This is a genomic window from Streptomyces sp. NPDC002054 (assembly GCF_040296685.1).
In the GTDB taxonomy this organism is placed as follows: domain Bacteria; phylum Actinomycetota; class Actinomycetes; order Streptomycetales; family Streptomycetaceae; genus Streptomyces.
The window spans coordinates 114,274-217,061 of record NZ_JBEOXT010000011.1 but is presented as its reverse complement, the minus strand read 5'-3'; the positions used below and the strand labels follow the sequence as shown (position 1 = coordinate 217,061).

The 102,788-nt window shown below is 71.3% G+C and carries 75 protein-coding genes, 4 pseudogenes and 1 riboswitch (1 of these 80 running past the window's edge); of the genes and pseudogenes, 32 read left to right on the top strand and 47 right to left on the bottom strand.

What is annotated here, in order from left to right:
- Nucleotides 1-104 precede the first annotated feature (104 nt).
- On the bottom strand, nucleotides 105-881 hold the full coding sequence (locus ABT123_RS13225; RefSeq protein ID WP_351312784.1) for a hypothetical protein: 777 nt from the start codon (nucleotides 879-881) through the stop codon (nucleotides 105-107).
- A 176-nt stretch (nucleotides 882-1,057) separates the two neighbouring features.
- Complete coding sequence (locus tag ABT123_RS13220; protein ID WP_351312782.1) at nucleotides 1,058-2,731, bottom strand: PucR family transcriptional regulator; 1,674 nt, start codon at nucleotides 2,729-2,731, stop codon at nucleotides 1,058-1,060.
- Between the two features lie 253 nt (nucleotides 2,732-2,984).
- Here ABT123_RS13220 and ABT123_RS13215 point away from each other — a divergent pair, with 253 nt between their 5' ends.
- The 6 genes from ABT123_RS13215 (at nucleotide 2,985) to ABT123_RS13190 (ending at nucleotide 11,180) form a co-directional block, all read left to right on the top strand.
- Complete coding sequence (locus ABT123_RS13215) at nucleotides 2,985-3,878, top strand: FAD binding domain-containing protein (protein WP_351312780.1); 894 nt, start codon at nucleotides 2,985-2,987, stop codon at nucleotides 3,876-3,878.
- A 2-nt stretch (nucleotides 3,879-3,880) separates the two neighbouring features.
- Complete coding sequence (locus tag ABT123_RS13210; RefSeq protein WP_351312779.1) at nucleotides 3,881-4,486, top strand: (2Fe-2S)-binding protein; 606 nt, start codon at nucleotides 3,881-3,883, stop codon at nucleotides 4,484-4,486.
- A gap of 2 nt (nucleotides 4,487-4,488) precedes the next feature.
- Nucleotides 4,489-6,891: a xanthine dehydrogenase subunit D gene (gene pucD / locus ABT123_RS13205; RefSeq protein ID WP_351312777.1), complete on the top strand. Its 2,403-nt coding sequence runs from the start codon at nucleotides 4,489-4,491 to the stop codon at nucleotides 6,889-6,891.
- 250 nt (nucleotides 6,892-7,141) lie between these two features.
- On the top strand, nucleotides 7,142-8,602 hold the full coding sequence (locus tag ABT123_RS13200; RefSeq protein ID WP_351312775.1) for an NCS2 family permease: 1,461 nt from the start codon (nucleotides 7,142-7,144) through the stop codon (nucleotides 8,600-8,602).
- Nucleotides 8,603-8,681: 79 nt separating this feature from the next.
- Nucleotides 8,682-9,833, top strand: coding sequence for an XdhC family protein (locus ABT123_RS13195; RefSeq protein ID WP_351312773.1), 1,152 nt, complete (start codon nucleotides 8,682-8,684; stop codon nucleotides 9,831-9,833).
- Nucleotides 9,834-9,941: 108 nt separating this feature from the next.
- Nucleotides 9,942-11,180, top strand: coding sequence for a YncE family protein (locus tag ABT123_RS13190; protein ID WP_351312771.1), 1,239 nt, complete (start codon nucleotides 9,942-9,944; stop codon nucleotides 11,178-11,180).
- A 215-nt stretch (nucleotides 11,181-11,395) separates the two neighbouring features.
- Here ABT123_RS13190 and ABT123_RS13185 read toward each other — a convergent pair whose 3' ends face one another.
- Together ABT123_RS13185 and ABT123_RS13180 are read right to left on the bottom strand one after the other, a co-directional pair.
- On the bottom strand, nucleotides 11,396-13,615 hold the full coding sequence (locus tag ABT123_RS13185; protein ID WP_351312769.1) for a terpene synthase family protein: 2,220 nt from the start codon (nucleotides 13,613-13,615) through the stop codon (nucleotides 11,396-11,398).
- A 121-nt stretch (nucleotides 13,616-13,736) separates the two neighbouring features.
- Nucleotides 13,737-15,752 carry an ABC transporter ATP-binding protein gene (locus ABT123_RS13180; protein WP_351312767.1) on the bottom strand — a complete coding sequence of 672 codons (2,016 nt, stop codon included), beginning with the start codon at nucleotides 15,750-15,752 and terminating at the stop codon, nucleotides 13,737-13,739.
- Nucleotides 15,753-16,067: 315 nt separating this feature from the next.
- On the opposite strand from ABT123_RS13180, the gene nadE reads away from it, so the two are divergent.
- Nucleotides 16,068-16,898, top strand: a complete 831-nt coding sequence (gene nadE, locus ABT123_RS13175; RefSeq protein WP_351312765.1) for an NAD(+) synthase — start codon at nucleotides 16,068-16,070, stop codon at nucleotides 16,896-16,898.
- Between the two features lie 353 nt (nucleotides 16,899-17,251).
- Nucleotides 17,252-17,359: a LuxR C-terminal-related transcriptional regulator gene (locus ABT123_RS13170; protein ID WP_351312801.1), complete on the top strand. Its 108-nt coding sequence runs from the start codon at nucleotides 17,252-17,254 to the stop codon at nucleotides 17,357-17,359.
- A gap of 31 nt (nucleotides 17,360-17,390) precedes the next feature.
- On the opposite strand, the gene ABT123_RS13165 is transcribed toward ABT123_RS13170, so the two are convergent.
- A complete protein-coding gene (locus tag ABT123_RS13165; RefSeq protein WP_351312763.1) occupies nucleotides 17,391-17,957 on the bottom strand; it encodes a TetR/AcrR family transcriptional regulator in 567 nt (188 codons plus the stop codon).
- Nucleotides 17,954-18,319, bottom strand: coding sequence for a DUF1304 domain-containing protein (locus ABT123_RS13160; protein WP_351312761.1), 366 nt, complete (start codon nucleotides 18,317-18,319; stop codon nucleotides 17,954-17,956). Before ABT123_RS13160 ends, ABT123_RS13165 begins: the two co-directional genes overlap by 4 nt.
- Nucleotides 18,320-18,430: 111 nt before the next feature.
- On the opposite strand from ABT123_RS13160, the pseudogene ABT123_RS13155 reads away from it, so the two are divergent.
- Nucleotides 18,431-18,523, top strand: a pseudogene (locus ABT123_RS13155) (hypothetical protein); the annotation flags it as partial.
- 203 nt (nucleotides 18,524-18,726) lie between these two features.
- A complete protein-coding gene (locus ABT123_RS13150; protein WP_351312803.1) occupies nucleotides 18,727-19,203 on the top strand; it encodes a hypothetical protein in 477 nt (158 codons plus the stop codon).
- A gap of 33 nt (nucleotides 19,204-19,236) precedes the next feature.
- Here the strand turns inward: ABT123_RS13150 and cobN are convergent, their stop codons facing one another.
- Nucleotides 19,237-22,848 carry a cobaltochelatase subunit CobN gene (cobN, locus tag ABT123_RS13145; RefSeq protein ID WP_351312760.1) on the bottom strand — a complete coding sequence of 1,204 codons (3,612 nt, stop codon included), beginning with the start codon at nucleotides 22,846-22,848 and terminating at the stop codon, nucleotides 19,237-19,239.
- Between the two features lie 53 nt (nucleotides 22,849-22,901).
- A riboswitch (cobalamin riboswitch) is annotated at nucleotides 22,902-23,010 on the bottom strand.
- Nucleotides 23,011-23,212: 202 nt separating this feature from the next.
- Between cobN and ABT123_RS13140 the strand changes: the two genes are divergently transcribed.
- Genes ABT123_RS13140 through ABT123_RS13130 form a run of 3 tightly spaced genes read left to right on the top strand, consistent with a single transcriptional unit; the run spans nucleotide 23,213 to nucleotide 27,019 of the window.
- A complete protein-coding gene (locus tag ABT123_RS13140; protein ID WP_351312758.1) occupies nucleotides 23,213-24,865 on the top strand; it encodes a ferredoxin-like domain-containing protein in 1,653 nt (550 codons plus the stop codon).
- 4 nt (nucleotides 24,866-24,869) lie between these two features.
- Nucleotides 24,870-25,517 carry a precorrin-8X methylmutase gene (locus ABT123_RS13135; protein ID WP_351312756.1) on the top strand — a complete coding sequence of 216 codons (648 nt, stop codon included), beginning with the start codon at nucleotides 24,870-24,872 and terminating at the stop codon, nucleotides 25,515-25,517.
- Nucleotides 25,514-27,019, top strand: coding sequence for a precorrin-2 C(20)-methyltransferase (locus ABT123_RS13130; protein ID WP_351312754.1), 1,506 nt, complete (start codon nucleotides 25,514-25,516; stop codon nucleotides 27,017-27,019). The genes ABT123_RS13135 and ABT123_RS13130 overlap by 4 nt, the downstream gene beginning before the upstream one ends.
- Nucleotides 27,020-27,075: 56 nt before the next feature.
- On the opposite strand, the gene ABT123_RS13125 is transcribed toward ABT123_RS13130, so the two are convergent.
- The 4 genes from ABT123_RS13125 to cbiE form a co-directional block, all read right to left on the bottom strand.
- The gene (locus ABT123_RS13125) at nucleotides 27,076-27,699 is read right to left on the bottom strand and encodes a YwqG family protein (protein ID WP_351312752.1); all 624 of its coding nucleotides are present in this window, start codon (nucleotides 27,697-27,699) and stop codon (nucleotides 27,076-27,078) included.
- Complete coding sequence (locus ABT123_RS13120; protein ID WP_351312799.1) at nucleotides 27,696-28,436, bottom strand: cobalt-precorrin-6A reductase; 741 nt, start codon at nucleotides 28,434-28,436, stop codon at nucleotides 27,696-27,698. The genes ABT123_RS13125 and ABT123_RS13120 overlap by 4 nt, the downstream gene beginning before the upstream one ends.
- A 421-nt stretch (nucleotides 28,437-28,857) precedes the next feature.
- On the bottom strand, nucleotides 28,858-29,607 hold the full coding sequence (gene cobM, locus ABT123_RS13115) for a precorrin-4 C(11)-methyltransferase (RefSeq protein WP_351312750.1): 750 nt from the start codon (nucleotides 29,605-29,607) through the stop codon (nucleotides 28,858-28,860).
- A 1-nt stretch (nucleotide 29,608) separates the two neighbouring features.
- On the bottom strand, nucleotides 29,609-30,877 hold the full coding sequence (cbiE, locus tag ABT123_RS13110) for a precorrin-6y C5,15-methyltransferase (decarboxylating) subunit CbiE (RefSeq protein ID WP_351312748.1): 1,269 nt from the start codon (nucleotides 30,875-30,877) through the stop codon (nucleotides 29,609-29,611).
- A 201-nt stretch (nucleotides 30,878-31,078) separates the two neighbouring features.
- On the opposite strand from cbiE, the gene ABT123_RS13105 reads away from it, so the two are divergent.
- Nucleotides 31,079-32,131, top strand: a complete 1,053-nt coding sequence (locus ABT123_RS13105; protein ID WP_351312746.1) for a phosphatidylinositol-specific phospholipase C domain-containing protein — start codon at nucleotides 31,079-31,081, stop codon at nucleotides 32,129-32,131.
- 62 nt (nucleotides 32,132-32,193) lie between these two features.
- Here the strand turns inward: ABT123_RS13105 and ABT123_RS13100 are convergent, their stop codons facing one another.
- From ABT123_RS13100 to ABT123_RS13075, 6 genes are all read right to left on the bottom strand, one after another.
- On the bottom strand, nucleotides 32,194-34,479 hold the full coding sequence (locus ABT123_RS13100; RefSeq protein ID WP_351312744.1) for an immune inhibitor A domain-containing protein: 2,286 nt from the start codon (nucleotides 34,477-34,479) through the stop codon (nucleotides 32,194-32,196).
- An 80-nt stretch (nucleotides 34,480-34,559) separates the two neighbouring features.
- Nucleotides 34,560-35,525, bottom strand: coding sequence for an NmrA/HSCARG family protein (locus ABT123_RS13095; protein ID WP_351312742.1), 966 nt, complete (start codon nucleotides 35,523-35,525; stop codon nucleotides 34,560-34,562).
- A gap of 127 nt (nucleotides 35,526-35,652) precedes the next feature.
- Complete coding sequence (locus tag ABT123_RS13090; RefSeq protein ID WP_351312740.1) at nucleotides 35,653-35,796, bottom strand: hypothetical protein; 144 nt, start codon at nucleotides 35,794-35,796, stop codon at nucleotides 35,653-35,655.
- A gap of 97 nt (nucleotides 35,797-35,893) precedes the next feature.
- Entirely contained in the window at nucleotides 35,894-37,663 is a 1,770-nt protein-coding gene (locus ABT123_RS13085; RefSeq protein WP_351312738.1) for an HEXXH motif domain-containing protein, read from the bottom strand.
- A 349-nt stretch (nucleotides 37,664-38,012) separates the two neighbouring features.
- Nucleotides 38,013-39,104, bottom strand: a complete 1,092-nt coding sequence (locus ABT123_RS13080; protein WP_351312736.1) for an effector-associated domain 2-containing protein — start codon at nucleotides 39,102-39,104, stop codon at nucleotides 38,013-38,015.
- On the bottom strand, nucleotides 39,101-40,243 hold the full coding sequence (locus ABT123_RS13075) for an alpha/beta fold hydrolase (protein ID WP_351312734.1): 1,143 nt from the start codon (nucleotides 40,241-40,243) through the stop codon (nucleotides 39,101-39,103). The genes ABT123_RS13080 and ABT123_RS13075 overlap by 4 nt, the downstream gene beginning before the upstream one ends.
- Nucleotides 40,244-40,468: 225 nt before the next feature.
- On the opposite strand from ABT123_RS13075, the gene ABT123_RS13070 reads away from it, so the two are divergent.
- Nucleotides 40,469-41,806 carry a cation:proton antiporter gene (locus tag ABT123_RS13070; protein ID WP_351312732.1) on the top strand — a complete coding sequence of 446 codons (1,338 nt, stop codon included), beginning with the start codon at nucleotides 40,469-40,471 and terminating at the stop codon, nucleotides 41,804-41,806.
- A gap of 75 nt (nucleotides 41,807-41,881) precedes the next feature.
- Here ABT123_RS13070 and fxsT read toward each other — a convergent pair whose 3' ends face one another.
- The 5 genes from fxsT to ABT123_RS13045 all read right to left on the bottom strand — a co-directional run bounded on the left by fxsT (nucleotide 41,882) and on the right by ABT123_RS13045 (nucleotide 51,299).
- Nucleotides 41,882-46,309 (bottom strand): FxSxx-COOH system tetratricopeptide repeat protein, encoded by a 4,428-nt coding sequence (gene fxsT, locus ABT123_RS13065; RefSeq protein WP_351312730.1) that lies wholly within the window; start codon nucleotides 46,307-46,309, stop codon nucleotides 41,882-41,884.
- Nucleotides 46,309-47,454, bottom strand: coding sequence for an AAA family ATPase (locus ABT123_RS13060; RefSeq protein ID WP_351312729.1), 1,146 nt, complete (start codon nucleotides 47,452-47,454; stop codon nucleotides 46,309-46,311). Before ABT123_RS13060 ends, fxsT begins: the two co-directional genes overlap by 1 nt.
- On the bottom strand, nucleotides 47,451-48,998 hold the full coding sequence (locus ABT123_RS13055) for a VMAP-C domain-containing protein (protein WP_351312727.1): 1,548 nt from the start codon (nucleotides 48,996-48,998) through the stop codon (nucleotides 47,451-47,453). The genes ABT123_RS13060 and ABT123_RS13055 overlap by 4 nt, the downstream gene beginning before the upstream one ends.
- Nucleotides 48,999-49,179: 181 nt before the next feature.
- On the bottom strand, nucleotides 49,180-50,112 hold the full coding sequence (locus ABT123_RS13050; RefSeq protein ID WP_351312725.1) for an AraC family transcriptional regulator: 933 nt from the start codon (nucleotides 50,110-50,112) through the stop codon (nucleotides 49,180-49,182).
- Between the two features lie 71 nt (nucleotides 50,113-50,183).
- The gene (locus ABT123_RS13045) at nucleotides 50,184-51,299 is read right to left on the bottom strand and encodes a 3-deoxy-7-phosphoheptulonate synthase (RefSeq protein WP_351312724.1); all 1,116 of its coding nucleotides are present in this window, start codon (nucleotides 51,297-51,299) and stop codon (nucleotides 50,184-50,186) included.
- Between the two features lie 201 nt (nucleotides 51,300-51,500).
- Here ABT123_RS13045 and ABT123_RS13040 point away from each other — a divergent pair, with 201 nt between their 5' ends.
- Nucleotides 51,501-53,024, top strand: a complete 1,524-nt coding sequence (locus ABT123_RS13040; RefSeq protein WP_351312722.1) for an anthranilate synthase component I family protein — start codon at nucleotides 51,501-51,503, stop codon at nucleotides 53,022-53,024.
- Nucleotides 53,021-53,641 (top strand): anthranilate synthase component II, encoded by a 621-nt coding sequence (locus ABT123_RS13035; protein ID WP_351312720.1) that lies wholly within the window; start codon nucleotides 53,021-53,023, stop codon nucleotides 53,639-53,641. Before ABT123_RS13040 ends, ABT123_RS13035 begins: the two co-directional genes overlap by 4 nt.
- A 15-nt stretch (nucleotides 53,642-53,656) precedes the next feature.
- Here ABT123_RS13035 and pdxR read toward each other — a convergent pair whose 3' ends face one another.
- Nucleotides 53,657-55,054: a MocR-like pyridoxine biosynthesis transcription factor PdxR gene (gene pdxR, locus ABT123_RS13030; protein ID WP_351312719.1), complete on the bottom strand. Its 1,398-nt coding sequence runs from the start codon at nucleotides 55,052-55,054 to the stop codon at nucleotides 53,657-53,659.
- A gap of 83 nt (nucleotides 55,055-55,137) precedes the next feature.
- On the opposite strand from pdxR, the gene trpD reads away from it, so the two are divergent.
- The gene (gene trpD / locus ABT123_RS13025) at nucleotides 55,138-56,208 is read left to right on the top strand and encodes an anthranilate phosphoribosyltransferase (RefSeq protein WP_351312717.1); all 1,071 of its coding nucleotides are present in this window, start codon (nucleotides 55,138-55,140) and stop codon (nucleotides 56,206-56,208) included.
- Here trpD and ABT123_RS13020 read toward each other — a convergent pair.
- The 10 genes from ABT123_RS13020 to ABT123_RS12975 all read right to left on the bottom strand — a co-directional run bounded on the left by ABT123_RS13020 (nucleotide 56,205) and on the right by ABT123_RS12975 (nucleotide 69,322).
- A complete protein-coding gene (locus tag ABT123_RS13020; RefSeq protein WP_351312715.1) occupies nucleotides 56,205-57,878 on the bottom strand; it encodes an FAD-binding oxidoreductase in 1,674 nt (557 codons plus the stop codon). The two genes, trpD and ABT123_RS13020, sit on opposite strands and share 4 nt — an antisense overlap.
- The gene (locus ABT123_RS13015) at nucleotides 57,875-58,528 is read right to left on the bottom strand and encodes a DsbA family oxidoreductase (protein ID WP_351312713.1); all 654 of its coding nucleotides are present in this window, start codon (nucleotides 58,526-58,528) and stop codon (nucleotides 57,875-57,877) included. The genes ABT123_RS13020 and ABT123_RS13015 overlap by 4 nt, the downstream gene beginning before the upstream one ends.
- A complete protein-coding gene (locus ABT123_RS13010) occupies nucleotides 58,525-59,844 on the bottom strand; it encodes a flavin-dependent oxidoreductase (RefSeq protein WP_351312711.1) in 1,320 nt (439 codons plus the stop codon). The genes ABT123_RS13015 and ABT123_RS13010 overlap by 4 nt, the downstream gene beginning before the upstream one ends.
- Nucleotides 59,841-61,019 carry a monodechloroaminopyrrolnitrin synthase PrnB family protein gene (locus ABT123_RS13005; RefSeq protein ID WP_351312709.1) on the bottom strand — a complete coding sequence of 393 codons (1,179 nt, stop codon included), beginning with the start codon at nucleotides 61,017-61,019 and terminating at the stop codon, nucleotides 59,841-59,843. Before ABT123_RS13005 ends, ABT123_RS13010 begins: the two co-directional genes overlap by 4 nt.
- 272 nt (nucleotides 61,020-61,291) lie before the next feature.
- On the bottom strand, nucleotides 61,292-62,959 hold the full coding sequence (locus ABT123_RS13000) for a beta-ketoacyl synthase N-terminal-like domain-containing protein (protein ID WP_351312707.1): 1,668 nt from the start codon (nucleotides 62,957-62,959) through the stop codon (nucleotides 61,292-61,294).
- Nucleotides 62,960-63,050: 91 nt separating this feature from the next.
- Complete coding sequence (locus tag ABT123_RS12995; RefSeq protein WP_351312706.1) at nucleotides 63,051-63,971, bottom strand: SDR family oxidoreductase; 921 nt, start codon at nucleotides 63,969-63,971, stop codon at nucleotides 63,051-63,053.
- Between the two features lie 6 nt (nucleotides 63,972-63,977).
- Entirely contained in the window at nucleotides 63,978-65,474 is a 1,497-nt protein-coding gene (locus ABT123_RS12990; protein ID WP_351312704.1) for an MFS transporter, read from the bottom strand.
- Nucleotides 65,461-66,960, bottom strand: a complete 1,500-nt coding sequence (locus ABT123_RS12985) for a 4-hydroxyphenylacetate 3-hydroxylase family protein (RefSeq protein ID WP_351312703.1) — start codon at nucleotides 66,958-66,960, stop codon at nucleotides 65,461-65,463. The genes ABT123_RS12990 and ABT123_RS12985 overlap by 14 nt, the downstream gene beginning before the upstream one ends.
- A gap of 93 nt (nucleotides 66,961-67,053) precedes the next feature.
- Nucleotides 67,054-68,376, bottom strand: a complete 1,323-nt coding sequence (locus tag ABT123_RS12980; RefSeq protein ID WP_351312701.1) for an FAD-dependent monooxygenase — start codon at nucleotides 68,374-68,376, stop codon at nucleotides 67,054-67,056.
- 241 nt (nucleotides 68,377-68,617) lie between these two features.
- Nucleotides 68,618-69,322 (bottom strand): hypothetical protein, encoded by a 705-nt coding sequence (locus ABT123_RS12975; RefSeq protein WP_351312699.1) that lies wholly within the window; start codon nucleotides 69,320-69,322, stop codon nucleotides 68,618-68,620.
- Between the two features lie 409 nt (nucleotides 69,323-69,731).
- Here ABT123_RS12975 and ABT123_RS12970 point away from each other — a divergent pair, with 409 nt between their 5' ends.
- Complete coding sequence (locus tag ABT123_RS12970) at nucleotides 69,732-70,811, top strand: hypothetical protein (protein ID WP_351312697.1); 1,080 nt, start codon at nucleotides 69,732-69,734, stop codon at nucleotides 70,809-70,811.
- Between the two features lie 44 nt (nucleotides 70,812-70,855).
- Here the strand turns inward: ABT123_RS12970 and ABT123_RS12965 are convergent, their stop codons facing one another.
- From ABT123_RS12965 to ABT123_RS12945, 5 genes are all read right to left on the bottom strand, one after another.
- Nucleotides 70,856-71,590 (bottom strand): hypothetical protein, encoded by a 735-nt coding sequence (locus tag ABT123_RS12965; RefSeq protein WP_351312695.1) that lies wholly within the window; start codon nucleotides 71,588-71,590, stop codon nucleotides 70,856-70,858.
- Nucleotides 71,587-72,417, bottom strand: coding sequence for a hypothetical protein (locus ABT123_RS12960; RefSeq protein ID WP_351312693.1), 831 nt, complete (start codon nucleotides 72,415-72,417; stop codon nucleotides 71,587-71,589). Before ABT123_RS12960 ends, ABT123_RS12965 begins: the two co-directional genes overlap by 4 nt.
- A 40-nt stretch (nucleotides 72,418-72,457) precedes the next feature.
- Nucleotides 72,458-73,108: a hypothetical protein gene (locus ABT123_RS12955; RefSeq protein WP_351312691.1), complete on the bottom strand. Its 651-nt coding sequence runs from the start codon at nucleotides 73,106-73,108 to the stop codon at nucleotides 72,458-72,460.
- Nucleotides 73,109-73,519: 411 nt separating this feature from the next.
- Entirely contained in the window at nucleotides 73,520-74,047 is a 528-nt protein-coding gene (locus tag ABT123_RS12950; protein ID WP_502970944.1) for an SMI1/KNR4 family protein, read from the bottom strand.
- Between the two features lie 194 nt (nucleotides 74,048-74,241).
- Nucleotides 74,242-75,669: an aminotransferase-like domain-containing protein gene (locus ABT123_RS12945; protein ID WP_351312689.1), complete on the bottom strand. Its 1,428-nt coding sequence runs from the start codon at nucleotides 75,667-75,669 to the stop codon at nucleotides 74,242-74,244.
- A 52-nt stretch (nucleotides 75,670-75,721) separates the two neighbouring features.
- On the opposite strand from ABT123_RS12945, the gene ABT123_RS12940 reads away from it, so the two are divergent.
- The 4 genes from ABT123_RS12940 (at nucleotide 75,722) to ABT123_RS12925 (ending at nucleotide 79,683) form a co-directional block, all read left to right on the top strand.
- Nucleotides 75,722-76,906 carry an aminotransferase class V-fold PLP-dependent enzyme gene (locus tag ABT123_RS12940; protein ID WP_351312688.1) on the top strand — a complete coding sequence of 395 codons (1,185 nt, stop codon included), beginning with the start codon at nucleotides 75,722-75,724 and terminating at the stop codon, nucleotides 76,904-76,906.
- Nucleotides 76,903-78,204: an MFS transporter gene (locus ABT123_RS12935; protein ID WP_351312687.1), complete on the top strand. Its 1,302-nt coding sequence runs from the start codon at nucleotides 76,903-76,905 to the stop codon at nucleotides 78,202-78,204. The genes ABT123_RS12940 and ABT123_RS12935 overlap by 4 nt, the downstream gene beginning before the upstream one ends.
- A gap of 313 nt (nucleotides 78,205-78,517) precedes the next feature.
- Entirely contained in the window at nucleotides 78,518-78,736 is a 219-nt protein-coding gene (locus tag ABT123_RS12930; RefSeq protein WP_351312685.1) for a hypothetical protein, read from the top strand.
- A 521-nt stretch (nucleotides 78,737-79,257) separates the two neighbouring features.
- Complete coding sequence (locus ABT123_RS12925) at nucleotides 79,258-79,683, top strand: hypothetical protein (RefSeq protein ID WP_351312684.1); 426 nt, start codon at nucleotides 79,258-79,260, stop codon at nucleotides 79,681-79,683.
- A gap of 22 nt (nucleotides 79,684-79,705) precedes the next feature.
- On the opposite strand, the pseudogene ABT123_RS12920 reads toward ABT123_RS12925, so the two are convergent.
- Nucleotides 79,706-79,897: pseudogene (locus tag ABT123_RS12920) on the bottom strand (CorA family divalent cation transporter); the annotation flags it as partial.
- A gap of 483 nt (nucleotides 79,898-80,380) precedes the next feature.
- Entirely contained in the window at nucleotides 80,381-83,398 is a 3,018-nt protein-coding gene (locus ABT123_RS12915) for a tetratricopeptide repeat-containing protein (RefSeq protein WP_351312682.1), read from the bottom strand.
- A gap of 222 nt (nucleotides 83,399-83,620) precedes the next feature.
- Between ABT123_RS12915 and ABT123_RS12910 the strand changes: the two genes are divergently transcribed.
- On the top strand, nucleotides 83,621-84,199 hold the full coding sequence (locus tag ABT123_RS12910; RefSeq protein WP_351312680.1) for a maleylpyruvate isomerase N-terminal domain-containing protein: 579 nt from the start codon (nucleotides 83,621-83,623) through the stop codon (nucleotides 84,197-84,199).
- 42 nt (nucleotides 84,200-84,241) lie between these two features.
- On the opposite strand, the pseudogene ABT123_RS12905 reads toward ABT123_RS12910, so the two are convergent.
- Nucleotides 84,242-85,362 (bottom strand): annotated as a pseudogene (locus ABT123_RS12905) (IS630 family transposase).
- A 158-nt stretch (nucleotides 85,363-85,520) separates the two neighbouring features.
- Between ABT123_RS12905 and ABT123_RS12900 the strand changes: the two are divergent.
- The gene (locus ABT123_RS12900; protein WP_351312678.1) at nucleotides 85,521-86,822 is read left to right on the top strand and encodes a GNAT family N-acetyltransferase; all 1,302 of its coding nucleotides are present in this window, start codon (nucleotides 85,521-85,523) and stop codon (nucleotides 86,820-86,822) included.
- A gap of 329 nt (nucleotides 86,823-87,151) precedes the next feature.
- Here ABT123_RS12900 and ABT123_RS12895 read toward each other — a convergent pair whose 3' ends face one another.
- Nucleotides 87,152-88,315 carry a magnesium and cobalt transport protein CorA gene (locus ABT123_RS12895; protein WP_351312676.1) on the bottom strand — a complete coding sequence of 388 codons (1,164 nt, stop codon included), beginning with the start codon at nucleotides 88,313-88,315 and terminating at the stop codon, nucleotides 87,152-87,154.
- A 186-nt stretch (nucleotides 88,316-88,501) separates the two neighbouring features.
- On the opposite strand from ABT123_RS12895, the gene ABT123_RS12890 reads away from it, so the two are divergent.
- Nucleotides 88,502-89,623, top strand: coding sequence for a winged helix DNA-binding domain-containing protein (locus ABT123_RS12890; RefSeq protein ID WP_351312674.1), 1,122 nt, complete (start codon nucleotides 88,502-88,504; stop codon nucleotides 89,621-89,623).
- Nucleotides 89,624-89,764: 141 nt separating this feature from the next.
- Nucleotides 89,765-91,306, top strand: coding sequence for an AMP-binding protein (locus ABT123_RS12885; protein WP_351312672.1), 1,542 nt, complete (start codon nucleotides 89,765-89,767; stop codon nucleotides 91,304-91,306).
- 32 nt (nucleotides 91,307-91,338) lie between these two features.
- On the opposite strand, the gene ABT123_RS12880 is transcribed toward ABT123_RS12885, so the two are convergent.
- Nucleotides 91,339-91,830 (bottom strand): glutathione peroxidase, encoded by a 492-nt coding sequence (locus tag ABT123_RS12880; protein WP_351312671.1) that lies wholly within the window; start codon nucleotides 91,828-91,830, stop codon nucleotides 91,339-91,341.
- Between the two features lie 56 nt (nucleotides 91,831-91,886).
- The gene (locus ABT123_RS12875; RefSeq protein WP_351312669.1) at nucleotides 91,887-92,666 is read right to left on the bottom strand and encodes a hypothetical protein; all 780 of its coding nucleotides are present in this window, start codon (nucleotides 92,664-92,666) and stop codon (nucleotides 91,887-91,889) included.
- Nucleotides 92,667-92,941: 275 nt separating this feature from the next.
- Here ABT123_RS12875 and gcl point away from each other — a divergent pair, with 275 nt between their 5' ends.
- Together gcl and ABT123_RS12865 are read left to right on the top strand one after the other, a co-directional pair.
- Nucleotides 92,942-94,720 (top strand): glyoxylate carboligase, encoded by a 1,779-nt coding sequence (gene gcl, locus ABT123_RS12870; RefSeq protein WP_351312667.1) that lies wholly within the window; start codon nucleotides 92,942-92,944, stop codon nucleotides 94,718-94,720.
- 209 nt (nucleotides 94,721-94,929) lie between these two features.
- Complete coding sequence (locus ABT123_RS12865) at nucleotides 94,930-96,438, top strand: APC family permease (protein WP_351312665.1); 1,509 nt, start codon at nucleotides 94,930-94,932, stop codon at nucleotides 96,436-96,438.
- A gap of 309 nt (nucleotides 96,439-96,747) precedes the next feature.
- Here ABT123_RS12865 and ABT123_RS12860 read toward each other — a convergent pair.
- A pseudogene (locus ABT123_RS12860) lies at nucleotides 96,748-96,921 on the bottom strand (catalase-related domain-containing protein); the annotation flags it as partial.
- A gap of 256 nt (nucleotides 96,922-97,177) precedes the next feature.
- The gene (locus ABT123_RS12855; protein WP_351312663.1) at nucleotides 97,178-98,671 is read right to left on the bottom strand and encodes a ricin-type beta-trefoil lectin domain protein; all 1,494 of its coding nucleotides are present in this window, start codon (nucleotides 98,669-98,671) and stop codon (nucleotides 97,178-97,180) included.
- Nucleotides 98,672-98,701: 30 nt separating this feature from the next.
- Between ABT123_RS12855 and ABT123_RS12850 the strand changes: the two genes are divergently transcribed.
- The 3 genes from ABT123_RS12850 to ABT123_RS12840 all read left to right on the top strand — a co-directional run bounded on the left by ABT123_RS12850 (nucleotide 98,702) and on the right by ABT123_RS12840 (nucleotide 101,446).
- Complete coding sequence (locus ABT123_RS12850) at nucleotides 98,702-100,594, top strand: RHS repeat-associated core domain-containing protein (RefSeq protein WP_351312661.1); 1,893 nt, start codon at nucleotides 98,702-98,704, stop codon at nucleotides 100,592-100,594.
- 73 nt (nucleotides 100,595-100,667) lie between these two features.
- On the top strand, nucleotides 100,668-101,147 hold the full coding sequence (locus ABT123_RS12845) for a hypothetical protein (RefSeq protein WP_351312660.1): 480 nt from the start codon (nucleotides 100,668-100,670) through the stop codon (nucleotides 101,145-101,147).
- Between the two features lie 149 nt (nucleotides 101,148-101,296).
- A complete protein-coding gene (locus tag ABT123_RS12840) occupies nucleotides 101,297-101,446 on the top strand; it encodes a TetR-like C-terminal domain-containing protein (RefSeq protein ID WP_351312795.1) in 150 nt (49 codons plus the stop codon).
- 436 nt (nucleotides 101,447-101,882) lie between these two features.
- Here ABT123_RS12840 and ABT123_RS12835 read toward each other — a convergent pair whose 3' ends face one another.
- On the bottom strand, nucleotides 101,883-102,788 hold the 3' portion of the coding sequence (locus ABT123_RS12835; RefSeq protein WP_351312793.1) for a catalase. The gene runs 555 nt beyond the window's last position; the window shows 906 of its 1,461 coding nt (coding positions 556-1,461); its start codon lies beyond the right edge, outside the window; its stop codon occupies nucleotides 101,883-101,885.

The following is a 102,788-nucleotide window of genomic DNA, read 5'->3' as shown; positions in this document are numbered from 1 at the left end:
TGAACCCGGGCAGCAGGTCCACCGCGTAGCTGCCGCCCGCCGGGGCGCGGTAGAGGAGCAGCAGACCGGCGATGGTGGTGGCCAGACCGACGATGCGCCGGTTCCTAGACCGCCGGGGACGGGTGGAGTTGGTCGGCGAGCCAGGTGGGGATGCCGCCCAGGAGGTGGAACAGGCGGCGGGCCTCCGCACGGAGGCGGGTGGCCTCCGGTTCCGGTTCGGCGTCCGCCAGTGCGGCCAGCGCCGGGGCCGTGCCCACCAGGAAGCCCAGCTCCTCGCGGATCCGCAGGGACTCCGCGAAACCGTGCCTGGCTTCGGCGACTTCGCCGTCCCGCAGGGCCAGCCCGGCCAGATGCCGCCAGGTGAAGGACAGCAGCAGGATGTCCCCGTTGGCCGCCGCCCCCGCATGGGCCCGGCGGTAGGCCGGGCGGGCCGACTGCGGGGCGTCCGCCAGGTGCTCGGCGACCAGGCCGCGGCGGAAGTCCAGCAGCGGCCGGGTCCGCGAGCCGGGGGACAGCAGGGCCGCGGCGCGGCCCAGGGCCGAGCGGGCCTCGTCGGCCCGGTCCCGGATGCCGAGCACCGTCGCCGCGTACGCCAGCTGGCCGCGCTCGCACGCGGCGGCACCCCGCGCATCGTCGTCCCGGGCCACCGCCTCCGCGGTGCGCAGCGCGTCCTCCGCCTCCGCCCAGCCCTGCCCGGTGAACAGGCAGCGCTCCACCAGGAGTGCGGTGCGCTGGACCGCCGGACCGGGGTCGTCCGTGTGCGGTGTCAGCAGCGCCGCCGCGTCGGTCCAACAGCCGCGCGAACGCAGCCGCCATATCGCCCGCTGGAGGGGGTCGTCGCCCCCGGTAGTTCCGGCACCCGACATGGCGGTGTCCGCCACATTGCCCTCCCCAAGCAACCGAGCAGCACGTCATTGAGCCCTGGGGCGAAATGACAGCACGGATCGGCTTGATCGGCCAAGGGGTCGGGTGAACTCTTTCACAAAGTGCGGACATCGCGTCAGGAGTGTCCAGGGATCGGGCAGACCGGGCAGACGCCCCCGGGCCGGGTATCCGCTCAGCTCATCCGCAGTGCCAGGAAGAAGTCGAGCTTGTCCTCCAGCCGCGAAAGATCGCGCGACGTCAACTGCTCGATTCGCCCGACCCGGTAGCGCAGTGTGTTGACGTGCAGGTGCAGCCGGGTCGCGCAGCGGGTCCAGGAGCCGTCGCAGTCCAGGAAGGCCTCCAGGGTGGGGATGAGCTCCGCCCGGTGCCGCCGGTCGTAGTCCCGCAGCGGGTCCAGCAGCCGGGCCGTGAAGGCCCGCCGGACGTCGTCGGGGACGAAGGGCAGCAGCAGGACGTGCGAGGCCAGCTCGTGGTGTCCGGCCGCGCAGACCCGGCCCGGGCGGGCAGCGGCGACCCGGCGGGCGTGCCGGGCCTCCTCCAGGGCGCCCCGCAGGCCCTCGGCGGAGTGCACGGCGGCGCTGACGCCCAGGGTGAGCCGCCCGTCGCCGTCCAGACCGGCGGCCAGCGGCTCCCGTACGGCGGCCAGCAGCGCGTCGGCGTGCAGGGCCGGGTCCGGGGCCTTCTCCTCGGCGTCCGCGGGCAGCGCCGGCAGCGGGACCAGGGCGATGGCCTCGTCCCCGGCGTGTGCGACCGCGATCCGGTCGGAGGGCTCCGGGCCGGACACCGACGGGTCGACCAGGATCTCCTCCAGCAGCGACTGGGCCACCGGGCCGCCGGGGATGTCCCCGCCCTCCCAGTCCACCCGGGCCACCACGACCTGCCAGTGCGGGGCGGCGCCCAGTCCCGGCAGCAGCACCGGGGCGGCCACCCGCAGGCGGGCGGCGATCTCGGCGGGCGGGGCTCCCGTCTGGACCAGCTCCAGGACCTCCTGGGCGAGCCGGCGGCGCACCGTACGGGCGGCATCGCGGCGGTCCCGCTCGACCGCGATCAGCTGGGTGACGCCCTGCAGCAGGTCCAGCCGCTCGGCCGGCCAGTCGCCGGCGTCCGCCTCCACGGCCAGCAGCCAGTCCGAGAGCACGGTCTCCCGCACGTCCCGGCCGCCCGGCCCGGCACCCCGGGCCACGCCTCTGATCGGGAACAGGGAGTAGGTAATACCCTGGATGGAGATCCGGTGCGGGCCCCGGCGGCCGGTCCGGACCGCCGCGAGGTGCTCGCCGGCCAGCGCCGCGCAGATGCCCGGTGCGAGCGGTTCTCCGGCCCCGGCGATCTGCCGGCCCGTGGGGGAGAGCACCCAGGCCCGCAGATCGAGGTCCGTGGTGAGCAGATCGAGTACTACGTCGGGTCCGCCACCCGCGGGACCGGAGGTCATCAGCCGCCGGTGGCGGTCGACCACGGCCGCGAGATCGCCCGCCCGCTCCCCGGAGACCTGCCGCACCACATACTCGGTGATCGTGGCGAATGCAACGTCTTCGTTCACGGCGAACAGCGGCAGACGGTTCCTGAGACAGGCGGAAACCAGGTCGTCCGGGATCGCTCCGAGCTCGGCCTCGCCGGCCGCCAGGCCCGCCACGCCCGCGCCGGCAAGGATTCGTACGAACGGCTCTGAATCGGCCGAATTTCGTCTCCAGGCCAGCCCTGTCAGGACAAGTTCTCCTCCGGAGAGGTATCGGCTGGGATCTCTCAGGTCCGTGGTCATGACCCCGCGGACCGTGCGGTCGAGTTCTTCCTCGCCGCCCAGCAGCCGCAGCCCCAGCGCCTCGGTCTCCAGCAGTGCGCGCAGCCGCATGATGTCGCCGCCGATCTGTCTCGATGTTGCCGTTGGAAATCGGGCAGGTCATCGCATCCTGCCTTTCATACGAATCTACAAGACGGGAGAGGCCGCCAGCCAACTCCTTCATGGTTTCGGTGACTGCACCCGGGGGACGCGCGGCTTGTGTACTGGCTCCACACCGCGTTAACAGCACGTGAACGACCAGTCGAGGGCCTCTTGGCCTCCTGGCTTGAAGTCAACGACACGATGAAGAAGAAGAGAGCCGCACATGGACTTCCTTCGCCCCGCCAGCTGGGAGGAGGCGCTCGCCGCTAAGGCCGAGTTCCCCACAGCTGTGCCGATTGCGGGTGGCACCGACATCATGGTCGAGATCAATTTCGACCACCGCCGTCCGGAATACCTCCTCGACCTCAACCGCATCGAGCTGCTGCGGGAGTGGGAGGTAGGCGAGGAGGTCACCAAGCTGGGCGCCTCCGTTCCGTACACCCAGATCATGGAGAACCTGCGCGAAACGCTGCCGGGTCTCGCGCTCGCCTCGCACACGGTCGCGTCCCCGCAGATCCGCAACCGCGGCGGTGTCGGCGGCAACCTCGGCTGCGCCTCACCCGCCGGTGACTCCCACCCCGCCCTGCTCGCCGCCGGCTGCGAGGTCGAGGTCGAGTCCGTGCGCGGCTCGCGCATGATCCCGATCGACGAGTTCTACACGGGTGTGAAGCGCAACGCGCTGGCCGCCGACGAGCTCATCAAGACCGTCCACATCAAGAACGCCACGGGCCCGCAGCAGTACTCCAAGGTCGGCACCCGCAACGCGATGGTCATCGCGGTCTGCGGCTTCGGCCTCGCGCTGCACCCCGACACCCGCACGGTGCGTACGGGCATCGGCTCGGCCGCCCCGACCCCGCTCCGGGCCAAGGCTGCCGAGGAGTTCCTGAACGCCGCGCTCGAAGAGGGCGGTTTCTGGGAGTCCGGCAAGGTCATCACCCCGTCGATCGCCAAGCAGTTCGGTGAGCTCGCCTCCGGCGCGTGCAACCCGATCGACGACGTCCGTGGCACGGCGAAGTACCGCCGTCACGCGGTCGGCATCCTTGCTCGCCGCCAGCTCGTCTGGACCTGGGAGCAGTACCGCGGCACCAACGGCCGCTCGCTTGAAGGGGCTGCGTAATCATGCGCGTCAATTTCACTGTCAACGGTCGTCCGCAGGAAGCCGACGACGTCTGGGAGGGCGAGTCCCTCCTCTACGTCCTGCGTGAGCGCCTGGGCCTGCCCGGCTCGAAGAACGCCTGTGAGCAGGGCGAGTGCGGTTCCTGCACGGTCCGCCTCGACGGCGTGCCGGTCTGTTCCTGTCTGGTCGCGGCCGGTCAGGTCGAGGGCCGCGACGTCGTGACCGTCGAGGGCCTGGCCGACTTCGCCAAGCAGCGCGAGCAGCACGGCCACGGCGGTGCGTGCGGCACCGGCGGCGGTTGCGGCAGCAAGGGTGTCTCCACGGACGAGGCCAAGCAGTGGTCCGCCAAGGGCACCGACTCCCAGACCGGCGAGGGCGCGGAGCTCTCCAACATCCAGCAGGCGTTCATCGACGCCGGCGCCGTCCAGTGCGGCTTCTGCACCCCGGGTCTGCTGGTCCAGGCGGACGCTCTCCTGGAGGAGAACGCGGACCCGTCCGACCAGGACATCCGTGAGGCCCTGTCCGGCAACCTCTGCCGCTGCACGGGCTACGAGAAGATCCTCGACGCGGTCCGCCTGGCGGCCGCCCGTCAGGGAGAGGCGGTCTGATCATGGCTCAGAACACCCGCACCGTACCCGCCGGCACGCCGACGAACGTCACCCAGAAGCACACCAAGGGCGGCATCGGCGAGAGCACGCTCCGCCCGGACGGCACCCTCAAGGTCACCGGCGAGTTCGCGTACTCCTCGGACATGTGGCACGAGGACATGCTGTGGGGCCAGACCCTGCGCAGCACCGTCGCCCACGCCGAGATCGTCTCCATCGACATCTCCGAGGCCCTGGCCATGCCGGGCGTCTACTCGGTGCTGACGTACGACGACCTGCCGGCCGAGATGAAGAACTACGGCCTCGAGATCCAGGACACCCCGGTTCTCGCCAACGGCCGGGTCCGTCACCACGGTGAGCCGGTCGCCCTCGTGGCCGCCGACCACCCGGAGACCGCCCGCCGCGCCGCGGCCAAGATCAAGATCGACTACAAGGAGCTGCCGCTCGTCACGGACGAGGCCTCCGCCCTCGCCCCCGACGCGCCGCTGATCCACGAGGGCCGCGACGACCACCACATCGGTCACGTCCCGCACCCGAACATCGTGCACCGCCAGCCGATCATCCGCGGCAACGTGGCAGAGGCCCGCAAGCGCGCCGACGTCATCGTCGAGGGCGAGTACACCTTCGGCATGCAGGACCAGGCCTTCCTCGGCCCGGAGTCCGGCCTCGCCGTGCCCGCCGAGGACGGTGGCGTCGACCTCTACGTCGCCACCCAGTGGCTGCACTCGGACCTCAAGCAGATCGCCCCCGTCCTCGGCCTGCCCGAGGAGAAGGTGCGCATGACGCTCTCCGGCGTCGGCGGTGCCTTCGGCGGTCGCGAGGACATCTCGATGCAGATCCACGCATGCCTCCTGGCCCTGGCCACGAACAAGCCGGTCAAGATCGTCTACAACCGTTTCGAGTCCTTCTTCGGGCACGTGCACCGCCACCCGGCGAAGCTCTGGTACGAGCACGGCGCCACCAAGGACGGCAAGATCACGCACATGAAGTGCCGGATCGTGCTGGACGGCGGCGCCTACGCCTCGGCCTCCCCGGCGGTCGTCGGCAACGCCTCCTCCCTCTCGGTGGGCCCGTACGTCGTCGAGGACGTGGACATCGAGGCGATCGCGCTCTACACCAACAACCCGCCCTGCGGCGCGATGCGCGGCTTCGGCGCCGTCCAGGCCTGCTTCGCCTACGAGGCCCAGATGGACAAGCTCGCGGCGAAGCTGGGCATGGACCCGGTCGAGTTCCGCCAGCTGAACGCCATGGAGATGGGCACGATCATGCCCACCGGCCAGGTCGTGGACTCCCCGGCCCCGGTCGCCGAGCTGCTGCGCCGGGTCAAGGCCCGCCCGCTGCCGCCGGAGCGCCAGTGGGAGACGGCCGGCGAGGGCGCGGACGTCCGCGCGCTGCCCGGCGGTCTGTCCAACACCACCCACGGCGAGGGCGTCGTCCGCGGCGTCGGCTACGCGGTCGGCATCAAGAACGTCGGCTTCTCCGAGGGCTTCGACGACTACTCCACCGCCCGGGTGCGCCTGGAGGTCATCAACGGCGAGCCCGTCGCGATGGTCCACACGGCCATGGCGGAGGTCGGCCAGGGCGGTGTCACCGTCCACGCGCAGATCGCCCGTACCGAGCTGGGCGTCACGCAGGTGACCATCCACCCGGCCGACACCCAGGTCGGCTCCGCCGGTTCCACGTCCGCCTCCCGGCAGACGTACATGACCGGTGGCGCGGTGAAGAACACCTGTGAGGCCGTCCGCGAGGCGCTGCTGGAGATGGGCCGCCGCAAGAACGGTTCCTACCACCCGGCCTGGGCCCACGCGGAGCTGCTGCTCGAGGGCGGCAAGGTCGTGACCGACGGCGGCGAGGTCCTCGCGGACATCGCCGACATCCTCGAGGACGAGGCGATCGACCTCGAGCTCGAGTTCCGGCACCGTCCGACCGTCGCGTTCGACCTGGTCACCGGCCAGGGCGACGGCCACGTCCAGTACACCTTCGCCGCGCACCGCGCGGTGGTGGAGGTGGACACCGAGCTGGGCCTTGTCAAGGTCGTGGAGCTGGCCACCGCCCAGGACGTCGGCAAGGCGCTGAACATGCTCTCCGTGGTCGGCCAGATCCAGGGTGGTACCACCCAGGGCCTCGGCGTGGCGGTCATGGAAGAGATCATCGTGGACCCGAAGACCGCGAAGGTGCGCAACCCCTCCTTCACGGACTACCTGATCCCGACCATCCTCGACACCCCGACCATCCCGGTCGACGTCCTGGAGCTCGCCGACCCGAACGCCCCCTACGGTCTGCGCGGTCTCGGCGAAGCCCCCACCCTGTCGTCCACCCCGGCCGTCCTCGCGGCGATCCGGGCGGCGACCGGTCTGGAGCTGAACAAGACCCCGATCCGTCCCGAGGCCCTCACCGGCACCCTCTAGGGACCCAAGCTCTCCGGGCGGTGTGACGCGGGAACGTCACACTTCACGGTCACACCGCCCGGAGTACGAAGTACCGCACCGCTCGCGGATCGCTTCAACCCCCGCAGTACCGCACCAACAGCAGCAACCGAAGTCCCCTTGCTTCGTCTCGGGCCGTCCCCCGGGTCGTGCAGCCAAACGTTCCATCCCAAATCCCGCAGTCTCCAATCCCCAGCGCGGGTGCCCCTTTGAACCTTGGGAGTTAGGCACCATGACCCAGTCGTCTGTGGAGCCCAAGACCACCCCGGAAGACGCCGGCGAAGGCTCGCGTCCCCCGGCCGGAAGGTCTTGGCTCGACCGGTACTTTCACATCACCCACAGAGGATCCAACGTCGGCAACGAGGTTCGTGGCGGTATCACGACCTTCATGGCCATGGCGTACATCCTGCTGCTCAACCCTCTGATCCTCTCGGGTAAGGATGTCGCCGGCGACACTCTGAGCCAGAAGGCTCTCATCACGGCCACCGCCTTCGCGGCTGCCGTGACCACGCTCCTCATGGGCTTCGTCGGCAAGGTGCCGCTGGCTCTGGCCGCCGGTCTCTCCGTCTCCGGTGTGCTCGCCTCGCAGGTCGCCCCCGAGATGACCTGGCCGCAGGCCATGGGCATGTGTGTGCTCTACGGCGCCGTGATCTGTCTCCTGGTCGTCACCGGCCTCCGCGAGATGATCATGAACGCCATCCCGCTCGCGCTCAAGCACGCGATCACCATGGGCATCGGCATGTTCGTCGCCCTGATCGGCCTGGTGAAGGCCGGATTCGTGCACGCGTCCGAGGGTGGCGGCCCCGTCACCCTCGGTCCCGCCGGTGAGCTCGCCGGCTGGCCCGTCCTGCTCTTCTGCGTCACCCTGCTCGGCATCTTCATGCTGCAGGCCCGGAAGGTGCCCGGCGCGATCCTGATCGGCATCGTCGGCGGCACCGTCCTGGCCGTGATCCTCAACGCCGTGGCGGACATCGACGCCAAGGCGTGGCGCAGCGGCCCGCCGGAGCTCAGCGGCTCCGCGGTCTCCTCCCCCGACTTCTCGCTCTTCGGCAAGGTCGAGTTCGGCGGCTGGGGCGACGTCGGTGTGATGACGGTCGGCATGATCGTCTTCACCCTGGTGCTCGCCGGCTTCTTCGACGCGATGGCCACCATCATCGGCGTCGGCACCGAGGCCAAGCTGGCCGACGACAAGGGCCGGATGCCGGGCCTGTCGAAGGCGCTGTTCATCGACGGCGCCGGTGGCGCCATCGGTGGTGTCGCGGGCGGCTCCGGCCAGACCGTGTTCGTCGAGTCCGCGACCGGTGTCGGCGAGGGTGCCCGTACCGGCCTCGCCTCGGTCGTCACCGGCCTCTTCTTCGCCGCCTGCATCTTCTTCACCCCGATCACGCAGATCGTCCCGGGTGAGGTCGCCTCGGCCGCCCTGGTGGTCATCGGCGCGATGATGATGCAGAACGCCCGCCACGTGGACTGGTCCGACAGCGCGACCGCGATCCCGGTCTTCCTGACCATGGTGATCATGCCGTTCACCTACCAGATCACGGCCGGCGTCGCCGCCGGTGTGATCGCCTACGTCGCCATCAAGATCGCTCAGGGCAAGGCCCGCGAGATCGGCGGCTTCATGTGGGCGCTGACCGGAATCTTCCTGGTCTTCTACGCCCTGCACCCGATCGAGGGCTGGCTCGGGGTCAACTGATCCCACCGGTACTGATCACCAGGACCCGCACCCCCCACGCATCCGATACTGGAAACCCGAACCTCGTCAGGAGGCCGTAATGCTGGACATCGCCGAAGAGCTGAACCGGTGGGTCGAGCAGGGACGTGACTTCGCCGTGGCCACCGTGGTGGCGGTCGGCGGGAGCGCCCCGCGGCAGCCCGGGGCCGCGCTCGCCGTCGACGGAGAGGGCGAGGCCATCGGCTCGGTGTCCGGTGGATGCGTGGAGGGTGCGGTCTACGAGCTGTGCCGGCAGGCCATCGAGGACGGCGAGACCGTCCTGGAGCGCTTCGGCTACAGCGACGAGGATGCCTTCGCCGTGGGTCTGACCTGCGGCGGAATCATAGACATCCTGGTCACCCCGGTGCTCGCCGGCTCCCCGGAGCGGGCGGTGTTCGAGGCCGCGCTGGCCGCCGCGGCGGCGGGCGAGCCCGCGGCCGTGGCCCGGCTGGCCGCCGGACCGGCCGAGCTGATGGGCCGCGCCGTGCTTGTCCGTACGGAGGGCCCGTACGAGGGTGGATTCGGCGGGCACCCGGAGCTCGACCGGACCATCGCCGAGGAAGCCCGCGCCATGCTGGACGCGGGCAGGACCGGTGTCCTGGAGATCGGCGCGGACGGCCGGCTCTGCGGAGAGCCGCTGAAGGTGCTGGTCGAGTCCAGCGTCCCGGCCCCGCGCATGATCGTCTTCGGTGCCATCGACTTCGCCTCCGCCCTGGTGCGGATCGGCAAGTTCCTCGGCTATCACGTAACCCTCTGCGATGCCCGGCCCGTGTTCGCGACGGCGGCCCGCTTCCCCGAGGCCGACGAGATCGTCGTGGACTGGCCGCACCGCTACCTGGAGTCCACCGAGGTGGACGGGCGGACCGTGCTCTGCGTGCTCACGCACGACGCCAAGTTCGACGTACCGCTCCTCGAAACGGCCCTCCGGCTGCCCGTCGCGTACGTCGGCGCGATGGGCTCCCGCAGGACCCACGAGGACCGCAACAAGCGGCTGCGCGAGGTCGGCATCACCGAGCTGGAGCTTGCCCGGCTGCGCTCCCCGATCGGCCTGGACCTCGGCGCCCGCTCCCCGGAGGAGACCGCCCTGTCCATCGCCGCCGAGATCGTCGCCAACCGACGCGGCGGCTCCGGAGCCGCCCTCACCGGCGCGCACACCCCGATCCACCACGACGGCAGCGACGGGGTGGCGGGCCGCATCGGCGTCGTCGCTTGAACCCAGCTGTGAAAACAACAAGGCCGCAACCCTGAGGGTTGCGGCCTTTGGTCATCCCGTCTATTTTACCCGCCGGTAACACTCCTTCCTCCCAACGGAGTTGACCGGATGTCTCGAGTTCCCCTGCGAGCCGCCGCTGCGCTGGCCGCGGCTGCACTGCTCACCGCGCTCACCCCGGCGGAGGCCGACACCCCGCCGGCGGAGCTGCGCGAGGTGCTGTTCGTCGGCAACAACTGGGAGGGCACCGCCGATGTCCTCGCCTCCACCGGCGACCTCGCCCGCATCGGCCGGATCAACGTGATCCCAGACAAGGCCGAACGGCTCCGGGAGATCCACCTCAACCCGGTCAAGCTCGCCTACTTCCTCGGCATCCGCACCACCGCGGGGGAGGGCCACGACCAGTTCGTGGACGACATGTACACCACCCCGGACGGCTCGGCGGTGGTCGTCTCCCGCCCCAGCTTCGCCGACGTGGTCTCCCTGGACCTCGCCTCCGGCCGCATCAACTGGCGCTTCCCGGTCTCCGGCTACCGCTCCGACCACATGGCGGTCTCCCCGGACGGGACCAAGGTCGCGGTCTCCGCCTCCACCTCCAACACCGTGCACGTGCTGGACATCGGCACCGGCCGGCAGATCGGCTCCTTCGGGACCGGCGACAAACCGCACGAGAACACCTTCTCCCGCGACGGCCGGCTGCTGTGGAACAGCTCGATCGGCGAGGTCAACACCGCCTTGGACGCGCCCTGGCTGGACTGGACGAAGGGCGACCGCCGGATCACTGTGGTGGACACGCAGACCTTCCGCACCGTGCGGGTCATCGATATGCGGGAGCGGCTGGACGCCTTCGGCCGCTCCGACCTCTCCGACTCGGTCCGGCCGAACGCCTTCAGCCCGGACGAGTCGAAGCTCTACTTCCAGGTGTCGTTCTTCAACGGCTTCCTTGAGTACGACATCGCCACCGACCGGATCACCCGGCTCAAGGCGCTCCCGGAGAACCCCGCCACCAGCAAGGACCGCACCACCTGGGTCAACGACTCCCGGCACCACGGCATGTCCATGAGCCCTGACGGCAGCAAGCTCTGCATCGCCGGGACCATGGACGACTACGCCACCGTGGTGGACCGGGCCACCCTGGCCGAAGGCCCGCTGGTCCCGGTGTCCAAGCCGTACTGGGCGACGGTCAGCGGCGACGGGACGGCCTGCGTGGTGTCGGAGAGCGGCTCGGACCGGGTCACCGCCATCGACTTCGCCACCGGCACCAAGCGGGTGTCCGTGCCGGTCGGCGACCATCCGCAGCGGGTCCGCCTCGGCAAGGTCCCGCTCTCCTGGACCGGTCCGGCCGCCTGACCGGTCCGGCTGCCTGAGGCGTCCGGGCACCTGACCGTCCGGGCGCCTCAGGCCAGGCCCAGGCCCAGGTTGGCGAGCAGCTCGCGGATCGCCTGGAGAGCCGGGGCACCCACGGTCCCGGCCAGCACCGCGATGCCCGAGAGGGTGCCGAGCACCTGCCGCAGCCGCCCGGTCTCGACCTCCTGGCCGTCGCAGAGGACGGCTCGGCCGACGGGTCAGCCGCCGGAGTACGCGAGCTTCGTGGCTGACATGCCGAAGGTGGTGGACCAGGTGCCCGGGGGCGTTCCGGTGGGGGTCGGGTGCAGGTCCTCGGGGCGGTAGCGGCGTACCGTGCGGTGCCAGTTGAGGATGCCGACCAGCCAGTCCCGGAGTTCCGCCACATAGGCGTCCAGGCCGGCCCGGGCCTCCCGGTCCAGCTGCCAGTCCTCGTACAGCACCGGCAGCTGGGTTGCGACGATGTGCTCGAACTCCTGGATGCGCCGGGTCATCAGCTCATGGCAGATGTGCAGGGCCTCCGGGTAGCCGATGTCGAAGAAGTTGCGGGTGACGAGGATGTGGTTGTGCAGCTCGCCCTCGACCTCGATCTCCTTCTGGTAGGAGAAGATGTCGTTCATCAGGCAGGCGGTGTCCGCCGCCGCGCTCTCCAGTGAACGGATCACCCCGGAGGCGTAGATCTCCTCCGGGATGCCCCGGCCCGCCAGGCCCAGCCGGCACAGGTACATGGTGAGCTCGCTGCCGAAGGTGTGCCGGCGCATCTCCGCGTAGTCCACCGGGTCCGGGATCCGGTGGGCGGCGGCGTTGTCCACCTCCCACACCCAGCTCTCCAGCATGGTGGTCAGGCAGGTGCGGAACTCCGCCCGGTGCTCGGCCGCCATGCCCGTGGTCGTCCGGACCCACAGGTCGGCCAGGGCCCGCTCCAGGGCGGTGTGCGGCTCCGGCTGCTCCGCATGGTCCACCGGGATCATCGAGATCAGCCGGGCCGTGGCCGCCTTGGCCGCGGCGAGGTTCCCGGTCTGGGCGAATGCCACCGGGTAGTAGTCGTCCCCGTACGTGCCCCAGGTCAGCCAGCAGGCGTTGAGGAACAGCTGCTCGGGGGTGGCGTCCGGGTCGATGCCCGCCGAGCACAGCGCGAAGTCGAAGCCGCGCAGCTTGCGTTCGTCCCAGATCGCGGAGGCCGGGTCGCCGGGATCGGCGTCCAGCAGGCCCATCCGCCGGGACCAGGCCACCGACTCCTCCCGGGCGTACCGGTGGTGCGGGCTGAGCGTCAGCTCGAACGGCAGGTGGATCTCCGGGATCACCGACGGGCCGGTCTTCTCGAACGGCACATGGGTGAAGGACCGGTGGCGCAGTTCGCTCGCGCGCGGTGCGAACAGGGACCGGATGTCGAGCGCGGTGGTGCCCAGCCCGGTCGGCAGGAACGGCAGGGTGACGGCCGCGGTGGTCCTGGCCTCCTGGTTCATATAGCGGCTGGAGACCATGTGCCATGCGTGGCCGCCGGACTGCCAGTCCTGCAGGCCCTTGGCGTAGGCGACGACGGCCGCCGCCTCGGCCGGGTCCAGCCCTCGGTCGACGATCAGCTGGGGGACCTCGGTGAGCACGGTGTGCTCGAACTGCTGGAGCCGGGAGGTGAGCAGGTCGTTGGAGGTGTCGGCGGCCTCCTGGGTGGTGCAGCCGAGGAAGGTCTCCAGGACCAGGACGGCGTTGGAGAGCTCGCCCTCGTCGGCCACCTCCCGCTGGTAGGAGAAGATGTCGTTCCTGATGTGCACGGCGTCCGCGAAGGCGTCCCGCAACACCCCCAGCGGACGGGAGTGCGCGATCCGGGCCGGGACCTCCGCCGACACATATTCGATCAGGCCCGCCGACCAGGGGGCGCCGCCCACCTTGCGGCGCATCTCGATGTACTCGAGGGGGTTGGCGATCCGCCCCATGTTGATGTTGGCGAGTTCCCACATGGACTCGTTGAGCAGGTTCCGCGTGCTCTCGGAGAACCCTTCCCGCCAGTCCGCCGACATCGCCGGGACGGTCCGCGCCCACAGATCGGCGAGCCCGGCCTCCACCGGATTGGTGGCCTCGGGGAACCCCTGGGCCAAGTCCATCGGCATGAAGGCGGCCAGCCGCTCCAGGTAGTCCCGGGCGCCCTCCCGGTCCTGGGTGCGCTTGTACATCTCCAGGAAGTGGTCGTCGAAGAAGAACACCCACACGTACCAGTCGGTGACCAGGTCCAGGGCGTCGCTGTCGCAGTCGGGATGGGTGTGCGAGCAGAGCAGCGCGTAGTCGTGCGACTCGAGGTCGCTCGCCTCCCAGACCCCGGAACCCTCCAGCATGCCCAGAGCGCGGGCCCATTGCCTGGTGTGGGCTCTCGCGGTCTCCAGATGGGGGTTCAGTCGTGCCGGATAGGGCACGTAGAAATCCGGCAGTCGGAACGGCTGGGTCACGGCAGGATCGGCCTTTCTCTACATCGTCACGCGGTACGGGGGACCGGTCGGACCGGTCCCCCGCACGAGATCAGCAGGGCACTACCCCTGCTTCCCCCTGGACAAGGGGGAGTTCACCGCTTCAGGTGACGGACGGGTCGTTCCGCGGCGCGGTGCCCTGCCGCGGGATAGCGGGGCCGCCGGTGACGCCGGGGCCGCCGGGGACCGTCTCCCCGTACTGCTCGGCCTGCATCCGGAACATCGCCGCGTACCGGCCGCCGAGCTCCAGCAGCTCCTGGTGGCTGCCCTGTTCGACAAGCCGGCCCTCGTGCAGTACGTAGATCACATCGGCGTACCGGACCCCGGACATCCGGTGGGTGACCAGGACCACCGCGCGCTGCGGCCCGGCCAGGCCGCGGATGCTGTCGAAGGCGGCGATCTCCGCCTGCGGGTCCAGCGCCGAGGTGGGTTCGTCGACCACGATCACCTGGGCGTCCCGGTAGCGGGTGCGGGCCAGGCCGAACTTCTGCCACTGGCCGCCGGAGAGCTCGGAGGCGCCCCGGAACACCCGGGCCAGCAGGGTCTCGTAGCCGTGCGGCAGTTTCCGTACGAGCCCGTCGGCCCCCGCGTACCGGGCCGCCGCGACCACCGCGGCTGCGCAGTCCACCCCCTCCTCGGCCTGCGGACGGCCGATGGCGATGTTCGTCCGGGCGGTGACCGGCCAGCGCTCGAAGTCCTGGGTGAGCAGCGCCACCCGGTCGAAAACCTGCTCGCGGTCGGCCTCCGCCAGGTCCACCCCGTCCCAGCCGATCCGGCCGCTGTCCGGCAGGTGCAGCCCGGCCAGCAGTTTCACCAGGGTGGACTTGCCGGAGCCGTTCTCGCCGACCAGGGCGACCACCCGGCCCGCCTCGACGGTCAGCGAGACCCCGCTGAGGGCCGGCTCCTCCCGGTCGGGGTAGCGGAAGGCTACGTCGGTCAGCCGGATTGCCCCGAACCGCTCGGGCAGCGCCCGACCGCCGGACGGGATGGCCCGCTGCTCGGCCTCGGCGACGAACCGCTCCAGGTCCCGGACGTACAGGGACTCCTCGTGCAGGGTGTTCGTACTGGAAACCAGCGCGCCGAGTCCGGCCGAGCCGCTGCGCACCGCGAGCACCGCGGTGCCGGCCACGGCCAGGTCCATCCGGCCGGAGACGATCAGCGCGCCCATCGCGGCATAGGTGACCAGTGCGGCGGCGCCGGACAGGGCGGCGGCGAGCAGTTCGGTGCCGGCCTTGTCCCGGGCCAGCCGGGTGGCCTCGGTCTCGGCGTGCTCGCCCATCTTGCGGTAGTGGCCCAGCAGGTAGCGGCCGACCCCGTGCACCCGCACCTCGGCGGCGGAGGTCCGGGAGATCAGCAGCTGTCCGATGAGCCGGGCCGCCCGGACGTGCTCGACCCAGCTCATCACCGAGAGGTAGCGGCGCTGTGCCACCCGCATCGCGCCCCAGCCGCGCGGGGCGGCGATCAGCAGCAGCATCGGCAGCATGGCGGGGTGCAGCACGGTGAGCACCCCGGCCGCGGCGACCAGCGAGATCAGCGCGTTCAGGGTGGCCACACAGGCGCCGATGGTGCGGCGGGCGGCCGGCGGGCCCCACTGCGCGCTGTCGAGCAGCCGCCGGAACTCGCCGTCCTCGATGGCTTCGAGCTCGACCCGGACCGCGGCGTGCAGGTACCGCTCGTGGGCGGCCCGCTCCACCTTCGGCTCCAGCCGTCCGGCGGCGGCCGTGGACCAGGAGGCCAGTACGGCGCCCAGTACGGCGATCAGCGCGCCCAGCGCCAGCGCGGGCAGCGCGGCGTGCAGCCGCTCGGCGGCGGTGCCGGTGCCGAGCAGCCGGCCGAGGACGGCGTTCACCACCAGGAGCCCGAGGGCGGAGGTCACGCCCTGCCCGGCCTCGGCGGCGGCCACCGTGAACAGGGCGGGCCGGTCGGCGGACCGGGCCAGCCGGAGGGTGCCGCCGACCATCCTGGGCATGGCGCGCAGGGTGTCGATCAGGCGGGCGTCCAGCTGGGCGTACTCGTACTCGGCCCAGCCCGCGTCGTAGCGCAGCGGTCCGCCGAAGAGCTGGCGCTCGCTGTCGGAGACGGTGCCCTCGCTCACAACGGGGCGCTTGAGCAGCCTCATCCGCGGCCACCCCCGTCCGGGTCCTGGTCGAACAGCACATGAACATGCACGGATCGCATGGTTCCTCCCGAGGGTGGTGCGGCGGGTGACTGACGCCGGAAGAACGTGGCTGTTCAGAGCGGCGTCACGGGCGCGGGGGAGCGAAGAGTCGTACGTGTTTACGAGGCGGGGGCCGGAGCCAAGGGGCGGCCGGAGAGTCGGCCGTGATCCGGCGTTCGAACCACCCGGAAGGGGTCGACGCCTCCCTTCGAGGGATTGCGCACTGGATAGGGTGGGCGGGTCATCGGACCACGAACGAGTACCAGAGGAGCAGCCGTGAGCGAGCCGGCGTCCATCGCCCTGCAGCAGCAGATCGCCCGGGACCTGGAGGTCGCCGAGACCTTCGACGCCGAGCGGGAGATCGAGCGCCGGGTGGCCTTCCTCGCCGAGCGGCTCACCTCCACCGGGCTGCGGGCGCTGGTGCTCGGCATCAGCGGCGGGGTGGACTCCACCACCGCCGGGCGGCTGTGCCAGCTGGCCGTGGAGCGGGTCCGGGCGGCCGGCCACGAGGCCCGCTTCCATGCGATGCGGCTGCCGTACGGAGTCCAGGCCGACGAGCGGGACGCGCAGCTGGCGCTGTCCTTCATCCGCGCCGACGACGTCCTCACCGTGGACGTGAAGCCGGCGAGTGATGCGGCGCTGGAGGCCGCGCTGGCCGCCGGGGTCGTCTTCCGGGACGCCCACCACCAGGACTTCGTCCAGGGCAACATCAAGGCACGGCAGCGCATGATCGCCCAGTACGCGGTGGCCGGCGCCCATGACGGCCTGGTCGTCGGCACCGACCACGCGGCCGAGGCGGTCTCCGGCTTCTTCACCAAGTTCGGCGACGGGGCCGCCGACCTGGTCCCGCTGACCGGGCTGACCAAGCGCCGGGTGCGGGCCGTCGCGGATGCCCTGGGGGCCCCGGCCGAGCTGGTCTGGAAGACCCCGACCGCCGACCTGGAGACCCTCGACCCGGGCAAGGCCGACGAGGACGCGCTGGGTGTCACCTACGACGACATCGACGACTTCCTCGAGGGCAAGCCGGTCGACGAGCGGGCCTTCGGGATCATCGTCCGCCGCTACCGCCTCACCGAGCACAAGCGGCAGCTGCCCGTCGCGCCGTAGCGCCCGCGCTGGAAAACTGGGGCCCCTGCTGTCCGCACTGGTCGGCTGTGCGGAGGGCGCCCTGCTGCTCGCCGCCGGGGAGACCGCCCGGGCCCAGGCGGTGCTGCCCCCGGCCGCCGCCGCGTTCCGCGCCCTGGGCATGCCGTACGAGGCGGCCCGGGCCCGCATGCTGCTCGGCCTGGCCTGCCGGGCGGCGGGCGACGAGGTGACCGCCCGGCTGGAACTCGGAGCCGCCGCAGAGGTGTTCCGGGAGCTCGGGGCGGGCCCGGACCTCCTGCGCACCGGCGACCCGGCCCCGGGCGCGGCCGGGCAGGACGTGGCCGGGCTGCTCACGCCCCGGGAACGCGAGGTTCCTGAGCGAGAAGACCGTGGCCCGGCACCTGGGCAGCATCTTCGCCAAGCTGGGTGTGGGCTCCCGCTCGGCGGCAACCGCCTACGCGTACAAGCACGGCCTGGTCTGACGGCTCCCGTCGCGGCGGGCCGGCCGGCCGGTCAGGACAGCGGGGTGCGGTGCAGGGAGATGAGCAGCCGCCACACCCGCTGCGCGATCAGGTCCGGGCCCGCCTCGATCAGCCCGTGCAGCCAGTCGGCCAGCACCCCGGCGAAGGCCGCGGCCACCGCCGAGCCGATCAACTCGGGTTCCGGGGCCCCGGCCAGGGTGCGCTCGGCGATGCTGCGGGCCCGCAGGTCCCGGTGCAGGACCAGCCCCAGCGGGCCGCCGCCGCCCGGGCGCAGCAGTTCGCGGTAGAGGGCGGCGTGCGGGGCGAGGCCTTCGAAGAAGGCGCGCAGGGCGGGCGGCGGGGCGGCCGGGTCCGGGATGCCGCGCCAGGCGTGCAGGGCGTCCACCGCCTCCCGGACCACATCGGCGCAGGCGTCGACGGCGAGCTCTTCCAGGCCGGAGTAGTGGACGTAGAAGGTGGCCCGGCCGACCCCGGCCCGGCGCACCAGCGCCGCGACCCCGACCGAGGCGAGGGGCCGCTCCGCGCACTCCGCCAGCAGGGCTTGGCGCAGCGCCGCCCGGGTCCGGGCGGCGCGCGGGTCCCCGGGCCCGCCCGTCACCGGCCGGCCACCAGCACGGCGGCGAGGGCCAGCGCCCCGGGCAGGGCCTGGGCGGCCAGGATGCGGCGGTTGGCGGTGAGGCCGCCGTACACCCCGGCGATCACGACGCAGGCGAGGAAGAACACCTGCACCCGGAAGCCGGTCGGGTCCGCCGCGATCAGACCCCAGACCAGGCCGGCGGCCAGGAAGCCGTTGTAGAGGCCCTGGTTCGCGGCGAGCGGGGCGGTGGCCCGGGCGAGTTCGGCGTCGAAGCCGGAGAGGTCCCGCCCCGGCTTCTTCTCCCACAGGAACATCTCCAGGACCAGGAAGTAGGTGTGCAGGGCGGCCACCAGGCCGACCAGGATCTGGGCTGTGACATGCATGGGCGGGCACTCTCCCGGCTCGTCGGATTTCCTGGACAGGCGTCCACTATAGCTGGACATCTGTCCAGGAAGTAACCGGGGCGGGCCCGCTGCGCCGGTGCGCCGACCGCGATGCTGCTGGCCCGCCGCGGCTACCGGGCCCTCCTCGTGGACCGGGCCGGCTTCCCCAGCGACACGCTCTCCACCCACATCGTCCATCCGCCCGGCCTGACCGCCCTGCGGCGGTGGGGGCTGCTGGACCGGGTGGTGGCCACCGGCTGCCCGCTGATCACCACGTACTCCTTCGATCTCGGGCCCTTCGTCCTCAGCGGCTCGCCCGCGGGGGAGGGGGGAGGTGCGCGAGCGGTTCACCGTCGAGGACCTGGTCACCGGGGGCGACGCCGTGACCGGCATCCGCGGCCACGGCCATGCCGGCCGCGCCCAAGCTCCAGTGCGCCTACTACGCATACTGGGCGGACCTCCCGATGGACGGCCGGTACGAGGCCTACATGGTCGGGGACCGGGCCTTCGCCGCCTGGCCCACCAACGACGGCCTCACCGTGGTGATCGGCGCGCTCCCGATGCGGGACTTCGCCGCCAACCGGGCCGACATCGAGGGCGGTTACCTGGCCACGATCGCCCGGGTCCCGGCCTTCGCCGAACGGACTGCGTCGGCCACCCGTACCGGCCGGCTCGTGGGCACCGCCGTGCCCAACTACTTCCGCGTCCCCTACGGACCGGGCTGGGCCCTGGTCGGAGACGCCGGCTACCTCAAGGACTTCATCACCGGGCACGGCATCCAGGACGCCATGGACGGATTCGCCCGGGTGAACGCCGGCCTCACCACGCCCGGGGAGTTCTTCTCCGACCCCCGGCTGACCGGCGTGCCGCGGCCGGCCGGGTGACCGGCCGGCCGCGGTGCGCGGCGGCTGCGGCGGTTATTCCGCCTCGCCCTCCAGGCTGCCCTCGGTGTCCAGATACACCTGGCGCAGGGACTCCAGGATCTGCGGGTCCGGCTTCTCCCACAGGCCGCGGGACTCGGCCTCCAGCAGCCGCTCCGCGATCCCGTGCAGGGCCCAGGGGTTGGCCTCCTTCAGGAAGGCCTGGTTCTGCGGGTCCAGTACGTACGTCTCGGTCAGCTTGTCGTACATCCAGTCCGCGACCACGCCCGTCGTGGCGTCGTACCCGAACAGGTAGTCCACCGTCGCGGCCAGCTCGAAGGCGCCCTTGTAGCCGTGGCGGCGCATCGCCTCGATCCACTTGGGGTTGACCACCCGGGCCCGGAACACGCGCGAGGTCTCCTCGACCAGCGTGCGGGTCCGGACCGTCTCCGGGCGGGTCGAGTCGCCGATGTACGCCTCCGGGGCGGTGCCCCGCAGCGCGCGCACCGTGGCCACCATGCCGCCGTGGTACTGGAAGTAGTCGTCGGAGTCGGCGATGTCGTGCTCGCGGGTGTCCGTGTTCTTCGCCGCCACCGTGATCCGCTTGTATGCGGTCTCCATCTCGGCGCGGGCCGGACGGCCCTCCAGCCCGCGGCCGTACGCATAGCCGCCCCACACCGTGTACACCTCGGCGAGGTCGGCGTCGGTGCGCCAGTCGCGGCTGTCGATCAGCTGGAGGATGCCCGCGCCGTAGGTGCCGGGGCGGGAGCCGAAGATACGGGTGGTGGCGCGGCGCTCGTCGCCGTGCTCGGCCAGGTCCGCCTGGGCGTGCGCCCGGACGAAATTGTCCGAAGCCGGCTCGTCCAGCGAGGCGGCCAGCCGTACCGCATCGTCCAGCAGGCCGATGACGTGCGGGAAGGCGTCCCGGAAGAAGCCCGAGATGCGCAGGGTGACGTCGACGCGCGGGCGGCCCAGCTCGTCGAGGGGGATCGGCTCCAGGCCGGTGACGCGGCGGGAGGCCTCGTCCCACACCGGGCGGATGCCCAGCAGGGCGAGGGCCTCGGCGACGTCGTCGCCCGCCGTCCGCATCGCGCTCGTACCCCAGAGGGAGAGGCCGACGGAGGCCGGCCAGTCGCCGTTGTCGGTGCGGTAGCGGGTGAGCAGGGAGTCGGCGAGGGCCTGGCCGGTCTCCCAGGCGAGCCGGGAGGGCACCGCCTTGGGGTCGACGGAGTAGAAGTTCCGGCCGGTCGGCAGGACGTTGACCAGACCGCGCAGCGGGGAGCCGGACGGGCCGGCCGGCACGAAACCGCCGTTCAGGGCGTGCACGGCGTGGGTCAGCTCGTCGGTGGTGGCCGCCAGCCGCGGCACCACCTCGCGGGCCGCGAACTGCAGGACGTCGGCCACGGCGCGGGAGTGCCCCGCCGCGACCTCGTCCACCGCGGCCGGGTTCCAGTCCGCGTCCTCCATCGCCTGGACCAGGGCCCGGGCCTGCTCCTCGGCCTGGTCGGCGGAGGTGCGGGTGGCCGCGGACTCGTCGAGGCCGAGGGCCTCGCGCAGACCCGGCAGGGCCGTCGTACCGCCCCAGATCTGACGGGCCCGCAGGATGGCGAGGACCAGGTTGACCCGTTCCGGCCCGGCAGGGGCGCCGCCCAGCACGTGCAGTCCGTCGCGGATCTGGGCGTCCTTGACCTCGCACAGCCAGCCGTCGACGTGCAGCAGGAAGTCGTCGAAGCCCTCGTCGTCCGGGCGCTCCTCGAGACCGAGGTCGTGGTGCAGCTTCGCGGCCTGGATCAGCGTCCAGATCTGGGCGCGGATCGCCGGGAGCTTCGCCGGGTCCATGGAGGAGATCTGGGCGTATTCGTCCAGGTGCTGCTCCAGGCGCGCGATGTCCCCGTAGGAGTCGGCGCGGGCCATCGGCGGCACCAGGTGGTCGACCAGGGTGGCGTGCACCCGGCGCTTGGCCTGGGTGCCCTCGCCCGGGTCGTTGACCAGGAACGGGTAGACCAGGGGGAGGTCACCGAGGGCGGCGTCGGGCGCGCAGGCCGCGGACAGGCCGGCGTTCTTGCCGGGCAGCCACTCCAGGTTGCCGTGCTTGCCCAGGTGGATCATCGCGTCGGCACCGAAACCGCCGTCGGTCGCCGCCGCCTGGATCCACCGGTAGGCGGCCAGGTAGTGGTGCGAGGGCGGCAGGTCCGGGTCGTGGTAGATCGCGATCGGGTTCTCGCCGAAGCCGCGCGGCGGCTGGATGAGGATCAGCAGGTTCCCGCGCCGGATGGCGGCCAGGACGATGTCGCCCTCGGGGTTGCGGGAGCGGTCCAGGAACATCTCGCCGGGCGCCGGACCCCAGTGCTGCTCGACCTCCTCGCGCAGTTCGGCGGGCAGCTGTCCGTACCAGCGCCGGTAGTCGGCGGCCGGGATGCGGACCGGGTTGCGGGCCAGCTGCTCCTCGGTGAGCCAGTCCTGGTCGTGGCCGCCGGCCTCGATCAGGGCGCGGATCAGCTCGTCGCCGTCCCCGGAGACCAGGCCGGGGATCTCCTCCGCCGGCCCGAAGTCGTAGCCCTCCTCGATCAGCCGGCGCAGCAGCGCCACGGCCGAGGCCGGGGTGTCCAGGCCGACCGCGTTGCCGATCCGCGAGTGCTTCGTCGGGTACGCCGACAGCACCAGGGCGATCTTCTTGGCGGCGTTCGGGGTGTGCCGCAGCCGGGCGTGGCGTACGGCGATCCCGGCGACCCGGGCGGCCCGCTCGGGGTCGGCGACGTACGCGGGGAGGCCGTCGGCGTCGATCTCCTTGAAGGAGAACGGCACGGTGATCAGCCGGCCGTCGAACTCGGGCACGGCGACCTGGCTGGCGGCGTCCAGCGGGGACAGCCCCTCGTCGTTCTCCTCCCAGGTGCTGCGCGAGGAGGTCAGGCACAGGGCCTGGAGGATCGGCACGTCGAGCGCGGCCAGCGCACCCGCGTCCCAGGATTCGTCGTCCCCGCCGGCCGAGGCTTCGGCCGGCCGGGTACCGCCGGCCGCCAGGACGGTGGTCACGATCGCGTCGACGCCCGCCAGCTCGCGCAGCAGCTCCGGCTCGGGGCTGCGCAGCGAGGACACGAACAGCGGGGCGGGCGTGCCGCCGGCCTCCACGATGGCATCGCACAGGGCGTGCACGAAGGCGGTGTTGCCGCTCATCTGGTGGGCGCGGTAGTAGAGCACCGCGATCCGCGGGCCGTACGGGCGGACCGCGTTCCGCTCCAGCTGCCCCCAGGTCGGCGCGGGGGCGGGCGGCTCGAAACCGTGGCCGGTCAGCAGCACGGTGTCGGACAGGAACCGGGCCAGCTGCTCCAGGTTGGCCGGCCCGCCGTGCGCGAGGTAGGCGTGCGCCTCGGCGGCGATGCCGATCGGGACGGTGGAGGCCTCCATCAGCTGGGCGTCCGGGGCCTGTTCGCCGGTCAGCACGACCACCGGACGGGTCTGGTCGGCCGCCAGCAGCAGGTCGAGCCCGTCCTGCCAGGCCCGCAGACCGCCGAGCAGGCGTACGACGACCAGCTCCACGCCGTCCAGCAGCTGCGGCAGATCGTCCAGGGGGAGCCGGGAAGGGTTCGCGAACCGGTACGGAACAGGTCCGTCCGCGGCGGCGCGAGCGCTGAGCAGATCGGTGTCGGAGGTCGACAACAGCAGGATCATGCGGCGGCAGGCCTTCCTCGGGGTTTCCGCGCCCCGGGCAGTGCGGACGGCGGGAGTTCCTGACTCATCCGGAACAGCCGTCACCGGCTGCCACCGGACTCACAGTGGCGGGACCGCGCCGGATTCGCACCGGGCTTCCTCCCATGTCGCCGTCCTCGGCGAAGGCGGGCCAGTCGGCCCGCCGACCTGCATCCTAAGGGCCGGTCGCGCCCGGCGGGGAGGGGGGCTTACCGGTGGCCGGGCGCACGGCCCGGACGCCCGTGCGCCGGGGTGCGGGGCGGGGGGTGGTGTCGGGGCCGGGGCCCGGCCCGGGGTGGTGACGGCCACAGGCCGGGGCTCGACAATCGTGGGTATGCTCGCCGCCATGCCACCGCCCCGCTCCGCAGCGTCACCGGACGAACCCGTCATACGGGACCGCGGCGACGCCTGCCCGGGCGCGCTGCGGCTGCACCCGGCGGACGACGGACACCTGGCCCGCATCCGGATCCCCGGCGGGGAGCTGACCGCCCACCAGGCCTCCCTGCTGGCGCTGGCCGCCGACCGGTTCGGCGACGGACACCTGGAACTCACCTCGCGGGGCAATGTGCAGCTGCGCGGGCTGGACGAGGGCTGCGGCGCCGGACTGGCCGGGCTGCTGGACGCCGCCGGCCTGCTGCCCGCGCCCGGCCATGAACGGGTGCGCAACATCGTGGCCACGCCGTTGTCCGGCGACGGCAGCCCGGGGCGGCCCGATGTGCTGCCCTGGGTCCGGGAGCTGGACCGGCTGCTGTGCGCGAACGCGCGGGTGACCGCTTTGTCAGGGCGCTTCCTGTTCGCCTTCGACGATGGGCGCGGGGACGTGGCCGCGCTGGAGCCGGACGTGACCGTGCTCGGACAGCCGCAGCAGCGGGCCCTGGTCCGCCTCGGGGCGGCCGGCGGGGCCGTGTCGGTGGCCGCGCAGGACGCTCCGCGGGCGGCGCTGCTCGCCGCCGAGTACTTCCTCGACGCCGCGGACGCGGCCGGCACCCGGGCCTGGCGGGTGCGCGAGCTGCCTGTCGAACACGCCCTGGACGAGGGCGAGTTCACCGAACGGCTGGGCGCGGCCGGGATCGGTGCGGAACGGGTGGCGGAGGTGGACTGGCCGTACGCGGAGCCGCCGATGCCGTGGGGGACGGGCAGCGGGCTGCGCGCGACGCTGGTCGTGCTGCCTCCGCTCGGCCGGCTGACCTCGGCGCAGTGGCGGGCGCTGGTGCAGGTCGCCGACCGGGGCCAGGGAATGCGGATCACCCCCTGGCGCACCGTGGTCCTCCCGCACGCCCCCGTGCGACGCCCGATCAACGGCCCGGCCCGACTGACGGCAGCCGGCCTGACCGTGTCCCCCGGCAGCCCCTGGGAGAACGTCACCTCCTGCACGGGGCAGCCCGGTTGCGCAAAGGCGTTGGCCGACGTCCAAGCCGACGCCAAGGCCGCTGTGGCGGCCGTTGTGCCGGTCGATGTGCGGGCTGGCGGGCCGGCTGATGTGCAGGCTGCCGTGGCGGCCGGCGGGTCGGCAGATGTGCACGCCGGTGCACCGGACGGCGTGTCGGCCGATGTGCGGGCTGGCGGGTCGGCCGAAGTGCACGCCGTCGTACCGGACGGCGTGCCGGCCGATGCCAGGGCCGCTGTGGCGGCCGTCGTGCTGGCAGATGCGCAGGCCGGCACACCGGCCGTTGCGCGGGCCGAACTGCGGGCCGGCGGGCCGGCTGATGTGCACGCCGGCACACCGGCCGGTGTGCAGGTCGATGCGCGGGCCGCTGCGGCGGCCGGTGCAACGGCTGGTCCGCCGGCCGCCACGCCGGGGCCCGGCCGGCTGTTGCCCGTGCACTGGTCCGGGTGTGAGCGGCGGTGCGGGCACCCGCGGGGTACCGCCTGGGTGGATGTGCTTGCCACCTCCGGCGGGTACCGACTCTCCGCCCATGGCCGGCCGGTGCCGGCCGGTCCCGACCTCGCGACCGCCCTGCGGACCGCCCGCACCACCTCCGCCGAACCCACCCAGTGAAGAAATGAGCGAGTACCCCGTGTTCGAGTACGAGAAGGACGGCGCCGCGATCTACCGCCAGTCCTTTGCCACGATCCGCGCCGAGGCGGACCTCTCCGGGCTGCCCGCCTCGGTCGCCCAGGTCGCCGTCCGCATGATCCACGCCTGCGGCATGACCGACCTGACCCGGGACCTGGGCTACACGGACCAGGTCGTGCTGCGCGCCCGCGCCGCCCTGCACGCCGGCGCGCCGATCCTGTGCGACGTACAGATGGTCGCCAGCGGGGTCACCCGCAAGCGGCTGCCCGCCGGGAACGACGTGCTGTGCACGCTCTCCGACCCGGCCGTGCCGGACCTCGCGGCGAAAATGGGCACGACCCGCAGCGCCGCCGCACTCGAACTCTGGCGGGACCGCGGCCTGTTGGAGGGCTCCGTGGTCGCCGTCGGCAACGCGCCGACCGCCCTGTTCCGGCTGCTGGAGATGATAGAAGAGGGCGCCCCGCGCCCGGCCGCCGTCATCGGCGTCCCCGTCGGCTTCATCGGCGCCGCCGAGTCCAAGGACGCGCTCGCCGAACACCCCTCCGCCCTGGACCACCTGATCGTCCGCGGGCGGCGCGGCGGCAGCGCCATGGCAGCCGCCGCCGTCAACGCGATAGCGAGCGAGGAAGAATGAGCACCACGGCCAAGGGACGCCTCTACGGGGTCGGACTCGGCCCCGGCGACCCCTCCCTGATGACCCTGCGCGCCGTCCAGGTGATCGCCGGGGCGGACGTCGTCGCCTACCACAGCGCCCGCCACGGACGCTCCATCGCGCGGTCCATCGCGCAGGAGCACCTGCGCGCCGACCACATCGAGGAGCCGCTGGTCTACCCGGTCACCACCGAGACCACCGACCACCCCGGCGGCTACCAGGGCGCCATGGAGGAGTTCTACGAGGCCTCCGCCGCCCGGCTCGCCGTCCACCTGGACGCCGGTCGCACGGTCGCCGTCCTCGCCGAGGGCGACCCGCTCTTCTACGGCTCCTACATGCACATGCACAAGCGGCTCGCCGACCGCTACCCGACCGAGGTCATCCCCGGGGTGACCTCGGTGAGCGCCGCCGCGGCCCGGCTGCAGACCCCGCTGGTGGAAGGCGAGGAGGTCCTCACCATCCTCCCCGGCACCCTCCCCGAGGAGGAGCTCACCGCCCGCCTCGCGGCCACCGACTCCGCGGTGGTGATGAAGCTCGGCCGCACTTTCCCGGCCGTCCGGCAGGCCATGGCGGACTCCGGCCGGCTGGCCGAGGCGCGCTATGTCGAACGCGCGACGATGGCGGGCGAGCGGACCGGTCTGCTGGCGGACACCGACCCCGAGTCGGTGCCGTACTTCGCGGTGGCGGTGGTACCGAGCCGGGTCGGCAACCCGGGCACCCGGCCCGAACCGGCCGGCGGCGAGGTCGTGGTGGCCGGCACCGGACCGGCCGGCCCGCTGTGGCTCACCCCGGAGACCAAGCGGGCCCTGGCCGATGCGGAGGTCCTGGTCGGCTACACCACCTACCTGGACCGGGTGCCGGTCCGGCCGGGCCAGGTCCGGCACGGCTCCGACAACAAGGTCGAGTCGGAGCGCGCCGAGTTCGCCCTGGACCTGGCGCGGCGCGGCAAGCGGGTCGCGGTGGTCTCGGGCGGCGACCCGGGGGTGTTCGCCATGGCGACGGCCGTGCTGGAGGTGGCGGCCCAGGAGGCGTACAAGGATGTCCCGGTGCGGGTCCTGCCCGGGGTGACCGCCGCCAATGCCGCCGCCGCGGCGGCCGGCGCACCGCTGGGCCACGACTACGCGACGATCTCCCTGTCGGACCGGCTCAAGCCCTGGGAGGTCATCGCGGAGCGGCTGCGCGCCGCCTCCGCGGCCGACCTGGTGCTCGCCCTGTACAACCCGGGCTCCCGCAGCCGCACCTGGCAGGTGGCGCAGGCCCGGGAGCTGCTGCTGGAACTGCGCGGGGCGGACACCCCGGTGGTGGTGGCCCGCGACGTCGGCGGGCCGGAGCAGCGGGTCCGGGTGCTCACCCTGGGCACGCTGGAACCCTCCGAGGTGGACATGCGGACGATCCTGCTGGTCGGGTCCTCCCAGACCCAGGTCACCGAGCGCGGCGACGGCACCCGGATCACCTGGACCCCGCGCCGCTACCCGGAGTCCTGAGACGGCTTGGTGCGGAGGCGTACCGTACCGACGCGATACGCGATACGCGGTACGCCTCAGCACTGCCAGCCGAAGGCGGCCCGGCCGCAGGGCCCGCAGGCGTGCAGGTAGGCGCTGCCGGAGCCGAAGTTCATGGCGGTGGCCGGGTCCGGGCCCTGTTCCAGCTGGGCGGTGAACGCCATCGGCTGCGCGCAGCCGGGGCAGTCGGGCGTCTCGTCGTACTGGAGCCAGAACGGGGTGCCCCCGAGCTGGCCGAGCACCGCAGACTCGGAGCGTCCGGACCGCTCGGCCCAGAGCTCACCGGCCTCCTCGTAGGCGACGTCCCCCGCCGGTTCGTACGCAACGGCGTGCACATCGGGCAGCAGGACGCCGCCGTCGTCCGGGCGGGCCGGCGGCAGCGGTAGGGGGGCCAGCCCCTCGGCGGGGAACAGCAGGGCCCGGTTGCCGCCGGCCGCCGGGTCCCACTCCTGGCACAGCCCCGGCTGGTTCTGGCGCATGAACACGGCGACGACGCCCTGCCCGTCGTCGAGGAAGAGCTGGGCCAGGAACTGCATCGGGCCCGCGCACTCCGCGCAGTGCGGCCACTCGGTGCCCGCCGGGGCCAGCGGGATCCCGCCGGTGCGGGTCACCGGGGCGTCCGGGGCCACCGGCCCGGCGTCGGTCATCAGGTTTGTCGTCACGGGGTGACGGTACGGGCCGCCTCTGACAGCCAGGTCAGCGCGGCCGGCACCGACTCCGCCACCGGGACGCCGGCCGGGACCGGGGGCCGGTCCACGATCAGGACCGGGAGGCCGGCCTCGCGGGCGGCGGTGAGTTTGGGGGCGGTGGCCGAGCCGCCGCTGTCCTTGGTGACCAGGACGTCGATCCGGTGCCGGCGCAGCAGCTCGCGCTCCCCAGCCAGGGTGAACGGCCCCCGGTCGAGCAGGATCTCGGTCCGGGCCGGCACCGGCGGCTCGGGTGCGTCCACCGAGCGGACCAGGAACCACAGCCGGTCCAGCCCCGCGAAGGCGGCCAGGCCCATCCGGCCGGTGCTGAGGAAGACCCGGGTGCCGAGGCCGGGCAGGGCTTCGGCGGCTGTGGCCAGGGAGGGGACGCGGTGCCAGCGGTCCCCGGCGACCGGGGCCCAGGCCGGGCGGCGCAGGGCCAGCAGCGGGATGCCGGTGGCGGCTGCCGCTGTGGCTGCGTGGAAGCTCATCCGCTCCGCGAACGGGTGCGTGGCGTCGACCAGATGCGTTACGCCGTGCCCGGCCACCCACGCGGCGAGGCCATCGGGCCCGCCGAAGCCGCCGATCCGGGTCTCCCCGGGCGGCAGCACCGGGTTCGCAACCCGCCCCGCCAACGAGGTGGTGACCCGGCCGCCGCCCGCGGCCAAGGCCTCGGCCAGCCCCCGGGCCTCGGTGGTCCCGCCGAGGACCAGTACATGCCATGCAGCTGAAGCTGCGGTACCTGCCGAGCCGGCAGCGCCGGCGGGCTCGGTGGGGCCGGCGGCCTCGGTGGGGCCGTTGGCCCCGGTGGCTCCGCCGAGGTCCTGTACGTGCCGCGCAGCGGAACCGGAGGCCGCGGTGGAACCGGCGGTACCGGCGGCCTCGGTGGAACCGTTGGCCTCGGTGGTCCCGCCGAGGATCAGTACATGCCGCGCAGCGGAACCGGAGACCACGGTGGAACCGGCGGTACCGGCGGGCTCGGTGGAACCGTTGGCCTCGGTGGCTCCGCCGAGGGCCTGTACGTGCCGCGCAGCGGGACCGGAGGCCGCGGTGGAACCGGCGGTACCGGCGGGCTCGGTGGGGCCGGCCGGCTCGGTGGCTCCGCCGAGGGCCCGTACATGCCGCGCAGCGGAATCAGCAGGCATGCCGGTCGCGTTCCGGCGAGTACAGGTGGCTGTCGCGGAACTGTTCCGCGCCCAGCGTGCGGCCGACGATGATCACCGCGGTGCGAACCAGGCCCGCCGCCTTTACCTGCCCGGCGATGTCCTCCAGGGTGCCGCGCAGGATCAGCTCGTCCGGGCGGGAGGCCATCGCGACCACCGCCGCCGGGCAGTCCGCGCCGTAGTGGGGGAGGAGCTCGGTGACCACCCGGTCGACGTAGCGGGTGGCCAGGTGCAGGACCAGCAGCGCGCCGCTGCGGCCCAGGGTGGCCAGGTCCTCGCCCGCCGGCATCGGGGTGGCCTGCTGGGCGATCCGGGTGAGAATGACGGTCTGGCCGACCGTCGGGACGGTCAGCTCCCGCTTCAGCGCGGCGGCAGCCGCCGCGAACGCCGGTACCCCGGGCACCACCTCGTACGGCACCCCGGCCGCGTCCAGCCGCCGCATCTGCTCGGCCACCGCGCTGAACACCGAGGGGTCGCCGGAGTGCAGCCGGGCCACGTCCAGCCCGGCCTCGTGGGCCCCGACCAGCTCCGCGACGATCTGGTCGAGGTTCAGCTGCGAGGTGTCGACCAGGCGCGCGTCCGGCGGGCACTCGGCGAGCAGTTCGCGCGGCACCAGGCTGCCCGCGTACAGGCACACCGGGCTCGCGGCGAGCCGGCGCGCACCGCGCACCGTGATCAGGTCGGCGGCGCCGGGGCCCGCCCCGATGAAGTACACGGTCATATCAGTCCTCGGTTCCCTTCTCGGTTGCTTCCTCGGCCCGCCGGGTCACGGACCACTGGGTGACCGGCATCGCCTGACGCCAGCCGGTGAACCCGCCGACCGCCACCGCGTGCGAGACCGCGAGCTTCACCAGCTCGCCGCCGTGCCGCCCGTACCAGCGGCCGAGCAGCGCCTCCGACTCCAGGGTCACGGTGTTGACCACCAGCCGGCCGCCGACCGGCAGCGCCGCCCAGACCGTGTCCAGCAGTCCCGGCGCGGTCAGCCCGCCGCCGATGAACACCGCGTCGGGGGCGGGCAGTTGGGCGAGGGCCTCCGGGGCCGCGCCGGTGACCACGCGCAGACCGGGCGCCGGCACGCCGAGCGCGGCTGCGTTGCGGACGATCCGTGCGGCGCGCTCGGGGGAGCGTTCCACCGCGATGGCGCGGCAGGAGGGGTGGGTGCGCATCCACTCGATGCCGATGGAGCCGGAGCCGCCGCCGACGTCCCACAGCAGTTCGCCGGGGGCGGGGGCCAGGGCGGCCAGGGTCGCGGCCCGGACGTGGCGCTTGGTCAGCTGCCCGTCGTGTTCGTACGCGGAGTCGGGGAGTCCGGGTGTGGCGCCCAGGCGCAGGGCGCCGGGGGCGCGGCGGCAGTCCAGGGCGATCACGTGGAGCGGGTCGCCCGGCTCGTGGTCCCAGTCCGCGGCCGTGCCCTCGTACGCGCGTTCCCGCTCGGAGCCGAGCTGTTCCAGCACCCGCATCCGGGTCGGGCCGAAGCCCTGCTCGCGGAGCAGAGCGGCGATCTCGGCGGGTGAGCCGGAGCCCGCGCCGAGCACCAGCACCCGCCGGCCCTCGTGCAGCGCGGCGGCGACCTTGGCCACCGGGCGGCCGACCACCGTCACCACCTCGGTGTCCTCCACCGGCCAGCCCAGCCGGGCGCAGGCGAGGGAGACGGAGGAGGGGTGCGGGTGGACCTCCAGGCGGTCCGGTCCCAGCTCCTCGCAGAGCGCGCGCCCGATCCCGTAGAACATGGGGTCCCCGCTGGCGAGGACCGCGATCCGGCGGCCGGCGTACTGCTCCAGCAGCCTCGGCACCGCCGGGCGCAGCGGGCTGGGCCAGGCCACCCGCTCGCCCTCGCAGGCGCGGGCCGGCAGCAGGCACAGCTGGCGGGAGCCGCCGATCAGTACATCGGCCTCGGTCAGGGCGGTCCGGGCGGCCGTGGTGAGCCCGGTCCAGCCGTCCGCTCCGATGCCGACGACCGTCACAGGTATGGGGGGTGGTGCGGAGCTCACTGCGCGGTTCCTCGGGGCACGGGACGGGGGTGGCCCGCACTCTACCCGCCGGCCCTCCGGCCCGCCGCCCTGCCCGGGGGTGTCCCGGGGCGCAGGCCATGCGGAGATCACCTCGGTGTTGTCGTGCCCCTGCCCATTGTTCACTCGACTCGCCTACGCTCCGGCCCAGTTGACCTACCGGGCAGTAAGGGAGTCGGGAACATGGGACTGCGCAACCGCATCGCCGGAGGAATGGTGGCGGTGGCCGCCGCTGCCCTGGCCCTCGGCCCGGGCCCGGCCCAGGCCGCCCCCGCCAAGGCCTCCTCCGCCGAGGACTCGTACGCCGGTTCCACCGGCGTCGGCGTGCACAACGCGTACGAGAAGGCCAAGTACCCCTACTTCGCCGACGCCCTCGACTCCGGCGCCGCCATGCTCGAGCTCGACGTCTGGACCAACTTCTTCGGCAGCTCCTGGCGGGTCTCCCACAGCAACCCGGTCGGCAACGACAACAACTGCGAGAACGCCACCACCCCCGCCCAGCTGCGCACCAAGTCCCGCAACCAGAACCTCGCGGGCTGCCTCGCCGACATCCGCAGCTGGCACGACGCCCACCCCGGCCACCGCCCCGTCGTGCTGAAGCTGGAGCTCAAGGACGGTTTCGCCGCCAACCTCGGCCGCGGCCCCGCCGAGCTCGACGCGCTGCTCACCGCCAAGCTCGGCGACGCCCTCTACCGGCCCGGCCAGCTCGCCGCCGGTCACCCCGACCTGGACACCGCCGCCCGGGCCGGCGCCTGGCCCGGCCGGGCCGCCCTGGCCGGGAAGTTCCTCGTCGAACTCATCCCGGGCACCCTCGAGGAGGGCAATGCCGCGGACAAGCTGTGGACCGACCGCGAGTACGCCACCCACCTGCGCAACCTCGCCGCCGCCGGCCGGCTCGGCCAGGCCGCGGCCTTCCCCGCCGTGCACCGCGCCGAGGCCGGCGACCCCCGCAACCGCTACGCCGATGCCTCCCTCCGCCCCTGGTTCGTGGTCTTCGACGGCGACGCGAGCGCCTATGCGGGCGGCTCCATCGACACCGGCTGGTACGACCGCAACCACTACCTGCTGATCGCCACCGACGCCCACAACGTCGCCCCCGCCATCGACGGCACCCGGCCCACCGAGGCCCAGGCCCGCGCGCGCCTCGCCCTGCTCGCCGGCAAGCACGCCTCGGTGATCTCCGCCGACTGGTACCCGCTGCCGTCCGTCCTCGCCACCGTCGTCCCCCGGGGCTGACCCCGGGACCGGATCCGGGCCCGGGCGGGGGGTCGCACAGCCCCCGCCCGGGCCCGGTGCCGTCACGGCGAGGGGCTGACCTGGACCGTGGTCAGGTGCCCGCCCGCGGCCTCCTTCACCACCGCGATCCGGGTACCGGTGTCCGGCACCTTCACCCCGACCTGCGGCAGCTCCGCGTTCCAGTAGGAGCCCTTCCGGTCGTCGAAGACCGGCACCCCCGGCCGGGACGGGAACAGCGCCGGCACCCCTGCCTTGTGCAGTACGATCTCGTCACTCGGCCGCAGCGAGAACGGCGCGTCGAAGGTCTGCGCCCGGGCGTTGGCGAGCGTCCCGTCGGTGAACCGCAGTGCTTCCGGCCGGGCGTCCACCGGCAGCAGCATGCCCGCACCCGGGTGGGCCTTGGTGGTGTTGTCGCTGTACGCCGTGTCCCAGAGCCAGATGAGCACCCCCTGCTGATAGGGGTAGAACTCCACCCGGTCGGTGCCGAAGCCGAAGTTGTACGGTCCGGTCTTCAGGTAGCTGCCGTAGCCGGTGTGGCGACGGTTCTCCACCAGGTACGCCCGCGGGTGCTCGGCGATGCCCGTGCGGCCCTGCGTACGCGACCACTTGACCGCGCTCCAGCCGTTCGCGCCCTGCTCTGCGCCGTCCCGCAGCAGCTCCCGGCCCTCGGGCCCGGCGGTGATCCGCAGGTCGTCGAAGGTGACCCCGCGGCCGTGGGTGTTGCTGTCGGAGGTGACGCGCAGCCGCAGCTGTACGGACTTCCCGGCGAACGCGTCCAGCGGCACCGCGAGTTCGGCCCAGCCGGCGGAGGTTCCGCTGATCCCCTTCGCGGGGATGGCGGTCCCGCCGACGGTGCCGGGCAGCACCGCCCACTGCGCCCCGCCGTCCGTGGAGGCCTCGACGGTCAGGTAGTCGAAGTCCTGCTCGATGTCGTACCAGACCCGGGCACCGAGCCGGACCGGCTGCCCCGCGGACCCGGTCAGGTCGACCGTACGGGTCAGGGTGTTGTCCATGAAGTCGCCGGTACCGCTCCACCACTGGCTGCCGCCCTCGTACGGGTCGGTCAGCTCGGTCCGGGTCACCGACGGCGGCAGATGCACCAACAGGGCCTGCGGATCCTCGGTGTTGTAGCCGGAGACGCCGAGCACCGCACGGGTCTTCCGGCCGGCGTCGGCCTCGGTGTACTCCAGCCAGCCGAGCTGGAGCTTGGACCACGGGTCCAGATCGCCGGGGAAGTCGCCGGTGGTGTTGCGGCCCTTGCCCAGGTAGGAGCCGGCCGACATCAGCGACCAGTAGTTGACGCTGTTGTCGCCGTCCGAGCTGTACAGGTCGGGCAGGCCGAGATCGTGCCCGAACTCGTGGGCGAACAGGCCGACTCCGCTGTTCTCGCCGCCCGTCAGATAGTCCCCGGCCCAGATGCCGGAGTCGCCGACCGGGGTGCCGCCCGCCTTGTTGCCCTCCGGGCCGGCGGTTCCGGCCTGGTTCCAGTACGCGAACCAGCGGTGCGCCCACACGGCGTCCGTGCCCTGCGCCCCGCCGCCCCAGGTCTGGTCCTTGCCCGCGTGCACCACCATCAGGTGGTCGAGGTACCCGTCCGGCTCGTCGAAGTTGCCGTCGCGGTCGGCGTCGTACCGGTCCCACACGTCGTACTCGGCGAGCTGGGCCCTGATCTGCTCCGGGGTGCGGCCCTTGCCGCGCTCGGAGTGGTACCAGGCGTTCGTGGCGTCCCGGATCATGTCCCAGTTGGTGCGGCACTGGCCGGACTCGGTGCACTTGTCGGTGCCGTAGCGGGCCTCGTTGAAGGGCAGGGTCACCCAGTCGGTGACATGGCCCTCCATGTCGTAGCGGCTGGAGGACTGGAGCCGGTAGTAGTTCCGCAGGGTGGCCGCGCCGGGGTCGGTCCCGAAGAACTGCCGCTGGTAGTAGGCCCGGTCGAAGTCCTTGCGCCAGAGGGTGTGGTTGTCCTCCCGGGACGGCTTGCCGATGGTGTTGTGCCGGGGGCCGGGCGTACCGCCGTACTTCGGCTCCACCTGGTCGCCGAACTCGGCCAGGATGACGAACACCTTGTCCTTGCGTTCCTGGGCGAGTTCGACGTACCGCTTGCCGACCTTGACCTGCCGGGGGAGGGTGCCGTCCGGCTCGGCGCGGGTACCGCCGGCCGCGACTCCTTCCAGGGCCTGGCGGCGCAGGGCCTGCCGCTGGAGTTCCAGCGGGGCGGGCGGCATCGGGGCGGCGTACTGCTCGGCGACCGGCGGTACGGGGGCGGGGGGTTGGGGGACGGCGGCGAACGCGGGGGCGGCGAGCAGGGCGAGGGATATCGCCGCACCCGCCGCAGCGAGTCTGCGCAAGGTCGGGGACCTTTCGGTGAGTTGGACCGAAGCGCAGGTAATATTTCACATGTCACAGGTGATGAATAGGGGGTGGCCGGTCAGGACCACTGGAACCGGTTGCGGTGGGCGGCCAGCCAGGTCGCGAAGTCCTGGAGGGCCGGGTTCAGTGCGCGGACGGCGTCCAGGTCGCGGGCGCCGGTGAACCGCTCCTCGCAGTCGGCGTAGTACTGGAACATGTTCCCGCCCTCGTCCGCCCCCGGAAATCCCAGCGCACGGAACTCGTCCGGGGTCATCCGCCGGTGGCGCACCGTCACGCCCAGGGCCTCGGTGAGCGCCGCGGCCATCTCGTCCAGCCGCAGGTGCTCCCCGGCGATGCTCACGGTGGCCCAGATGAGGTCGGTCCCCCGCTCGAACACGGCGAGCGCGGTCCGCCCGATGTCGTCCACGGCGATCCCGGACAGCCGCTTGTCGCCCATCGGGTAGATCAGCTCGTACGCCCCGTCCTCGGCGCGCTGCGGGGCGAACGCGCCGAGCAGGTTCTCCCAGTAGAAGGTGGTCCGCAGGAAGGTCGTCGGCACCCCGGCCTCGGTGAAATACCGGTCGGCCTCCGCCTTCCCGTCGAAGTGGGGGACCTTGTACGAGCCCTGGAGCGTGGGCATCCGTTCGTCGTCGAGCGGAATGCAGGTGCGGGTGTCCTCCAGCGTCGACCAGATCGCATGCTGCACCCCGGCATGCCCGGCCGCCGTCGCCAGCGCCGCCGCCTGCGCCTTCTCGTGCTCCGCGGACATGTCCTCCCAGAAGTTCGTCACCAGGTACGCCCCGTAGGCACCCTCCATGGCGGCGGCCAGGCTCTCCTCGTCGTCCAGGTCGGCCCGGACGATGACGGCGCCGAGCCGCTCCAGCTCCCGGGCCCGGTCCGAGTCGGGGGTGCGGGTCACCGCCCGTACGGCGAACCCCTCACCCGCCGCGCCGTTGCCGCCCCGGCCTTCCAGGATGGCCCGCGCGAGTGAGCCACCCTGCTGCCCGGTGGCACCGAACACGGTGATGATCCGCTTCCCGGTCATCGTCAGCCCCGCTCCCTGCCGTCTGCGCTCCGCACCCGGCCGGGCGCGGTCCGCTGCGAACCTACGGCGAAGGATCAGAGGGGCGGGTCGTACACGCCGGTCGGGCCGCCAGGGCCCGCCGGGCGGCTCACACGCCGACGGCGCAGAACGACTTTGCGATGCTCAGCGGGACGATTGCGATGACCTTGTACTTGGGCCGGTCGGCGCCCGGTCCGTCGCACGGGACCTCCCGGTACCCGCCGGATGCGGTGGCCAGGGAGTCGGCGCCCACGCAGTCACCCCACGTCTGTGCCGGGCCCCGCTCGGACCACCCGTACGCCGCATGCCTCTGACGCTACCCGCTCAACACGGCTGCATGTGGGGGAAGTTCAGTTCCCCGCGGTGAGCCAGGCCGTGGCGCGGTGCAGCTCCTCCGGGGTGGTCGGGGCGAGGGCCAGCAGACGTTCCGGGCGGAGGGGAAGGCGATGGGCGGTGGGGGAGAGGCGGGCTCTGGCGAGGAGCCAGCCGCCGAGGGTGTGCGGGTCGGAGGGGCAGTCGCGCAGGGCCTCGGTGTAGAGGGCCAGGGCGGTGCGGGGGTCGCCGGCGGCGAGATGGGCGTCGGCGGTGGCGGGGGTGCGGGGCGGGGCGCCGTACAGGGGGGTGCGGGGGTCGGTCCAATGGGTGGGCTCGCGGATCAGGACGGGCTGGTGGGCCGAGGCCGGCGGGGGCGCGAGGCCCTCGTGGCAGGCGGTGGCCAGCAGGGCGCGCTCCCCGTCGGTGCAGCGGAGGTTGCGCAGGCGCCATTCGATCCGGTGGCTGAGGGCGGCATCGCGGGCCCGCGCGGCGACATCGGCGGGGAGGCGTTCGCGGAGCCAGCCGTCGAGGGTGGCCGCCAGACCGTGGAGGAAGCGGGTGCCGGCATCGGTGAGCCTGGCCCGGGTCAGCAGGGTGCGGACGACGAGCCTGGTCTGGAGGCGGCGCAGGCCGAAGTGGAAGGCCGCGTGCTCGGGGGCGGCTCGCTCGTCGGCCATGCGGTCGCGCCAGAACCCGGTGACTCCGGTGAAGGCGTACGCGCCGTGCAGGAGGCCGGCGGTGTGGCGCGGGTCGGGGCGCCAGGGCGCGTAGTGGATCTCGGCGCCGTCGTCGTGGAGGAGGGGGAAGAGGTGGAGCAGGGCGCCCAGTTTGCTGTGCTGGAACTCGTGCACCATGGTCTCGGCGAGGGCGAGACCGTCTTCGGGGCGGGCGATGAGCATGGAGCCGAAGGCGTCCGAGGTGGTCGCGCTCAGCATGGCCGGCTCATCGGGGGCGGGCGCCGACGGCGTCCCGGTCCAGGGGACGATACGGCGCACCTCCTCGACGCGCAGCTGTCCCGGGCCGGTGCCGGAGGGGCCCAGCACTGCTGCCGCCTCGGTGAACAGCCGCTGCCAGTCCTCCGCCGCGGCGCTGTCGAGGGGCTGCGGGAGGACCGGCTCGCCGAGTTCCCGGTACGGATCGAGGTCGTCCAGCCAGGTCGGGGTACCGGCGAAGGTACGCGCCCGCCTCCAGTGGCTGCTGCTCCCCACGCCGTCCCCGGGCCGTACGGTGATCGTCCGCCCGCCCGAGCGGGAGCCCGCGTGAGGGGTCAGGTGGAGGTCGCCGCCGCGCAGGCGTGCCGTGGCCGTGCCGTAGCCCCGGGACCCGTCGATCCCGGCGTGGCCCAGGGTGGGCAGGGCCAGGCCGCCGTTCCGGACGGGCACCAGGACATCGGCGTCCAGGCCCGCCCGGATCCGGGCGGCGAGGCAGATCGCGAAGAGGTGCCCGGCATCGGCCCAGAGCGGCGGCCCGTCCGCCGTCTCCTCCGCCGTCCCGTGCAGCCGGCGCAGCAGGTGCGCGGTCCAGCAGCCGATCTGGGGACTCATCAGCAGTTCTTCGACGGCTTCCGGCTCGGCCTCGGCCGCCTCCGCGATCAGCTGCCAGGCCGTGCCGGCCGAGCCCAGTCCGCCCAGCACCTCCGGGCGTTCGTCGAGGCGGTCGAGCAGCTCGCCCAGCAGCATCAGGCGCCGGGTGCGTTCGGCTCGGACCAGGAAAGCGACTGCCTCGGAGGAGCCGCCGCCGGAGGCGAGCTGGTCGAACCAGCGCCCGGGCATGCGTAAGTGCCCGCCGTGCTGAGACGATGCCATGTCAAGAAGCCCCGCCGCCACCACCCGGTGGATTCGGCCCGCCCACCGCATTGCTGCGGGGCCGCCGCGCCTGGGTCAGCAGCCGTTCGTTGCGCCATGGGGCGGGTATGGCACGGAGTGCTGCGAAGCTCACCCCGGTCAGATCCGCCAGATCGGATTCCACGTGGTCCGGAAAGTCCGGACACCCGGGACGCGTCTCGTTGGCCGGCTCATACAACGTGCTTCCCCCTCTGTGTTCCCCGTTCACGCGCTCTGTTCAGATGTGCCGCTCGCGATGCCGGAGTCCTTCCATCATGACGAACCGAGGGCGTCTCGGAAAGCCCATGTGATCAAGCCAGTGGAATATCCGTCAGGCGCCGGGCCGCGGGCCGCCCGTGTAGGCCCGGACGGCCGCCTCCAGGACCGCCGCCCGTTCCTCGTCGTCGTCCAGGAGCGTCACCGCGTCGTAGAGCAGCCACAGTTCGCCGGGCCGTTCGCTCAGGGCACGGACGATGCCGATGAGGTCGGTGCGGGGCTTGGGGTTCCGCCGCATCCGCTCCACGCTCTTCGTGCCGAGCTCCGAGACGACGGTCTGGCGTTCCTCGGGGTCCATCATCAGCGGGTAGCCGAGCAGGGCGGCGACCAGCTGCTCCATCGGCGGCCGGGGCGGTGGGACGACGGCGGTCACGGGCCCCGGGATGTGCTCCGTGCGCCCGCGGGTGTGGATGCGGAGCTCGGGCAACTGCTCGGTGCGCCCCGCCGCCCGCAGTCGCTCGACCCGCTCCCGGACGTCCCGGAACAGGGCTTCCGGATCCGGTGCCGGCCCGGGCCACCCGTCCAGCGCGTCGAGGACGCTCTCCGAGAACAGCCCGGTGCGGCGCCCGGGATCGTTGGCGGCCCGCTGGCCCCGCGTCGCGGCCAGCAGCAGCGCCTGATCGTGCGCCTGGACACGCGCTCCCGCCGGGAGGATCTCGGCGGGCAGGGTGTGGCGGAAGCCGTGCTGCTCCTCGAAGGTCTGGCAGGCGTCGACGATCCAGGTCTGCCGGCCGAACCCGGGCAGTGCATCGCTGGCCAGGGTCCGGCGCATCGACTCCAGGTCGATGTTGCGCTTGTCGGGGACGGTGGCGTCCGCGCAGAACAGCCGCAGCCGCTCGTCCAGGTCCAGTACGCCGTGCCCGCCCCACCACACCCACAGCATGTCGCCCTCGGCGGCCGGGAGCCCGGAGAGCAGCAGGCGGCGCAGCGTGCCGTGGTCGGCCGGGTGGTGGGGAACGCCCGGGTCGGTCAGCGGGTCGAGACAGAGCAGGACGTTCCGGTCCGGTACGCCGCTGCGGAGCAGCCAGTCGCGGAAGCGCAGCGCATCGCGGGCCGGCCCGGGCAGCTCCCAGGCGGGCCCGGCGGCGTACCGCTCGATGCCCACGACGAGTGCGAAGGCGCGGTCGGGAGATACGGCGTCGGTCACGGCAGTCGTTTCGCGAGGGCCCGGTAGACGGCCGGGTTGGTCCAGTAGGCGCTGTGCGCGGCGGGGAACGGCTGCCGGTTGTCGACCTCGATGTCGGTGACCCGGCCGGGGAACAGCGGGGCGCCGATGTAGCCGAGCAGATCGCGGTGGTCGTACAGGTTCAGCCAGTCGGGTACGTGGTCCGGCAGCGGCTCGGGGTGGACCAGCCCGGGCAGTGCGCCGCTCTCGTACAGGAAGGGTCCCTGGGATCCGACGGTGACCAGGAGGGCGACCTGGGGGAGGGGCGAGGTGATCAGCGTGTCCAGGGCGATGATCCCGCCGAGGCTGTGACCGACGAGGACCACGGGCGGTTCCAGCTCCTCGACCACCGCCCGCAGGCGCCGCCGCAGGGGTTCGCCACGGGCCAGGTACAGCATGATGTCGGCCGCCGCCGGGTGGGCGGCCTCGGTGAGCGCCCGCCTGCGGCGGACCGCCTGACGGGAGGCGAGCCGCAGGGCCGGGCGGGCGAGCAGGGCGCCCACTCCGCGGTCCGATCCCCGGGGGCGGGCCCCCATGCACTCGGCCAGCGCGGCCACGGCCGCGTCCCGGGCGGCGCCGTCGGGGACCACCGGGTCGTCCTCGGCGAGTACGGCGGAGAGGGCGCCGGCCACCAGGGCGCGGGCGAGCAGCCGGGCGAGGTCTTCGTCCTCGGGCAGGGCCGTGGCGGCGGGGCCCAGCAGCGGACTGCGGGAGAGTTCGGCGATGGCCGCCGCGAGGCGCGGGCCGGTGAGGCCGACCGGGTCGGCAGAGTCGTCAGGGGCATTCGCCATCTCGCCCAGCCGGCCGGAGAGGGCGGCGAGCAGTGCACGGGGGCGTTCGGCGGGCAGCGGGGCCGAGGGCGGTAATTCCACCCCGGCGGGGCCGCCGGCGGCGACCAGCTCCAGCTCCGCGAGGGGATTGCGATAGAGCTCGGCCCACAGCTCCGCCTCGTCGGCCGGCTGCGCGGCTTCGTCGAGCCCGCCCCGGCTCCTGCCGTCCGTGTACGGCACGGAGAGGCCGCCGGCTCCCAGGGTGGCGCCGAGGTCCCCGCCCCAGTAGTACGGGGCCGGGCGGACATCGGGGGCCACTGCGCGGAGCTCGGCCGAAAAGCGCTGGTACAACTTTGAGAATCCCGGCTCCCGGACCCCGGTGCCGTGAATGAACAATGCTGTGGTCATATGGCCCCGCCCCCGTGCCACTTGATGTGATCGCGCCACATAACGCGGCGTCAATTTAGCAGTATGCTGAAGAAGTGCCCCTTGATCCGGGTGCGCAACCGCTCTCAACGCCTGGTCGTGCACCTGCCCGTGGCCCCGGACCGGCATCGGATTCCTCAGGGGGATCGCATGAGCTCTGATGCGATGATCACGCACCTCGTCGGTGCCACCGCTCTGATCCTGATTGTCGCCCATACGGCGGGCTGGCTCTCCCGGCGGCTGGGCCAGCCGACCATCATCGGGCAGCTGATCGCCGGTATCGCGCTCGGGCCGACGGTCCTGGCGGCGATCTCCCCGGGGCTGACCGACACGTTGTTCCCCAAAGAACTCGCACCGGTCCTCACCGGACTCTCCCAGATCGCCCTTGTCCTCTTCCTGTTCGCAGTCGGGTACGAACTCGACCTGGGGCTGCTCAAGGGGCGCGCCCGCGCGGTGGTCAGCGTCTCCTTCGCCGCCTTCCTGCTGCCCATGGCGGCCGGATGCGGCGCGGCGATCCTCTTCCACGAGCAGTTGGCCCGACTGGGCGCACCCCAGCAGATGAGCCTGTCCTCGGTGCTGTTCTTCGGTGTCGCCCTGTCCATCACGGCCGTACCGGTCCTCACCGCCATAGTGCGGGAGAAGGGGCTGGCCGGCACCGTGCCCGGGATCGTCGCCGTCTCGGCGGCCGGGCTGATCGATGTGATGGGCTGGACGATCCTGGTCGGCACGATGCTGAAGTCCGGCGGCGAGGGCGGGCACGGCGGCCTCGGCTGGCAGCTGCGCCTGCTGCTGGTGGTGCTGTTCACGGCGACGATGCTGCTCGTGGCCCGGCCGGTGCTGCGCCGTGTGCTGTGGCGCCAGCAGGTCGATCCCTCGGTGCGCCTGGCCGGTCTGGTCGGCTTCGCCTTCGCGTCGGCATGGGTGACCCAGGCCCTGGGGCTGCACGTCATCTTCGGCGCGCTGCTCGCCGGTGTGGTGACGCCACGGGAGCGGGGGGCCACGCTGGACCCGGATCTGGTCCGGCCGCTGCACGACATCGGCCTGCTGCTGTTGCCGTTCTTCTTCGTGGTCTCCGGAAAGAGCGTGGAGATCGGAGCGCTTGACTCCACCGGGGTGGCCGCCGTGCTGGCGGTGACCGTGCTCGCCATCACTGTCAAGGTGGTCAGCGGGACGGTCGCGGCCGGCCTCTCGGGTCTGGATCGGCACGATGCGCGGACGGTCGGCGTGCTGCTGAACACCCGGGGACTGACCGAGCTGATCGTCCTGAACGCGGGGCTCCAGGCGGGACTGCTGAGCGGGCAGCTCTACACTGCGCTCGTCCTGATGGCCCTGGTGACGACCGTGCTCACGCAGCCCTTCCTGGTCGTGGTCCGCCTGCTGCGGGAACGGGCGGAGCGGACCCCTGACGGCCCGCCGGCCGACCGGCCGGCCGACCCCGGCGACACCACGGGCAACCCCTTGCCGTCGAGCGCCCCGGGCACCCTCTGATCTACGGGCATGGATCTACGGGCATGCCGTGGGCCCGGGTCCCCGGGAGGGGCTCCGGGCCCACGGCAGCTGCGCCTACAGCGGCATCGGCGCGATGTCGCACTCGATCCGCTGGTGCAGCCGGGCCGCCGTCAGCCAGGGGTGATCGGCTCCGAGCACCCGGGTGAAGCCCTGGACCGCTTCGGCGTTGAGGCCGTCGGCCTCCTCGATCCGGCCGAGCCCGCGCAGGTCGAGTGCCAGGTTCGCGCGGCAGGAGAGCGTCAGCGGGTGCTCGGGGCCACAGCTCCGTTCGAGCTTGGGCAGGTTCTCCTCGTCCAGGCTCCGGGCCGCGGTGAAGTCCAGCCGGGCGTAGTGGTTGTTCGCCAGCCCCAGTACCGCCGTGAGCGTGAACGGGTGCATGTCGCCCAGAGTGGCGAGGAAGGCCTCGGAGGCGTCGGTGTCCATGGCCTCGGCGGCATCGATCTCCCCGAGCCCGCGCAGGGTCGCCGCGAGGTTGGTCATCGTGATGAGCGTGTACGGGTGCCGGGGGCCCAGCCTGGAGCGGTAGCGCTCCAGGGTTTTCTCGCCGAGCTCGCGGGAGGCGGTGAAGTCCCCGCGCAGCCGCCGGTCGACGGTGGCGTTCACCGCGACGGCCAGGGTGTCGGGGTACTCGGCGCCGTACCGCACGGTGAACCGTTCCAGAGTGCTCTCGGTGAGGTCGGAGGCCTCCTGGAGCGCGCCGTCGCGGCGCCGGCACACGGCCAGGTTGCGGGCGGCCCGGATGGTGGACGCGTTGTCCTCGCCGAAGACCGTGCGGTAGATCCGGTACGTCTCCTCCTGCATGACGCGGGCGGCCGGGTAGTCGCCGCTCTCGCGGATGTCGATGGCCAGGCCGTTCATCGTGTTGAGGGTGAGGCCGTTGGTGGACCCGTAGAGCGTGTCCCACTGCCGGGCCGTCTCCTCGTCCAGCACCCGGGCTGTGGCGAACTGGCCGCAGGCGCGCAGCGTCACGCCGTACCCGTGGGCGGCCAGCAGGGCCGGGGGTTCCTCGGGGCCGAACAGGTCGCGGGCGCGGCCGTCGGCCTCCTCGTCCAGGGCGCGGGCCGCGTAGAAGTCGCCGCTATACCGCAGGGCGCCGGCCATCTGGGTCATGGAGTCGATGAGGTCCTCCTCCGCGATGGAGTCCCGCCGGGAGATGTCCAGGACGGTCTGGGCGAGCTCAAGGGCCTCACCGACCTCGCCGGTCTGCATCAGCAGGAAGGCCAGGTGCTTGCCCATCTGGAGGACCTGGGGGTTCTCCTCGCCCGACTGGGCGTTCCAGGCGGTCCACGCTTCCCGGGCCATTTCGGCGCCGGCGGTGTGGGCGCCCCAGTAGTAGAGGTAGAGGACCATGGACGTGATGAGTTCGCGGACCCAGGGGTCGGAGCTGCGGACGGCCCCACTGGTCATCACGTGCGGCAGCAGGGTCTGGTAGGCGGGCCACTGGTCGGGGGCGCCCGGGGCACCGGGTTTGGCGGTGGCGAGCATGACGTGGGCGGCGCGGCGGAGGTCCTGGGTCTGGTCCTCGTCCATGCCGGCGGTGAGCACGGCCTGCATCAGCCGGTGCATGTGCAGGGTGCGGTTCTTGTGGTCGAGCTTGATCAGCGACAGCTTGCTCAGGTCGCGGGTGGCCCGGGCGAGCAGGACCGGGTCGCGGAGCACCGGGTCCAGTTCCGGAGTGATGTCCACGTTGCGGGTGCCGCGCAGCATGCTCAGCGGAATCGGCTCGGGGGCCATGCAGGCGCAGATCTCGAGCAGTTGCCGGGCGGCCGGATTGCTGTCGGCCAGCTGGTCCAGCGAGATGTTCCACGCGGCGGCGACGGAGAGCGGGTAGTCCGGTGAGGGGTCGAGCTCCAGGATGCCGGGCTTGCGCTGTTCCAGCAGGTCCAGATATTCGGTGACGGGCATGCCCGTGGCGGCGTGCCAGGCGCCCGCCTGCTCGATCGCCAGCGGCAGGTCGCCGAGGGCGTCGGCGAGGCGGTCGGCGTCCTCGGCGCTCAGGTCCCTCGCCCGGCGCTGCAGGAGGGCGATGCTCTCCTCGCGTTCGAAGACGTTGACGGTCAGCGGCGTGGCGACCCGCTCCCACTCGCGGTTGCGGGAGGTCACGATGATCTTTCCGGGGCCGCCGGTGGGGAAGTAGGCGCGGACCGCGTCGATGTCCTCCGCGTTGTCGAAGACCAGCAGCCAGTTGTCGTACGGCCGGCCGGTGCGCAGCGCCTCGCGGACGGCGGGCACGGCCGTGTTGGCCTGGGGGCCGACGTCGAGGTTCAGGGCGCGGGCGAGGTCGACCAGGGCGCCGAGGACCAGGCTGTCCCGCTCCGCCGGGATCCACCAGATGACGTTGTACTCGTGGCTGTGCCGGTAGATGTACTCGACGGCGAGCTGCGACTTCCCGACGCCGCCCATGCCGTGCAGGGCGTGCGGGAGCACCGCGGCTGTCTCTTCCGAGCGCAGTTGATCCTCGACCGCTGCCAGCAGGCTCTCCCGGCCGGTGAAGTTGGGGTTCTTCGGCGGGACGTTCCCCATGACCCTCGGCTGGCCGGTGCGGACGAAGAGGGGTTGGGAAGCTTTGAGCTCCATGGTCTGGTCAGCCTTCCGGACTTCGGCATCAGAGGGGTTGGGGGTGGTCGTCGGCACACGTGCTCCAGGCGGTTCGTCGTCGTTCCGGGGAAACCAGCTCTTCTGTGTACTCATGCCCGCCTTTGTCGGCTGGTGCCCCTCGGCGTCGGTGGAGCCACCCGGTGCGGTGACAGCTCTGGGGGTGCCGAGGGAGCCGGCCGGCCCGGCGCCGACGCCTGCCGACACCCGGGCGGCCCGCCGGGCGTACGGTCCCGCGAGCGCCTTGAGCACCGCCAGTTCGACGCGTACCCAGGGCTGGTTCGCCGGGGTCCGCTCTGGCAGTGCGGCGCCTTCGGGGTCCTGGAGTGCGGCCCGCAACTGCACGCCCCGGTCGCGTGCGCTGGGCAGATCGGCGAAGAGGTTCACGATCCTTGCGAGCTGGCTGCGCGTCCCGGTGGCGAGGAGTGCTTCCCGGATGCCCTCGGCGAAGTCGGGCCGGCCGTCGCCGCCCGGGCCGCCCCAGTCGATGAGCCCGCCCATCAGGATCTCGGCAACGTGTTCGAGGTCGGTTTCGGGCAGGACCCGGTTCCGGAGCTCCTCGATCAGCTCGAACTCGAAGGGCACCGCGGCCAGATGGGTGGCCAGCCGGCGCGCGCTCGGGGTGGCCAGGGAGAAGAACCTGCGGACGGCCGTGTCGGCGGAGCCCGGTCCGGTGGTCCGCGGTGGCCGCAGGCCGGGGGTCGGCCGGCTCTTGGCCAGGGTGCCCGCGAGGAGGAACGGCAGGCTCCGTCGTACCCCGTGATCCCCCGCGACCAGGTCGGCCCAGGCGGTGAAGGACTCGGGTTTCAGGCTCAGCACGGGGACGGGTACGGCCGGCCGGGCGTCGGGTCCCCGCCGCGGGTCGGCTGCCGGCTCCCCCGGGGGCAGCCGGTGGCCGAGGCGCGTGTTGGGCGCGCCGAAACCGCCGGACTCCAACTCGGCCCGGTACGGGTGGGCCGAGGAGCGGTGCCACAGATAGGTGGGCAGCAGGTGCACCAGGGCGGTGGGCCCGCTGCGGGCGAGCTTCGTCAGCAGGCTGTCCGCCACCGGGCTGGCCCAGCCGTGTGCCAGTCCGTCGGTGACGAGGAGGTGGATGCGCGCGCCGCGCGTGTCGATCAGTTCCGAGGGATCGCCCGGCCGGTCCCCGGGCCAGCGCAGCCGGGCCTTCCCGCGGGACGGTAACTCCAGCCGCACCGTCCGCACATCGCGGAAGGCCCCGCTGCGGGCCGCCTCCACGGCGATCGCCCCGACCCGGTCCTCCCAGAGGGGCATGGTGGGTGCGGAATCGACCAGCAGGACGAGGGAGAAGGCCTTCTCGGTGGCGGGCCGGAGGTAGGGGATCCAGAGGTTGTCGGAGATGCCGTACCGGGCGGTCCGGTCCTCGTCCAGCTCGCTGCGGTGGCGGTCGGGCACGCTGCGGCTCAGCCGGTGCAGTGCCTTGGCGAGCCGCGGTGGTGCCGCGCGCCGCACCGGCCGCGGCCCTGCCGGGACTTCGGCCGGGCCGTTCGTCGTCGCCGTCGTCGCAGCCGGGTCCGGCCGCGCGGCATCGCCCTCCGGGGCGGACGGAGGCATGGCGGCGGAAGCGTCCACGCCCGGGCCGGGCGTCGGCGGCATCGCCGCTTCGCCGGCGGGCGGGCGGCTCGCCGGGGCGGCAGTGAGAGGTGTGTCGGGGGCGCTCGGCGGCACGGGTCTGTCCGCGTTGTCAGGGTGCTGCTCCCGGTCCGCGGCAGGGCGCTCGGCAGGCAGCTGCGGACGGGGGGCCGAGGCCGCCCGGGCAGCCGCGAGCCAGACGGCGTCCGCGATCTCCTGCCAGGTCGGACCGTCGGCTGCATAACCGTCCGTCCCGGCCTGGGCGTCGGGTGCGCGCTCCCTGGGAGAGCCGTCCATCAGCGGCCTTTCGCGAGGTCGCGCAGCAGCAGTTCAATGAGTTTACGCCCGTCGGCGTCCGCCTGAAAACCACCCGCCGTAGTCAAATGGACGGCATTGAGCAACTGGTCGACGGACTGAGTGCCTCCCTTGAGGACCCTGCGCTCGAACTCGTCGACGAGCGCCTCCACCCCTTCCGGCCTGCGCCGAAGGTGGCTCACCACGATCGCAACCAGCTGCTTGCGGCTGGGCGGGCGCATCTCCAGCGGCAGACAGCGGCGCCGGAACGCGGCCGGAAACTCCCGTTCCCCGTTGCTGGTGATCACCACGAGCGGGAACTCGCGGCACTCGACGTGCCCGCCGAGGATCTCGGCGCGGCTGCCGGGGTCGTCCGTGAAGACATTGACGGCGGGCAGCGCGCTGCGCACCAGCTCCGGCACGTCGTAGCTGCCGTTCTCCAGGACGTGCAGCAGGTCGTTGGGCAGGTCGATGTCGCTCTTGTCGAGCTCGTCGATCAGCAGGACCCGCGGCCGTTCGTAGGCGAGCAGAGCGGTGCCCAGGGGCCCGAGCGTGATGAAGTCGCCGAGGTACGGGGCCTGTTCGGGCGGCTCGGTGGGCTCGGTCGGCTCGGTGGACGGGGTGCCGGCGGGCGCGGGGTCGGCGCCGGCTCGCCAGGCGGCGATGGCCTGGGCGCGGCCGATGGAGTCGTACTCGTAGAGCCCGTCGCGCAGTGCCGTGCGGCTGACGATGCTCCACTGGAGGACCCGTCCGAGGCCCAGCTCGAGCGCCACCAGATAGGCGAGGGTGGACTTGCCCACGCCGGGAGGCCCGGTGACCAGCAGCGGGCGGCGCAGCAGCAGCGCGGCGTTGACGGTGTCGATGTCCTCGTCACGCAGGCTGTGCAGGGGCCCGCCGGCACCCAAGCGGCGGTGGACCGCGCGGTCGTCGGCGGCGGGGGCGGTCTGGAGCGGTTCGCCCGCGAACTCGCGCCAGGGCGGAGCGGGCGGGAGGGCCGGGGGAGCGTCGGCCGGTGCCGCGCCGGTTGCATGGAAGACGCGCCAGGACACCGGGCTTCCGGTACCGGTACCGGTTTCGGTAGCGGCTGTGGCCCCGACGGGGGTCCCGTTGACCGCGGAGTCCGCCCGCTCCCGCTCGTACTCGGTCATGCCGGTACCTCCTCGCAGTCGATCAGCCTGAACGGGTCGTCGTAGAAGAACGCCACGTACCGGCCCGGCAGTTGCGGACCGTCCTCTTCCGTTTCGGCCTTGGTCCTCAGTCGGTGGATGGTGGTGGGCAGCTGGGCCGTGGGGTAGCCGAGGAGCATGGTCAGCGGCGCCGTGTACAGCTGAGGTGACGGGTCCCGGCGGTCCCAGAGGGCCACCCCGACACCTTCGGCGATGGCGGCCTTCAGCGGTTCCAGGGCCTGCCCCTCCCGGGCGGGGGCGTCGAAGGTGACGGCGGTCAGCTGCTGGTCGGCCACCAGCTTGTTGCGCCAGATGCGCAGTCCGGTGCGGTGGTCATCGGCCGTCCAGCCGTGCGGCCGGGCCGCGGTGGCGGCCTTGAGCGCCTGCCAGCGGACGCGCCAGCGGCGCAGCTGTGCCGGGTCACGGGCGCGCATCCGTTCCAGGCTGCGCAGGTGGACGTAGTAACGCAGGCCGATCGGGACCGCGTCGGAGCCGTCGGGGGCCCAGCCGAGGCCCGCGATGTCCTCGTTGAGCATCGTGAAGGGCAGGACAAACTCGACATGGATCGGGCTTGTGTCCTCGCCGGTGCTGTCCGCGTCCGCCCAGGACGCCTCGCCGCGGCGGACCGCCCGCTCCACAGCGGCATCCAGCGTCTTCAGCGTGGCCCGTTCCATGGTCCCCGACACGGGGGCCCAGTATCCGGCTTCCTGGTTGACCCAGTGCCGTACCCAGATGTCGGGCGAACCGTCTTCGGCAGGATCCACCATGACGATCAGACAGCGCGGAATGTCCGGGTCAGGGGCGCTTGCCGTCTCGATCCGCTTGCGCCGCTCCAGCAGCGCCTCCCGGGCGCCGGTGACGCCTGCCGACCAGGTGTCGCACCACTCGCGCAGCCGGCGCCGGTCGCTCTCGCGCGGGGTGAGCAGGGCGGTGAATTCCAGCATGACCACGGCCGGCGGCAGCCCGTCGGCCTCGGCAGTGGCCTCCACCAGGTGCTCGAAGAGCTGGAGGGGGCTGAGGTGGCGGGGCAGGTCCAGCCGCAACTCGTGGGCCAGCCGGTCGTGCAGCCGGTTCCGGTCGAGCCCCGGGTGTCCGGCCAGCAGGGCGCGGGCGGCATTGACCTCCTTGTCCTCGAACGCACCGAGGATCTGGAGGGTGGGGCCGGGCTCGGGGGGCCAGACGCTCAGCAGCCGCTGGCGCATCCGTCCGGCGATGTCGCTGCCCTCGTGCAGCCCGACGGCGTAGAGGACGGCCTCCACACCCGCCTCCATGCCCGACTCGGCACCCGCCGCCTCCGCGCCGGCCGCCGCATCCTGCTGCCTGCGTAACACCGTCTGCACGAGGGCGACCGTATCGCTGCGGGCATCCCGGCCGGGCAGATCCACCGGACTTCCCAGGTATTCCCCTACGCTCTGGCCGAACAGCACCCGTTGACCGGGATCCCGGACGCAGTCCAACTCGCAGAGCTGCTCCACGAGGACCAGACGCAGCTGCACCCTGGGCGGCGGCAGCCGCGACGCGCTCATCACCACCGACCATCCCCCCAGAAGTCGGTACGGGTTTCCCTTCAGGCCCGCGAAGTTATCACGGCACTTTCATTGTCACCAGGAGATCTGATCAATAGTCACGTTCCGGCCCGGAAGTTCACCGCTGTTGCGGAAAACAGCCCTTCGAGGGCGGAGCGGTACGAGCGGGGGCCCAGGTTCATCATCCGGTCCCCGTCAGGGACCGGTACTCCCCGGGCGTCATGCCGAACTCCTTGCGGAAGGCGAGGTGGAATCCCACGTGGCTCTGGTAGCCGACGTGCCGGTAGATGTCCCGCTGCGGCACCGTGCCATCGGCCAGCAGCCGCCGGGCCTCCTGGAGGCGGCGCACCATCAGGTGGCGGGCCGGCGGTTCGCCGACGAGCTTGCGGAAGACCTCGGAGAAGACCGAGCGCGACATGCCCGCCTCGCGCGCCAGGCCCTCCACCGTCCACGGGGCGGTGTAGGCGCCGTAGATGGCGATCAGTGCCTTGCTGATGCCCTCGTGCTGGAGGGCCTGGAGGGCGGGTGAGGTCTCGGTGAGGCGTTGCATGGCGGTGCGCAGGGCGAGGATGAAGACCATCTCGAAGGCGCGCAGGGAGACCAGCCGGGAGCCGGGGGCACTGCGGGTGATCTCCCGGTTGAGGGACTGGAGGGTGCGCAGCAGCAGCGGCTCGCCCTGCAGCATCTGACGGCGCAGCACGATCACCCGGGGCAGGGCGCGGTAGAGGGCCGGCTTGGTGGTGGTGTCGTAGTGCAGGCTCGCGCAGAGGATCTCGGTGTCGGGCGGGGAACTGCCGAGGGTGACGACGCCCGAGCCGCCGAGGATGCGCTGCGGCAGGACGGAGGTGAGCTGGGTGGTGGCGCGGCCGGGTGCGGAGGCGAAGGTGTGGGCGGTGCCGTGCGGGAAGACCGCGAGGTCGCCCTGGCACAGCCGGATCGGCTCCTCGTCGTCGAAGGTGAGATAGCACGTGCGGCGCACCATGTAGTGCATGACCGCGTGGCTGTCCTCGTGGCCGGCGACGCCCCACACGCCACCCGCCAGCCACTTGCTGGAGTAGATGTCCGTCAGCCGTAACGGCTTCAGGAGTTCGCTGAGCACGTCGTCGTGAGCCACGGAGGATCCTTCGGTCGCGGTGGGTCTCGTCGGCCGATCCTAGCCGCGTACCTGCGAACTCCAGTTCGGAATTAATTCGTCGGGTGGTAGAGCTCGGCGACGAGGAAGGCCAGGTCAAGGGCCTGTCCGTGGTCGAGTTGGGAGCCGCGGGCGATGGCCCCGCTGGAGGGTTCGCCGCCGGTGAGTTCGAGGTGCAGGCCTCCGGGGTGGGTGCCCAGGGAGCGGTGGACCTCCACGAAGCCGCGCACCTCCTCGAGCACGGCGTCGAACCGGCGCGCCCCCATCGGGTCGCTCACCCAGCCGACCCGGGCACCGTCGGCGACCGCCTTCTCGACCAGGTCGGGCAGCACGTCCCGGACGCGGTCGGCGCCCGCGCGCAGCACGAAGGTGAGCCGGCCCGGCTCGCGGTCCGGGTCGAGGACGTCGAGGTAGCGCAGCACGGTGTCGGGGGTGGTGTCGGGGCCCAGCTTGACCGCGACGGGGTTGCGGATGCCGGAGAGGTACGCGATGTGGTCGCCGTCGGGCTGCCGGGTGTGCTCGCCCGCCCACAGCAGGTGGCCGCTGGTGGCGTACGGGTGGCCGGTGCGGTGGTCCTGCCGGGTCAGGGACCGCTCGTAGTCGAGGAGCAGGCCCTCGTGGCTGACGAAGAACTCGGTGGTGCCGAGGTTGCGGGTGTCCGCCCCGCACGCCGCCAGGAAGGCCAGGGTGCGGCCGATTTCGTCGGCCAGCCGCGTATAGCGGTCGCCCGAGGGGGACGCGTCGACGAACTCGCGGTTCCACGCGTGGACCTGGTGCAGGTCGGCGAAGCCGCCCCAGGCCAGCGAGCGGGCCAGGTTGAGGGTGGCCGCCGAGGCCTCGTATCGCCGCTGCAGCCGGCGCGGGTCGGCGGTCTCGGCGGTCTCGGACCGGGACGGGGCGAACTGCCCCGCCATCCGGCCCACCTTGACCACGGGCAGCCGGCTGGCGTGGGTCAGTACGACGGCCATCTGGAGGAGCGTGGTGAGCTTGCGGCGTACCCCGTCCTCGGTGACCGGCTCGAACGTCTCCGCGCCGTCTCCGCCTTGGAGCAGCAGGGCCTCGCCGCGCGCGACGGCCGCAAGTCGGGTGCGCAGCAAGTCGCATTCGTCGGCGAAGACGAGCGGCGGGGCCGTCGCCAGCGTGCCGAGGGGGTGGTGTGCGTCGTGCATTCCGAGTACCTCCATGCGGTCCGGTGTTGTCCGTCGCCCTTCCGGAAACCACTGAAATCCGCGGCCGACGGCCCAGTCAAGCGGTGGCCGAGTGGACCGCATCGGAAGTCCCGGAGTGGTCTGGCCCGTTTCCCCGCGTGCTGTTTCGCTGGACGGCATCGGACCGGCCCGACGGGCCGACAATTCACGGAGAATTCATTGATGACGGCAATCGAGGCGATTCCTGTCCGGGTCGACGCGTCCGCGTTGCCGCCCCACGATCCGCTCGATCTGTACGTACGGCTGCGGGAGGTGCTCCCCGCCGAGGATGTCTTCCTGCTGGAGAATGCAGAGCCGGGGCGGAGGACCGCGACCGTGGGCTGCGGACTGCTCTGTGAGGTACGGGTCTTCAGCGGGGCGGCCGGCAGCGGGGCGGGGGCGGCCGGGCGCCTGGAGGTCAGGGGCCTGCCGGTCATCACCGACGCACTGGTCGCCGCGGCCGTACGGCTCGGACTCACTCCCGAAGCCACGGCGGGCGACGACCCGGTGGTGCGGTTGCACTTCGAGGGCGCCGAGCCGATGTGGCGGGTCCTGGAAGCGGCCCGGCAGCTGTTCCACGTGACCACGGACGAGCCCGCCACCTCGTACGCGTTCGGCTTCCTGACCACGTTGAGCTACGAGTCGACCTGGTTCATGGAGTCGCTCGCCCCCCGCACCAAGGCGCCGACCGGCCCCGATGTGACGCTCGCCCTGTTCCGCGACACGGTCTGGTACGACCGCGTGACGGGCGCGACGCGGCTGCTGCACGCCGAGAGCCCGGCCTTCGACGTACCCCGGGCCGCTGTCGCGGAGTCGGCCGGGGCGGCAGCGGCGGAGCCCGGCCCCCAGGGCCATCCCATTGCGCCCGCCCCGCTGTCCGTGCGCGACAGCGTGGACCGCGCGACCTTCCTCGGCTGGGCGCAGCGCTGCCTGGAGCACATCCGGGTCGGCGACATCTACCAGATCCAGATCGGGCACCGGGTCGACGTACGCACGGAGTTGACGCCCGTGGACGTCTACCGCCGGCTGCGCGGGCGCAACCCGTCCCCGTACATGTACCTGCTGCCGCGCGCCGAGGGGCTGCTGATCGGGGCGAGCCCGGAGCTGTTCCTGAAGATCGAGGGGGACGAGATCGTGATGCGGCCCATAGCGGGCACCACGCGGCGCGGCCCCGACGAGGAGGAGAACCAGCGCCGCATCAAGGAGATGCGGGAGAGCAGCAAGGAGCAGGCCGAGCACATCATGCTGGTGGACCTGTGCCGCAACGATCTCGGCCGGGTCAGCAGGCCCAGTACGCAGCCGGTGGACCGGCTGATGGCGGTGGAGACCTTCTCGCATGTCTTCCACCTCGTCTCGACGGTCACCGGGCAGCTGGAGAAGGGCGTCGGCATCTGGGACGCGGTCCGGGCCGCCTTCCCGGCCGGGACCATGACGGGCGCGCCCAAGATCCGGGCCATGGAGATCATCGACGAGCTGGAAGAAGAGCCGCGCGGCAGCTACGCCGGCGCCGTCGGGCTGCTGGACGCGCGGGGCGCGTGGAGCGAGCTGGCGCTGTGCATCAGGACCGTCGGCTACGACGGCACGACCTACGCGACCCAGACCTCGGCGGGCATGGTGGCCCAGTCGGAGCCCGAGGCGGAGTGGCGCGAGACGCTGGCGAAGATGGGTGCGGCCTACTGGGCCCTCACCGGTGAGGAGTTGCTGTGACCACGCGGGACACCAGGGTGCTGCTGATCGACGCGTACGACAGCTTCGTCCACATCATCAACCAGTACCTGCGCACCCTCGGTGCCCGCACCGAGGTGGTCCGGGCGTTGGAGCGGACCCCGGAGGAGCTGGCCGCGCTGGAGCCGGATGCCGTGGTCCTCGGCCCCGGGCCCGGCCATCCCGCCGAGTCCGGGCACGTGGAGCTGGTGCACCGGTTCGCCGGCCGGGTGCCGCTGCTCGGGGTCTGCCTGGGCCACCAGGCGATCGGGCTCGCGTACGGCGGCCGGGTCGAGGTGGCCGAGCAGGTGATGCACGGCCGCACGAGCACGGTCCGGCACGACGGCGACGGCGTGTTCCGGGGCCTGGGCAACACCCTCGAGGCGACCCGGTACCACTCGCTCATCGTCGCCGAGCCGCTGCCCGAGGAACTGGTGACGACAGCGGTCTCCACCGATCACGGGTATGTGATGGGCCTGCGCCACCGGACCCTGCCCGTCGAGGGCGTGCAGTTCCACCCGGAGAGCATCATGACCACCGGCGGCGTGCAGATCCTGGACAACTTCCTGGCGACGGCACGCAGCGACCGGGCAGCCCCCGCGGGCACGCCCGGCCGCTGAGCGGGCCGGGGCCGCTCACCGGGCCCGCCCGGCGTACGAGAGGCCCACCTCCCGCATCGCCTCCAGCACACCGGAGCGGGGCAGGTGCGCGTGCCCCACGACCAGGGCCGGGGCATCGCGGCCGGGTCGGGTGTGGAAGCCCGCGCCGCCGCGCACCAGGACGCTGCGGCGCAGCGCCCCGGCCACCACGGCGGCCTCGTCGACGTGCCGGGGCAGCCGTACGTAGGCGTGCAGGCCCGCCGCGGCGCCGAGGACGGTGGCCCCGGGCAGGTGGCGGGCGACCGCCTCGTCCAGGGCCTCGCGGCGGCTCGCGCTGAGCTCGGTCAGCCGCCTCAGGTGCCGGTCGAACAGCCCGCTGCGCAGCAGTTCGGCGCAGGCGAGCTGGGTGAAGGACTCGCTGCCCAGGTCGCGGCGGGCCCGGACGCGCAGCAGCGGGTGCAGCAGAGCCTCGGGGGCGGCCAGCCAGCCCAGCCGCAGCCCGGGTCCCAGGATCTTGCTGGCCGTGCCCGCGTAGACCACCCGCTCCGGGGCCAGGCGCTGCAGGGCCAGCGGGCGGGGGCCGCGGTCGTACCACAGCGCGCCGTCGTAGTCGTCCTCGATCACCCAGCCGTCCACGTCGTGCGCCCACTGGGCGAGCTCCTCGCGGCGGCCGGCCGACAGGGTGACGCCGGTGGGGAACTGGTGGGCGGGGGTGACCAGGACGGCGCGGGCCCCGGTGGCCGCCAGCGCGTCGACGACGATGCCCTCCTCGTCCACGGGCACCGGCACCGGGCGCAGGCCGTTCTCGCGCACGAAGTGCCGCTGCCCGGGGTGCCCGGGGTCCTCCAGGGCCAGCGCGTCGATGCCCAGACCGGGCAGTACGGCGCACAGCAGCCCCAGGGCCTGGGCGAAGCCGCCCGTGACCATGAGGTGCTGGGCGTCGGCCCGGACCCCCCGCAACCGCCCGAGGTGACGGGAGAGTTCGACGCGCAGGGCACCTTCCCCGGCCAGCGGCGGATAGCCGTTGCCGCCGGGCTCGGCGGTGCGCAGCGTGCGCTGGTAGGCGGTGAGCCATTCGGTGCGCGGGAAGGCGGGGGTGTTGTTGCCGCCGGCCCGCAGGTCCCAGCGGACGGCCGGGGCCAGGTCCTCGTCCAACAGCAGTGGGACGACCGGCTGTTGGGGCAGGTGGCGCACCACCCGGGTGCCGGAGCCCTGGACCGCCTCGAGATAGCCCTCGGCGACGAGCTGGCCGTACGCCTCCACCACCACGCTGCGCGACACCGACAGGTCCTCGGCGAGCTGCCGGCTGGACGGCAGGCGGGTTCCGGGCTGGAGTATTCCCGCCTCGACTTCGTCCCGGATGAACACCTGGATCTGTGAGGTGAGGGATTCGGTGGAATCCCTCGATATCTCGACCGTCATGTGCAGTGCCATGGAAATGACCTTCTCATTGGACCGTGATTCCTCCGGTCAACTGGTCTGGTGGGCCGTCGAGTTCCTTATCCAAACTGAATTCCGTGACTGCACAGACCACGGCCCGTTGCTGGCCGGACCTGCTGAACGCGCTGCTCGACGGGCGGCACCTGACGGCCGCGGACACGGACTGGGCACTGGGCCGGGTCATGGCCGGGGAGGCCGGGGCCGCACGGCTCGCGGGACTGCTGGTCGCGCTGCGGGCCAAGGGCGAGACGGTGGACGAACTGGAGGGACTGGTCCGGGCGATGCGCCGGTACGCCACGCCCCTGGCGGTGGCCGGGCCCGCCGTGGACATCGTGGGGACGGGCGGTGACGGGTCGGACAGCGTCAACATCTCCACCATGTCGGCCGTTGTCGCGGCGGGCGCCGGGGCCCGGGTCGTCAAACACGGCAACCGGTCGGCCTCCTCGCGGTGCGGGTCGGCCGACGTACTGGAGGAGCTGGGCGTCGTGCTGGAGCTGCCGCCCGAGGACATTGCCGCGGTGGCGGAGGAGACCGGCATCACCTTCTGCTTCGCCCCGCTGTTCCACCCGGCGCTGCGGCACGCGGCCGGGCCGCGGCGGGAACTGGGCGTCCGTACCGTCTTCAACCTGCTGGGCCCCCTGTCGAATCCGGCTCGCCCCTCGGCGCTCGCGGTCGGGGTCGCCGACCGCCGGGCCGCGCCCCTGATCGCGGGGGTGCTGGCCCGGCAAGGGGTGTCGGCGCTGGTCTTCCGGGGGGACGACGGCATGGACGAGCTCACCGTCACCACCACCTCCACCGTGTGGTCCGTGTCCGGGGGCGAGGTGCGCGAGGAGGTCTTCGACCCGCTCGCCGTGGGGATCCCGCGGGCCGACGCGGCCGGGCTGCGCGGCGGCGACCGGGCCCACAACGCCTCGGTGGCCCGCGACCTGCTGGCGGGCCGGCCGGTGCCGAGGGCGGTGCGGGACGCGGTGCTGCTGTCCGCGGCGGCCGGTCTGGCCGCGCTGGAGCCGTCCGCCGACCCGGTGGCCGACCGGCTGGCCGCCGGGGTGGAGCGGGCCGCCGCGGCGCTGGACTCGGGCGCGGCGGCGGCCGTTCTGGAACAGTGGCGGACGGCGACGGTCAAACGGGCTGCGCAGGGGGCGCGCTAGCGCGGGGCCCGGCCGGCGCGCGGTTCCACGGACAGCGCGTGCCGGAACACCCCGCGCGGGTCCCAACGTGCCTTGACCTCCTGGAGCCTGGCGTAGTTGGCGCCGTAGTACAGCTGGTGCCAGGGCTGCGCCGAGCGGTTGCGGCTCGGGTCGCGCAGGTCGGTGTCGGCGTAGTTGACGTACGCGCCGGCCGTGCTGCTGCCCGCGGTGTCGACGGGCGCGCCGCCGGTCGCCGCGTACACGTCCTCGTAGAACTCCCGCTGGAAGGCGATGTGTTGCGCGTCCTGGGCCGGGTCGGTCCACTCGCTGACGTACATCAGGATCAGCGTGCTGTCCCGGTGTACGAGGGCGGTGGCGTCGGGGGCGACCGTGTTGACCCGGCCGCCGTAGGGGGCGATGAGGACGCCGCTGCCTGGGTGGTCGTAGTCGGCGCGGGTCAGGTGCCGGTGCAGGGCGGCGGCCTGGGCGTCGTCGAAGGCGGTGCGGTGGTAGGCCGACTTGCCCTTGATGCGCTTGCCGGAGGGCCGGTCGGCGAAGCCGGACCACTGGGTGGCCAGCAGCCAGGGCAGCCGGCGGCGCTCCACGGTCACCCCGCGGGCGCCGACGCCCGCGCCGACGGCGGCCACGAAGGCGTCGAGGCGGCCTTCGGGGTCCGCACCCGCGGCGGTGGAGAGCTGGACGTTGAGCGCCACCGCGCCACCGGAGCGGTGGAAGGCCGCCAGGTGGCTGTACAGGTCCCGCTGCGGGTCGTCGGCGCCGTTGTGGGCGGCGTGCCAGGCGCTGTAGTTCTTCACGAGCCGGACGAAGGAGCGCTCGTCGAGGTCGGCCCACTGCCACAGGACCGTGCCGACGAGCAGTTCGGCGGGCGGCTGCGGCAGGGCGGTCTGCGGGGTGCGCCCGCCGAGGCCGGGGGTGCGGAACCAGTAGCGGGTGACGATGCCGAAGTTGCCGCCGCCACCGCCGGTGTGGGCCCACCACAGGTCGCGGCGCGGGTCCTCGGGCTCGCGGGTGGCAACGACCGCGCGGGCGGTGCCGGTGGCGTCGGCGACCACGACCTCGACGGCGTACAGGTGGTCGACGGTCAGGCCGTGCGTGCGGTTCAGCGGGCCGTAGCCGCCGCCGCTGACGTGTCCGCCGACGCCGACCGTCGGGCAGGAGCCGCCGGGTATCGCGACGCCCCAGCGCTTGAACAACTGCTCGTTGATCTCGCCGAGGGTGGCCCCGGCGCCCACCGAGATCGCCCGGCGCGCGCCGTCGTAGGCGATGGTGTCGAGGGCCGACAGGTCGATGAGGGCGCGTACGTCGGCGTTGTCGACGAAGTCCTCGAAGCAGTGGCCGCCGCCGCGTACGGCCGGCCGCCTGCCGCTGTCGAGGGCCTTCTGGACGGCGGCGACGACCTGGGCGGTGGTGTGCGGGACGCAGACCCACTCCGGGGTGCCCGCCCAGCGCTGGTTGACGCCGCGGGTCAGGTCGCCGTACTGCGGGCTGTCCTTGCCGATGTACGTGGCGGTGTCGGTTGCCGCCGCTGCCGTCGCGGCCGGTCCGGTGTGGGCCTGGGCGGCGGCGGGAACGGCGCCGAGCGCCGGGCCGGCCGCAACGCCCGCGCCGACCGCGGCCGTGGTGCCGAGGAAGCTTCGGCGGGTGCTGGGGGTGGCGTTGGTTCCGGTCATGTGGATGTCTCTCCGAGCGCGGACAGGAAGAGGTCCTGCTCCTGCTGGGCGCCCTTGATGCGGTGGCCGTTGCTGAAGGTGAAGACGGGAACGGCGGTGATGCCGTCCTCGCGGGCGGAGCGGATCTCGGCGCGGACCTCGGCGAGGTCGCGGTTCGAGGCCAGGTACGCCAGGGCGTCCTCGCGGTCCAGCCCGGCGCGGGCGGCGAGGCCGGCCAGCAGCGTGGGGTCCGCGATATTGCCCCGGTGGGTGAAGTAGGCGGCGAAGACGAGCTCTTCGAGCGCGCTCTGCACCGCCCGGCCGGCGACGCGGCCCGCGTGGCGCAGCAGCCGGTGGGCCTGGAGGGTGTTGACGGCGTAGCCGGAGGCGTTGTGGAAGGTGATGCCGTGGCGGGGTCCGGCCGCGGTGACCTCCTCGTCCATGCGGCGGGCGCGCTCGGCGCCGTACTTGCCGCCCAGCCACTCGATCATCGGGGTGGGCTCGGCGGGGTGCTCCCCGTCGATCTGGTAGGGGTGCGCCACGACCTGGACGTCCTGCCGCCCCGAGGCCGCGAGGGCGGCTTCGAAGGTGCGCTTGGTGATGTAGCACCAGGGGCAGGACAGGTCCGACCAGATGTCCACCCGCAGCGGCGGGGTGCGGTCTGTGTTCACAGGGCGGCTCCGGTGACGGTGACGGGGAGGACGGAGTGGGTGGGCCGGTGGTTGACGTGCTCCGGGTCGAAGCCGCCCAGCCGGGCGAAGTCGGCCGAGATGTCGGCCAGTTCGGTGCCCGGGAAGACGTCCTGGACCCGGTCGAAGCCCTCGGGGGCACGCTCGTGGGCGAGGTCGATGACGACCTCGGGACCCTGGCGGCGGGCCGCCTGCTGGATGCGGGTGAGCGCGGGGAGCCGTTCGGCCTCGTACGCGGCCAGGGCCGCGTGCGGGTCCTCGTACAGCGCCAGTGCGCGGGCGAGGACGCGGGCGTCCACGATGGACTGGGTGGCGCCGTTGGAGCCCATCGGGTACATGGCGTGGGCCGCGTCCCCGAGCAGGGTGACCGGGCCGTGGGTCCAGCGCGGCAGCGGGTCGCGGTCGACCATGGGGTAGACGTACGCCTCGTCGGCGGTGCGGATCAGCGCGGGGATGTCGAGCCAGTCGAAGGCCAGGTCGGTGAAGGCGTCGAGGAAGTCGGCGGGGCGCACCGCGTGGTTCCAGTCGGCGGGCTCCGACTCGCTGCCGGGGTCGGCGGTGCGAGCCACCGCCCAGTTCATCAGGACGCTGCCGGGCGGGGCGCCGGCGGGCCGGTCGCGGTCGGCGCCCGGTGCCGACATGGGGTAGACGACGGCGCGCCGGCGGTCGTCCCCCGCGATGACCATCGTGCGGCCGTCCAGGAACGGCGGCGCCCAGGTGGTGCCCCGCCAGACGATCAGCCCGTTCCAGCACGGCGGGCCCTCGTCGGGGTACAGGGTGGCCCGCACGGCCGAGCGGATGCCGTCGGCGCCGACGAGTACGTCCGCCTCGGCCTGCGAGGTGCCCCCGGCGGCCGGGTGGCGCACGCTGACGCGCACCCGGCCGTCGGGCAGCGGGGTGAAGCCCTCGACGCGGGAGTCGGTCACGATGACCCCGTCTCCGAGCCGCTCGCGTACGGCGTCGGCCAGCACGGACTGGAGCCGGCCGCGGTGGACGGAGAGCTGCGGCCAGTGGTATCCGGCCTGCAGGCCGCGCGGTTCGTGCCAGATGGGCCGGCCGTGCCGGTTGTGGTAGCCGAGGCTGCCGGTGGGCACGGAGACCGCGGACAGCTCGTCGAGCAGGCCGAGTTCGGCGAGCTCGCGCACGGCGTTGGGCAGGATGTTCAGCCCCACGCCCAGCGGGCGGATGTCGGATACGGCCTCCAGCAGCCGTATGTCCCCCGGGCGCACCCCGGCGGCGTGCAGGCTGAGGGCGGTGGTGAGCCCGCCGATCCCGGCACCGGCGATCACGATGCTCATGCGGGCCTCCGCTCGGTGCCGTGGCCGTGGCCGTGGCTGTGGCCGTGGCCCTGGTGTCCGTGGTGGCCGGCGGCCTGGCCGGCGCGGCGGCGGGCCGTGGTGCGGGTGGCCTCGGAGGTCACCCGGGTGAGGTCGATGATCTGCCGCAGCAGGTCGACGCTCGCGCCGCCGCTGCCCACCGGGTAGAGGCGCAGGTCGGCGTCGTACGCCTTGCGGGCGATGCCCAGGTGACGGCCGCGGAAGACGACGATGACGCGCAGCATCCGGGCCAGCGCCTCGCCGCTCTCGCGCAGCGCGGGGTCGCGCCGCTCGGCCTCCTCGGGGTCGTCGCCGAAGGCGTCGACCAGCCGGGTCACCACGGACGGCACCCGGGTCCAGCGGTCGAACAGGTCGCGCCAGCGGCGCAGGCTGTAGGGCACGGAGTCGCGCAGGAACTCCTCGTACTCCGGTTCGCTGCGGTCCGAGGCCCAGATCGCCTGGTCGATCAGCCAGAGCGGCACCTGGGCGGCGGCCGGGCCGAGCAGCCCCCGGCCGTCGACGGTGATGTCCTCGAAATAGGGGCGCAGCACCTGGGCGAAGAACTCGGGGCTGACATTGGAGACGACCATGTCGATGGCGCTGACGGTGGTCTCGACGTGCCGGGTCAGCTCGTCGGTGACCACCGCGAACTTGGGGTCGGACAGGTCCATCTCGCTGAGGTCCGCGGCCAGTTCGAGGCCGTCGCGCAGGTGCGGGAAGACCATGCGGACCGACTCCTGGAGGTAGGCCTCCTGGACGTCGCCGGTGTACATGCGCTGGCGTCCGCCGACCGGGTTCCAGGTGCAGTAGTGGTGCACGGTGTCGCGGGGCACCATGTCGGTCCTGCGGCCGAGTTCGAGGAGTACCGGCTGCACCTCGGGGACCAGGTCGAGCGGTTCGGGGCCGTGGCGCTTGATCGACCCGAGGAACATGCCGAGGTCGCGCATCGCGGCCACGCACATCTCCAGGGAGTACGCGTCGACGGCGGCCGTCGTGGGGACGAGCCGGCGCAGCGCGGCGGTCAGGGCGGGGACGTCGCCGTCGGCGTTCTGCCGGCGCAGCTCGAAGCAGGCGCGGTCGGCATTCAGCGGGTCCAGGTTCTGTATGGCGGTGGTGCGTATGGGGTTGCCCAGGTCGACATCGACAAGGTGCGACATGTGTGACTCCGTAAGGATCGGGCTGTGGGATAAGGACATGCGTGCGGGTGAGCCGTCGCACGCGGACGGGCACGGGCGCAGGCACGCGGCCTCGCCGCGCGGCCGTGGTCGGCGCGGGGCGGGTGGCGGCCATGACGCGTGGCGGAGAGGGAGGGAAGCTCGGTAGCGGGCGTGGGGGAGGCGACGGAGTGTCGCGCGCCCGCGGCGCCAGATCACCGGACGGGGCGGTTGCCGGAGCCGGCGGTCGTGGTCGTGGCCGGAGGCGGCCCTGCTCAGCCGGTGGCGGTGAGCAGGGAGTGGCGCCCGCCGCGCCACGGGTGGGGTGGCAGGGTGACCACCCGGCCGGGCGCAGCGGCGAAGGCCGCCGCCTCGGGTTCCGGTGCGCTCTCGGTGGGGCGGGTACACCACTCGGCGAGCGCCCGGTGCAGCGCGGCGTGGCTGTCACCGCGCACGGTGAGCGTGTGGTGGTGCCGGGTGCGGCGGGTCGCCGACGTCCAGCAGATGTCCCGCGCGTGGTCGCGGCGTCCGGGGCCGTCGGGCGCGAGGTGCGCGAGGTAGGCCCGGACGAGGGCGGCGAGTTGGTCCGCGGTCGGCGCGGACAGGACCAGCGGCCAGGGGCCGTCCGGTACGGCTTCGGGGGCGGACTCGGATATGGACTCGGGCGCGGACGCCAGGACGACGTGGACGTTGACGCCCGAGATGCTCTGGCCGTTGACCGCGGCCAGGTGCGGGCGGCCGGGCCGGCGGGGCGGCAGGGGCCGGGTCGTGGTGGGCACGACGAGCGGGAGCCGGTCCCAGTCGACCAGCGGCGAGGGCTCCTTCAGGTGCAGGCTGGCCGGCACGGCCCGGTGCTCCAGGCACAGCACGGTCTTGATGAGGCCCGCGACGCCGGCCGCCGCCTCGCAGTGGCCGATGTTCGTCTTCAGGGACCCGACGAGCACCGGACGTCCGGCCGGGCGGCCCTCGCCGAGCACCTCGTTCAACGCCCCGAGTTCCACCGCGTCGATCCGGGTGCCGGTGCCGTGCGCCTCCACGTAGTCGACGTCCCCGGGGGACACCCCGGCGTCCTCGTAGGCCCAGCGCATCGCGAGCCGCTGGCCGGTGCGGGACGGGTCGGTCAGCCGTTCCTTGGTGGCGCCGTCGTTGCCGACCGCGCTGCCGAGCAGCACGGCCCGGACACGGTCACCGTCGGCCAGCGCCCGGTCGAGGGGCTTGAGCACGACCATGCCGACGCCGTCGGAGCGGACGAAGCCGTTCGCCGAAGCGTCGGCGAACTTGCAGCGCCCGTCGGGTGCGAGCACCCCGGCTCGGCCGAACAGCCGGCCGGCCGCGGGGGCCAGGACCGTGTTCGCGCCGCCGGCCAGGGCCAGGGCGGCCTCCCCGGCCCGCAGGCTCAGGCAGGCCAGGTGCACGGCGGTGAGCGAGGACGCCTGTCCGGTGTCGACGGTCACGCTGGGCCCGTGCAGGCCGAAGGCGTACGAGATCCGGCCCGCGAGCAGGGACCTCTGCTGGGTTCCGGCGAGGCTGCCGAGCGGGTCGAGGCGGTCCTCGGCCCCGGCATCGCGCAGCCGGTCCCAGTGGTCACCGTGGCTCTGGCCGGCGTACACGGCGGTACGGGTGCCCGCCAGCGAACCGGGCAGGGTGCCCGCGTCCTCCAGGGCCTCCCACGCCGTGGTGAGGAGCAGCCGCTGCTGCGGGTCGATCAGGGCGGCCTCGTCGTCGGTGATGCCGAAGAAGTCCGCGTCGAAGGCGTCGACTTCATCGAGAAACCCGCCGCGAGTGCCGCTGTTACTGTCGCCTGCGAACCGGTCGCGGGGCAGCGCCCCGGTGGCGTCGGTGCCGTTGTCGAGCAGGTTCCAGAGTGCTTCGGGGCTGTCTGCGCCGGGCAGTCGGCAGGCCATGCCGATCACTGCGATCGGAGCCCCGCTGTTGCGTAACATGTGTTTCTTTTCCTCCCCCGTGTTCCCCCGTGCGTGCCGCCCCGGTGTCAGGGGCGCCGGCCGGTGGCCGTGCCCCTGACACCGGGCCGGTTCAGTGCGCCGCCGGGGCCCAGTGGTCCCAGGGCTGCGCCTTGATCCACTCGATGGTCGGCGTGAGCCGTACCCCGAGCTCGGACTCGACCCGCCGGGGGTCGGTGTGCAGCAGGTCCGGGGCGTCCCCGGTTCCGACATGGTGGTAGATCCCGGCGACGCCCGCGGCGGCCTCGGCACCCACCACCTGTCCCAGGCCCTGCTCGAACTGGTCGACGGGCAGCGGGAGATAGCTGACTTCCCGGCCCAGCACCTGGGCAAACAGCGCGGCGAGCTCCGGGCCGGTGAGCACATCGGCGCCACCGATGGGCAGCACCCGGTCGGTCACGCCGTCCTTCTCCAGCGCGGCGACGACGAGCTCGGCGAGGTCGACGTGCGACAGCCAGGCCACGCGCTGGTCGGCGGGCAGAGGGTAGGCCAGCACCCCGTCGTTGACCAGGGCCGGGCCGTTCCACGGGCTGAAGAGGTTGTCGAGGTAGACCGGCGGGCGGACGACCACGGTGGGCACGCCGCTCGCGCGCAGCACCTCCTCGGCGGCCCGCCGGCTCTCGAACCCGGCGTAGGGCGTGGTGTCCTCGGGCAGCGGGGTGTTGACGTTGTAGACGAGCCGCTCGACCCCGGCCTCGCGGGCGGCGTCGGCGATGTTGCGGGCGTAGCCGGTGACGGTCTCGATGTCGTACACCAGCGGCAGCACCACGGCGGCGTGGGTGACGCCCTCGAACGCCCGCCGGACGTCCTCGGCGTTGCCCAGGTCACCGGGGACGAAGGTGACGGCGGGGTCGACGGGGCCGGTGACCCCTTCGGGGTGGCGGGCCAGGCCGCGCACCTCGTGTCCGCGGGCGGCGAGCAGCCGGGCCACGGCCCCGCCCTGGAAGCCGGTGACTCCCGTTACCAGGAAACGCCTCGGGCGGTCCTCGGTCATGTGTTCCTACCTCTCTGTTCCGATACTGCCGGCCGGCTGCGTGCCGGTCGGAAGCTGCGGGGGTGCGGGCGATGCAGGTGATACGGGTGGTGCGGCCGGTACGGGCGGGGCCGCGGGTACGACCAGCCGGGTGCTGAACAGGGCGGCGGCCAGGGCCAGTGCGCCGCCGACCAGGAAGGCGAGGCTGAACCCCTCGGTGAGGGCCGCGTCGGCACCGCCGGCCGGGCCCACGGCCTCGGTGCGGGCCGCGGCGACGCCGGAGAGGATCGCCAGGCCGAGCACGGAGCCGAACTGCATGCTGGTGTTGACCAGGCCGGAGGCGAGGCCGGCCTCGTGTTCCGCGGTGCCCAGGGTCGCGGCGATATTGGTGGTGATCGACACCAGCGGCAGGGCGACGCCGAGCAGCAGGCTGGGCGGCAGTACGTCGGCGGCGAAGGAGCCGGTGGGCGAGAGCAGCGACTGCCAGGCCATGCCGGCGGCGACCAGCACGAATCCCGTGCACATCACGGCCCGCAGCCCGAACCGGCCGATCAGCCGGTCGGTGAAGGACGCCACGGCCACCACGACCAGGGACAGCGGCAGCAGCCCGAGACCGCCACTGACCGCCTCGTACCCCAGAACCGCCTGGAGATAGAGGCTGACCAGGAAGAACATCGGGAACAGGGCCATCTGCCACATCGCGGCGAGCAGGTTCGCCAGCCGCAGGGTGCGACGCCGGAAGACCTCCGGCGGGACGAGCGGGAACGCGGCCCGGCGCTCGACCACGACGAACACGACGAGCAGGACGACGGCCGCACCGCCGGTCAGCCAGGTCTCCGGCGCGCTCCAGCCCGCCTCCCCGCTGCTGACCAGTGCGTACGCCAGCAGGGCGAGGCCGAGGGTCACGGTGGTCGCGCCGGGCAGGTCGAAGCCGCGGCGGTCGCCGGCGGCGGCGCGGCCGGGCGGGAGCAGCCGGGTGGCGGGGGCGATCAGCGCGAGGCCGACGACCACGTTCATCGCGAACGTCGACTCCCAGCCGAGCCAGCTGGTGAGCACCCCGCCCAGGACGGTGCCCGCCGCGCCGCCCGCTCCCGCCATGGCCGCGAAGACGCCGAGGGCCTTGTGCCGTTCGGGTCCGTCCTCGAAGAGCATGAGGAGCAGGGCGAGGGCGGCTGCCGCGGCCATCGCGGCGCCGATGCCCTGCACGGCACGGGCCGTGATCAGCAGGGCGGCGCTGTTGGCGAAGCTGCCCAGGAGGGAGGCGACGGAGAGGGTGGCGAGGCCGGCGATGTAGAGCCGGCGGCGGCCCAGCACATCGGCCGCGCGCCCGCTCAGCAGCAGCAGTCCGCCGAAGGAGACGAGGTAGGCATTGGCCACCCAGGACAGCGCGGCGGGCGAGATGTCCAGGTCCGCACCCATGGAGGGGGCGGCCACGTTGATGACGGAGGTGTCCAGGATCAGGACGAACTGGGTGGAGGCGAGGAGGGCGAGCGCCCAGGTGCGGTTGCGGTCAGCTGCCATCATGGCCGCTCCACTGCCCGGACGGGCCGTCGCCGAGGTCGTAGCCGTCCAGGCAGGACTGGGTGAACGCCTCGAGCAGGTCGGGGCGGCCGTCGCGGACGATGCCGGGCAGGTAGACGTGCGGGGCGCCGTGGTAGAAGCGCTCGTACTGCTCGTGGCGGCTGGCGAACTCCGAGCCCAGCGCGTCCCAGGCCAGCTTCATCAGCTTGATGCGCTGCTCGGCCGGGTGGCCGGGGGAGCGGACGTACTTGGCGACCAGCGGGCCCAGTTCGGGGTGGCCCAGGTCGTAGCCGGACGCGGGCAGCTGGATGAGTCCGCCACCGGCCAGCATCTTCAGCTCGGCGAGCACCTTGGGGTACAGGTCGCCGGCCATGGCGCGGTGGGCGGAGGCGATCTCCCGGTTGATGTGCACCGGGCCGCCGGGGCCGCCGACCGTCTCGTACTCGCTCTCCGCCGCCAGGACCATCGACTTGGCGATGTTGAGCCAGCCGATCAGCCGTCCGATCTGCATCTGGACCGGAGGCAGGGAGTAGGTGTTGTTGGCCTTGGCGATGAGGATGGCGAGGCCGGTGAGGAACTCCAGCTTGGTCCAGTAGCGGACCCCGGCCTGGTGGACGAAGTTGTGGTACGCGGGGGTGCCCCACCACATCAGGAAGCTGGACTCGACGTCGCGGTAGGTGAGCACCCGCTCCCAGGGGACGAACACGTCGTCGCAGACGAGCAGCGCGTCGTTCTCGTCGAAGCGGGAGGACAGCGGGTTGTCGAAGACGCTGCGGGCCCCGGCCTCGTAGGAGGTGCGGGAGATGAACTTCAGGCCCGGGGTGTCGATGGGGATGGAGAAGGTCAGGGCGTACTCGACGTCCTGCGGAGCGAGCGGCTCGATGGTGCCGACGATGATCTCGTCGCCGAAGACGGCGGCGGTGCCGATCATCTTGGCGCCGCGCACGACGATGCCGTCGTCCTTCTCCTTGACGACCCGTACGTAGAGGTCGTCCTCCTCCTGTTCGGAGGCGGATTTGGTCCGGTCGATCTGCGGGTTGGTGATCGTGAAGGACTGGTACAGGCTGCCTTCGGCCATCCGCCGGTAGTACGCCTCGAGGTTTGACCGGCCGTCGAACTCGCGCCCGGCGAAGATCTCCGGGGCGGAGACGAAGCCCGCGATGCCGGCGGCCATGTAGTCGGGGGACCGGCCGAGGAACCCGAAGCTGGCCTCCGACCAGGTCTTGAACGCCTTGCGGCGCTCGACGAGTTCGGCGTGGCTGCGGGGCACGTGGTAGGCGCGCAGCACACTCACGTCAGCACCGTCGGGGCGAACGGTGAGCGTGTCGCGCAGCCCGTCCTGCTGCGCCAGGTCGTAGAGATGCGCTATCGAGCGGGCGGTGTTGCGGAAGGCGGGGTGCTCGGTGACGTCCTTGACCAGCTCGCCGTCCAGCCATACGGCGCGGCCGTCCCGGAGGGAGTCGAGGTAGTCCTGGCCACTGCGGGGCATGTCTCTCCTGAACTAAGGCAAAATATACGAAAAGGGCGATAGGTGGCCGCGCCGAACACGGTGAGGCGGCGAGGCGGCTCTGGACCCGGGGGGTCAGCCCACCCGGCGGGCCGGCCGCCCGCCGTGGGCGGGGGCCTCGTAGCGGGACGGGCCGTTGGCCGCCCCCAGGTCGGCGTGGGAGGCGTACGCGTAGGAGCGGGACACCTCGGCGAGCACGGCCTCGGGGATGACCTCGTCGATGCGGGTGAACCCACCCGGTGCCCGGGTCGAGGCCATGTCGATGACCACTTCGGGCCCCTTGGCCCGGTTCAGCACCTGCAAACGGTTCATCGCCGGGCGCCGTTCCCGGTCGTACGCCCGGAGGGCGGCGGCCGGCTCCGGGTGCGAGGCGAGGGCGTGGGCCAGGGCGCGGGCGTCGATGACCGCCTGGCTGGTGGCGTTGGACCCCATGGGGGCCATGGCGTGTGCCGCGTCCCCCAGCAGGGTGCTGTGTCCGAAGGACCAGCGCGGCAGCGGGTCGCGGTCGATCATGGGGAACTCCATCACCGGCTCCTCGTCCGCGAGCACCTCGGACAGGGCGAGGTCCCCGCAGCGCCAGTCGGCGAAGTGGGGCCGGAACCGCTCGCGCGGCACCGGCCGGTTCCCGTTCCCATTGCCGTTCCCGTTCTCGTACTCCCGGTCGGCCGGGTCGCCGGAGTCCGTGGTGCGGGAGACCGCCCAGTTGACCGGGACCAGGCCGTCGCCGTCCGGCTCGGCGGCCAGCGGATAGACGACCGCCTTCCACCGCCCGTCGCCCATGACGGCCATCGCCCGGCCGCCGAGGAACGGACGCGTACGGGTCGTCGCGCGCCACACCACCACACCGTTGTGGGGCGGGGCGCCCTCCTGCGGGTACAGCGCGGCCCGCACCGCGGACCGGATCCCGTCGGCTCCGACGAGCACGTCGGCCGCGATCTCACTGCCCGCCCTGTCGGGGTTGCGATGCGCCAGCTGCGCACGCACCCGGCCTCCGGCGGACTCGGTGAACCCGGTGAACCGGGCGTCGGTGAGGATCGCATCCGGCCCGAGCCGCTCGGTGACGGCCTCGACCAGGACGGAGTGCAGCGCACCGCGATGGACCGCGAGCTGCGGCATGCGGTAGCCGGCGGCCCGTCCCCGGGGTTCCTGCCAGATGGGCTGTCCCCACTGGTTGTAGTAGCCCAGTTCCTCGATGGGCGCGGCCTGCTCGGCGATCCTTTCGTACAGTCCGAGCGCCGCGAGCTCGCGCACGGCGTTGGGCAGCAGGTTCACTCCCGCACCCAAGGGCAGGATCACGGGCGCGGCCTCCACCACCCGCACCTTCTCGAACCCCGCCGCATGAAGACTCAACGCCGCGGTCAGGCCCCCAACCCCGGCTCCCGCGATGAGCATGTCCATAGAGCGTTCCCCCGCTGATGTCAATGTCCAGGGACTCGGCGCGCGGGCCTTTGTCCCTGGCCTCAAGCGTTCATCAGGCGACTGGGCCCGGGCAATAAACACAACGCCGTGGCCGATTAACGATCATCCGGGGACGCGTCGGCGGCGCCGGTGCGGGGGTATCCGTATGCGGAGTGTCACCCACGCCCAGCCGTACCGCCATACGCGCGTCGCAAAGACGTCACATAGCCGCCAGTAGCCGCTAGGCAAGAACGTTGACGGCGCGGGCGACGACGAGGCCGAGGATGAGCAGCGAGACGAGGGACTGGACACCCATGGCGATCTTGGCCCAGGGGGCCAGCGGCATGACGTCGGTGGGGCTGAAGGCAGTGGCGTTGGTGAGCCCGAGGTAGAGGTAGTCGATGAAGCGGGGGCGCCAGCCGGCGGTGTTCAGCTCGGGGCTGAGCTGCTGGGGGAAGGCGAGTGCGGGGGTGGGGGGCATGCGGCGGGCGCGGGCGGCGGCCCCGCCGCTGTCGAGTTCGAAGTACAGCAGGGCGAAGGCCAGGACGGTACCGCCCCACACCGCGCCGCCGGCCTGCAGCAGGCTCGCGGCCGAGCTGGTTTCCTCCCCACCGTGGATGAGGTCGTCGACCAGGCGGACGGTCGACCAGACGGCACTGAGCGCCAGGACGCCGACCAGGGCGATCGACACGCCACGCAGGGCGGACGAGCGCCGGCTGATCCGGCCCGGGTCGCCCGCGATCAGTGCCAGCAGGAGCAGCCCCTCGACCGAAGGGAGCACCCAGCGAGGTGCCAGCCGCAGGTCGTCGGGGAGCAGCAGGGTCAGTACCATCGCCGCGACGACGGCCGCGGCCATCGGCCACCGGGTCTCGCCGAAGGCCTCACGCGGCTCGGGGGCATGGTGCTGCGTCGCAGCGGCTGAGCTGGTGACGTTCCGACCCGACACGCCCGTCCCTTCCCCGTGGGATTGCATACACGTCTCGGCACATCCTCCGGCCGGTCGGCCCTGCGGTCACTCCGGCGCGCGGGCCGGGCGCGGTACGTGCACGCGGGTGGAGCCATCGGCAGCCCGCCGAGCCCCGAACGGGCCGGCCCCTTGCCCCCGGGGGTGCCCTTCCGGCCCTTCCCCGGAGACCGGCGTGCATGGTGCGATGGCGCGCGGTGATCCACCGAGAGGACTGCGTGTGAATGGCCGGGAACAACTGAGCGAAGCCGAACGACGGAACCGTACGGGCGCCACGGCGCGGCCGACGCCGACGCCGGCGGTCGCGCCGCGGAGTGTGACGGGCGGCGGCCTGCGCCCCGCGGGACTGACGGACCTGCAACGTGCCGTGGGCAATGCGGCGGTGGCGCGCATGGTGGAGCAGGAGCGCCATGTCCATGGCGCGGACTGCGGGCACAACGGGCCGGGACCGGCGCAGCAGATCCAGCGCTCGGCGGTCCAGCGGACGGCGATCGTGGGGGGCGCGCGCGTCGGCGATCCCCTTGCCCTGATCGAGGAGAACAACCTCTCCCACCTCCTCACGCCGACGGCGCTGTCGGTGCTGGAGTTCGTGAAAGGGCAGGGCGACAAGACGCTCCTGCAGGCGAAGGACGCAGAGAGCCTCGCCATCCAGGCCATGCGGACAGCGGCGCTGATCGAGCTGGTCCGGTCGATCAACTCCAGCGGAATCCTGGGGCGTCGGTCCCTCTCCCGGCAGGGGATCTCCCACACCGGATCGAACGACCGGGGAAACGAGACCGCGCTGGCGGTGAACGTGCTCGACGCGCGAGGGGCGAGGAACCCCGAAGACATCGCGGACACGGTGACGAAGTCGCTGACGGAACCCAACAACGGCAGTTTCAGCGTGGCCATGGAGCGGCCCCAGGACGACGACATGATCCTGGACGACATGAGCCGGGACGCCCGGGACGTCGAGTTGACCACTGCCGAGCTCGCCGAGATCCGGGAGACCGCGAAGGGACAGGAGGAGCTGATCCCGTACCTGATCTCGGCGAAGAAACAGGACCGGCTCGCCGACGGCCACGAGAGCACGCTGGCGATGTACGGGTCGCTGCTCCGCGAGCGGACCGAGGACACGGTGATGGCGATCATCGACAACCCCGGACCCGATGTGGCGACACTCGGCCCGCACTCGGGTGCCTACGAGTCCGATGTGCCGTCCGACAGGATCGCACCCGGCAAGGACGGGTTCACCTCCCTGGTGCTACCCGCCTGGTTTGAGCCGTACGGGCTGCTGCTGCCCCTGAAGGAGTGGCCGGCGGGCGTGGCACTGCGGTTCGCCGGAACCAAGCAGGTCACGGCCCACTTCCGGGCCAAGGGCAAGGACTGGCCCATCACCGTCGAAGCACCGGACTACGGCACCGAAATCACCGCCCACCTCCAGAAGTTCAAGCTGATCGCCACACACATCCTCAAAACCGCCCATGCGTAGCGGGATCCTCCCCAGCCGCTCCCCTACCGGCGCCAGGGCCTGATTCACGGCAGCCACAGGTGCCTGGAAAGATCGAATTGAGCCGCACGCAAATCTGAAGGCCGGAGTCCTTCATCACCCAAGCGATGGACGGCCTTTTCACACCATGAAGGGCTGGTGAACCGGCTGGTGAGGATCCTGTGGACCGGTGCGCCGGCGAGATCGGCCGCGGCGAGCCATCGCGGCAGCACCCGCGCATAGGCCGCACTGGCACCGACAGCCTTCAGGAACGGGACGGACGGCACCACACGCCCTGCGGGGATCTGGCGAGCAGCCCACGCACAGCGTTGGGCAAAGGATTCGGGAACGGGAGGATGCGTTCCAAAGACAGTGCGCACAGGCGAGCCGCTCGGGCCAACAGTGCCCGGGGCGAGAACGATCCCACAGAATCTCTGCATCCGACGGAATTTACGCATGGGAGCGGAGGCCAGCGACGCGCCATGACTACACGGTTCGCATGCGAAGGTGATACGAACACGCAAGCTCCCGGAAAGCAGCTCGTCTCCCGAACCCAGGAAATCCGGTGGTCCCCCATCGAGAACGATGTCGACCCGGGCACCCGTTGGCTCGATTTGCAATTCTTCGAGGTTTCCCGCACGGGCCAGCGTGACTTGCCGAGGGTTGACGTTCACTTCGTCACACAGCAGCTCCAGCATCTCCATGTTCTGCATGGGAAGCCCCGGCCCCTGTTTGCGATGTAGGGAGCGCACGTAAGGCCTGTTTTTGTCGTACTCGCTCAAGTGGAACGTTCTTCTCTCAAACCGGGATCGGACAGCGGTAGAAGAATGGTGGACTTCGCCGCCGACGCAGCGTCCGGTTCATGGCCCAGGATCACGCGAGTCCGATTCATCGTGCTTCGCCAGCGGTGTTCCCAACGCTGCTCGCTCATTTCCAAAGGAAAGTCCGCAAGGTGGGCTACCGAGGCGTCCTGATTCAGTCTGTGAAATGCGGTTTCAGGTTTTCTCTTAATCCTCAGGACAAGCTCAAAAAAAGGAGCACGGCGCGTTGCTGGGAGGAAGCCGAAAGGCCCGAATGCCATCACCCAGGCCTGGAGTCCTTTCGATACGGGATAGCGAATCTGCACACTGCGTAAGTTCCCCACTCGCATATCGCACTCAAGCCAGAATCTACTCAGCTCAAGGAGTCCCCCGATCAGTCTCACGATTTCATCGGGTTCCCTGAGGCCGGGCCAAGCGATACTCAGCAGGTGCGCTGCCGGGTCCTCTATGCTCTTCTGTATCTCTGCTTCCAGCTCACTCATTTCTTCCGGTTCGCGGCCTGGATCGACCACCAGACGATTCCAGTGCGGAATATTGGAGTCGCTCGCGGCGAGTCGGGCGAAAAGGCATCCATTCTGGCCACGCTGATGCCAGTCCGTCAGCGCAGCAGCCACAGCACTCGGAAGATCACCCTCCCCTTTCTCCATCAGAGCGCGAGTCGCGTCTGTGTACTGAGGTACTGAAGGAAATCGGTAGTTACCGTACGCCACGGTTCCCGGCAGAATGGCGTACGCCCCCAGCAATCGTTGCGTCTCGGAGCCATTCACCCTGGTGACCCACTTCACCACAGGTTTCGCCTTCTCGGGACAGTGCTTGGTCCGGGTGACCTCACTCCGACCCGTCCCACAGTTTTTCGAAAAGACGGTTGAGGGCATGATACATCGGCGACGAGGCTGTATATTTGAGCACTTTCGAGTCCCTTCCGTGCTCGTGCGGCAGGTAGGGCGTGAAATAGGCGACCTGATCCGTTATGCATATGCGGCCGAGATGTGGGAAGTCGTACCGCCGGGTCTCGACCGTACCCTCGCGGTTGTACGGCGCGACATGCGCGACGTTCGTCTCGATCTGGCGGTGCAGCTGTCCTGAGCCGAAACTTCTGTCGAACGATGCAATTTCAGATTCTCTGTCCCTGGTCCATCGGGCCTTGTCGTCAGAACCTGTACAAGGAAGGAGGATCCGAAATTTAGGGCGCGTTCCGGAACCCGGGTGATCGGTCAGCAGAGTGCCGAATGTGGCCCGCTGGAGTTCGTTGCCTCGCCCGGTGAACAGGTCAACCTTCCGGGCGCGGCGGATCTCTCTGCTGATGTCGGCTTCCGCTTCGGCCTTATTGTTCCAAGACTGTCCGAAATCTCCTCCACTGAGTCGGGACAGCGCCGTCACGAGAAACCATCGGAAGCGCCCGGACCATAAGAAGGCGGCAGTAAGGCCGGCCCAAGTGGCGACCAATGAAGAAAGAACACCGATGAGAAAATTGATCAACCCTCGCGCCCTTCCAGTATGAGGAGTCAGCTGTGCCGAGGCGATCGTTCGTCACGACATGTCAACTGCTCCGGGCGGTAGCGCACTCAGGGTACCGACCCGAACGCTGACGCGTGGGACGAATAACAAAAGGATTGTCGAAATAGGGCCCACGTGTTTCGATCTTGAATGAGCCTTCTCGGTGTGGCCACTGATCGAGTGACGCCGGTGACGCCGGTTATGTGCGGCCTCCGCGACAGCAGAGGTCAAGCCTCGCTGTAGCCTCTGGCCATGACTGGCTGCGCGCACTGGTGAGTGGGATGCCTGCGCGTCGGCCCTGTCAGCAGGCCCGGGGCCCGATCGGCGAGCAGGCCGTCCTGCGCCGCCACGGCACCCTCGCGAGGATCGCGGCCTCCGGTGGGAGTGTTGGGTTCAGCGGCAGAGTTCCATGATGGTGTCGTCGAAGTCAGGGAACTCCTGGGCGGCCAGTTCGATCACGGCCGTGGCTGACCGGCGCTGGTGCGGTGCGAATTGTTCGGCGATGGCCGTCAGTTCCTGATGGGGACGCGGGGTCCAGTCGGGCTCGTACGAAGTGGCAGCTTCCCAGGGGCCGAAGCCGTCGGCCAGCAGCCACAGGAAGTCGCCCAGGTCGCGCGCGACCACACCAGTCTCCCCCTCGGAACCGAGGAAGACTATGGGCTGCTCGGCCAGCGGCCGACTCGGGCGGATCAGCCAGCACGCCGCGTACCCGCCCGTGCCGTCCTGCCCGAACACGCGGAACTCGCTGCCGTCCAGTTCGCTGTTCCCGGTCCACGCCTGGAACCAGTCGGTGGTCTCGGCAGCGGACAGGAAGGCCGGGAAGGGCTCGAAGTCGACCCCGTTCCCGTCTGCGTAGTCGAAGCGAACGGCCATCGCAGTGGCGAGCGCGGCGGGGAACTGTAGATCATCGGTGAGCGTCACGGCGACAGGCTAGCCATGGGGTCGGACATCGGTGGTCTACGGTTTCGCCGTACTGCCGATTGATGCGGCCGATCCTCCCCAGCCGCTCCCCAACGGTGCTTCATGTTCCCCGGATTCTCCCCGGGTGTGGCCGCCTGGGAAGCGGATGACCACTGGTCAGGAGCGCGATCCGAGGCCGATGCTCGTCGTGCGCCCTACTCCTGCCCAGGGCCGACATCCGCGAGCGCGGCTCCCAGCCGACGTGCGCCCTCGGTCAGCTCGGCGTGATCGGCGGTCGCGGCGAAGCCGATGCGCAGGTGGGCCGCCGGCGGCTCGGTGGCGAAGTAGCGGCTGCCGGCGCTCACGGTGACGCCGTGTTGCCGGGCGGCGCCGGCGAGGACCGTGTCGTCCACGCCCGACGGCAGGCGAACCCACAGGTGCAGTCCGCCCGTGGGCAACCCGGCCAGGGCCGCACCGGGGACCTCCCGGGTGACCGCGGCGGCCAGCACGGCGCACCGCTCCCGCAGCTCCGTACCGAGAGAGCGGACGTGCCGGTCCCAGGACGGGGAGCTGAGCACTTCCAGCGCGGCCTCCTGGAGCGGGCGCGTGACGAAGAAATCGTCGACCAGGCGCACCGCCCGCATGCGTTCCATGACCGGCCCGCGGGCCACCAGCGCCCCGATCCGCAGGCTCGGTGCGGCCGGCTTGGTGAGTGAGGTGACGTGGACGACCGTACCGTCGCGGTCGTCGGCGACCAGCGGTCGTGGCACGGCGCCGCCGTGTCCCAGATGCCGTGCGAAGTCGTCCTCGAGTACGAACGCGCCCGAGGCGCGCGCCACATCGAGGATCTGGCGGCGCCGTTCGGGCGCCAGCACGGTGCCGGTCGGGTTCTGGAAGGTCGGCTGGCAGTAGAGCAGTCGTGCGCCGGTCATCGCGAACGCGTCGGCCAGCATGTCGGGCCGCAGGCCGTCGGCGTCGAGCGGCACCGGAACGGGCCGCAGCCCCGCGGCGCGGGCGGCGGCCAGGGCCCGGGGATAGGTGGGGGACTCGACCAGGACCGGGCTGCCGGGCCCGGCGATGGCCCGGAACGCGATCGACAGCGCACTCTGCCCGCCGGCGGTGACCAGTACGTCCTCCGGTGCAACGCTGCCGCCGACGATCCGGGCGAACACGGTGCGCAGCGCCGTCAGGCCGCCGGCCGGGGCGCGGTCCCAGGCGTCCGGACGGCGTGCCGCCCGCGCGAGCGCCGCGCTCAGGGCCCGGGTGGGCTGGAGCGAGCGGTGTACGTAGCCGCCGTCCATCGTGATCGTCCCGGCCGGTGGCGGACCCAGCGGGTCGGCGATCAGGTGGGTGTCGACGGCGCGGTCGGTGAGGGCGACCGTCTGCCAGGCGGTGTCGGTGGCAGCGGCATCGGCTCCGCCGTGGAGCCGGGTGCGCCGTGCCACGTACGTCCCACTGCCCGGACGGGTCACCACCGCGCCCTCGGCGGCCAGCGCGGCGATGGCCCGCGCCACTGTCGCCGGGCCGACCCGGTAGTCCTTGATCAACTCCCGGCTGCTCGGCAGCCGGTCGCCGGGCGGCAGCCGGGAGACGAGCGCCCGGAGACTGTTGGCCAACTCACCAGAAGTGCTACCGTCATTCATGAGAGACAACAGTAGCGCTTCTGGTCCTGGTCGGGAAGCACTTCGGCTGGACGTGGCCGCCCTGCGGGCCGACACTCCCGGGTGCCGCAAGGCCATCCACTTCAACAACGCGGGCTGCGGACTGCTGCCGGCCCCGGTCCTCGACGCGATGGTCGGCCATCTGAACCTCGAAGCCCGGATAGGCGGTTACGAGGCATCGGCGGCCCGGGCCGCCGAAGTCCGCGAGTTCTACACCGAGATCGCCGCCCTCATCAACACCACACCCGACAACATCGCCTTCGCGGGCAGCGCCACCCACGCCTACGCCAACGCCCTCTCCTCGATCCCGTTCAAGACCGACGACGTCATCCTCACCACCCGCGACGACTTCGTCTCCAACCAGATCGCCTTCCTCTCCCTGCGCAAGCGTTTCGGGGTACGCATCGTCCACGCGCCCAACACCCCGGAGGGCGGGGTCGACGTGGAGGCGATGGCCGCACTGATGCGGACCCACCGCCCCCGCCTGGTGTCCGCCACCCATATCCCCACCAACTCGGGCCTCGTCTCGCCCGTAGCCGAAATCGGCCGCCACTGCCGCGAGTTGGACCTGCTCTACCTGGTCGACGCCTGCCAGTCGGTGGGCCAGTTCGTCATTGACGTGGCGGAGATCGGCTGCGACTTCCTCACCGCCACCTGCCGCAAGTTCCTCCGCGGCCCGCGCGGCTCCGGGTTCCTGTACGTATCCGACCGCGTCCTGCGCGCGGGCTACGAACCGCTGTTCATCGACATGCATGGGGCCCGCTGGACCGAGCCGGGCGGCTACGAGCCGGCAGGCACGGCGGCCCGGTTCGAGGAGTGGGAGTTCCCGTACGCCACGGTGCTCGGCAGCGCCGCCGCGACCCGCTATGCCCGCAACGTAGGCATCGAGGCCATCGAGCACCGCACCCCGGCGCTCGCGGCCCGACTGCGCGACCGGCTCGCACCGATCCCGGGGGTACGTGTACTCGACCGCGGCCCGCGCCTCGCGGCGCTCGTCACCTTCGGCATAACGGGCTGGCAGCCGCAGCCGTTCAAGGCGGCCATGGACGCCCGCGGCATCAACTCGGCGCTCAGCTTCCGCGAGTTCGCCCAGTTCGACTTCGGGGACAAGGACGTCGACTGGTGCCTGCGCCTGTCACCCCACTACTACAACACCGAGGAGGAAGTGGACCACGTCGCGGACGCGATCGCGGACCTCGCGGGCCAGGGACGGCGATGACGGCCACCCGGACACGCACCGCAGAACCGTCCCGGGAGAGCCCGGAAAGCCTCTGGCGCAACGGTGACTTCCTCAAGTTCTGGCTCGGCGAGACGATCTCGCTCCTGGGCACCCAGGTGACGAACCTCGCCCTGCCGCTGACCGCGATCCTCGCCTTCGACGCCACCGACGAGCAGGTCGGCATCCTGCGGTTCCTGCAACTCGTCCCGTACCTCGGGCTCGCCCTGATCTTCGGGGTGTGGGTGGACCGCGCGCGGCGGCGGCGGATCATGCTCGGCGCCAACCTCGTCCGGATGATCCTGCTGGCCCTCGTGCCCGTCCTGTACTGGACGGACGCGCTGAGCATGGCCTCGCTCCTGGCCATCGCCTGCGCGGTCGGCGTAGCCTCGGTCCTCTTCGACGTGAGCTGGATGGCGTACGTACCCACACTCGTCCGCGACCCCAAGCACTATGTCGAAGCCGGCGCCAAGATGGGGATGAGCTCATCGGCGGCCGACGTGGCGGGGCCCGGGCTCGCCGGTGTCCTGATCGGCGCCCTGACCGCACCCGTGGCACTGATCGTGAACGCGTTCTCCTATCTGGTGTCCCTGGTCTCGTTGCTGCTCATCCGCACCCCCGAGCCAAGACCCCAGCCCCCGGCCGCACGACGGCACGTACCGACCGAACTCCGGGACGGCCTGCGCTGGGTCCTGAAGAACCCGGTCCTGCGATCGCTCGCGCTGATCGGATTCTGTTGCAACTTCTCCATGATCACCGTATGGACGATGTTCCTGCTGTACGGAACACGCGACCTGCACCTGGACTCGACAACCCTCGGCGGTATCTTCGCCACCGCCTCCGTGGGCGGCCTGATCGGCGCGGCGATCTCCCGCAGGGTCATCCGCCGCTTCCGTCTCGGCCTCGTCTACCTGGTCGCCCAGTCGGCCCTCCTCCTCGGCCCGACGCTGATCGTCCTGGCCACCGGCCCCCGGCCGGTGATGGTGGGGATGTTCGTCCTCTCCTTCTTCACCAGCTACCTCGGACTCGGCGTCGCCGGCGTGGTCATCGTCAGCCTGCGCCAGGCCAGTACCCCGCAGTCGATGATGGGCCGCATGACAGCGGTCTTCCGCACCCTGCTCTTCGGCGGCGGCGCCCTCGGAGGCCTGTCCGCGGGCCTCCTGTCCGGCCGGATCGGCGCCCACGGGGCATTGACGGCGGCGGCAATCGCCTCCGCCGCGGTCCTGATCGCACTAGCCCTGTCCCCAGTAACCCGGCTCCACAACCTGCCATCAACACCAGACGGACCACCCGCCACCTGACCCGAAGAACCCCGAAGGGCCCCACCGCGCACGCCGGGGCCCTTCGCCCAGGCACCCGGTGAGGGGCCGGGGCGCGGGTCCATGCCGCGATACCCAACCGATTCTCCCCACGCACTCCGCAGAGCCCGCGCAGACCCTCCGGATTCTCCCCGGCTACGGCAGCCTGTTGTCGTGTTCCTTGCCCTCCCCGTATAGGAGCGCCCAAACACGCCTCGCAGACGCTCAGCGATCTGAGCAGCCCGTCGCGCAGGCGTGGCTGACTACCGTAGATCGTGATCACGGATGCGGAGCCGCTCGCCGGTAGCCTGCCCGCGTGGCTGAGACCTGGAACGAAGAGCAGTTGATCGCGGACGGCTTCGAGCGTGTGCACACCGAGCTGGAGTGGTACGACGGACCGCGCGCCGGCCTTGCTGACATCGACGGGAAGCCTCACTACTTCGAGAACCACCAGTACGACCACGCCGACGAAGCCGATGAGTACCAAGTCTGGCCCGCGAGTGAGGCCGCGGTGGAGCTGGAGCGCGAGCAGTGAGCGATCTTCGCCAGGTGGAACGAGCGCCGTGAGGCCGGCCAGGTCGGACCGGAGACCCATCCGGACTACGGCGGGATCGACGTCCGTTATGACGAACTGGACCTGCTGTTGGCGCCACACCGCCAGGCGCCGGACGACGCGCGGCGGCTTGTCGGCGAGCTGCGGTTCGTTGCTGGCGCTCGCTACCGGGTCGAGGGGCTCAACTACTGGTTTCGGTGGCGCCCGAGCAGGTGAGGCCGTCGTTGATCATTAGGTGTTGTGTGGACAGCCGGTGATCAGGCGGCGTCCTCGGACGCCGGCGTGCTGCCGACGCCTCCACCGCCGCTACGCCCAGTCCGGCTTCGGTGCGGGAACCGGACCGTGCGACCGAGCGATCGCTGCCAAGTTGCAGGCCGGGTCGCAGCCGTTCAACGCCTGGATCATGACTATGGCGAAATCGTGCACGGATTCGGGGGCGCCCGAGTCAGCCGTCCGAAGAGAGGGATTCAGTGACTGATCGGCCGCGAAGGTTCGTCTGGTTGATGGTTGCCGCCGCCGGGTCTCTCATTGCGGCGCTGATCGGTTTCCTCATGGACCCGATCGAGGACCAAAGCCCCCCACCCCTCACCGTCACTGACGTGGAGGGGGTCTGGTCGGCTTCGGACGACGGACGTCTGACGGTTCAGGCAGACGGTTCCGCAGAGCTGGAGGGGGTGACAGAACCTGAGGTGAACTGCGGGCAGTACACCGGTCGGAATCCCTCCACGTACACCGGCCCTGCGACCTGGGTGTTCGACACCTTTCCCGACGAGTCACCGGGAATCAGGCTCGACTACCCAGGCCCCGCCACCGGCAAGACGTGCCGGATCTACCTCTCCATATCAATCTCAGACAAGTACGGAATCAGAGGGTTCCTCCCTCACGACTCCGACCCGTCATACGTGCGCGGCGCCCCGCATCCGGGCTGACCGCAGCGACGGCCGGCACCGTCTATAGCCAGTCGCGCTTCTTGAAGATGACGTAGGGGATCACGCAGACCACCGCCATCAGCAGGATTGCGAAGGGGTAGCCGCCTGCCCAGTGGAGTTCCGGCATGATTTCGAAGTTCATGCCGTAGATCGTGCCGACCAGGGTGGGGGCGAAGAGGATGGCGGCCCAGGAGGAGATCTTCTTGAAGTCCTCGCCCTCACGCCGTTGACCTGCGGAAAACGACTGGAGAGGCGCTCTGACCTGCGGCGATCCGTCTTTCCGGCCATTTCGCCCTGCTGCCCATTTGCACGGCCGATTCTCCCCAGCCGCTCCCCAACGGGGCTTCATTCTCCCCAGATTCTTCCCAGCGGAGAGTGCTCGGAGACGACTCACCGCTGGCCAGTGGGCGACTGTGCGCGGTGGGCTACGCCACATCGACTGGCCGTCTCCCGTTCTGCGTCCTGCTGGGGCCGCTCGGCCTGTCGGCGAGCCCGTTCCGGCTGCGCGCCCGAGGGGGCGGCGTCCCGCGGACGCGACCCGCAACGGGTCGTGAGACTCGTACTGGTCCGGCGGCGTCCGCCGCCCAGTGCGGTGGAGGCGTAGAAGGCCCCATCCCCGACGAGAGCATCGTTCGTCCGAAGCTGTGCCTCGGCTGGGGCTGTCGAGTAGCGGCTTCTCAGATCAAATTTCGTCGGTTCAATCAGAAAGGGCTGCAGTGGCTGTCATGGCAGCCATGGAGGCGATCAGCCGCCACCCGATTTCGTGCGCTGCGTCGAGCAGGGACTTGTCCGCCGCTTCGAGCGCTGCAAGGAGCGCCTTGATCTCGGTCCGGTCGCCACGATCGACGGCGCCCAGGAGGCGCAGAACCAGTAGCTTCAAAGGCTGGTCGGGCTCTCTGGCCAGACGTTCCCCATCGGGGTGGTTGATGATCTCCACCAGCTTCCGGAGCACAGGAAGGGCGGCGATGTCGTTCTGGATGAAGGCCATGCCGACTTGCAAGCCGACGTTGTGCACGGCCGTCGCGATGGGCATGGGGTCCAGTTTCGAAGTTGTCGCGAAGGTGGCGAGCTTCGCGAGTTCCGCCTCAGTCCCAGCCCAGCACTTCTGGAACGCGAGAGCCTCCGCCAGCAGGGCGATGACATTGATACGCAGCACCACGGGAAGCCGAGGGTCGTCCAACAGTGTCCGACAGCGTTGCTCGATCTCGTGGTCGGGCAGGTTCTTGTCGCTCAAGGCCTGTGTGATCCGCTCGATGTCGGCGAGGAACTCGGAGACGGCCGTGGTGGGGAGTCGTTCGGCAAGCGCTCGCAGGTCGGTGATCAGACGGGCAACCGGCTCGCCCGGCACCTCGCGATGTGTTGCCGTACGGAGCATGGCTAGGACGTTGGCGACCGCGTTGACCACATCGGCCGGGCGGGATTCCGCGATCTGGAGCGCTAGTTCGCGGATGCGCTTCAGGTGCGGGACCAATTCGTCCAGTCGTGCACCCCGCTTCCTCATCAGATCAACGAGGGGCACCCGTGTCTTGAGTTCGAGTACGGGTGCCGGGACCGTGCGGGCCATGAGGAGGGCCAACTCCGACTCGAAGCAGATCCGGGCTTCGTCCAGGCTTCCCGTACGGAAGTGGGCCCCGCCGAGGTTGCCGTACAGGACCGCAAGATCGTCGGAGCTGATCCCGAGCCGAAGGGCGTGCCCGGCGAGGCTTTGTGCGTGGGGGACCAGTTGGCGCATGCGGTGTTCGTCCTCGTTGTCGATGAACTCCGCGAGCCAGCCTTGGGTGTGAAAGGCGGCGCGGCTTAGGATCCGCTCCATGTCGCCGGAGCCTTCCAGCCGTCCTCGTACGACATGCTGCACGATCTCGTTGATGCTGATCGTCTCGTCGAGCTCGTTGCTGTGATTCGGCCCGTCCTGTCGATGCGGGGCGCCTGCACTGAGTGGTTCACCTCGTTGGACGAGGGATTCGCTCCGCAGGGCGCGGTGGATCTCCAGAACGCTGAGAGAGTTCCCAGGCGACTCGACCATCACCATCGGCCCCTTCAGGCCACTGCGTAGGACGGACTCCTTCGATAGCACGGCCGCAGCGACCAGGAGCTGGAGCGGGATTTGGCGGGAGGCCATGTACGAGGCAGTGATGATCGACGCGAGCGCCGCGCTCGATGTGTCCTGCTGCCGCCCGTCCTTCGCAGCGCGGCCGATCCGCTGCAGTGCCACGAGGATGGCCGCGACCAACGTGCGCGGGTAATCGGGCGGGACTGACTGCTCGTCGTCCAGCGCTCGATCCCGGATGATCTCCAGATAGCGCGGTACCTCCGCGAGGCCGAGCCCGCAGCCGGCCAGGTAGCCACAGGCCAGCTCGATGGCCAGAGGCCAGTGCTCCAGGTTCCGCACCAGCTCGGTTGCCGCCTGCGCATGCGTCTCGCTCCAGAAGGCGTCGTCCGCGGACAGGCGCAGGCGGACCAATGACACGGCCTCTTCGGTGGTGAGCTGTGCGACGTTCACCCGCCGGGGGTGGGTTGCCCAACTGCTCTGGTTGGTGGAAGTGATGATCACGTGGCCTCGTCCACCGGTGGGCAACCACGGAAGGAGCCGGCGACGGTCCGATGCGTTGTCGACGACCATGAGCCATCGGCCTGGGAGCGCGCTCAGGAGGGCGCGCACCCTGTTCCGCAGGACCCCGGAGTCTATGCTCGCCTGCTCGTGCTGAGGCGCGAGCCAATCGTGCAAGATGCGGTAGGAGGCAACCAGAGCGGCATCGCTTTCCGCATCGAGCCAGAAGATCTGGTCGTACGAATCTGCGACATCGTGGGCATACGCGGCAGCGGCACTGGTCTTCCCGATCCCGGACAGGCCCAGCACGGCACAGCTTCGTACCACTCGGTCCTGGGGTGATTCAGTGAGTGCCCGGTGCATGCGCTCCAGCAGTTCAGGCCTGGGTAGATCCGGTTGCGAAGGGACTGGCCCCACCATGATGCCCCAGTCGAAGTTCCCCAGGTCGTGGGCGAGGTGAGTGGACTCTGTCAGCAGTTCGGAACGGAATTCGTCCAGGGTCAGCACACCGTCGAATTCGCCGCAGGCCCTTCGGAAGATCTCCGACACCAGGTGATTGGTCATGCGCCCCGCTGAGCGCAGGCCGAGGCCGCTGCGCTGTTGCGAACGGAACCTCCTGATGCGCTCCCGTAGGTGTTCGCGCAGCTCATGAGGCTCGCGAGAATCCGGCACGATGCGTGCGCGACTCAACCGCAACAACTCGTCGTGGCCAAGGCTGTGCGCGTTCTCTTCCTGTTTCGGGCTTCGCTCCAGAAGCTTGGCCAGCTCCAGTCGCAACTCGTCAGGATCGGTGAGGCCCAGCACGCGGTTCAAGCGAACGGCCTTGGCATGCAGTCTCATATTCGTGATCAAGCTGTAGGTCTTGGCGCTCGGCCTGGCTTTGATCATCCGTACGAGTACGGCAAAGGCGGCCGGGGCGGACAGCTCGGTGCCTGGGCCTCCTGATTTCACTTGTGCCGCGAGCACGGGGGCGCGCCCGTCACCCACCAAATCGAAGTCGATGGCATCCGGGTCATGGACTGCCTCTCCGGTGGTGCACGTTGGTTCGATTAGCGCCGCACTTACGCCTGGGCGCCGCCCTTCGGTAGCGGCCAGTAACTCCTCCAGCGTGACCAGATATTGGTACTGAAATCCGAAGGCAGCAGCCTGCCCCCCACGTTCCGCCATGCTGGCCCCTTCCTTCCCTAGCGATCAAGCCTTTGGTGGTCGTTCAAGGCTAAGTAGCCCTACTGACAGCATGGGGTGTCCCGTGCTGATCACGCGCGACGTGGGAGAGCTGACCGGGACCATGTACACCTGGCTCGACCTGTCACGGCCACGTCTAGGTGCTGTGACCGGAAACGTTCACCGGGACGGGTGGGCTGGTAGGACACCGATTACTCTCGCGGCATGGGCAGCATGGACTTCCGGGACGTGGAGCGGGCGGTTGCCGTGATGCTGGGGGTGCTTGGACCGCATCGCAAGGCGGACTGGTCGGTGCAGGCAGGCTCTCTGGAGTGGGATTGCCTGGCGACAGCTGCCCACGTTGCGCACGACCTCCTCGCGTATGCAGGACAGGTGGCGGCCCGGCCGGCCGATGCCTATCTGCCCTTCGACCTGGCCATCCGCCCGCAAGCCGGTCCACGTGAGGTGCTGAGCGTGGTCGAGGCGTGCGGGAGCCTGCTCGCCGGCGCTCTGGCTGCGGCGGATCCGCAGATGCGGGCCTGGCACTGGGGGCCGTGTGACGTGTCGGGTTTTGCTGCGATGGGTGTCGCTGAAACCTTGCTGCATACCCATGACATCACTCAAGGACTGGCAGTTCCGTGGCTTCCTCCGGCCGCGCTGTCTGCCGCCGTCCTGCGGCGTCTCTTCCCGGACGCTCCGTCCGGCGAACCGGCCCGGGTCTTGCTCTGGCGCACCGGGCGGGGTGATCTTGCAGGTCGCTCCCGGGTTGATTCCTGGCGCTGGAAAGCAGCTCTGTCCGGCTGAGTCGCGTCCGTGAGGCGGCCTGGCAAGTACCGAGGTGGACGGTCAGACGGCGGCTGGTAGCGGTCTGCCGCCCCAGCGGAGACCTCGCTCGCTTCGGATGCGTGCGCGTTCGCGGCGCTGGGCGGCCAGGACGTCGGGATGGCGGGCGTTGTTGTTCCGCCAGCGCAAGTAGGCGTACAGGGCCCGGGTCTGGACGGTGTGGTTCGGATGGTGGGAGTTGGCCAGGGTGAACTGCCGGAGCGGCCCGAAGTGGGCCTCGATGGGGTTGGCCCAGGACGCGTAGGTGGGTGTGAAGCACAACTCGACCTTGTTCCTCCCCGCCCACCTGCGGATTTTCCAGTTCAGATGGGCCGAGAGGTTGTCGAGGATCACATAGATTGGCCCGCCGTCCGGCCGGGCCGCCCGGATCGACCGCATGGCGGCCCATGTGTGATCGATGCCTTTGCGTCGCCGGTTCACACCCCACAGCTTGTCCTCGCCGACCGAGTAGCAGCCGTGGAAGTAGCTGATTCCGTGGGTGCGGCGGAAGGTGGCCGGCAACCGGTCGGGGCGGCCCTGCTTCTTCCAGCAGGAGCCGGCGGTCGGACCGATGCCCAGCGGGCCGAACTCGTCAAAGGCGAACGTGCGGTCCGGACGTTCGTTGACCGCGTACTCGATCCGGGCCAGCTTGGCGTCGAATGCCGGGTCCGGGGATTCCTGCCAGGTCTTCGTCCGCTGGAAGGTGATCCCGCGGCGGGCCAGTAAACATCGCAGGGCCTCGCGGCCGATCCGAACGGGCCGGTCGGCATTGCGCTGCAGGTGATCGACCAGTTTGCGGATCGACCAGCGGGTGAAGGGATTGCCTAGTGCAGTGGGCGGGTGGTGGCCGTCTGGATGACGAAGTCCTCATCGTCACTGCTCAGCAGGCGGGGGTAGCCTCCCGCCCACTGAGGGTTGAGGCATGCGAGCCCGATCTCGTTGAAGCGGTGGATCACGTCACGGACAGTGTCCTCGTCCGCCTGGACCAGACGCGCGATCACCGGGACCGTGCTGCCGCCGGCCGAGGCCAGCAGCATCATCGCCCGCCGAAACCGCACCGAGCTCGTGCTGCCCCGCCGAACCATCTGCTGGAGCTTCTGCCCCTCCTGCTCAGTCAGCCTGCGGACCCTGACCGGTGGTGCCATCCCGCCTCCCCACGCTGGTTGGAAGTTGTCACTTCCGACCAGCACAACGAGCAAGCCGGTGAACCTATGCGGTCACAGCACTAGCGCTCTTCCCGGGGCCTGCGGCGGCCGGAATGATCGGTGCTGACCGATCCGGCTAGAGCTGCGGAGCAGAGCGCATGACCGAGCGAACTACCTACCTCGACCCTGATCGACGCGACCCGAGCTCCCGGAGGATCGGCGTTCGGGCCTTCCGCTGGTATGCGAAGGTCGAGCTTGATCGCGATGGGTACGTCGATGCCGTGGCCTCGCGAGGGCAAGACTCTGGGCTGCCCGCCGCCTACGAGGAGGCCGTCGAACGGGCACGCCTCGCCTGTATCGAGCGCATCCGGTGCGATGGTTACCCAGGCGAGTTCTGGTTCGTGGGCGGCCCGCGCTGGGTCACCCTGTATGTCCAGTTCCCGCACGTCGAGGCTGTGGTCGCAGCGCTGCGCTTAGCAGAGATCGACCACGACTACGGCGAGCTCCACGCGCTCGCCGACCGACTGGCGCTTCCGGTCGATGACTGGCTTGCTCCAGGCGAGCGGGAGCTGATCCGAGGCATCGACTTTGACGCGCCGCCCCACGCGTTCCTGAGGTTTCTACGGGGCAAGGCCAAGAAGTATGGAGTGCGCCTCAACGGCCGGGCGACTGCTGGAAGTGTGTGGGTCCGCCCGACGCTGCCGTCCGCTCAGAAGCAGATCCGGGAGATGTTCCCCGCGCAGCATCCTGGGTGGGTGGACCGGTGGACCGGGTATGTCGAGGCGGATGATGCCCCCTTCCGGCCCTGGGTGGGCGGCAGAGACCAGGACCTCAGTTACGGCGCGACACCCGTGCAGTTCCGCCCTGCGGAGACGCCGACCGGCAACGCCTGTCCCTGCGGCATGAGCCTGAAAGACCTCTCGGACGGCGGGAAGGCGCACAACGCCCACCATGTGGCGTGGGCGTTCGGTATCCGAGCGCCGAAAAACCTCGAATGGTGGAGTGACCTGGCCGTCGTGACGACGCAGTCACCTATCGCGTGGAGGAAACTGGCATACAAGGTTGCGCGGATGCCGCAGAGAGAGAACCACTACGACTTCCCCTCGTGGTCCCACCTTGGCGAGCCTGAGGTGACCCCGCACAATGTGCGGGCGTACCTGCTGCAGGCGAACGGTTGCGTCATTGGCTACCTGACCGCCCACGACTTCAACGAGCACCGCCGCTGGGATCTGATCGACGGGTCACGGTACGGGGAGGAGGACGACGCCCTTCGCCCGCGCATCGACCTGGTCTGGGTGGCGGATGCCTACCGCCGCCAGGGTGTCGGCGCCACGCTTGTACACGCGCTCGCGGACGACTTCGGGTGTCAGGTTGCCGACGTGTCCTGGTCAAGCCCAATCAGTGACGCCGGCCGGAGTCTTGCACGTCGGCTCTCGCCCGAGGGCATCTGGGTCAGCTGACCCGCAGTTCAGGGACCATCACTCCGAAGGGACCGGCCTCGGGCGCTGGCTCTCGGCGGCAAGACGCACTGGTGCCGAGAGGTCGGAGCAGGCCCGATCGCGGCGTGATGAACGGGTGGCACAGCAGATGCTGTGCCACCCGTTGTCGCGACCCTCCGCAACCGCGTGCCGTCGAAGGTGATCGGCGGTGCGGGACGGCCAGCCCCAAGGTGCGGGGGAGCGCCCGGCATGGGCGGCTGCGGATTCTCCCCAGATTCTCCCCAGGGGCCCTGCGGGCCACTTCAGTGTGTTCGCTAGAGCTAAGTTGATCAATGGTACTGCTGTGCGGTCTAGAGCCAGTCGCGCTTCTTGAAGATGATGTACAGGCTGACGCAGACCACTGCCATCAGCAGGATTGCGAAGGGGTAGCCGCCTGCCCAGTGGAGTTCTGGCATGGTCTCGAAGTTCATGCCGTAGATCGTGCCGACCAGGGTGGGGGCGAAGAGGATGGCGGCCCAGGAGGAGATCTTCTTGATTTCTTCGTTCTGTTCGAAGCCGGCCTCGGCCAGGGCGCGCATTTCTGCGTTCTGTTGTTGGGAGACCAGGGTTGCGTTCACTGTCAGGATGTCCGTCAGGGCTTGGCGGAAGCCGTCGACGCGTTCGCTGGTGTGGGTTACGTGGTCCGCCACGTCGCGGAGGTAGCGCTGGAGTTCCTCGTCCGTGCCGTATTTGGCGAAGCCCGCCATCAGGCCGTGGAGCATGCCGACCAAGGGGCGGGTGGCGCGTTGGAACTCGACCATTTCGCGGGAGAGTTCGTAGATGCGGCGGGAGACCTCCGGGTCGCCGCGGAAGACTTCCGTCTCGATCTCGTCCATGTCGTTCTGGACGCCCGCGACGACGGGGGCGTACCCGTCCACCACCGCGTCGAGGATGGCGTACAGGACGGCTTCGGGGCCCAGGGAGAGGAGTTCCGGGGTTTCCTCCATGCGGCGGCGGACCGCGGAGAGGTCCGGGGCTGCGCCGTGGCGGACGGTGATGAGGAAGTCCGGGCCGACGAAGACGTGGAGTTCGCCGAATTCGACCTCCTCGGGGGCGTCCAGGTAGCGGGCGGCGCGCAGGACCACGAAGAGGGTTTCGCCGTAGCGTTCCAGTTTGGGGCGCTGGTGGGCTTCCAGGGCGTCCTCGATGGACAGCGGGTGCAGGTTGAACTCGGCAGCCAGGGAGTGGAGTTCGGCCTCGGTGGGTCGGTGCAGGCCGATCCAGGCCATGCCGTCGGGCTGCTCGCGCAGCTGCCGGAAGGTCTCGGCGAGGGTGGTGGGGGAGGCGACACGGTGGCCGTCCCGGTAGAGGGCCGAGTCGACCACGCTGCGATGGTGCGTCGGTCCGGCGGAGGCTGCGGCTGCCTTCGGGGCCGCCGGGGGAGTGGTGGGGGGAGTCGACGGCGGGGGCGCGGGGCGGCGCCAGCCCGTCCGCTTCGCGGACGGCGAGGGGTGGTTCTCTCGGCGCTCCGGCATCGCTGGCTGGCTCCCTTGTGTTCCTTGGTTCCTTGGTTCCCTCGTTGCGTTTCTTGGTTCCCTCGTTGTGTTGCGGTGGTTCTGGTGGTCTGTGGAGCAGGATATACGGACGAAAGGGGCGGGGGGTGTGGTGTGGGACCGGATTGCGGACAGGAACTGGCCGCAATGCTCGCTAGCGTTTCGGTCATGGCCTCCAGGACGACGCAACCGGTACTCGGTCCCCGCGCGCTGAACCGCGCCACCCTCGCCCGCCAGCTGCTGCTCACCCGCGCCGAGCTGTCGGCCCGCGAGGCGGTGGCGCACCTCGTCGGGCTCCAGGCGCAGAACGTGAAGCCCCCGTACTTCCAGCTGCACGCCCGCCTCGCCCGGTTCCGGCCCGAGGAGCTGTCCGCGCTGATGGAATCGCGCGAGGTGGTGCGCATGGTCACCCTGCGGTCCACCATCCACACCCACACCGCCGAGGACGCCCTGACCCTGCGGTCCCTGGTCCAGCCCGCACGGGACCGGGAGGTCGGCTACTTCCGCGCCGGCCTGGCCGGGGTGGACCTGGAACGGCTCACCGAGCTCGCGCGCGCCCTCGTCGACGCCGGGCCCCGCACCATGGCCGAGATCCGCGAGGCGCTGCTGAAGGAGTGGCCCGACGCCGACCCGCCGGCCCTCTCCGTCGCCGCCCGCTGCCGGCTTCCGCTGGTCCAGGTCACCCCGCGCGGACTGTGGGGGCGCAGCGGCCAGGTCCGGCTGGCCCATCTGGAGCAGTGGGTGGGCCGGTCCGTGGCGGAGCCCGCCTCGCCGGACGAGGCCGTACGCCGCTATCTGCGCGCCTTCGGCCCGGCCTCCGTCAAGGACATGCAGACCTGGGCCGGGCTCACCCGAATGCGTGCCGCCTTCGAGCGGCTCCGGCCCGAACTGGTGACCTTCCGAGACCAGGCGGGGGTGGAACTCTTCGACCTGCCCGACGCCCCGCGCCCCGACCCCGACACCCCGGCCCCGCCCCGCTTCCTGCCCGAGTTCGACAACCTGCTCCTCTCCCATGCCGACCGCGGCCGGGTGGTGCCCGCCGACCTCAAGGGCCGTACCTGGAAAGGCAATCAGGCGTACTGCACCCTCCTCGTCGACGGATTTCTCGCCGGGGTGTGGCGGCTCGACGAAGACCGAAACGGGGACCGGGCCGAGCTCGTCGTCGAGCTCTTCGGCGGCAGCGGGACGAAGGGCACCCGGGAGGAGATCGCCGCCGAGGGGGAGGCCCTGCTCGCCGGGATGACCACCGCCACCCGGACCTCCGTGCGCTTCGGGTCAATCACCGGCTGACGCCCCACTGGTGGCGCGTACCGCACCCGCGGCACGATGCCTGCCAGGGCGCGTCGTTCTTGGTTCCCTTTTGTTCCGCCGGACCCCGTCGCTCGAACGCCGCCCGACCGTGCAGTTGTCCCGATGCCAGGAGAGAGAGCAATGCGGATTCCCATGACCGTGGCGGACTTCCTCGACCGGGCCGAGCTGGGGTTCGCCGCCTCCCCCGGTGTGGTCGACGAACCGGATCAGCCCGGTCCGCCGGTGCCCGAGTCGACGTACGGACGCCTGGGCGAGCGGGTCCAGGCCTGGCAGGCGGGGCTGGACGCGCTCGGCGTCGGCGAGGGCGAGCGGGTGGCGGTGGTCAGCCACAATTCGGCCCGCCTGCTCGAGCTGCTGTTCGCGGTGCCCATGAGCGGCCGGATCTGCGTACCCGTCAACTTCCGGCTCAAGCCGGAGGAGATCGAGTACGTGGTGCGGCAGAGCGGCGCGTCCGTCCTGCTCGTCGACCCCGAGCTGGACGGCGCGCTGTCCGGGATCATGGCGCCGCACCGGTTCGTCCTCGGGGAGCAGACCGAGAACGAGCTGATGCGGTTCGGAATCGAGCCGCGCCCGTGGTCCCACCCGGACGAGGACGCCACCGCGACGATCAACTACACCTCGGGCACCACCGCCCGGCCGAAGGGCGTACGGCTGACCCACCGCAACATCTGGGTGAACGGCCTGACCTTCGGACTGCACACCCGGGTGTGGGAGCGCGACGTCTACCTGCACACGCTCCCGATGTTCCACTGCAACGGCTGGGGCATGCCGTACGTGATGGCCGGACTCGGCGTGAAGCAGGTGGTGCTGCGCAAGGTCGACGGCGCCGAGATCCTCCGGCGGGTCGAGCAGCACGGGGTCACGCTCATGTGCGGCGCACCCGCCGTGTGGAACGCGGTCCTCGACGCGGCGGCGACCTGGGAAGGGGAGGTTCCGGGCCGTGACCGGGTACGGATCATCTGCGCGGGGGCCCCGCCGCCGAGCAGGATGATCCAGCGGGTGGAGGAGGAGCTGGGCTGGGAGTTCACGCAGATCTACGGCCTGACCGAGACCTCCCCGCTGCTCACCTTCAACCGGGCCCGGCCGGCCGATGCGAAGCTGCCGGCCGAGGAGCGGGCGCACCGGCTGTCCCGTGCCGGGCTGCCCGCGCTCGGGGTCCGGCTGCAGGTCTCCGACTCCGGCGAGGTCCTGGCCCGGTCGAACGTCGTGCTCGACGGCTACTGGGACAAGCCGGAGGAGACCGCCGAGGCGCTGGCGGACGGCTGGTTCCACACCGGCGACGGCGGCACGCTCGACGAGGCCGACGGCCACCTGACGATCTCCGACCGGAAGAAGGACGTGATCATCACCGGTGGCGAGAACGTGTCCTCGATCGAGGTGGAGGACACGATCTTCAGCCATCCGGCGGTCGCCGAGGTCGCCGTCATCGGTGTGCCGGACGAGAAGTGGGGCGAGACGATCAAGGCCCTCGTGGTGCTGGCCGAGGGGGCCACCGCCGAGGAGGCCGAGATCATCGCCCACTGCAAGCGGCGGATGGCCGGCTACAAGGCACCGACGACCGTCGAGTTCCGCGAGGCCATTCCGCGCACGGCCACGGGGAAGATCCAGAAGTTCAAGCTCCGTCAGCCCTACTGGGCCGGCCGGGACCGGGAGGTCAACTGAGCTCCGGCCGGCCGAGGCGGTGGATCAGGTGATCAGGAGGGCAGGTGGGACTCGATCGCGGCGATCACCTCGGGGGACTCCGGCTCGGTGCGCGGACGGAACCGGCCCACCACCTCGCCGGCCGGCGAGATCAGGAACTTCTCGAAGTTCCAGCGGATGTCGCCGGCCTCGCCCTCCGCGTCCGGGGTCTTCACCAGCTCCCGGTAGAGCGGGTGCCGGTGCTCCCCGTTGACCTCGGACTTCTCCAGCAGCGGGAAGGTCACCCCGAAGCCGGCCGCGCAGAAGGTCTGGATGTCCTCCGCCGTGCCCGGCTCCTGGCCGCCGAACTGGTCGCACGGCACGCCGATCACGGTGAAGCCGCGCTCGGCGTACGCGAACTGCAGGCGGGCCAGCCCCGAGTACTGCGGGGTGAGGCCGCACTGCGAAGCCGTGTTGACCAGCAGGATCGCCTTCCCCTTGAACGCCGCCAGGCTGGTGGGCTCGTCGCTCAGGGTGGTCAGCGGGATGTCGTACAGGTCGCTCAAGAGGTCACTCCTCGGCAGGGAACGGGTTCATCCGATTGGAATCCGGGCCTCCGAGACTAGGGGATGTCCGGCGGGGCTCCCTTCCCCACCAGCTCGTCCGCCGGGTCGTTGAGCGGCTGCGGCATGCCCGTCAGGTCCATCACGAACAGCGGTATGCCGAGCTCGTCCGCGCGGGACCGGGCCTCCGGTGTGTAGCCGGCCAGGGCGAAGTAGACGCTGGCCCCGGTGGCTGTCAGTCCGTTCAGCCAGACGCATTCCACCGCCGCCAGCCCGGCCGGCGCGGTCGTCGGATCCACCTGCGCCACCAGGCCCGGTGCCCGCAGGTCCACCGCCGCCGAGGGCAGCGGCCGGGTGGCGTCCGGCTGCCGTACGTCCCGGAAGCCCAGCCAGCGCAGGTACAGCGCGGCCGTGGCCACCGCGTCCCGCGCGGTCCGGATGGTCACCGGCCGGAACGCGGGCCGCGCAGCCGAACCCGAGGCCGACCCAGCGCCCGATCCCGCAGCCGACCCGGACGGCAGTGGTTCGGCGGCCGGCCGGCCCGCGGCGGGGGCGTCGGCCCTCGTCTCGTCCTGCACGGGATGGACCGGTACGAGCACCACCGTGCCGCAGGCCGAGCAGCCCAGCTCCGGGTGCGGCCACTCGCTCTCCCGCCCGCAGTTCCCGCAGCGCACCAGCACCCAGCTGTCCGTCCAGGTGCGATGGGTCAGCGGCAGGGCCGGCCTTGTGAGATCCAGCGGCGGGACCACCGGACTCCCGCAGGCGCACGGGAAGACCGGTGGGGTGTAGCCGTTCTCGCGCAGGCACGCCGGGCATCGCACCGGGACCGCTTCCGCCATCTGACCTCGAACCCCCTTCACCGGTGCCGGCCGGAGCCGCCCCGGCCTGCCGGTTGTCGCTGTGCGTAGGTCCATGCTCCACCACGCGCCACCGTCGGGGCGACCCTCCTGGTCATTTGTACAACTCACGGAGCGAAACACGGCTTTTGGTGGCTTCCGAGGTCCCGCACTGCCTTGACGTGCCCGAAGAGGACCCTCTAGCTTGTTCCGTATAGCAGAACAATACTTCCGCATTACGGAAACAGCCTGACCCGCAGGGAGACACGATGCCTCGTATGACAGCCGCCGCCGCTGCAGTGGAGATCCTCAAGCGCGAGGGTGTCGCACAAGCGTTCGGTGTCCCCGGTGCTGCGATCAACCCCTTCTACCGCGAGCTGAAGAACGTGGGCGGCATCGCCCACACCCTCGCCCGCCACGTCGAAGGCGCCTCGCACATGGCCGAGGGCTACACCCGCGCCAAGGCGGGCAACATCGGCGTCTGCATCGGCACCTCCGGCCCCGCCGGCACCGACATGATCACCGGCCTGTACTCGGCGATCGCGGACTCGATCCCGATCCTCTGCATCACCGGCCAGGCCCCGGTCTCGAAGCTCCACAAGGAGGACTTCCAGGCCGTCGACATCGCCGCGATCGCCAAGCCGGTCACCAAGGCCGCCACCACGGTCCTCGAGGCCGCGCAGGTCCCGGGCGTCTTCCAGCAGGCCTTCCACCTGATGCGCTCCGGCCGTCCCGGCCCGGTCCTCATCGACCTGCCGATCGACGTCCAGCTGACCGAGATCGAGTTCGACCCGGAGACCTACGAGCCGCTGCCCGTCTACCAGCCGAAGGCCACCCGCGCGCAGGCCGAGAAGGCGATCCGGTTCCTGCTGGAGTCCGAGCGCCCGCTGATCGTCGCGGGCGGCGGCATCATCAACGCCGACGCCACCGACCTGCTGGTCGAGTTCGCCGAGCTGACCGGCGTCCCGGTCATCTCCACCCTGATGGGCTGGGGCACCATCCCGGACGACCACGAGCTGGCCGCCGGCATGGTCGGTGTCCAGACCGCGCACCGCTACGGCAACGCGACCTTCCTGGAGTCGGACTTCGTGTTCGGCATCGGCAACCGCTGGGCCAACCGCCACACCGGCTACAACCTCGACGCGTACACCAAGGGCCGCAAGTTCGTCCACGTGGACATCGAGCCCACCCAGCTCGGCAAGATCTTCGCCCCGGACTTCGGCATCGCCTCCGACGCCAAGGCCGCGCTGGAGCTCTTCGTCGAGATCGCCAAGGAGCTCAAGGCCGAGGGCAAGCTGCCCGACTTCTCCGCCTGGGCCGCCTCGGCGCAGGAGCGCAAGGCCACCCTGCAGCGCCGTACGCACTTCGAGAACATCCCCATGAAGCCGCAGCGCGTCTACGAGGAGATGAACAAGGCCTTCGGCCCGGAGACCCGCTACGTCACCACCATCGGCCTCTCCCAGATCGCCGCCGCGCAGTTCCTGCACGTCTACAAGCCGCGCCACTGGATCAACTGCGGCCAGGCCGGCCCGCTCGGCTGGACCATCCCGGCCGCCATCGGTGCCGCCACCGCGGACCCGGAGACCCCGATCGTCGCCCTGTCCGGCGACTACGACTTCCAGTTCATGATCGAGGAGCTGGCGGTCGCCGCCCAGCACAAGGTCCCCTACGTCCACGTCCTGGTGAACAACGCCTACCTGGGCCTGATCCGTCAGGCGCAGGGCGGCCTGGGCATCAACTTCGAGGTCAACCTCGAGTTCGAGAACATCAACACCCCGGAGATCGGCGTCTACGGCGTCGACCACGTCAAGGTCGCCGAGGGCCTGGGCGTCAAGGCCATCCGCGTCACCGACCCGGAGAAGCTGGGCGAGGCCTTCGAGCAGGCCAAGAAGCTGGCCGTCGAGCACCAGGTCCCGGTCGTCGTCGAGGCCATCCTGGAGCGCATCACCAACATCGCGATGAGCAAGACGGTCGACATGAGCGACGTCACCGAGTTCGAGGAGCTGGCCACCGAGCCCGGCCACGCCCCCACCGCGATCAAGGCCCTCCAGGTCTGATCTCCCACCGCACCACCCGGCGACCCCCGTCCCTCCGCAAGGAGGGCGGGGGTCGCTCCGCGTTCCGGCGCCGCCGCGACGGCTCCCGTACGGCGGCGTCCGTTCGGGGCTTCGTCACGTGTGTCGACCGCCGGCGGCCCGTGCGGGCGGCCCGCCGGAGGACACTGACCGGTGCTCCGCCGCTGCCGCGGTGGACAGTGGAGAGTGAGGTGGCCGTGGCGGCGGAGGCTTCGACGGGCGGGCAGGACCGTGACGGCGACGGCTCCGCCGAGGCCGATGCCGGGGCCGATGTCGAGCGCGGAGGTTACCGGCAGGAGCTGAAGCGCACGCTGGGCCCCTTCCAGGTGTTCGCGATCTCGTTCGCCTTCATCTCGGTGGCGGTCGGTGTCTTCGGGACCTACGACGAAGTACTCCGCACCGCGGGACCGGTGGGGATCTGGCTCTGGCTGATCGCCGCGGTGGGGCAGACCCTGGTGGCGCTGGTGGTCGCCCAGTTCGCGGCCCGCATCCCGCTCAGCGGCTCCTCCTACCAATGGGCCTCCCGGCTGGCCGACCCGCGGACCGGCTGGTGGTTCGGCTGGCTGACCTTCTGCTTCCTGGCGATCGCCGTCGTGGCGATCGACAACGCGCTGGCGAGCCAGTCGTTCATGCCACTCGCCGGCATCGCGGAGGACGAGGACACCGCGCGCGTGATCACGCTCGTGGTGCTGCTCGTCCAGGCCGTCGTCGCCATCGCCTCGACGCGCCTGGTCAGCTGGATCAACTCGGTGGCGGTGGGGCTGGAAGTGGCCCTCGTCGTGGTGGTGACGATCGCGCTCGTCATCGCCGTGGCGGTCACGGACGACGGCTCGGCAGCCAACCTCACCTCGCGCGGCGTCGCCGCGCACACGCCCGACTACTTCGCGGTCGGCGGCGGGCTGATGCTGGCGATGATCATGGGTCTCGCCACCCTCGTGGGCTTCGACTCCGCCGCGAACCTGGCCGAGGAGGCCAAGGACCCCCACCGCAGCGTTCCGCGCGCGATCGTGGGGTCGGTCGTCGCCGCGGGAATCCTCGGCATGCTCTTCCTGATCGCGCTGACCGTCTCGATTGAGGACGTCCCGCGGATCAGCGCCGACGGGTCGCCGGTCGCGGCGATCATGCGTGAGAACCTCGGCCCGGCCGCGGAGAAGGTGCTGCTCGTCGCGATCTCGTTCGCGTTCTTCGGCGCCGGGATCGTGGTGATGGTCTCCTGCTCGCGGCTGGTCTTCGCGATGTCGCGCGACGCACGCTTCCCCGCGCACCAGGTGATGCGGCGGGTGAACCCCCGTACGCAGACGCCGATCCCGGCGACCCTGCTGATCCTCGCGCTCGGGTTCGTCCTGATGGTGGCGCTGCCGGGCGCTGCACTGCTGGAGCTGATCACGGCGTCGACGATCCTCCCGGCCATCATCTACGGCGCGACGATCGTCCTCTACCTGGCTGTGCGTGGCCGCCTGGGCCGCCAGGAGGGCGCCTTCGACCTCGGACGCCTGGAGCTGCCGGTCGCGCTCTGCGCGCTGGTCTGGACCCTGCTCGCGCTGTTCGTCCTGGTGACGCCGCGGGAGGCGCTGGTCCCCGTCGTGATCGTGGCCGGCCTGCTCCTCCTGGGAGGGCTGTTCTTCCTCGGCATGCTGGTGTTCGACCGCGAGGCGCTGGACACCCAACCCGGCGGGGACACCTTCGGCAAGGGCCACTGAGGAGCGTTCCCGTCCCGGGGCCGGATCCTGCCCGGGCACGGCAAAGCGCCGAGTCACGGGACCGTCCGTGACTCGGCGCTCTAGTCTGTTACCGCCCGACGGGGCGAGGCTGGCGCGACAGGACACCTTGGCTTCGTCTCCCTCAGGTCAAGAGACGGGCCGCTGGGCCTTTACCACCGCACTGGCTCGACACCACCGCGGTCCTCGTCCTGCCCTCTGCCGTGAACCATCCCTCATCCGGGTCCGCGGCAGCGGGCTGGCACCCGGGGTCTGACCTCCTGTCAGACCCCCGGCGCGTTCTTGCGGCTCTTACTGCTCGTCGCGCAGGGCGCGGACAGCAGCCTCGACGCGCTTGCCGTAGTCGGCATCGGCGGCGTGGAAGTGAGCCAGGTTCTTCTCGATGACGTCCTCGCGGGAGACCTGGGACAGGCCGCCGGCGATGTTCGTCACCAGACGCTGCTTCTCGTCCTCGGACCAGCTTCGGGTGGAGTCGGCGGGGGCAAGCGACCGTTGAATTCACCCGGCGAGCGTGCCAGCCAAACGCAGCATCGCCGTTCAGATATCCAGCTGACATCGCTTACAACCTCAACCTCACACGTTGACTGACGTCGCGTGCGGCAGCTGTGCAGGGGGCAGCACGCCCTCGGTCGAGCTGCTTCCCTTGGTCGGCCTGCGCACAGGAGGAGGCCCGTCTTCGCCGGTAGCCGGCGGAGACGGGCCTGCAGCCTTGCCTGGGTTGTCAGTCTGCGGTGCTGAGGGGGGAGGCCAGACCAGGGATCGTCCAGCGCTGGGGGCTGGTGTGGTTGCAGTCCCGGAGCTGGAGCTGGGTTCCGTTCATGATGCGGCCTTGAGGTAGATCGAGGCACCGGTTGGAGGCCGGGTGGTAGAAGCCGCCCTGTGCGGTGGGCAGCCACTGCTGGGCGCCTGTGCCGTTGCAGGTCCAGAGCTGGACGAGGGTGCCGTTCGCGGTGCCGGCGTTGGCAGCGTCGACGCATTTACCCGAGGTGCGGAGCTCGCCGGTATCGCCGATGTCGAACTTCTGGGAGGTGCCTCCATTCGCGTCGTTGCAGTCCCAGATCTGAATCCGGTTGCCGTCAGCAGTACTGCCGGCGTTGTTGTCCGCGCACTTGCCGGGGTTGATACCGGAGACCAGTTTGGTGGCCCAGGCGGTCGGCACGGTGGAGTGGTGGTAGACGGCCAGGTTGCTGATTCGGCCGTCGAAGTGGACGTCGGGCTTGCCGTCGTACTTGTACCGGCCGAGGACGAGCGAGCCAGTGGCTTTCCAGGTGTTGGCCTTGGCATGGTGGCCGGTCCCGGCGAGCGTGCCGTTGACGTAGAGGGCGATCTGGCCGGTCGGCTCGTGGTACGTGGCGGTGAGCTGCGTCCATACACCGGTCTGGACCTTGGCGGCGTCGTTGCGCATGGTCGTCTGGTCGTAGTTCCAGCCGTCACTGTCCTTCTGGGCCATGCCGAACCGCCAGGTGCCGTCGCCCTGGTCGGCCCACAACAGGAATCCGCTGGCGCGGGTTCCGTCCTGGCTTGCGACGACTCCGCCGAGGGTGTCGGGCTTGGCCCAGGTGGAGATGGTGAAGCTGCGGGTGGTGTCGACGGCGGCTGCGGTCGTCGTAGCGGTTCCGCTGATGCCGTCGAGCTGGAGGACCTTGGTCGCTGTTCCGGCCACGGTGTCGTCGGCCCAGTTCGCTCCGCTGCTCAGGGTGGCGTTGGAGCGGCCTCGCAGATCGACAGCGGTGGTGCCGGTGCCCTCGCTGAGCTTCCAGTGGGAGGCGGAGATCCGGGAGTCGCCCATGACCATGGCCGGGCCGAAGCCAGTGACCTTACCGCTGGTCGCCTTGCCGTTCAGGGTCACGAGCCGGTGTCGGGAGTCACGTGCCCACAGATCGGGGAGGCCATCGGCACTGGTGTCGCCGGAGGAACTGATCAGAGGGTGGGTGGACGCCTTCAAGCCCTGGGCGATCGTGGTGCGCTTGCTGTGGTCTCCGAGAGCCGCGGGGTTCCCGGCCTGGTTGGCGTACTGGTAGACGGTGCCGGCGGTGTTGTCGCGGGCCCAGAGGTCGGGAAGGCCGTCGCCGGTGGCGTCGCCGGGTGCGATGAGGGTCAGGTTCTCCCAGCCGGAGGGGCTGAGGACGAGCACGATCGGCTCGCGCAGACCTCCGGTCGGCCCGGCGCCCTGGAAGAGGACGAGCTGGGACCGGTTGGTGCCGTCGCTTTCCACAGTGATCAGGTCGTTGCGAGGATCGGAGCCTTGCTCGGGGAGGGCGTCCCCGACTGCGGAGATCTGCTTGACCCGGGTCCAGTCTCCGGCGTACTCGGAGCCGCACGGCTGACCGGTTGCGGCGACCTTTCGACCACCTCGGTCGACGACACCTCCTACACCTACGCGCCTGCCGGCGACATCACCTCCATCAGCCGTGTCGAGGGCGCCGCACGCGATACCCAGTGCTTCACCTACGACCACCTCCGGCGGCTCACCCAGGCGTGGACCGACACCGGGACCACAACCACCCAGCCTGGTCCCTCCGTTCCGGGAATCGGCGGCTGCACCAACACGACACCACAGCCGGGCAAGATCGGCGGCCCGGCACCGTACCGCCAGTCCTTCACCTACGACGTCATCGGCAACCGGACCTCCCTTACCGACCGCGACCCGGCAGGCGACGAGAGCAAAACCACCACGACGACCAACACCTTCTCGGCGCCGGGCACGGCCCGTCCGCACGCGGTGACCTCCACCACCTGGAAGACCGGTACCAACCCCGCCACCACCGGCGCCTTCACCTACGATGCCACTGGCAACACCCTGACCCGGCCCGACGCCGACGGCACCCCCCGGACGCTGACCTGGACCCCCGAAGGCAAACTCGCCTCGGCCACCAGCGTCTCCGGAACCTCCACCTATCTCTACGATGCGGACGGCAACCGCCTGCTCCGTAAGGACCCGGGAAAGACGACCCTCTACCTCGGCTCCACCGAACTCACCCTCACCACCAGCACCAACGCGGTCACCGGCACCCGCTACTACGCGACCCCCGGTGGCACGACCATCGTCCGCACCTCCGACGGCAAGCTCGCCTACGTCGCCGCGGACCACCACAACACGGGCACTACAGCCGTCGACGCCGCGACCCTGCAGGTCCAGCGGCGATCCACCAAGCCCTTCGGCGGCGACCGCAGCCCCAAGCCGGCCGCCTGGCCCGGCGAACGCGGCTTCGTCGGTGGCACCGAGGACAATGCCACCGGCCTGGTTCACGTGGGTGCCCGCGAATATGACCCCCGCACCAGCACCTTCCTGTCCGTCGACCCCGTTCTCGTCCCGGACAACAATCAAGAGCTCAACGCCTACAGCTACAGCGTCAACAACCCGGTTACGTACTCCGATCCCACTGGCCTCAAACTCGCATGTGGCCCGGCTTTCGACCTTGCCTGCCCGGGGAGCATGCCGAACGGGCGTCCCTTCATCCCCGCGGACAACAGCAGCGGAGACGGTGGGGGATCGGACGGCGGAAGCAGCCCCAGCTCCGGCTACAACCCCAACAGTAACTACAACTGCTCCCTGAACAACTGCGGCCCGAAGCCCCCAGCACCGCCGACCCCGCTGCCCCAGCAGCCCTGGTCCTTGCCGCCGGTGGCTCCGCCTCCGGCTCCGCCGCAGAAGTGCGAACTCGAGCGCATCAATCTCGCCTGCAGGGCGCCAGCGCGCGCGGAAGCCCCGTCGGACAAGGCGCCAGCTTGGAAGAGAGCTGCGAAATGGGCCAAGAAGCACCGCGGAGTTATCTCATCAGTGGGTGCGACCATCGGGTGCTTCGTGCCGGCAGTGGGATGGGTTGCCTGTGGTGCCATGCAAGCCGCGGCGTTCGGTGTCCGTGCCGAACAGCGGGCCGCCGAAGACGGTGGCTGGCAGAAGACGTGGCAGGCCAACACCCACGATGCGATATTCACTGGGGCCACCTTCGGTACAGGCTCTGCTCTGCGGTACGCCAAGTTCGGCAACCTGTCCAGGTGGGTCGAACCGGCCAGGGTGCCAGCCTTCTACCAGCGTTCCGCCTACCAAGGGGCCCACGCCTATCATCCGTTCTATACCGTTACGACTTCGGTCCCGTCCATAGTGGGAATCTGGCGGGAGTACCCCACGGACTAACGGTCCCCGTCCGCGCGCACAACGGAAATCGCAGTCAAGCTCGAACGCACGAGCGAGGATATGAGGGGGGCTTGTGACGAAGCTGTCGCCAGGGCCATGGAAGTGGGTGATATGGGCAGTCGGCCTCGTTGTTCTGTTGGTCGGCCTCTCGACGCTCCCGGACTTTCGGGGTAGCGAGTTCACCGTTGTCGTTACCTTGGGAATGGGAGGGTGGATCACCCTCGTCGCTCCGATCGCACGGGTCAGCGTGGACGCCAGAGGGATCCGGTACTGGGGGATCTTCAAGTGGAAGAGGGTCCGATGGGCCGAAGTGGCCGCTATTGAAGCGCAGCCGCTTGGCGGCAACGGCCTGATGGCAACCGAGGCAGTCATGGTGAGGACCGTGGACGGTCGGGAGCTGTTGCTTGCCGTCCTGGCCGGCCATACGCGAGGGGCATCGTCCACGAACCGCAGGGTCCGGCGACAGCTTGCGACTCTACACAAGGCCGGTATGCGATTCGGGTGGACGGAGAGAGCCGTCCGGGAACGCAGCCGAGGCGCTGCAAGCGAGTGACATCCCTTCAGGACTGGGGCGCATAGCCGCCGCGACTGCAGCGGGACCGCCGGAGGACCGTCTCCGGCAGTCCGTCCCAGTCCCGCCTCGAATACTGAGGGCCCTGATGCACCCAGCAACCTGCCGTACCGGAGCTCACCGCGGCGGGCCTGGCCCTCGCCCTGCGGCTGTGGGGGCGCTTGCACGGCATGGTCTCGCTCGAGGTCTACGGCCATCTGCGCGGCCAGACCCACGACCCCGACAAGCTCTTCCGCGTCGAACTCGCCGCGCTGCTGCACTCGCTGGGCCTGCGCGCCTGACGGCGGGCACGGCAAAGCGCCGAGTCATGGGACCGTCCGTGACTCGGCGCTCTGGTTTGGTGGGGAGGTTTGCCGCCCGACGGGGCGAGGCTGGCGCGACAGGACGTTCGCTCCCGCCGGGCGGGGTGTGTGGTGCTGCAGTGACTCCGGCGGACGGAGTCCGGCGCAGCCGGCCGATGCCCGCGGAGCGGTGCGAGGACGGCGTCAAGAAGAGGTCGGAGTGGCTGGGACCGCGGTGGTGGCGACAGGACACCTTGGCTTCGTCTCCCTCAGGTCAAGAGACGGGCCGCTGGGCCTTTACCACCGCACTGGCTCGACACCACCGCGGTCCTCGTCCTGCCCTCTGCCGTGAACCACCCCTCATCCGGGTCCGCGGCAGCGGGCTGGCACCCGGGGTCTGACCTCCCGTCAGACCCCCGGCGCGTTCTTGCGGCTCTTACTGCTCGTCGCGCAGGGCGCGGACGGCAGCCTCGACGCGCTTGCCGTAGTCGGCATCGGCGGCGTGGAAGTGAGCCAGGTTCTTCTCGATGACGTCCTCGCGGGAGACCTGGGACAGGCCGCCGGCGATGTTCGCCACCAGACGCTGCTTCTCGTCCTCGGACATCAGCCGGAACAGCTCGCCGGCCTGGAAGAAGTCGTCGTCCTTGGTGTGGGCCGGAGCCTCGTGGGTGCCCGTGTAGCCGGTGACGGCCTTCGGGGCGCCGAGCGCCAGGCCGGTCTCGGCCGGACCCTGGTGCGAGTTGGGCTCGTAGTTCTTGTCGTGGCGCGAGCCGTTGCGCAGCGCCATGGCGCCGTCGCGGCCGTAGTTCTGCGCGGTGGTCGCCTTGGGGGCGTTGACCGGCAGCAGGGTGTGGTTCACGCCGAGACGGTAGCGCTGGGCGTCCGCGTAGGCGAACAGGCGGCCCTGGAGCATCTTGTCCGGCGAGGCGGTGATGCCCGGGACGAAGTTGTTCGGGGAGAAGGCGGACTGCTCGACCTCGGCGAAGACATTCTCCGGGTTGCGGTCGAGGACCAGGCGGCCCACGCGCTGCAGCGGGTAGTCGCTGTGCGGCCACACCTTGGTGAGGTCGAACGGGTTGAAGCGGTAGTCCGCGGCCTCGGCGGCCGGCATGATCTGGACGTAGAGGGTCCAGCTCGGGTTCACGCCGCGCTCGATGGCCTGGAGCAGGTCGGTCTGGTGCGAGTTCGCGTCCTTGCCGACGAGCTCGGCGGCCTGCTCGCCCGACAGGCAGCGGATGCCCTGGTTCGTCTTGAAGTGGTACTTGACGAAGAAGGCCTCGCCCTGGGCGTTGGTCCACTGGTACGTGTGGGAGCCGTAGCCGTTCATGTGGCGGTACGACGC

What these genes read in the sequence shown, in the direction of transcription:
- pdxR (WP_351312719.1), bottom strand. Translation starts at nt 55,054, where the DNA reads ATGGCACTGCACATGACGGTCGAGATATCGAGGGATTCCACCGAATCC.
- ABT123_RS12985 (WP_351312703.1), bottom strand. Translation starts at nt 66,960, where the DNA reads ATGCCCCGCAGTGGCCAGGACTACCTCGACTCCCTCCGGGACGGCCGC.
- ABT123_RS12980 (WP_351312701.1), bottom strand. Translation starts at nt 68,376, where the DNA reads ATGGACATGCTCATCGCGGGAGCCGGGGTTGGGGGCCTGACCGCGGCG.
- ABT123_RS13020 (WP_351312715.1), bottom strand. Translation starts at nt 57,878, where the DNA reads ATGACCGGAACCAACGCCACCCCCAGCACCCGCCGAAGCTTCCTCGGC.
- ABT123_RS12875 (WP_351312669.1), bottom strand. Translation starts at nt 92,666, where the DNA reads ATGGCGGAAGCGGTCCCGGTGCGATGCCCGGCGTGCCTGCGCGAGAAC.
- ABT123_RS12970 (WP_351312697.1), top strand. Translation starts at nt 69,732, where the DNA reads ATGGTGGAGCAGGAGCGCCATGTCCATGGCGCGGACTGCGGGCACAAC.
- ABT123_RS13200 (WP_351312775.1), top strand. Translation starts at nt 7,142, where the DNA reads ATGACCCAGTCGTCTGTGGAGCCCAAGACCACCCCGGAAGACGCCGGC.
- ABT123_RS12945 (WP_351312689.1), bottom strand. Translation starts at nt 75,669, where the DNA reads ATGAATGACGGTAGCACTTCTGGTGAGTTGGCCAACAGTCTCCGGGCG.
- ABT123_RS12935 (WP_351312687.1), top strand. Translation starts at nt 76,903, where the DNA reads ATGACGGCCACCCGGACACGCACCGCAGAACCGTCCCGGGAGAGCCCG.
- ABT123_RS13140 (WP_351312758.1), top strand. Translation starts at nt 23,213, where the DNA reads ATGCCACCGCCCCGCTCCGCAGCGTCACCGGACGAACCCGTCATACGG.
- ABT123_RS13060 (WP_351312729.1), bottom strand. Translation starts at nt 47,454, where the DNA reads ATGACCGAGTACGAGCGGGAGCGGGCGGACTCCGCGGTCAACGGGACC.
- ABT123_RS13130 (WP_351312754.1), top strand. Translation starts at nt 25,514, where the DNA reads ATGAGCACCACGGCCAAGGGACGCCTCTACGGGGTCGGACTCGGCCCC.
- ABT123_RS12925 (WP_351312684.1), top strand. Translation starts at nt 79,258, where the DNA reads ATGGTTGCCGCCGCCGGGTCTCTCATTGCGGCGCTGATCGGTTTCCTC.
- cobM (WP_351312750.1), bottom strand. Translation starts at nt 29,607, where the DNA reads ATGACCGTGTACTTCATCGGGGCGGGCCCCGGCGCCGCCGACCTGATC.
- ABT123_RS13195 (WP_351312773.1), top strand. Translation starts at nt 8,682, where the DNA reads ATGCTGGACATCGCCGAAGAGCTGAACCGGTGGGTCGAGCAGGGACGT.
- ABT123_RS12995 (WP_351312706.1), bottom strand. Translation starts at nt 63,971, where the DNA reads ATGACCGAGGACCGCCCGAGGCGTTTCCTGGTAACGGGAGTCACCGGC.
- ABT123_RS13040 (WP_351312722.1), top strand. Translation starts at nt 51,501, where the DNA reads ATGACGGCAATCGAGGCGATTCCTGTCCGGGTCGACGCGTCCGCGTTG.
- ABT123_RS12900 (WP_351312678.1), top strand. Translation starts at nt 85,521, where the DNA reads ATGACCGAGCGAACTACCTACCTCGACCCTGATCGACGCGACCCGAGC.
- ABT123_RS13150 (WP_351312803.1), top strand. Translation starts at nt 18,727, where the DNA reads ATGCCGGCCGCGCCCAAGCTCCAGTGCGCCTACTACGCATACTGGGCG.
- ABT123_RS13210 (WP_351312779.1), top strand. Translation starts at nt 3,881, where the DNA reads ATGCGCGTCAATTTCACTGTCAACGGTCGTCCGCAGGAAGCCGACGAC.
- ABT123_RS13105 (WP_351312746.1), top strand. Translation starts at nt 31,079, where the DNA reads ATGGGACTGCGCAACCGCATCGCCGGAGGAATGGTGGCGGTGGCCGCC.
- ABT123_RS13215 (WP_351312780.1), top strand. Translation starts at nt 2,985, where the DNA reads ATGGACTTCCTTCGCCCCGCCAGCTGGGAGGAGGCGCTCGCCGCTAAG.
- ABT123_RS13010 (WP_351312711.1), bottom strand. Translation starts at nt 59,844, where the DNA reads ATGAGCATCGTGATCGCCGGTGCCGGGATCGGCGGGCTCACCACCGCC.
- ABT123_RS13070 (WP_351312732.1), top strand. Translation starts at nt 40,469, where the DNA reads ATGAGCTCTGATGCGATGATCACGCACCTCGTCGGTGCCACCGCTCTG.
- ABT123_RS12885 (WP_351312672.1), top strand. Translation starts at nt 89,765, where the DNA reads ATGCGGATTCCCATGACCGTGGCGGACTTCCTCGACCGGGCCGAGCTG.
- ABT123_RS13045 (WP_351312724.1), bottom strand. Translation starts at nt 51,299, where the DNA reads ATGCACGACGCACACCACCCCCTCGGCACGCTGGCGACGGCCCCGCCG.
- ABT123_RS13000 (WP_351312707.1), bottom strand. Translation starts at nt 62,959, where the DNA reads ATGTTACGCAACAGCGGGGCTCCGATCGCAGTGATCGGCATGGCCTGC.
- pucD (WP_351312777.1), top strand. Translation starts at nt 4,489, where the DNA reads ATGGCTCAGAACACCCGCACCGTACCCGCCGGCACGCCGACGAACGTC.
- ABT123_RS13055 (WP_351312727.1), bottom strand. Translation starts at nt 48,998, where the DNA reads ATGAGCGCGTCGCGGCTGCCGCCGCCCAGGGTGCAGCTGCGTCTGGTC.
- ABT123_RS12910 (WP_351312680.1), top strand. Translation starts at nt 83,621, where the DNA reads ATGGGCAGCATGGACTTCCGGGACGTGGAGCGGGCGGTTGCCGTGATG.
- ABT123_RS12915 (WP_351312682.1), bottom strand. Translation starts at nt 83,398, where the DNA reads ATGGCGGAACGTGGGGGGCAGGCTGCTGCCTTCGGATTTCAGTACCAA.
- ABT123_RS13190 (WP_351312771.1), top strand. Translation starts at nt 9,942, where the DNA reads ATGTCTCGAGTTCCCCTGCGAGCCGCCGCTGCGCTGGCCGCGGCTGCA.
- fxsT (WP_351312730.1), bottom strand. Translation starts at nt 46,309, where the DNA reads ATGGACGGCTCTCCCAGGGAGCGCGCACCCGACGCCCAGGCCGGGACG.
- ABT123_RS12990 (WP_351312704.1), bottom strand. Translation starts at nt 65,474, where the DNA reads ATGATGGCAGCTGACCGCAACCGCACCTGGGCGCTCGCCCTCCTCGCC.
- ABT123_RS12890 (WP_351312674.1), top strand. Translation starts at nt 88,502, where the DNA reads ATGGCCTCCAGGACGACGCAACCGGTACTCGGTCCCCGCGCGCTGAAC.
- gcl (WP_351312667.1), top strand. Translation starts at nt 92,942, where the DNA reads ATGACAGCCGCCGCCGCTGCAGTGGAGATCCTCAAGCGCGAGGGTGTC.
- ABT123_RS13095 (WP_351312742.1), bottom strand. Translation starts at nt 35,525, where the DNA reads ATGACCGGGAAGCGGATCATCACCGTGTTCGGTGCCACCGGGCAGCAG.
- cobN (WP_351312760.1), bottom strand. Translation starts at nt 22,848, where the DNA reads ATGATCCTGCTGTTGTCGACCTCCGACACCGATCTGCTCAGCGCTCGC.
- ABT123_RS13085 (WP_351312738.1), bottom strand. Translation starts at nt 37,663, where the DNA reads ATGGCATCGTCTCAGCACGGCGGGCACTTACGCATGCCCGGGCGCTGG.
- ABT123_RS13220 (WP_351312782.1), bottom strand. Translation starts at nt 2,731, where the DNA reads ATGCGGCTGCGCGCACTGCTGGAGACCGAGGCGCTGGGGCTGCGGCTG.
- ABT123_RS12895 (WP_351312676.1), bottom strand. Translation starts at nt 88,315, where the DNA reads ATGCCGGAGCGCCGAGAGAACCACCCCTCGCCGTCCGCGAAGCGGACG.
- ABT123_RS13005 (WP_351312709.1), bottom strand. Translation starts at nt 61,019, where the DNA reads ATGTCGCACCTTGTCGATGTCGACCTGGGCAACCCCATACGCACCACC.
- ABT123_RS13160 (WP_351312761.1), bottom strand. Translation starts at nt 18,319, where the DNA reads ATGCATGTCACAGCCCAGATCCTGGTCGGCCTGGTGGCCGCCCTGCAC.
- ABT123_RS13180 (WP_351312767.1), bottom strand. Translation starts at nt 15,752, where the DNA reads ATGAGGCTGCTCAAGCGCCCCGTTGTGAGCGAGGGCACCGTCTCCGAC.
- ABT123_RS13135 (WP_351312756.1), top strand. Translation starts at nt 24,870, where the DNA reads ATGAGCGAGTACCCCGTGTTCGAGTACGAGAAGGACGGCGCCGCGATC.